Genomic DNA, 115,343 nt, shown 5'->3' on the forward strand with positions numbered 1-115,343 from the left:
CTCCAATAAAGTTTGTTACTGGTTCAAAGCTGGCAAATCATTTAATGATAGACTCATTAACGCTTTCGCTGTTCAGTTTTCAAAGAGCATTTTTTTCTTCATCGCCCAGAGGCGACTTTTTTAATTTATCACATAACCACTTGTGAAATCAAGTGTTTTTTAAAACTTTTTTCTCGGCCGCTCTGCGTTAGCGCAGCAGCGACGTTTGTTAATATAGCATGGATCACAAACAGAAGTCAACACTAATTGAAAATTTTTTATCCCATTAAAATAAAACCTGTTTCTCTGTCGCCATTTTCCCCTTCTTTGCATACGATCTCTTGGATCATCAAGCGCTGAAGCATCTTATCTATCACAAGAGGAATCTCGATCTCTGCCTCTTGAATCATCGGATGATTCATCAACTCTTCCAAACGCCAAGGGCCTGATTTCGTCTCCATGAGCTCAACCAGGTATCGAACAGATTCCTTCGTTCTGGATGCGATCCAAAATTCAATTGCCAGCACCAGTAGTTCAATTCGCTTCTCCAATGCCTCTGCATTAAAAGAGAGCTCCTCATACAACTTATAAATAGAAGGATCTATCTGTTTGACCTGCGTCCATAAAGCTGGCTGAGGATGATCTCCCGCTTCATATACAATGAGACGAGCCAAATAGTGAATCGTTTGAATGGCAGAGTGATGGGCATCCAGCATCATACCTTGTTGCAAAAACTCTTTTGTCTCGTGAAAAAAACGAAGGATTTGGGAATACTCCTTACATATATGTTTTTTCTGGAGAGAAGATGACAAACTAGCCAGGCGCAGTTTCATTTGTTTCATATAATGTTCTCTGTCCCAAACGATTTCTGCCCTTCGAAGCATTTCGGCAAGTCGTTCATCCAAACCGCAGATGGCTCCCTTCTCCAGTTGCCACGTGCTGATTTGCTGCTCGATGATCACTTGTTCCTGAAATAGCATTCGACGGATTTTACCATCAGCTTGGGGCCCATTTACTACGACAAAATAAAAGATTCCCTCGCGAAAGGGGACTAGCATATCCGAATCATTCAAAACAAGCACCGCTTGCACATCCAAACGCTGCTGGAGATTTTTCAGATACGTTTGCCTTAAAGTCATGCCTTGTTCCTCCCTGCCCCCTGGGTTGAACTTATGGATTCTACAAGTCTTGTTCGTTTCCTGCTTGTCAACAGACAAATCCTTTGTATGCTATACTATAGGGTAGGAGGAATGATCATGAAAAATACAGAACGCCTGAGCAAGATCAAACGCATGCGCACATGGGGCAACTGGAGCATGGTAATCGGCATTTTGCTGATGTATACAGGGTACGCATTTTTTGCAGGTTATTTGGACTTTATTCCTTTACTTGGAAGCCTCTTAAAAGGCTCTTACATTTTTATGACGCTGCTTTTGATCATCGGGTTCATTCTGACAATGGGCAGTACAGTCTTGTTTATGATTTCCGGTATGGTCTCCACTTCAGCTCCACAGGTGCAATGCCCTTCATGCCAAAAAGTCACGAAGATGTTGGGAAAAGAAGACGCCTGTATGTTTTGTGGACAACCTTTACTCCTAGAAGACGGACATCCTCAGCAAAACCAGACATAACATGATTCCTTTTCATCTATACGTAAAAAGCCACCTGCTAATTCCCGAGCATTCGGGTGCAGGTGGCTTTCTTTTGTGAAAGCTGTCTGTCTATTATTTCAGAGTCTCGTCAATTGCTTGCCAGATCTCCGGCACCTCAAAGCCTCGGCGCCAAGAAGCTGCGCCCGCCAAGTCGTACTTATTGACGATCTCCATGCGCTTCTTCATAGAAGTTACATCTTCTATCCACATTTTATAGACGTTGCCATCTTTCGGGTCTTTGTACTCCACGTAATGTTGACCTGAAGCTTCATCCAGAACTGGCGTCAGCTTGCGTTCGTTGATCCATTCCTGCGCTTTCGTCATGGAATAAGCTTTGGAGCTCACCTTCACAGTGCCATCAGCCTGCTTGGCTTCTGTCCACAAGCGTGTGTAGAAAGGTACACCTAACAGCAGCTTTTCATTAGGGACATCTTCCAAAACTCCTTGCAAGCCTCGCTCCACCCACGGCAATGATGCGACAGAACCAGCTTTTGGACTCGCTGCCCAATGCTCATCATACGTCATCACCGCAACATAATCGACGACTTCGGCCAAAGCTTTCCGATCCAGGAACATGGACCATTGCTTAGCGTTTGACTTGATCGTCACATCGATGGAAACAGTTAGTCCTTGCTGATGGAGATACGGCGTCAGCTCCCGAACAAACTGTACGAGCTCCTCTTTTTCTTCTAAATATACGTTCTCAAAATCGATGTTGATGCCATCGAGATCATAAAGATGAGCGTAGTACAGGAGTTGGGCAATTAACTTATCTCGCTTGTCATAGCTACTGAGAACAGACTTGGTCCAATCTGGATTAAAGCCATTTGTAACTAGACCCCAAACCTTGTAGCCCCTCTTATGGGCCCATTTGACGTACGCAGGATCGGCTCTGTTCAACAGATTTCCTTCTGCATCCTTCATTTCAAACCAAGTAGGAGAAACTACATTTACCCCTGGTAATGCACCAATTTTTGAAACATCCGGATTTTTACTGACGACGTGCTCCCATACGAGGTTGATTTTTCCCTCAGGCTTCCAAGCAGCGTGTTGTTGTCCGGTAGCGGTCGTGTGCTCCAGCTGAACTTTGCGCACATCCGTCATTTCAATACTTTTCTCTGAAATAAATCCGCCTACTCCTGAGGCCGTCAAAACGCGATACCAGCTTTCCTTCTTGCCAAGAACGTCGACAACTTCACCCGCAGACAGCTCTGCCACGATCGGGGTTCGATGGGAAGCACCGGTACGGACTGCTTGTTTTTCCTCTGCAGCAATTACTTTCGCTTGCTGGATTTCGTAGCCCTCTTTTTCGACGACCAGGACACCCGTATCTGCTTTTCGCTCAAAAGAATAAGGATACAGCTTTTCCAAAGGATCCAACGGGACATAGCGTGTGCCGTCGACCTCTTTCACTGGAACGCGTAAATCCACAGGTTTTTTGTTTAGATAAGCGACAATTTCTCCACTCTCCATCCGAAGCACCTTATCCTTAGTCGTGACGATAACGGAACGTGTAGGCTCATCCCAAAAAATCGCAGGATCAATGTTTTCTTTAATGAAATCAAAGGGCAGCAATATTTGCTCTGATTCCAATAAATACGTGGACTCTTTCCGTGAGCCTTCGTATACAATCACATTTTTAACTCCATCATACGGCTGCACATGCTCAGTTGAAGCACGGAGCACAAAAAACCAGTAAATGCTGCCGAAGATAGCTAACAAGAGAAAGCTTAACAAAAACAGCCTGCGAAAAACCCGTCGTTTTCTTCGTCTTGGTCGCAGAGCTCTCCCCGACTCCCTGCTCATAATCTCCACCTGCTTCCCGGTACATAAGCCTGTCTTCTGACTTGGGCTGTATGATTTGACTCATTATTTCGATCATAGCGTTCGTTCAATCCATTCACAACCTTTTGTATTCTGGTAATTCACGGTCAAACTTCCTACCAAGAAGAAGACGTACGAGAAGCCAAAAGGTTACAGATATCGACAGAAAGGGTTATGTCCTCCAAAAACAAACACCCCCTGCATCACCGGGATTATCCGATTTAAGCAGGAGGTGCTCATCCATCAAATACATTCTTAGTGGGGATTCTTTTGACAGGAATCACAAACGCCATAAACTTCCATACGATGTCCGGTTACTTTGAAGCCGATGTCTTTGGAAGCAGCTACTTCTGCATCCCGCAAATACGGAAAGTGGAAGTCCCTGATTGCACCACAGGAGGAACAGATCGCGTGATAATGATCTTCTTCCACATTGGCATCGAATCGGCTGGACGCATCCCCGTAAGTGAGCTCTGTAACCAATCCAGCATCTTTAAAGACTCGTAGATTGTTGTAAATCGTTGCAACGCTCATATTCGGGAATTTGCCTTCAAGGGCTTTATATATTTCGTCAGCCGTCGGGTGGGTCATCGTTTCCAGCAAATAGGTCAAAATTGCATGGCGCTGAGGTGTCATGCGAACCCCGGTATTCTTCAGGATTTCAACAGCTTTCTCCACACGTTGTACCATCTTGTTACACCCCACAGTCTTTCGCAAGACAAAAGAACAAGCTTCTCTAATGTCATTGATTAGAATTACTATAAATAAGTGTACGTCTAGTCGGCGAAAACTGTCAATATCCATTCAACGGATTTGGACAGAAAGAAGTGGAAAATCAAGTTTTTTACTGAGCTTTTGCTGGCTTTTTGGTTGCAGGCTTTTTGGTTGCAGGCTTTTTGGCTTTTTTGGCCTCCGCCTGTGCAAACTTACACATGGATTGAAGTGTACAGCTGCCGCACTGTGGATTGCGCGACGAGCATACACGTCTGCCGTGCCAGATTAACCAATGATGCGCATCCGTCCACTTCTCTTTCGGAATGCGCTTCATGAGCTGACGTTCCACTTCGTCCACATTGTCGCTATTCGCAAGGCCTAACCGGTTTCCTACGCGGAATACATGCGTATCCACCGCGATCGCAGGAATCCCGAATGCATTGGACAAAACGACATTTGCAGTCTTTCTCCCTACACCCGGCAATGCTTCGAGCTCGGCATGCGTTTGCGGAACTTCGCTATTGTATTTTTCGTACAAGATTCTACAGGTCTCTAAAATGTTTTTACTCTTATTCTTATACAACCCGAGCCCTTTTATATGCTCTTCCATTTCTTCCTGTGTCAAATGAAGGTAATGCTCCGGCTGGTTTAGCTGCTGGAACATGGGTGCCGTAATCTCATTTACCCGTTTATCTGTACATTGGGCAGAAAGAATGGTCGCAATGAGAAGTTCAAACGGGGTTGTATAATTCAATTCACAGTGCGCATCTGGATAAAGTTGCTGCAAATTATCCAAAATGTCGGCCACAGGTACTTTGCGTTGTGCCATAAATATATCCCCCTTTTCCCTACATTATACCGCCTTGGTCAACACAGCGATCGATAGCACCACAGACTGCAACTGTTGTACAATGAGTCTGGAAGTATTTAACGGGAGGAGGTTTTCCATGAAAGTATTCCTGACTGGTGCCACAGGTTTTGTTGGACGGGGTATACTCGAGCGCTTGCAGGCAGAAGGATATAAGACGGTTTGCCTCACCAGAGCTGGTTCAACAGGTAAGCTTCCCTACAACGAAACCGCCCATGCGCTTATAACGGAAGCGACTGGCGATCTATTTGATAAAGAATCATTGATGAGGGCGATGCAAGGCTGCGATGCTGTCATCCACCTCGTCGGAATTATTCGCGAACAACCGGGGAAAGGCATTAGCTTTTCTCGCATCCATGTCGAAGGTACAAAAAATGTACTGGAGGCTGCCAAGCAAGCTGGAATCAAGCGCTTTGTCCATATGAGTGCTCTTGGTGCACGCGAAAACGCCACGAGCGCCTATCACCGAACCAAATACGAAGCGGAGCAGCTTGTGCAAGCAAGTGGTATACCCTACGTCATTTTCCGTCCATCTGTCATTTTTGGTCCTGGGGATGAATTCGTGAACATGCTCGCTGATCTGGTTCGTTTACCTGTCACACCGGTCATTGGCGATGGCTCCTACCCTTTGCAGCCAGTCGCTCGCAAGACGGTGGCCGATGTATTCGTCCAAGCCTTGAGCAGACCCGAATCGACCAATCAAACTTACGAAACAGGCGGACCAGAACCACTCTCCTACGGACAAATCCTAGATACGATTGGTGAGGCCATCGGAAAGCGGAAGGTCAATAAAATTCACATTCCCCTTGCTTTCATGAAGCCTGTGGTCAATATGATGGAGAGATTCCCATTCTTCCCGATTACCAATACGCAGCTCACCATGCTGCTGGAAGGAAACGCATGTAAGGACGGAAAGCTTCTCTACGATACTTTTCACACTGAGAAAATCGATTTTCTCCCGGGAATCACCACTTACCTGCGTACCAAATAAAATAGGGAAGCCCCCTGCTTGATGTCAGGGGGCTTTTGCCTATTCGTGTAGCGTTTTCTCAACTGCACCTGTTTCTTTATTAATATGACGAGCCACAACGAACAGATAATCGGACAATCGGTTGAGGTATTTGACCACGGACGGGTTTACCTGCTCCTGCTGTGCCACATGAACTGCTTTGCGCTCTGCACGTCTGACGACCGTACGCGAAACATGGAAGGCAGCCGCTGCCGGATGTCCGCCAGGCAAAATAAAATTGGTGAGCGGCGGCAACTTCGCATCTAGCATGTCAATTTGCTCTTCCAGAAAAGTAACATCCTCTTCTGCAATTGGCCAACCTACCTTCTTGCCTTCTGGCGTCGCCAGCTCAGCTCCTACATGGAACAGCTTTGTCTGAATGACATGGAAGACATCCTGCAATTCCTTCCACTCTTCTGTTGCAGGCAACAGGGACAGGGCCAATCCAATCTGCGAGTTGGCTTCATCGCACGTACCGTATGCCTCTACACGGTCCGCAAACTTAGGCACGCGGACACCTGCAACCAGTGACGTCTCACCTTTATCCCCCGACTTTGTATAAATCTTCATTCCGTATCCCCTCCACAGGTTCCGTTCACAAAGCTTCGGTGACCAGAATCAATTCTGAGCTATTTGCATCAAATGGTGTCTTTGCAAAAGAACCGTATCGTTGTGTGACCTTCAAGCCGTTTAGGCGAAGCAGATGATGGAGCTCCGCGGGGAAAATGTAGCGGAGAGTAAATCGGCCTTTCACCCGTTCCGTCACAACTCCCTGTGCATCCGTACGCTCGTATATGCGTGTCACTTCGGACAGTTGCTGAAAATGGTCATAACGGGTGTAATCCCACATCGCAACCTCTTCCCCCGACGGGAGTGGATAGGTGCCACGCAAGGACATTTTTTCATTTTCCTCGTAAAAATGATGAATCTTGGGCACAAACACGTTCATGATGAATTTCCCGCCTGGAGCCAGATGCTTGCGAATGCACGTCAATGCCTTCATTTGCTCTTGGACATGCAACAGGTGCAAAAACGACCGAAAAGGAATCATAATCAGGGAAAATGACTCCTGCAGATCAAAGGCGCGCATATCCCCCTGCAATAGCTTCAAGCCGGATGTTACACCTTGTTCCTCTGCTTTTACCTGAGCCCTTGCCAGCATATCCTGGGATAGGTCAATTCCGGTAACGTCGATGCCAGCCTGCGCCATTGGAATGCTGATTCTTCCGGTGCCGCAAGCAAGATCCAGCACTTTTCCCCCTGCCAGCTTGGCTTGTTCCAGATAGAACTCAACATCACCCGCAACACCGCGCTGAGTGAGATCATAGTAGTCAGCCCATTGATACATATTGCTCATCTGGTCCTCCTATGCTTGCATTTCTTCTGATTGAAGGTAGGCCATAACAAGCTTTGCCGTGTTGTCGAGCGCTTCTTTATGTGTACGTTCATGGGAGTGCGAAGCATCTACGCCCGGTCCGATCAAGCCATGGACAACGTCATATCCGGCTCTCAGCGCAGCACTTGCGTCAGAACCATAGTAGGGATAAATGTCCACTTGGTAGTTCAGACCGTTCGCTTGTGCGAGCTTGGTCAGATGACTGCGCAATCCGTAATGGTAAGGTCCTGTGGAATCCTTCGCACATATGGACACACAATACTCATCTGTCGTCTGTCCGTCCCCAATCGCTCCCATGTCGACAGCCAGGTACTCCACCACGTTGTCAGGGATGCTGGAGTTGCCGCCGTAGCCGATCTCTTCATTATTGCTGATAAAAAAGTGTGTGGTGTAAGGCAGCTTCAAGCCGGATTCACTCAGTTCCTTCAGAACCCCCAGCAGCACAGCTACGCTTGCTTTGTCGTCGATATGACGGGACTTGATAAAGCCGCTATCCGTTACAGTCACCCGTGGATCAAAAGAGACAAAATCTCCGACGGAAATCCCCAGTTCCAGTACTTGCTCTTTGGTTGTGACCTTTTCATCTAATCGGACTTCCATGTTCGCATCATTGCGCTCAGCTTTTCCCGCTTCTGAGCTGTATACATGCACGGAAGCTTTAGTGGACAAAATGGTACCGGTTACAAGACGACCGCTGCCAGTCTCTACAACGCAGTGCTCCCCTTCAATCGCATTGAATGCAAAGCCGCCGATCAAGGTCAGCTTTAAGCGCCCGTTGCTCTTAATCTCTTTTACCATCGCGCCCAGCGTATCGACGTGAGCTGTCAAGAGTCTTGCCTTTTCGTTATTAGCCCCCGCTACTGTTGCAACGATTGCCCCTTTGTTTGTTCGTTTAAAGGAAACGCCAAGCTTTTCTAATTCTTGTGCAACCCAGGCCATTACTTTTTCCGTATTGCCAGATGGACTTGGGATGTTCGCCAATTGGCAAAAGCTTTGCACGACATATTCCGTAGATACACTCATTTGTATGTTCCTCCATTCGCCCATTGCGAAATAAACGTTAGGATTGAAGCTCTTCCTTAATAAATTGAAGCACTTCCTGCACATGCCCTTTGACCTTTACTTTTGGCCATATTTTTGCGATGTTACCCTCTTTGTCGATGACGAACGTCGTGCGTTCAATGCCCATGTACTCTCGTCCGTACATTTTTTTCAACACCCACACACCATAAGCCTCTGCCACTTGGTGATCCGGATCTGCCAGAAGTGGAAAAGGCAATTCATGCTTCGCGATAAATTTGTCATGCGATTTCACAGAATCCGGACTGATTCCAAGAACGACTGTATTCGATTCAGCAAAGCCTGAATGGAAGTCACGAAAGTCGCATGCTTCTGTGGTGCATGTCGGCGTTTGGTCCTTCGGATAAAAATAAAGCACGACATTTTGTCCATGAAATTGGGAAAGTGAGATGGTCTGATTGTCGCTCGCCTGCAACGTAAATGCAGGTGCAGCTTGTCCTACTGCCGTCAAACTTTTCCCTCCTCTCGATAATATCCTGTTTTCGCTGGTCCCATTTTACCACAATCTAGTAGTCACTTCATCCGCATACAAGTTGCGCTTTGATGCAGAAAAGGATAGAATTAAAAAAAATAAAATTTGGCCTAGTCAGTTGGATGGTGAATTAACATGAAAGAGTTTTTTGAAGTAACAGATCCAGAAGCGTTGAAATCGCTTGCTATAGCGGAACGTGTTAAGATTTTGGAACTCTTTGAAGATTTGGAGCCCAGAACGGCCAAACAAATCGCTACAGAACTAGGCGAAAATGCAGCACGGCTACATTACCATGTGAAGGAGCTCGTGCGTGTTGGGCTGCTCGAGCAAGTGGATACCCGGGTAAAAGGCTCCATTGTGGAGAAATATTATGAGCCTGTTGCCAAGGTCATTCAGGTCAAGCTTCAATTGATGATTGAAGAAAACGCTCAACAATTAAGTGATGTCATGTTTACTCCGTTTCGTACAACGGAAAAGGACCTCATGCGGACTCTCAATCGCTTCGTCGCAAGCGACCAAGATGTTCGGAAAGAATACAAAAATACGTTCGCTTATAATTTGACTGAATTTTATTTGAGTCAAGATGAACGCAATCAATTTGTGGAAGACATCTCTGAGCTGTTGCAAAAGTACAAAGGGTTCAAAAAGGAATCTGGCCGTCGAAAATTCAAGTTTTTCGACATCCTGTTCCCATTGACTCCAGCTGACCCAACAGATGATGCTGATGATCCTTTTGATGATTCGGATGAGTAAGTCACCAAGAAAACCATCAGATGCGATGGTTTTCTTTCATTTTCTAATCAAAGGAGGACTCCAATGCGGACGATCTTGTTTGATTTCGACGGCACAGTTGCCGATACCCTCCCCTTGATCTTCACTGCTTTTCGCTCTACCTTTCAGCAGTTTTTACAAGAGCATTATACCGACGAGCAGATTGTAGCTCTCTTTGGCCCCACAGAGACAGGCATTTTGCAAAACAAGCTTCCCTCACATGCGCATGACAACGCCCTCGCTCATTTTTATCGTGTATACACAGATGAACACTCCCGCGTACAAAACCCTGAAAATATCCGAAGCATGCTCGATGAACTTCACGCAGCAGGTATCCAAATGGGAATCGTAACAGGAAAAGGACGAAAAAGCGCTGACATCTCCCTTCGAGAATGGGGATTGGATTCGTATTTTTCCGTCGTGATCACAGGGGATGAGGTCACACATCCAAAGCCTCATCCAGAAGGTATTTTTACCGCTATGAACCAGCTAGGCGCAACGCCTGCGGAAACCATTTTCGTAGGCGATAGTGATGCTGACGTATTGGCTGGTCGAGCCGCTGGTTTGCGAACCGTCGGTGTGGATTGGCTTTTGGTTACACAAAAGTCTGGAAAATTCGATCCCGAGCCTGACTACCACTTTACGGATGTGCGAGCTTTTACCGATTGGATACTCGGACGATAGTTGAAAAAAGGGTGTGTCCTGCCGCCGAAGCGTGGACACACCCTTTGTTTGATTAATACGCCCTTCCGAACCAGACACTATGCTGTGACTCTTTGCCGCAGCAAATGCAGGCTTTCTTTTGTATAGGAGGCTCAAACGGGATGTTGCGAGAGGTGAACTTTGTTTCCTCTTTGATCTTCGATTCACAAGCATCATCCCCACACCAGCCAGCTAACACCCATCCGCTCGTCTTGTTTTCGCTCTCGTTTTTTGCAATATGAGCGGATAGCTGCTCCAGTGTATCGATCCCCAAATGTGAGTTCTCATCACGGAAGGCGAGTGCTTTTTGGAACATATTTTGCTGAATCTCTTCCAACAGTTGAACAACTGTCTGCGCGATACCTTCAAGTGAAACCGTCACCTTCTCCCCCGTATCACGACGAGCCAGAATTACTTGACCATTTTCCACGTCACGCGGGCCGAGCTCCAAACGCAGAGGAACTCCGCGCATTTCCCACTCATTGAACTTCCAGCCTGGTGTTTCTTCGCGAAGATCGGCACGGACACGCACGCCTGCAGTCTTGATCTCCTCAAAGAGTGGATCAAACGCCTCCATCACCTTCTCGCGCAGCTTCATCGGACCGACTGGGATCATAATAACCTGTGTCGGAGCCATGCGAGGCGGCAACACGAGACCGCGGTCATCGCCATGCACCATGATCATCGAACCAATCAGCCGCGTAGAGGTTCCCCATGATGTGGTGTGAACGTACTTGAACTGATTGTCACGATCCAAAAACTTGATTTCAAAGCCGCGCGCGAATTTATCGCCCAAATAGTGCGAGGTGCCCGCTTGCACTGCTTTGCCATCCTTCATCATCGCTTCAATGGAATACGTGTCGACAGCACCAGCAAAGCGTTCACTCGGTGTTTTTTGTCCCTTCCAAACCGGAATCGCCAGCTCCTGCTCGACGACCTCTCGGTAAATCTCCAGCATTTGCATCGTTTCCTGACGAGCTTCCTCCTCTGTCGCATGTGCCGTGTGGCCTTCCTGCCAGAGAAACTCCGATGTCCGCAAGAATGGTATTGTCCGCTTTTCCCAACGAAAAACGTTTGCCCATTGGTTGATTAATACAGGCAGGTCGCGGTAGCTCTGAATCCACTGGCTGTACATATGACCGATGATCGTCTCAGAGGTTGGACGTAGCGCCAGCTTTTCCTCTAGCGGCTCGCCCCCAGCCTCTGTTACCCAAGGCAGCTCTGGATTGAAGCCCTCGATATGCTCTTTTTCTTTTTGAAAGAAGGACTCGGGGATCAGCATCGGGAAATAGGCATTGCGATGCCCTGTCTCCTTGAAGCGCTTATTCATCGCCTCTTGAATTCGCTCCCATAGCTCGAAGCCATCCGGCTTGAACACGATGCAGCCGCGTACCGGTGTGTAGTCCATCAAATCCGCCTTTTTAATGGCATCGATGTACCAACGCGAAAAATCCTCCGATTGCGGTGTAATTTCTTTTACAAACGCTTTGTCCTCTTTCATCCGTCTACGCTCCTTTTTATTCTTACGTAAAATGCAAAAAATCCCCCATCCCTAAAAGGGACGGAGGATCAACTTCCGCGGTACCACCCTGATTGACTACAGCATACGCCATAGTCCTCTCGATAACCCGATAACGGTGGGCATCCGGCTCAGCTCTTCACCAGCGGCTTCAGGATGGGGGGCAGTTATCCTTTGCGTATCAGCCTTCCAGACTAGGGCCGACTCTCTGTTACGAGGGAATAGCTGCGGGTCCTTTCATAGCCTTTTGTGACTATCTATTAACTAAACATATTAGCGAGTCACATCGTGGTTGTCAATTGTTGATACGGGCAGCGATTCTGGAGCCGAGCTTCACGTAGATCGGATACGCAACCACTGAAATCATAACACCTTTGAAGAGATTGAATGGTACGATTCCGTACAGAACCAATGACCAGATACTTGTCGCATTGAACATGGTCAAAAGCTGTTCAATCGGCATTTGATAAAGCACAGCGTACGCAGGCAACAGCACATACGCATTTGCCACAGCCATGACAATCGTCATCAACAACGTTCCCAGAGCAAGACCCGTCAGGAAGCCTTTTTTGCCTTGGCCGAGACGCTGCATGTAGACAGCCGCAAAAATAAAGCTTGATCCTGCTACAACGTTTGCGAGCTCACCGATCAACAGACCGTCTGTATTTTTGAAGAGCATGTGCAGTGTATTTTTAAGTACCTCGATAATGACGCCGGCTACAGGTCCGTATATGAGTCCCCCGATCAATGCCGGGAGTGTACTGAAGTCGAGCTTCAAAAAGCTTGGCATCAGCGGAACAGGAACCTCGAGATACTGCAGAATAAATGCAACGGCCGCCAGCATGGGGATCGTCACCAGCTTTTGGGTTGCACGTGTGCGCGAAGAATGCAGCGCTGTTTCTTTCATGTTTACCATCTCCTCATTTTTCTACTCCTTCTTGAGGAATGGCAACAGTCGTTGTAAGCTCACACGTCTTGTTACACAAACAGAATAAACCCTGTGGCTATAGGTTCCACAGGGCATTTGCAAGCGTATGACAAAACCATGCGCAAATAAAAGGTACAAGAAACAAGAGGGCTGGCCTCTACGTTCTCATCCCGTTTGCACAGGCAAACAAGCACGTGTGATAAACGTACTGTCGTCATCCTTCTCCCATCCAGACTGTACTGTCGGCTCTGGAATCACACCAGATCCTGCACTCCGTCGCTACTTGCAGCTCGGGAGGCTCGCGGGCTTAACATGCACAAAGCATGATCACCGCCGGTCGGGAATTTCACCCTGCCCCGAAGGAATGTGTAGTTGTATACAGCATATTATACTGCTGTTTTTTGATTTGACAATAGAGGAAACTGCCAAAGCGACACTTTTTGTTTATTTTTCCGATTTGTTTAGTTGGTATAACAATAATCGGCTTGGTAGTTACCTTGACCAAAAAGAAATAGACCGCCCTTGAGTTGACACCTCAGCGGTCTATTTCACACCCAGATCTGAGCCGCACCCCTTTGCGGGAAGCGCCTATTGTACCGACCGTTCCGGTTGCCGCCGGGACGGTTTTTTTTACATTATGCTTTTAATATTACCACAACGACTTCAGATTATAAATCATCAAGAACCCGCTCCTCGATACTTCGTGACACCCCAGTTCCAAACGAGAAGCCCGATACCGAAGAAAATGACAGCCACTACCGGTGTCATTGCCGCATATGTGTACCAGACTTCCTTGCGCAAAAAGTATGCCGCCGGATAAACACCCACGAAGGCAAACGGCAGCACGTAGGTGAGCACAAAGCGAATAGCCTTGTTGTAAACGTCTACCGGATAGCGCCCATATTGCTGGATGTTGTAAATCATCGGGGCAATCCCTGTACGTGAGTCGGAAAAGAAGCTAACCGCAGCAATCGCGGTATACACGCCACCGTAAATCAATGCCCCGCTGATCGAGAGCCCGATAAAGATGAACACGTCGTACCAGTAAAACGACAAATCGAGTTGAATGGCAGCATACCCCATGATGATAATCCCGGTTATGACTCCAAAAATACGGTCTGGCGCAATCGACTCGAGGCACACCTGCGCCAGATTGTGAATCGGTCTCGTCAGGATGCGATCCATCTCGCCCCGGATGATATACCGTTCGTTGAAGTCCCAAAACCCGAAGAACATCGAGAACAACGCGTATGGAACCAAGAAGAAACCATAGATAAAGATAATCTCATCACGCGTCCAATCCCCCATAAGCGGAACATGCGTGAACACGACAATAATAAAGATGAGATTGATCAACTCAGAAACCAGATTGGACACAAAATCCCCGATAAAATCTGTGCGATAGGCCAGTCTCGTCTTGAAGTACTGGCTCAGGTAGTCGGCAAAAATACTGAAAATATGTCTCATGTTTTGCATGCTCTACCCTCCTTGCACAACCAGCTTGTTGCGGGCAAGACGCCACATCACCAAGATGGGAACCAGTATGACAAACATCCAGATGACCTGAAAACCGATCAATTCCCAGGAACGTTCCGTTGTAATCGCACCTGTGAAGATCAGGCTCGGATAGTAGTTGACCGCCTGAAATGGAAGGTAACCCATTACCGTTTGCGCCCAGCCCGGGAAAAAGCTGATCGGCAGCACGAGACCAGACAACAGATCCACCACGACCCGCTTGGCTCGCATCATGCCATCGTTTCGGAACAGGAAGAAAGTGAGCAAGCCTGTCACCAGATTGATTTGTGTATTGATCAAAAACGCACACATTAAGCTGATCAAATACAGCCCCCATCCAGTCGCTGTCGCCGGAAAGCTGAACGGAATGATCAGGCTGATAAGGAAGATCCCTGGACCCGCGAAAAAGAGAAAGCGAAAGATCCCTTCCCCAAACGCCTGCGCCGTTTTCACGGACAAGTAATTATAAGGGCGTATCATTTCGATCGCGACCTTGCCTTCTCGGACGTCCTGGGCTATTTCTGTATCGATGTTGTTAAAATAAAACGCCCGCGACATCCATGCAATCGCAACGTAGGAAGTCATCTGTTCCACCGTAAGCCCGCCCAGCTGCTGCTGCCCTCCGTAGATCGCTCCCCACAAAAAGTAGTACGCACCGATATTGATCGCGTAGATAATGATTCCGCTGTAATAGTTCACACGATAGGCAAGCATCGTCAAAAACCTCATGCGGATGAGTTCCATATAAAGCTTACGCATGGCTTCTTACCTCTTGGTCTGAGGAATAAATGTTGCGAACGATATCCTCTGTGCTCGTCTCCTCGATTTTCACGTCACTGACTTCAAAGGAGGACATGACCGTCGACAACACAAAGGGCAGCATTTCCTGACTCCGCGCTACTTTTACACTGAGGGTAAAATCATTGATTTGCTCGATCTCACAAGGCATCTCTCCCAATGCCTGACGGAGTGCGGCTGCTGAAGTGCGCTTTTTCATTTGGAAGGACACCTCTGTGCCATTGCCCCATTTTTCCTTGAGGTCATTCAGCAAGCCATCGAAGATCAGCTTCCCTTTGTCCATGACAAGCACGCGTTTACAGAGTGCTTCGATGTCTGACACATCGTGAGTCGTCAACAAGATCGTCATATTTTCCGTCTCGTTCAGATTGCGGAGAAACTCACGGATTTTTTGCTTAACAAGTACATCGAGTCCAACTGTCGGTTCATCCAGAAACAGCAGGCGTGGCTTATGAATCAACGAAGCAGCCACTTCACAGCGCATCCGCTGACCGAGACTCAGCTTGCGCACTGGCTGACTGACGAACGAAGAAATCTCCAGCTCATCAATCAAACGCTCCAGCCACTTTTCTCCTTCTGCCTCATCCACCTTATAAACACTCTTCAACAGACGGAAGGACTCTATCGGAGATAGGTCCCACCAAAGCTGAGAGCGCTGCCCGAAAACAACTCCGATGGATCGAACGTACTCTTCCCGCTGCTTGAAAGGCACGTAGCCGTTAATGACGATTTCGCCGTCGCTCGGGGTCAAGATACCTGTCAGCATCTTGATCGTGGTCGATTTTCCTGCACCATTTTCCCCAATCAGCGCGAACATTTCCCCTTCCTCTACTGTAAAAGAAAGGTCATCCACCGCATTTACCGTCTTATACTCCCGACTAAACAAATCACGAAAAGCACCACCAAGGCCCGGTCTGGACTGATGGATGCGGAAATCCTTTTGCAAATGATTTACTTGAATCATGGAAAACCGTCCTTTTTTCTTCGCTTAAATACCATTTGTAGTGTATATGAGCCAATCGAATTGTGCAAAAGGCAAACTGCACCAAACTGTTAATAAAGATAAAGGATCATTCCCGTTTTGTCGTCTGACTTTTTAAAGCGGATATAGCGGGTGCATTCAGGATCGTTGTTTTCCAGAGTGATAAGCTCGTCTGTATAACGTTGCAGCCCTTTATGTACGATCGGCAGCACCGTCTCTTCCCACTTCGGCTGTGCTCCACCTAAAGCTCTCGGCATAAAAAGACCATCCGTTGCCAGCACCAATGCCTTCACGCCAACTCGATTCATGCGTCCATACTCGATAAAATCCCGACAGGCAACATCGCCATTCAACACGCCGTAGCCTCCTGGTCCATTCGCCTGATAGCGGTTATGGATCAGGATGTCCATACATCGTTCAGACAGCTCTGTTCGGGTACACAATCCTTCGTTGATTCCGTCTTCCCACTTCGTCAAGGCGGCCTGTTCCAAATGGCTGACTTGCGTATGCGTCAGGGGTCGTACAATGTCATCCTCATACACGGCAAATATCATGCAATCTCCCAACTGCGCGTACTCGATATGGGCATCTCCTACACGGACGACTGCACAGGCCGCACCCCACAACGCTTCCTTTTTCTCAAGATCGATGCCGCTTTGCCGCATCTGCTCCTGAAGGGCTTCGTTAATCGTCTCCAAATAATCATGCAAAGCTGCATCCTCTGGCATTGCTTCCAGCTGCTTTTTAACGAGCTCAGCCGCGATAGCTCCGCCTGTCTGTCCGGCTGCGTTCTCATACGGAATCAGGGACGTAATGCCGTCGATAACCGCATACACATGCTTGACCTGCTGAATCACATAGGCGTCCTCATTGCTTTTGCCGCTTCCTTTCATGGAGATGCACTCAAGTTTCATGATGACCCCGCCTTTATCCATGGAGTGATTTGCTTGAAAATTGTATCATTTTTCCTTTCCTTCATCTATAGCTCTCCGTTCATATCCAGTTGTTGAACAGCTGTGGTAAGATAATGAAGGACTTTTTCCAAAAGAAAAGAGGGAATATGCATGAAACGTGAACGATCCGCGCAACTGCACGAGCAAGCACTCGACGTCATTCTAGGCGGGGTGAACAGCCCTTCCCGCTCTTTCAAGGCTGTAGGCGGGGGAGCACCCGTAACGATGGAACGTGCCCAGGGCGCGTATTTCTGGGACGTGGACGGCAATCGATATATTGACTATTTAGCAGCATATGGCCCCATCATTACTGGCCATGCGCATCCACATGTGACCAAAGCGATTTGCGAAGCAGCTGCCAACGGCACCCTGTACGGTACTCCTACTCCATGGGAAATTACCTTCGCAAGCATGATCCGCAAAGCAATCCCTTCGATGGAGCGCATTCGATTCAACAACTCTGGTACGGAAGCAGTCATGACCTGCATTCGTGTAGCACGCGCCTATACTGGTCGTGTCAAAATCATCAAATTCGCAGGCTGCTACCACGGCCACTCTGATTTGGTGCTCGTTGCTGCCGGCTCCGGGCCATCTACCCTGGGAATTCCGGACAGTGCAGGTATTCCACAAAGCATTGCCAGCGAAGTCATTACGGTACCTTTTAATAATATCGAAGCCTTCGCAGATGCTATGAGCAAATGGGGTAACGAAACAGCTTGCGTACTCGTTGAGCCGATTGTCGGCAACTTCGGTATCGTGGCACCTGAGCCTGGCTTCTTGGAAGAGGTTAACCGCATCACGCACGAAGCAGGCGCACTTGTCGTCTACGATGAAGTGATTACGGCCTTCCGCTTCTGCTATGGCGGAGCACAAAACCTACTCGGAGTCGAGCCTGATCTGACTGCATTGGGCAAAATTATCGGTGGCGGCCTGCCGATCGGTGCTTATGGCGGTCGTCGGGAAATCATGGAGCAAGTCGCCCCACTCGGACCTGCTTATCAAGCAGGAACAATGGCTGGTAATCCTGCTTCCATCCGTGCGGGAATTGCCTGCCTGGAAGTATTGAAGCAACCGGGCGTGTACGATGAATTCGAACGTCTGGGCGCTATGCTTGCGAACGGAATCATCGAGGCCGCAAACAAACACGGCGTAACCATCCAGCTCAATCGTGTAAAAGGGGCATTGGCAGTTTACTTCACGGACGAGCCTGTTCATGATTACGATGCAGCTCAAAAAGCGAATGGAGAAATTTTTGCCCGCTTCTTCCAGCTGATGCTGAATGAAGGGGTATGCCTAGCACCATCCAAATATGAAGCTTGGTTCGTGACGACAGCTCATACAGAAGAGGACATTCAATACACCATTGCGGCTGTAAACCGCGCCTTTTCTCAGCTGTAAACCATTCCCACGTCCTTTCGCATCCGTCCGAGGAAATAATAAGCCTGTTCGCGATAATGTTTTCGAGGAGGATATCCCGGTGTCCAAAGGTGAACAATCATATCCGCAGGCTCCTGAAAAGACGTTGGATTCAAAAATGAGCAGTAAAATGCTCGAAGTGAAGGGCTTTCAAAACCCGCGAAAAACCGAGCATCACAAAACCCAAAATCACGACAGGTAAAAAAACCTTTATCGAGGATTGTTCAAGGAGGAGCGACCGCGTTTTAGCGGAAAGTTTTTATGCGCTCCAGAAAGTTTAAGCACTGTTGCTCAACGCGGTGATGCACGTAAACTTTCTTACACGTAAAGCATCAAAACAGACACATTCCCACTCATGATGACGAGGAATGTGTCTGTTTTTTTGGTATGCAGCAACATTGTCAATAATGGTCAGAGATTGTACAATAAAATAGTGAAACTGTCATAGGACTTATTCGTATACATGAATATGGGACAGAATGAAGTAGTAAGGTTACATGTATGGCTTAGCAACATTTCGTTTTCATAGATTACAACGAGGAGTGAGTGTGGAATGTTTTTCCATCCTATGGATTTCCTGATTCTGATTGCATTCGGACTGTCGCTCTGGGCTCAGTTCCGTGTGAAAGGAACTTTTAACAAATTCGCCGAAGTTCCTACCTCCTCCGGTCTTACCGGTGCAGAGGCCGCCCGCCGCATGCTCGATGCCAACGGCTTGACGAACGTTCCTGTTCAACATATCCCAGGTACATTGACTGACCACTACGACCCGACTGACCGTGTCGTACGCCTGTCTGATCCTGTATACTTCGGCAACTCGATTGCCTCTCTGTCCGTTGCTTGTCACGAGGTCGGCCATGCGATTCAGCACAAGGTATCGTACCCGATGCTGGTAGCGCGCCATCGCATTTTCCCGGTAGTCAACCTAGTGTCCGGTGTGGCGCCGTTGCTGCTGTTGGCTGGTTTCTTCTTTAAAATGGCTGGACTCTTGCTCATCGGGATTATCTTCTTCTCCGGAGCAGTTGCCTTCCAGCTCGTCACACTGCCTGTCGAGTTTAACGCAAGTAGCCGTGCGAAAGAACTGATGCTCAAAATGGGCTTCATCCGCAATGAAGAGGAACGTGGAGCAAGCAAAGTACTGGGCGCAGCCGCTCTGACGTACGTAGCTGCCGCTCTGATCTCTGTACTGGAGTTGGCGAAATACATCATGATTTTCCGAAGCTCTGACGACTAATCCGTTAAACGAAACTGCAAAGGTACAGCTCTCTCACATGGGAGGCTGTACCTTTTTTCATGAGGCTACGTTACAATAAGACGGGGGGTTTTGCACATGCGTATTGGAATCATTGGATTAGGCAGTATGGGACAAATGCTGGTGAAATCACTCTGTAAAAGCGGTGTGATCCAGCCTGAGCATATCACCGTCTTCAATCGAACAAGAGAAAAGGCTGAAAATCTGCAAGCATCACATGGCATTCTCATAGCCGATAGTGCGCAAGAGGTGTGCGACCAGGCAAATCTGGTCTTTCTCTGCACAAAACCACTGGATATCCTGCCTGTTCTCCGTGAGTTGTCTATCCCTGAAAGTGTACATATTGTTTCTGTAGCAGCAGGTGTTAGCATCGATGATTTGGAAACCGTTCATGCTGGAGCCGTGAGCAAAGTAATTCCTACCGTCACTTCGCAAGAGTTGCGTGGTGTATCCTTGTTTACATGCAGCAGTAAAACAACTACAGAGGATCGCAAACAGCTGCTCACCCTCCTGTCCTCCATTAGTCAATCACAGGAAGTATCCGAGGTCGAGATCGAAACAGCGACGATCCTCACCAGCAGCGCCCCAGGACTGATCGCAGGGATGCTTGATTCGTTCGCGCAGGCAGCCGTTCGCAAAACACCAGAGCTAGACCTGGATACAGCGAGAAGCATGCTGGTGGAAACGATGCTGGGAACCGCTCTTTTGCTCAAAAACGAACAGCTTGGCTTCGACCAGCTGATCGAACGTGTTGCTACCAAGGGTGGCATTACCGAGGAAGGCTTGCGTGTTCTTGACAAGACGCTTCCTTCTGGATTTGACGAGTTGTTTGCGATGACAGAATCCAAGCACGCTGCTTTAAAGATACTTGTCCAACAACAAATAAAAGCATAAATAGCGGATAGGAGAACAAGACGATGATTATCGGTTGGATTGGTTTGGGAAACATGGGCATTCCAATGGCTAGCAACCTGCTGACTGCAGGCTACGACGTACGTGTCTGGAATCGTACACCGGGAAAAGCTGCACCATTGGTGGCATTGGGTGCGAAGGAGACAGCCACTCTGTCAGATTTGGTAGCACAATGCGATGTACTGTTCACGATGGTAAGCGATGATGATGCAGTAAAAGCAATCTATACTGGCACAGACGGTCTCTTGAGCCTGTCCATTCAAGACAAGCTTGCAGTAGATATGAGCACGATTTCACCGGATACATCCCGTTATATCGCGGAGCAAGCCCAGGAAGCTGGACTGCGCTTTCTCGATGCACCTGTGTCCGGTAGCGTAGGGCCTGCCAAAGAAGGCAAGCTCGTCATCATGGTAGGCGGAGAGCAGGCTGATTTTGAGGTAGCCAAGCCTATGCTGGACAAGCTGGGTAAAGCCGCGTTTTATTTGGGACCAAACGGAGCGGGTACATCTGCGAAGCTGGCGATCAACCTGCTGCTGGGCATTACAGTACAAGGTGTGTCTGAAACATTACTATTCGCACGATCCCTCGGCATTGGTACGGAGCAAATGCTGGACATCATTTCCGAGAGCGCCGTAGGAACACCACTCATTCGCGGAAAAGCGGCATCCATCCTCGCCGACGACTATCCAGCTGCCTTTGCCCTAAAGCATATGGCCAAGGACCTTCGCCTTGCGAATGAAGCAGGCGTCTCTACCCCATTGGCTGAATCCGTAAATGCGACCTATCGTCATGCATTGGAAGAAGGCTTGGGCGAGCTGGATTTGATGGCGATCCTGCGTCATCTCGAGGGAAAATGAATACTCCCCCACTTACCTACCGGTTGAAGTGGGGGTTTTTTATGTGTCGTCGTTACCGGATTCTTCTTGCCTGCCAATTCTTGATATGACGTTCTACTGACTTAGAAATACACCCGATGTTTCTAGCCATCCTTCTTATCGTTTTATGCCGCTGTATGGCGGCTATGAAGTTGGGAAGGTGGCTAGCCATTCAACGTTACCATCGCCCAATATATGTAAACTGGTCGTCACCAGATTTTTGACCCTTGCACTGTTAATAGTTGGGACTTCATCCCATTTAGCTGCGATGAATATTTCTCTGACCGCCCCTTCACCTTATCTATCGTTCTATGTACGTACATTGTTGCAATTTATTTTTGATAAAACTGCAAGAAAACGAACATAACAAAAAAACAGGTCAATCATGGTGGTATCTGACCATGATCGACCTGTTTTTTGTATCTTTAGGGTATAAAGCCAAAGCATTGATGTGCGTACAAATAAAATGAAAAAGTCTTTATTCGAATACAACTTGAGTTAAGTCTACTTAGATTCATCTGCCCTACTCATTCGGCACTGGGTGGGGTCTACTCATTAACAAACCACAATAGGATAAAAGACCACAATACAGGTGGCTATCTCGTATTGTGGCAATGTTGGTTCTATTTCATTATCTTTTTGTTGTTGTATAAATCCATACAAATATCTTGACTATAATTTACTCAACGCATCCTTAATTCGACTAGAGTAAGTTGTTTAATAATCCGAACAAATCCATAAATTAATCAACATGTCCATTGTCAAGTGCATCCAAGGTTTCATCACTTATATCAAGTGGTTCCCTTTTAACTCGATTTGCAAGCGAAAGAAAATCAGTAGCACCAGCTACATTCAAATAACCTCCCCTTATAAAGAAATGGCCACCTCTTTCATATAGCTTTATTGCTGGCTCAAACAAATCTTTATTATCAATAGCAATTTTATTTCCTTCATCAATGAGTGCGTTTAACTCTAAATAACTGGTAGCAATTTCTCTAACATAACTATTGTCAATCTCCTTTAGTATTTGTAATTCGTCAACACTCACTTGTGGCTTAGTTATCGAATTTGAAATGATAATAAAAGGATACCTACAAGACCCAGGATAATATTGAAAAAATATTGATGCTCTTCTTAAGTATTCTTTACTCAAATGAACGTGTGATCTTGCTCGCTTGTTTCCAATACAACTCCAATCTATTGCAGAAATACGCTTAATTGCCTGATTAAAATTTTCCATCAATTATTTCGCTCCATCTTCTCTATTTTTATTGCCCAAAAACTTTTTTTGAATAATAGTCATATGCTCCAGGGAGTTCAAATGAAGGTTGATCAGAAGCTACATCATGTGCACCAGGAGGATCTGAACCAAAATCATCACTATCTTTTTGATACGAACCAGGATTTTTATATGGGTAGCCTTGTTTCATTATTTCACTTTCTGTTAATTCATGTTTAGCTAACTCTTGAAACCACTTTTTTTGTTTTGGATTCAGCTCACCTTTTTGTGCCTCTTTCCATATAAACCCTACTTCTAAATCAGGGGTAAAGTGGCCAACTCTATAACTTTGATTATCTAAAGGGATTTTATGTGTATCAAAAAACATGTGTTGTTTCATAGCCCTAATTTCTTCTATTGTCATACCAGTATTTTTTGCAACCTGTTCAATATCAGTCATACCAACACTTCTAATATCATCATAATCCTTTGATGCAGCTTTATATTCTTTTTCTTGAAATTCATCCATAAATGTGGGTTTATAATCATCTACACGCTTGTATTCATTCCAATCAACCTTTTTAAGGGTAGGTATTGATTCAGGAACATTACCCGTCCCCTCATTATTTCTATTATTCCCATGATTATTGTTATGCCCGCCACCACCATTCCCGCCCAGCGAAAATGACATCGGCCTACCTGTATCGGGAACCAGCTTGGAAAATCCTTGCATAGCAGCTAAAAAACTATCAACCATCTCTTGCATTTCTTTCAACGCATCTTCAACAGTCTTCGCCTTCGTTTTGAACTTCCCATCCAGCGTTTCCATATCTTTTTTAATAGAGTCAAAAAGCCCGAATAATGGAGTTCCATTTCCGTCGCTTCCATTGCTTCCATCTCTGCCGTTACCATCTGGCGTACGATCCCTATTTGGTCCATCTGGCTTCAGTTTGGCTGCTGTAGTCACTGTCTTTATAGCGGCTCCACCCATTCCACCTGACAGTCCACTCGCGATTACCTCAGCACCTATGACATCCACTCTTCCCCTATTCCTACCTCGTTCGTAGCTTTCCTCCAGTGTTCTTTTTAGCTTTGCTTCTTTACCTCCATACTCGTCTTCTATATGGTGTAGCCAATTCACCCCGACCGGAATAACGTAGTCCTGCATGACGCTCTCACCGACTTTTGTACCAGCCCCTTGTAGATCTTGACCGATTTCACCTAACGACTTCTCGCCCTGAAACACATCTCCTACATAGTTTGCCGCACTCGTAGCTTTTTGTTCTGTTTCTTTTGCTAAGTTGTTCCCCTCGGTTAACGACTTAACCTTAGTTCCCCTGATGTTGGTGACCGTCTCACCCTCATCACTCGCTAACAATTGTACTCCCGTGTAGGCAACATCGACAACATCTACGGCAAAGTTCCATAGCGACGACAGGGTCTCTTCAACGACTTCCCCTTCCCCTTTGGCTTCGGCCGTATCGTGATCTGCGAGTCGTTTATCTACCGCGCCCTGCCAGCCTAGACTCTTAATATCTTGTTCAAACGGACTCAAGATTGGTGCAAACGAATGACTCTTCTCCGCATCCAGAAGAATCTGATCGCTACTCGTGTCGTTCTCTTCTACTAATGCGATCGTATCCGCAGCTGTATCGAGGTACATCCCTGCCGAACCCACCATGTAGACAGCGGCACCATTTACATTCAGCTCTCCTGACGCGTGAATGTTTACATTCGTGGTACTGTTCAGACTCACACCCCAGAGGCTACTCAGCGAGATTTCCAACGCACCTTCTTTGGCGGTCATCCTCAGTTCGGTGTCTCCCATGGTGAATTCTTTTCCTTGTGGGATGCCAAACGATTTGACTCCCGGGTCCACCATTCGCTTGTCGTTCTTCTCGACAAAGCTTCCCTGTGGCGCATGACGGACGGAGTTGATGACCATCGCATCGTCCTCATCGGCACCTGGGAAATACAATTTTACTTTAGAGCCGATCTCCGGCATGAGGTATAGGATTTGGTTGCCTTCCGCCCCATACGGGAACCACTGTGCCTTGCTCTTGTCTTGCGTTTTATCGATAGTAAGATGGATTTTGACTTGGTTTCGTCCGATTTGAATGATTTTCCCGTCGATAGCGGCACCGATGATGGCTTTGTTATAGATCTTCTTTTGTTTCACACTTTTGCGAGTTGCGCAAACATACGTCCACCTGAATAGACCATCTACCATGCTTGCTATTCGCTTGGTAATAGCGAAGGTCTGCCCCTCTCGCAGCACTTCATCCCCAAGCTCTAAAACATCGTCGTGTTCAAACGTGTAGGTTCTGTATGGTGCGATGGACTGGTTAACCTCGTATGGCCTGTCTTTCAGCTTGATCTGCTTTCTTCCCTCTGGTAGACCGATCCAGAAGCGCACCTTATTCGCACTCACATCTGGTACGAGGACAGCCCCTACGTGAGAGGCAATTCGTTTTAAAAACATCCAGTCCGTCTCTTCATACTGCATGATGTATTTGCCCTGCTTGAGATCATTGAAGGCATTATCGATCATATCTCCACCAGGATACTTCGACACCAGCTCATCTACAATACTTGAGTACAATCGGCTCTCATCTTGAAAAGAACACATCTTCACGCCCATATCCATGGCATAGGTATGCGATACAGCTTCCACCGTCAAATAGTGGACATCACGGACAACCTTGATCTCCACATGATGTAGTCGTCCGATAAATATCGACTTCTTCTGCTTTCCTACCTTCTGACACAGCTCAATTACGTCGTGGCTGCTTGCTCTATGTATAATCTCATCTTCTTTTTCTTCGGGAACAATACCTGTAAAGCGTAATTTTGCATGTTCGCCAGTTTGATGGACAAATTCCAACCGATCAAGTCGGATCGTTCCATAGGACCAGACAATTTGTATATCCTGGTAGGTCATGACTCCATCAGTTCCCTGCATAAACTCCTCTCCTTCAATCACATCAATCCTGCCCATCCTTTTCAATCGTAATAATCCCTTTGACAGTACAAATCAGCTCCGACTTACTGAGTAATGCTGGCTCGTTTTTTACCAGTACATCGTGCTTTCCATCCGTCCACTTGTTAGCTATCATTGGTCTACATACGGTTCCTGTTTCCCTGCAAATACCAAAACATCCAATATTGGCATCGACAACGTTATCGGCAATATTCATGACCGGTTTACCACGCGCGTATACTCCGTGGCATTGCGGCAAATTTAAAAAGCTGGTGTCTGTTCCCTCACTGCATTTTACGGTTGCCCCACGTACAACATAGGAATACTCACCGTGTGCCTTCGGAGCCAGAAGTTGAAGCAAAGACAAAAGCATCTCCCTACTCCCCTTTCGTTACATAACGTTGCAATAACTCATACCAGTCGCATCGTTCGAATCAAGGCTCTAGCTAATGGCTGCCATACAATTACTTCGTCAGCTGCGAAATGGAAGCTACCGAGCAGCAATCTCCCCTCTAGTGCAGTAACAAACAAGATTTGATAATACTTCCCGTTCTTTAGCGGTATGACGAATTCACTACTCGCCACCTTCACTTCACTGAGCTCAATCACTTCGTTATGTACGACTTGCAAGCCCGCTTGCTTTTTTTTCAACTGAATCGTCAGTGTACTCAAAAATTGCTCTACATCGTCCATCTGTATGAGGTGCGTCATATGTGTCAGACCAAACATGACTGTGCCTTTTTCATTTTTGTAAGTCATCTGATCATGCTGGTGAGTTGTATTTCCTTTTGATTCGATCCCTCTAGGAATCAGCCACATAGACGTTGGGAGATGAATCGCCACCTGCTCGTCGAAAAATAGATTCTCTTCACAATAAATCGTTTGCCCTTCGTACTCTATGACACCAAGCTGCACTCCTGCCAGCCATTCTTCAGGTGACATTTGTGCCATCTTCTCTTCTACTTCCTTGATTTCACGTCGTTTCTGGATGTCATTCCAGGCATCCAAGATCTTCTCATCCCAGTAAACGGTCATGACTCCCTCCGTTACGCCTGCTCTACTTTTTGTAAAACGAAGCCCGTATAGCTTCTACGCAGTAAGCTTTCTGCTGCATCGAGACTCACCACGATATACGGCTCCAAAATTCCTTCAATGGCAAAAAAATGATGCGCCTTGATCTTTTCGTGGTCTAACACAAGTCTCTTTACGGTTCCATTTAGATAAAACTCGCTATCCTGTGAAAGACAATCCAAGGTAGGTATTTGCATGACCCAGTACACGTTTTGTGAGCCAGATCGCTTGTCTATCAAATGGACACATTTCCACTGAATTCTCGGATTGTATTTCTCGATTATCGACTTCATCTGTTGTGACATCATAGGCACAGGCTTTTCCAGCCAGTCTGTGTATTCGTTGAAGCTATGTTCAGCGACATCTAAAATCGAGACAGGCGGGAGCTGTGCGAAGCTGTCTTCCTTTCGTAGACCCAGCGGTTTCACCTTTTGAGCGATTCGACTGTCATCCATGAGTTGGTAGTAATCTCTCAAGTCATCCCGCCCCCTTGATTTGATCTCGTGTGGAACCATCATCGATATGCACATCTTCGCTAAAGTCTTTAAACTCCCCGACTCTGATGCGCAAACATTTCGCCTTATTTATCTCCGAATACTCTGGGAGTTTTATGGCTTCATGGATCGCTATCCGGATCAGATCCGTCACCATTTGACCAAAACAATCCAAACGCTTCCATACCATATGCTCCACATCCGCTGTGTGTAGAACACCGATGTACTTTTTACGCTGCTCATCTAGAAGACGAATCAACGATGAAATCTCTTGAAAAGCCCAATTGGCGTCGTATCTGGCATAGCATTCGACAGGTTCCCAATACCACTGATCTGTATAAGCCTCGATGAGGTAGGTATAAGTACCTTCCAGAATAGATGTCCTCAGCATGGAGTAATGAATAAATCCAACAGGTGCTAGCTCCTCACGATCCTGCATGACTTTGATCCGACTTGCGATCTGTCGAAACGACTCCACAAACTCATCGACGAGCTGGGCTTGATGTTGATGGAAAAATAGCTGGACTGCCGCCACCCGTTCTGCCAAAGCAGGCAAAAACACCTGGTCGTGCAGATGCTGGAGTGCTTCTTCTTTCATCATGACCGTGTGTTCCTCCCATTAGTTCATTTTTATCTCTGTTCCCTTGATCTCGATCTTTTCATTTAATGAAATGGTGTTTCCTTTTCCAATCAGCTCGATCTTATCGGCTTTGACGCGTAGCGTTTGCCCGATCAGATACGCCTCTTTACTAGCACTAATGCTCACATTTTTATCACTCACGATCTCGATTCCGGTATCATCGCTGATTGTGATAGACATACCGCCTGCTGATATCACGATCTTATCTGGCGCCAGCATGATCTCCTTGCCGTATTTCGTGCGGAAGGTCTTCACAGCCGGATCTTTCATCCGATCGGGACCCGCGCCCGCGCTCGGTCTTGAGCTACTTGGAGCGGAGGACTTTTGGGGAGACGGAGATTTGGCATCTGGGTTATCTCGGAGCACCGAGCTGATGGCAATACCGTCCTCTTCCTTTTTACTCGGGAAGTAGATTCGTATCTGGTCGCCTATTTCCGGCATGACATACCAACCTGTATTGTTCTCGGATGTATAGATCGTCGAATAAGGGAACCAGTAAGCGGTACTCTCATCCTGTTGATCATCCATGTCTAGTTTGGCTCTGATATTATCTTTTTGAATCTGAAGAACGCGCCCTTGGATAGAGGCACCGATGATCGCGTTGTTATACATTTTCTTGCGCGAGAGTCCCTTATGTGGAAAGAGCTTGTAGGTATGCGTCAGTATTCCTTCCTTCATTTCAGTGACAGCTTCTCCGACGACAAGCTTCTTGGACTTGAAGCTCACTTCATCACCGACTTCGAGGATCTGCGGGCTTTCCACTTCATATACCGTAAAATCTTGATCATCAATTCCTGGCACTCGGTTTTCCGCAGCGCTCTGATATTCCCCCACCCTCTTTTGTACCGTATAATGCGCGACCTCTAGCTTGCCTTTGTCCTTCCCTTTAGGCAGACCGAAATAAAATTTGGGTAGATCAAAAGCCGTTGCAGGCACCAAGCCCGTATAGAATCGCGAAGCCATCCTCTTGAGAAACTGCCAGTCGGTTTCATCATATTGCATCACAAACGTATTGATCGCCTTGCCGTTCGTGACCGAATCAATAAAATCGGCTTTCCCATATGCGGACAGCACCATTTTGACTAGCGCCGCATAAGTCATCGCTGGATTTTGGAATGAGCGTTTTCTCGGTTTGACATCCAATAAGTAGCTATGTGAAACAGCCTTCACTGTTAGGTAATAAATGCCCCTGACAGATTGGATGTTTACATTCGTCACGATGCCTTGAAACCATGGCTTCGGCTGCCCCTTCTCGTCCGTCAAAGCTATTTTGATATGCGTTTGTTCATTTGTTAGATTCACATAGCTGTCTCTCAGCTCATCTGGAATAATGCCCGTGATCGTTACCTTCGCGTGTTCGTTCATCTTTTTAACCACTTTTAGTGATTGCAAATGCGTGAATTTGTAAGGTGTCACTTGAATATTTCCATAGGTTAAAACCCGATTACTCACGTAGACTCCTCCCTCCGTGGATATATCCAATGTTCTATCTCCTATACCAAAATAGACCATTATTGATAGATAAATTAATGGTAGTAGTTGTTTCGATTACCATAAATAAGCATAAAGTCCTTTTTTTATTTTCAATCTAGTGCTTTTTACCCTGTTTTTGGAAATGTCCAATCGCCCTACCTACTTGTTGACCATTACCCTGTAACTACTAACACACAGGTAGCTGGGCTACAAAAAGTTCATTACGCACGAAATATTGAGCTCAAACAAATTTGACAAATGACTAACAGAGCTTTTATTAGATGAATGAGGAGCTCGTTTTAAAGAAAAGAAAGACCGGAATTCTCTCCGGTCTTCTAGGCTATTGTTTGGCCTTCAGCCACTTATTAAAAATCTTTGCTTCCTCTACTGCCCGTTGATCTGACCATACATCACCAGGTTTGTTGCCTTCCCCGATGATATAGCCCGCAAATGGCATTCCGACAAAAGAAAAAACATACTGAAACTGCTGAATCAGTGGCAGTCCCTTCACTCTGGGCTGGTCTCCGCCAGTCGTAATGACATACGCCTGCTTTTGCCCGAGAGATTCTTTGAAGGAATAACGCTTGTCACGCAAGCTCTGCGACCAGCGATCCACATAGTTTTTCATATGACCGGACATGCCGTACCAATAAATCGGCGTGGAGAAAATCAGAAAATCATGGGCGAGCACCGCCTCTGTCACTTCATCGTAATCATCCGCGACTGCATCGAAGCCTCCCTCGTCATGCCTCTGGTCGTGAATCGGGCGAATGTTTTTCTCTCGCAGACGGATACTGGTGTGCGGCACGCCTTCCAATGCTAGATTTGTCAATTGCTCCGTATTCCCCGCATCTCTGGAGCTTCCATGCAAAACGAGAATGTTCATGTGCTCCCCATCCTTACTCCTATTCTTCCCTCCTCTTTATTGTAGTAAGAAAATCTGGCTTACTCAAACCTTAATCAAGATAAAAAATACATATACCTTCTTATGATCAAGAAGCATATCATCAAAAAAGGCTGCCTTACCAGTAGAAAAGTCTACGGATAAGACAGCCTGCTTTTGCTTTAATTTACGGAAACCCCACTAGAATGCACCGTCTGCTTTTTTTGCAAACGCAACGCCAAAAGGAAAGCGATGAGCAACAATCCAGCAGATACGTAATAGACAGCCCGGACTCCCTGCCATTCAGCGATAGCCCCCATCATCAAGGCAGACGCACCAAAAACGAGTAAATCAATCGTTCCTTTTGCTGACATGACATAGGGCAGTGCTGCTTCCTCCGTCTCTTGCTGCAAAAGTGTCTGCTTGCTTACATGCACCATTTCCAAAAACGGGCCCAGCGCAAAGGAAAACAACAGTGCCACCAGCGCGTTCGTACTGCTGCCAAAACAAAAGGTAAAAAATCCGACGCCAATCGTACTGCAAACGATCCAGCGAAATAAATGGCGACGCATTCGCTCCGCATACATCAAAAGCAGCGCCCCACCCGCAATGGCTCCAAGCATGTAACCGGCATTGATGTAGCCCCACCATTCTTCTCCTTGTCCAAGCACATCGAGGACAAATAGCAGCATAATCGCAGCGATCCACACACCCCCGGACAAGCCGATCACGACATCCATCGCGACCAGCAATCGCAGTACAGGTACATCGCGAATTGTTTTCCAGCCAGTGAGCCAGTTTGTCGTCGCCCTGGCTGCCTGTTTTTCATGCAGCTTTTCACTTGCCGGTGCAATGCCTGCCATCGCGATCGTTGCCACTACATAGGCACCAACCGTTCCCCACAGAACAACACCTGCTCCCAGCCAAGAAACGAGTAATCCCCCTGCGGCCCAGCCAGCAAAATGAACGGTTTGATCCGAGGTGGCAAGCAAACCATTCGCTCGCATTAGGTCTTCTCGTCCTATCAACTTCGGCACCATAGCGTTGCGCGCAGGGTTTGCCCAGCCATCCATAAAGGCGATGGCTGACCCCAATCCGAACAACAGCCAGATCCACTCCCCCTGCTCTCCTACACCGCTGCTGACAGCTAATGAGGCTACAGCCAAAAGTAACGTCTTCAATCCTTGCGACAGCACGAGCATGCCCGTCAACGACAGGCGCTGAAACACCAACGGAGCCAACAAGCTGCTTACAGACTGCGAAGCTACGATGACAACCGGTATAAACGCCGTGTACATGACGGAGCCAGTTGCAGCGTACATGACCGAAATAAACGCGACAATATAAAATACATCCCCAAGGTTGGCCAATGTCTGACCCGCCCAGAGGCAAATAAAGCGTCGATGCCACATAAAGCACACCCTCCTGTCGGTTCAGGACCAGCCTATACGTCCTGATGGAATATGAAGTTATTCACACCGACTCGCCATCACAATGGAGGTGCACCTCTTTTCGCGAAAATTACCTCTTATTCTATTCCAGAATCAGGATGCTGTACAGATTTGTTTCGGAAAAAGCTGTAGTACACCCAGCCTGCGTTAATAAACAAGAACGCACTCGTCATGTAAAAGACTCCGCTAATGCTCACATAGCCTGCCAAAAAGCCGCCAATCATCGGCCCAAGCATACTGCCGATACTGACAAAGCTGTTGTTATAGCCGTAGACGCGACTGACCATATGTACAGGTGTTGCTCGTCGCAGCAAAGCATTGACGGATGGAAGCAATCCTCCCAGCGACAGGCCTAACAAAAACCGGAGCGCGACCAGTTGCCATACCGTATGTACCAGACCTTGTGGAATGAAGATGATTGCGGCAGCCAAAAGTGAGAACAAGAGCACCTTTTGCGAACCGAACCGATCTCCTAAACGCCCCAGCTGTGGGGAGGCAAAGACGTTTGCTACCCCCATGCATGCCTGGACAATACCGGCCCACAACGCTACCTTTGCCCCTTCCGAACCGAGCAACTGCGATATGTAGATCGGCAACACAGGGATAATGCTAAACAACGCAAACTGGATCATTACGGTTACAAAAAAGAGCGCCGGGAGTTCTTTGGAAGAGAAGATCATCTGAAAATCTTCCCGCAGACTCGACCGTTCCTTTTTTTCAGGTGGAACAAAATTCTCTTTCACCGTAAACGTAATGACCAAGGTCGCCAGTAATAATACGCTGCCCGTAATCACAAAAATCATCCGAAAGCCGATCTTCTCCGCGAGAACACCGCCAAACAGCGGTCCCATAATGGTTCCGGCCGTAATAAAAGACTGAAGCAACCCTGTTGCCCAGCCAATTCGTTCTTTTGGCACAGAGGATGCTACCAACGCGGTACTGGCAGGAATGATTCCCCCTACGAGTCCATTGAGCAGGCGAAGGGCCAAAAGCTGCCACAGACTTCCCGCAAAACCGGTCAGTGCCATGGTAATGGACATGAAAAATCCCGAGCGCAAAATCATGATCTTGCGCCCGTGCTTATCGGCCAAATTTCCCCAAATAGGCGAGACGAGGCCCGCCGTTAAAAAGTTGGCTCCAAAAATAATCCCCGCCCAAGCCGTAACCTGATGAGGGTCTTCAATTCCGAAATCCTGCTGAATGTAAAGCGGTAAAAAAGGCATGATCATGCTCATCGCCACCATGACGAAAAACAACGATCCGCAGAGCACATATAAATTACGGCGCCATATCTCCATCGGATTTCCTCCAATCCCATCTGCTTATCCCAGTTGCGGGTCGGACGTACTTCCTAAATCTTGCACACTCCACAGGCCATAGTATACTCCCTTGCTCTCCAGCAATTGCTCATGCGTGCCTTCCTCAACGATTTGTCCCTCTTTCATGACAATGATTTTGTCTGCATGGGTAATCGTCGAAAGTCGATGGGCCACGATGAGCGTGGTTCTGCCTTTTGCCAATCTGGACAATGACTCCTGAATCGTGTGCTCTGATTCCAAGTCGAGTGCAGACGTCGCCTCATCGAGAATCAGAATACCGGGGTCACGCAGGAAAACACGCGCAATCGCGATTCGCTGCTTTTGTCCGCCCGAGAGCTTCACGCCGCGCTCTCCCAGCTCCGTATGGTAACCATTCGGTAATTCACTAATAAAGTCATGGGCATTTGCCGCCTTCGCAGCTTCTTGCACAGCACTGTCATCCGCATCAGGATTGCCCATTAAAATATTCACTTTTGCTGATTCACTAAACAAAATATTATCTTGCTGCACCATCCCGATGTGGTGACGCAAATTTTGTTGCTTCACATCACGGATATCGATGCCATCAATCGTAATTTTCCCTTCAGTCACGTCCCAAAAACGCGGCAGCAAGCTGATCAGCGAAGATTTTCCTCCGCCTGACATCCCGACAATCGCAACTGTTTCACCAGAAGAGATGCTCAGATTGACATTGTTCAAGACGAGAGGGCCTTCCTCCCGATAGCGGAAGGACACGTTCTCAAAGCGGATTTCTCCGCGAATGCGTTTGGTTCCAGGGTCTACAGGCAGCTCTCCCGCGTTTGGCTTGTCAACGATATCGTACGATTCATCGATAAACTCGAACATCCGGTCCATCGAGGCAATTGCCTGTGTCAGTACCGTGCTGGAATTGACCAGACGTCGTAGCGGCGTGTACAAGCGCTCTAAATATGCATAAAACGCAACAAGCGTCCCTACGCTCATGCTCCCGCCAATAACTTGGTAGCCAGCATAGGCAATGACCAGGAGCGGTGCGATATCCGTCACCGTATTGACCACGGCGAAGGTTCGGGCGTTCCACCGCGTATGTGCCAACGCCTTCTCCAAAAACTGATTGTTCTCCTTGGCAAATTCCTTGCTCTCCTGCTTTTCTAATGCAAAGCTGCGGATGAGCGACATGCCGTTCACGCGTTCGTACAAATATCCTTGTAAACGCGCCAGAGCTGCAGAACGATCCTTTGTCAATTGACGCAAGCGCTTGTAGAAAAATTTGACGGAGATACTGTACAAAGGAAAAACAATAATCGCGACAATCGTCAGCTCCACATCCATATAGAGCATGATCCCCATCGTCAGTGTAATCGTAATCAGGTCCAACCAGAGATTCATCAATCCCGTTTCCACGAAGCTTTTGGTAGATTCCACGTCGTTAATAACCCGAGAGATGACCTCACCCGTTTTTGTATTGTTGTAGTAGCGCATCGACAGTCGTTGCAAATGAGAGAACAATTGATTGCGGATGTCAAACAAGATACGGCTGGATACCCACTGTGCATAGTATTGCCGGATGTACTCAATAGGAGCGCGAACGACAGTAAATAACAAAAAGGCCCCGAGCATCAGCCAAAATAACTGTTTCAGCTTTTCCTCTTGAGGAAGCGGACTCGGCAACAGGTCATCAATGACGTATTTGATAAGAAGCGGCAGAGCAAGTGGGATCGCAAACTTAAAAATACCAATAAAAATAGTGCCCAATATTTGTTTCCAATAGGGCAGGACATAAGCCAAATAGCGGCGTATGCTCAACCATCATACCTCCTTTGCAAACAAGGAAATCCCTCCCCCGGTCATTCGGGAAAGGGATTATTCCTCATCATCTCGCACTAAAAGATAACGCTCGTACCAACGTTGGACGAAGCCGCTTTGAAAAGGGCCGCGTCGTGCGCTTACCCAATCCAGCACCTCTCGCAATGCTGTCTGCACTCTTTCCACAACAAATGGAGGATAGTTCATCTGTCTGCTATGCAAAAGAAACTCCTCTTCGTCGAGAATCGAGTATGTCATATCGGGAAACACTTTTACGTCGAGATCATAGTCTATGTAGCTTAGCAATTGTCCCTTCATACTGAAGGGCGAACCAATGTTGCAATAATAATAAATACCGTCATCACGAATCATGGCAATGGTATTGAACCACTGGCCTCTACCAAATGTACAAATGGCCGGTTCACGCGTACGCCATTCCCGCCCGTCTGCTTCTGTCACCTTGACCCGATCATTTCCCCCAATCACCACCGCATCACTGGTATGAATCAACGTAGATTTGTCCCATATGCGGTGCAACGAATGGTCATGTTTATAACTTTCTATGCGGATATTGGAGCCCGGAGTTGGTGACATGACTCTCCCCTTTCTTCTCTTCTCTATTTGAATGGGGACAAGCCTCCTTTAAGAAGAGAGCTTTTTGGAAAGTGTAACATATTTTTGTACTTCATAGCCAAGTGAAAGGTAAAACGGAAGGACTTCCGGATTTGATTGATTGACCATGATCAAGACGTTATTGACACCTCGTTGCTTGAAACGCTTTTCAATTGCTTCAACGAGTTCGCGACCAATACCTGAGCCTTGCATCTCTGGAAGTACAGCCAATCGGTAGAAATAGGCACGTGCTCCGTCGATCGTGCCAACCACGACCCCTACAACTCTGCCTTCCATTTCTGCAACCATTACCAGATCGCTGTCCCAAGCCAAATGCTGGGCCAAATCGTTCAATGACTCTTTGTCCGATTGGTCCAACCCCGTCTCCTGCCAAATACGTGTGATAGCCGAATAGTCACCGAGTCGAAACGGACGAATCAGCATGTGTTGCCTCCTTCGTAACCTTCTTCCTCTATTGTACAACACATGGACAACTTTGTCTTGTGTCGCAACACCATAAAGTCTCCAACTCCCTACTCCCTCTACAATAAATCATTATGTCAAAAGAGAAATACCGCCGTCTACAATCAATGTTTGTCCGCGAACCATCCAAGCTTTGTCGGAGAGCAAGAACATCACAGCATTAGCCAAATCTTCCGGCTCCACAATGCGTCCTGCTGGCGTACGCTCTGCTGAGCTGCCGAGCAATTCTTCACGATTCGGGAAATGCTTGAGTGCATCCGTATCCACAGCTCCGCCAGAAACAGCGTTTACTACAATGTTATGCGGTGCGAGCTCGACTGCCAAATAACGAGTAATCGCTTCTACAGCTGCCTTTGATACGCCAACCGCTGTATAGTTGTCGAGAACTCGAATGGACCCAAGGCTGGACAAGCTCACGATTTTTCCGCCGTTGCCGCCCTTGATCATTAGTTTTGCCGCTTCTTGCGCACAGAACAACAGTGCCTTGCTGTTGATTTCCATGGTCCAGTCCCAATGGCTTTCTTCCAGCTCCATCAGGGGACGCAGTACACCCGATGCCGCATTGTTCACAAATACATCCAAACGACCGAATTCCTGGTCGATTTCTGCGAACAACTCTTTGATTTTTGCTACATCCCCTACATTGGCTTTGATCAGATGGACACGAGCGCCCTTTGCTTCCAGCTCCGCTGCCGCTTCTCTTGCCGCTGTGCGGTTACGCAAATAGTTCAGCACCAGGTCATAGCCCTGTTCCGCCAATTGAAGCGCAATCGCTTTTCCGATCCCTCGCGTTCCGCCAGTTACCAGTGCTACTTTTTTCGTTGTATTCATAAAAAGATTGCCTCCTAACCTGACCAACTATTAATAGCAGGTACTAATAAGTAAAAATCACTTATTCATTATACAACTCCACTTGCGCTTTTTCTACCTGCGGAAAAAATCCCGGCATGACTTGATCCTCTCAACTATAGCCATACTAAACTCGCGGTATCAGGCAAACCACTACCACATAAGGAGGAATGGCAGGGTGTACATAGGTCGGGAATTGTCCGAATTAACCATGGTGCCACTGGCTGATTGGGAAATGAATGAGCTGCTTTATTACCACCACAGTTTTTCACAATTGGCAGCTTACCTCAGTGCAGAGGGAGCCTCTCTTCACGTCAAAGTCATCCATGAGCTTGAATCCCGTGGACCAGTGAATGGAGACAGCGGGGGATGGGATCATTCCTCGTCACCTATTTACGATTAAGTAAAAAACCCGGCTGCTCGTGTATGTAAACACGGCGCCGGGCTTATTAATTAGATACGGAACTTGCCGATCTGGTTTTGCAATTCCTCCGCGAGGTGTTCGAGGGAAACGGCTGAAGAAGCAATCTCTTCCATAGAGGCTAGCTGCTCCTCCGCAGCTGCGGATACACTTCGTGTTCCATCAGACGCTTGTAGTGTCACCTCGGAAATATGACCAATGATCTCAACCACTTGCTGTGCCCTTGTGGAGAAATCACGCGTCGCTTCAGATACCTGACCGATTTTCTCTGCCACCTCATTGACGGCTGACTGAATTTGTTCGAAGGACTGGCCAGCTTCGTTCACTTTTTCAATCCCTTCCGTTACTTCACGCTTGCTTTGATCCATGACAATTACAGCATGGTTTGTCTCCGCTTGAATCGCGGTGATCAGCTGACTAATTTGTTGTGCCGAGCTTGCAGATTGCTCTGCCAGCTTGCGTACCTCATCAGCCACCACAGCAAAGCCTCGTCCATACTCCCCTGCTCGAGCCGCTTCAATTGCCGCATTTAGTGCAAGCAGGTTGGTTTGATTGGCGATGGCAGTGATCACATCCACAATGTTTCCGATTTCTTGGGAACGCGTACCCAGATTATCCACGACTTTTGCCAGACTGTGAATCGACTCGCTGGATGCGTTCATTTGCAACACAGCCGATTGAATAGATTGGTTTCCGGTTACTGCCAAGTGCGACGATTCCTGAGCTGCGGTGAATACATTTTGTGTATACTCTGCGATCTGACCGATTCTTGCCGACATTTGTTCGACTGCTGCGTTACCCTCCTGCGAATGGGAGACTTGCTGCTCGGCTCCCTCCGCCATTTCTTGTATAGTCTCCGCAATCTGTTCTGTTGCTTTACTCGTCTGATCCGCGCTTGCTGCGAGCTGCTCTGCCGAAGAAGCCAGCTGCTGAACGGAATCATTTACAGAATGGAGCAAGGAACGAAGAGATTCCGCCATATGATTGAAGGCTTTGCCCAATGTACCCAACTCATCGTCACTTCGTATATTTACTTGTTGTGTCACATCGCCTTGGCTCATTTTTTCCGCTGCTTCTGTCAACATGCGCAAAGGTCGGAGTAGGGAGCGCAAAATCAGGTAAATGACTCCGCCAGCTACCACAAGTGCAATAATTATAATCACGAGCATCGTGTAAAAAATCGGATTTGCTGCTTCTGCTGCTTCGCTTTCATACATCACGCCTACAAGCTTCCAACCCGTATTTTCATTCGTAGTAAACACGGCTTGGACGGGATTTGCTTCGTGCTGAAATTGCAAACGCCCTGACTCTTCTGCATATACAGTATCCACCCAAGACTCTGCAACCTCAACTCCAGACTCTCCATTTGGATTGACCAGCATTTTGCGATTTTTATCCAAAATGGCCATAAACCCTTGGGTACCGATCTTTGCTTGCTTGACCGTCTCGTCCAGTGCAGTCAGTTGAATATCAATTCCAAAAACACCAGACTGATCAGGCAAGGCCATCGCAATTCCCACCACGACTTTTCCGGTAATAGCATCAATGTATGGGTCCACAATGATGTTCTTTCCTGGCTGCTTCATAGCTGCTATGTACCAATCCCTTTTTCGCGGATCATATCCGTCTGGAAGCTTGGAGCCGGTTGCGGTCATCATGCCGCCATTCACATCCCCGATATACGCTTCACTAACTTCTGGATTTATCGCGAGAAAGCGCTGTAATTTTTTTTGCGTAATTGTTCTGGTCTCTTCCATGATATCGTTGCGTACAATATCAGCAGCGACCCATTCCACATTCCTTGATTGTTCCAAAAGTGTACGATTCAAAAGCGCGTCTACTAAACGGACATTTTCAGAGGCAGTCGTAAGCAATTCATCTGACAACTCAGCCTTGGCACTTTGATACGAGAGCCATCCAAGTGTCAGCAGGGGGATGACTAATATTGTGGAAAATGTAGCGATCAGCTTGGATTTTACAGTGAGTCTAGGTGTTTTCATTCGCTGCATCACCTTTCTGCATGTTATCATTGTCCTATATTAATACCCGCCATATGCATGAGTAAACCTAAAATTGCCAACTAAACGCATAAAAGTTTATTATTTATTATTTTTTATTATATTCAGAATATACTTTCTTCTGGAAATAGGTAAAAATTCGCTTTACAACAAGAAAAAAATGCCATATTCTAAGAGTACGTTCCACACACTACTACTACGGAAAGAAAGGAGGCAGCACAATGATGATGATAGCTATGAATCTAAAACCAGCTTTTATTGATCGTCTTGTGGATGTTCCAACTGAATATAGCAGCGCCTCCTGGGTCGACGAATTCCAGTAGTATTCGTACTCTTCAACATTTCTATTTCGTCTATTACCGACCACAGGTGTTGTTGCTTGTGGTCTTTCTATGTCCTTCAAAACGGCATGTCCGTTTTTGTTGCCAGAAGACCGCAGGCTTTCGCCCGTGGTCTTTTTCTTTCTCGCCAATTAACATTTTCCACCTTGAAAGGGGGTGATTGGTAATGGTACTGAACTTTTTGCTTTTCACAGTCAAGATTGAACGCAATAAGGAACAAGCAGAGAAGCTTTTCGGAGAATCTGCTCGCTGTCGCTATCTCGAAGAACGCGCCGAAGAACATGCTTTTGAAGCTGCACAATTTGTGAGCCGTATTTAATGGACACCACTACTTGACTACAGGAGGGATTTTGGTATGAAAAACAAACAACGGCGTCAGATGATGAGGTTTACAGGAGTCAAAGCGATAGATGGCAGCTGACTGCACCAAATTAACGGGATGGGAGGGATACACTCATGTACATTCCAATGATTTTCTTCACAATCATTATTGAGAAACGGAAATTGACACCGAAGCAAATTGAAGCAAAATACATGCAACAGCAAGCGCTGAAACGTATGGAAGAACAAAAGCATCAGATCGTTACACAATTTCCAGAGTTTTTGATTCGATAAAAAGAAACAGTTTTACAAAGATCATGTCTGCGGGGGCATGATCTTTTTATTTTCCGCTGCTCTTCCCCTCTCTCAAAGCTTTATAATGGATTCAAAAGAGAAAAGTGGGGAGTGAAATCATGGAGTATCAAATCGTCTTTTTAGACATTGATGGAACACTCGTCAACGAAGAAAAAATTATACCACCAGATACGCTCGAAGCCATTCAAGAGCTGCAAAGAAACAAGATCGAAGTCGTCTTAGCAACAGGCAGAGCTCATTATTATTTTGACGAGCTTGCCCAGCAGTGCGGCATCGATTCGTATGTCAGTTGCAATGGCGCATATGTCGTCTATCAAGGAAAAACGATCTATGATCGCCCCCTCCCGACCAAAACACTCGATCAATTGCAGCAGATCGCGGCCCAGCACGACCATCCCATCGTGTTTCAAGGCAGTACGGCGGGCTTTTCTACCCATAAGCAGCATCCTTATTTGGATTGGACTTTTCAGCAATTGAAGCTTGATACCCCCGATCACAATGCGGACTTCGTCCATTCTGAAAATATTTATCAAGCGCTGTTGTTTACACCAGATGCACATGAACAGCAGTACAGAGAAGAGATTCCCGCTCTCTCGTTTATACGCTGGCATGAGTATTGTATGGATGTTTTTGCGAAAGGCGGTTCAAAAGCCCTCGGTATTGAAGCGCTCCTCTCGCATATCGGGCTTGCGCCAAGCAAGGCAGTTGCTTTCGGAGACGGTCTGAATGACAAAGAGATGCTCTCTTATGTCGGGATGGGGATCGCGATGGGCAATGCGCATGAAGCTTTGTTGCCGCATGCCAATTATGTAACGCGACACGTCGATGATGGCGGGATATCTCACGGCTTGCGTTACATCGGTCTGATGAAATAAATAAAAGCTGCCGAGAAATGCTCGACAGCTTTGCCTACTTGTTATTTTTGTCCCAACAGCTCGCGAATTTTTTGATGCGCCATCGGGATGGTGTATGCATCTAATTCCTCCCAAGCTGCGTATCTTGCATGAACAGGGAGCTTGTCCCCTTCGATCCAGTCACAGGACCATACTTGCATGTTCCACTGCAAATGGGAGAAGACGTGTTGAACCGTACCTAGCGGCTGCATGACTTCTACATCGATTCCGAATCGTTCACGCAAACCAACTGCAAGTGCCTCCTGCTTGGCAGCATCACTTTCCTGCTCAGTTTCAACAGTAGGGAATTCCCACATGCCGGCGAGAAGCCCCTGATCGGGACGCTTGTTCATCAAAACTTTGCCGTCGCGAATGATAATGCCTACTTGCAGATCAACAGGGCGTGGAGGTTTGGCTTTGCCTTTGACCGGCAGCTCTTCAGCCACTCCCTCCTGACGCGCCATACAGTAGTCAAACACCGGACAGGTCAAGCATTGCGGAGTGCGCGGTACACAGACCATCGCTCCCAGCTCCATTAAAGCTTGATTGAAATCTCCCGCTCTTCCCTCTGGAATGACCTGTCGTACGAGATGCTCGATTTTGATTCTTGTGGCAGGCTTGGCAATGTCGTCGGTTAAATACAGCAGGCGTGAAAAGACACGCATAACATTCCCATCCACGGCCGGCTCCGCCTTTTCATAGGCAATGCTAAGAATGGCACCTGCCGTATACGGACCGACACCTTTTAGTGTAGCGATCTCTTCTGGTGTATCCGGCACAACTCCTCCGTAGCGAACCGTTACCTCGCGAGCTGCGGCTTGAAGATTGCGCGCGCGGGAGTAATAACCGAGTCCCTCCCACGCTTTTAAGACATCTTCCTCGGGTGCTTTCGCTAAATCACTCACCGTCGGAAATTTCTCCATGAAATTCGCATAATAAGGCTTAACGGTCTCTACGCGTGTTTGCTGAAGCATGATCTCCGATACCCAGATTCGATATGGGTCTTTGTTGATCCGCCAAGGCAAATCCCGCTTTTGGGAGTCGTACCAGGCCAGCAAATCCTGGGCAAAGCCAAACACATGAAATTGTTCAGGTAGTGTATATTTCAAGCTTTCTTTATTTCTTGCCATTTCCTTTTATTCTACTCCTTTTCATCCATTTCCGCGGGACGAAACGCCCATACATGCAGTTTCGAAGCACCGCCGGAAATACAGTCGCAAAAGTCTTGGTCTGCCAATCGGTTTGCCTTGATTTCTTCGTATACTTGAACAGTCTCGACCTCAAACGTTTCGACAAACAGACCGGGCTGATCCAAGCCCTCCATTGAGCGATACTGACGTGCACCCATCGCTTCCATTCGCTCAGCCATCGAGGTGAGCAATTGCAGAGCGTGACTTCGTTTTTCAGCATCTATCTTGTATTCAATGAAAACCGTTAGCATGCGACATGTTCCTCCTTTAACGATTCAACGCTTTCATCATACCCTTCCCACCCCGTGCGAACAAGCACACAAATATTTTCAGAACGGGCGGGAATTAACCTTAGGCAAACGCTATAATAAACAATAAAAGTGGAAGGAAGGGAGGAAGACAACGATTCCATGGATACAGCCACACATTTTGCCATGGGCTTTGGATTGGCCGGGCTCGCCTATCTTGATCCTGTCGTAGCTTCTACTCCGTCACTTGCAGTAGCCGTCATGGTTGGAACGGTCATTGGCTCGCAGGCGCCTGATTTGGATGGCTTAGTCCGCCTTCGTGGTACCGCTGCCTACATTCGCAATCACCGAGGCGTTTCTCACTCGGTTCCCGCTTTATTTCTGTGGACTGGAGCCATTTTTGTACTCATTCAGGCCATGATGCCACAGCCCCATTGGCTGCATTTGCTCGGCTGGATATTCCTGGCCGTCTGTTTGCACGTATTCGTTGACTTGTTTAATTCCTATGGCACAAAGGGCCTGTACCCGTTTCGCGACAAATGGGTGGCACTCAACGCCATTTTCATTTTCGATCCGTTCATTTTCGCTGCCCATCTCGTCGGCTTTATGCTATGGGCGGCAGGTGCGCATCCTGGACACGTCTTTTTATGGATATACGTGATCATTGCCGGATACTACTACTGGCGTTGTCAGGCGCAAAGACGCACGACCGAGCTGGTTCGTCAGCGAATCGGCAAAGCTGGTACCTTCACCATCATCCCTACTCTTTCCTGGACGTATTGGACCTTCGTCGCCAAGACATACCAGCATTGGTATGTAGGTGAAGTCATTTCGGGGGACGTCGTCATCTTGGACACCTTCTCCATCAAACCGGAAAATGAGCGGATTGCGGCAGCCAAGAAAAGTTACAAAGTCCAGTCCTTCCTGGCTTTTACCCATCATGTGCATGTAGAAACCAAAGAGCGCTCCTTTGGCTATGAGGTCAAATGGATTGATCTGCGCTACCGATCCCGTTTTCAAGGGAAAAGTCACTACATGTTCGTCGCCGTGGTCTACCTCGATTTTGATCTGACCATCCGCGATTCCTTCGTCGGCTGGATCCACCGCGGAGAAGAACAGCTTACCAAAAAATTGGATTCAAAACGCTCGTAATAAGACGAGACTGCCGCCCCTGCCAATAGAGGGCGGTTATTTTTTTGCGATCTGACCCGTTCACTTTTGCCAAAATTGCACCTTTTCTCCTAGTCAAATTCCAACTACGATCAGAATAACAACGACAGACTGGGGGACTCGACATGATTCCAATTCATTATTCCAAGCGCACTATTACTGATCAGGAGCAAATTGACCAGTTTTTGCAAGTAGCAAAGGTCGGCCATCTCGGCTTGTCCAATGAAATCGAGCCGTACATCCTGCCTTTGAACTTTGCTTGGTGGAATGGCTGTATTTATTTTCACGGCGCGGATTCTGGCAGAAAAATCGAGATGATTAATGGCAATAATCGCGTATGTCTCAGTGTTTGCGAGGAGTACGGCACAATCGCCTCACCTGTGCCTGCCCATATCGATACGGCTTACATGAGTGTGTTTATCGCCGGGACAATTGAGCGTGTTTCTGAACCTGAGGAGATGCGCGATGCGATGCAGTCCATGATCGACAAGTACGTACCCGGCTACTATTCAGAACCGTTGCCTTTACAGCATGTCATCAAGTATCGTTCTTCGATGGGCAGTACAACCGCCATCTTCCGGATTACGCCTACCGTGCTGACCGCCAAAGGTAATCCACTTTCCGAAGAGAAGCAGTTCTACCCTGGAAGAAAAGTGGAGATGGACGTATAGAAGCCGAAAGCAGAAAAAAGACACGCTCTTTGTCAGAGGCGTGTCTTTTTGTTGGATGAGTATGCACCTTACATAGAGAATGGAGCGCTCATTCCTGTCGAAATCGCGAGTCTGTTCCAGCTGTTGATGGTATTGATCGCCATAATCAAGGCAACATACTGGTTCTCGTCAAAATGCTCGCGGACCTGCTGGTAGAGCTCTTCAGAAACACCGTTAGCCGTAATAACAGTGACAGCCTCAGTAAGGGCAAGGACAGCCCTCTCTGCCTCAGTGTAAACCGCGGATTCTCTCCAAACGCTGAGCAAATAAATGCGTTGCTCTGTCTCACCGAGCTTGCGCGCATCTTGCGTATGCATATCCATGCAAAAAGCGCAGCCGTTGATTTGGGAAGCACGAATTTTGATCAGCTCAATCAGTTTTTTGTCCAAGCCGCTCTCATTCACGAATTTTTCCAGCTTGAGCATGGTCTGATACGCTTCGGGATTTGTTGTACGATGATTGAATCTAGCTTTCATGATTCATCTTTCCTCTCCACTCGAATTTGCTTTCAACCTCAAAGACGAGTGAAGTATCCTTCTTGTGACGAATCATCCATTTTCTTTTTGCAAATGGGTGAGCTTTTCTGGATTGACCATCATGTACAAGCGTGCAATGCGATCTTCTTCCTCATTCATTGTGATCTGGATGATCATTTTCAGATGACCTTCGGAGTAGACGGCGATTCCATCTTGGCCATTGATCGAGCGAATCTGCATGGTAGCATGAGAAGCCCACCTCGGCCATACCCCCATCCAGAAGGCAGTAATCCGCTCGTCTGAGAAGATCGGATGAATAGCTGCCCGGACTTTCCCGCCACCATCGCTGACAAACACAGCATCTTTTGTCAAAAGTCCGATCAACGACTCCGCATCTGACTTGGAGATAGCTTGCATCAGCTTTTCTACCAAGCTCGAAGTCCGATTCGACTGAGGGACGATCGCCTGATATCCTGCTTCAGCCAGCTTTTTTCTCGCAAGGCTAAACTTCTTGCGGCAATTTACTTCGGTCATTTCGAGCATCGCGGCAATTTCGCTGTATTCGTAGTCGAGTGCCGTTCGGAGCACAAAAACGGCCCGTAGCGTCGACGATAGATTCTCCAAGAGAACAAGCAAGCCATACGAGACTGCTTCTTCGGCAATCACAGTTTGCAAGGGATCATTGGTTTCCGAAGCGTCCAGCATCGGCTCCGGCAACCATTCGCCTACATACTGCTCCCGCTTCCAACGGGCTGATTTTAATAAGTCCAGACAGCGATTGGTCACAGCTTTGCACAGATAGCTTTTTACATGGTGAATGTCTTGGATGTCGGTACCTGCCAACGCAAGAAACGTATCCTGAACAATGTCCTCCGCTTCCGTTACCGAGCCAGTCATCCGGTACGCAAGGGAAAACAGTAATGATTTATACTCCCGATAAACATCCTCCATGTGCACTGTCATTATTTCGCATCACCAAACTGCCAAAGGGTGTGACTGAGACTTCCATAGCGGATGCTCATATGCAGGCGCTTCGCTGTACGTTCATCGTCGGCAGCTCCCATGACGTACACAAGCGGAACAAAATGCTCGGTTCCATACGCGGGAACAGCTTTTTCAGCATGCGGAGCAAGCTCGCGATAATTGGCGAGATCCTCGACATTCCAGTCTGTCAATGTTGTTTGCAGCCAGTCTTCGAATTGCTCCGCCCACTCAAAAGTAGCACTATCGGACTCTCTCAGGTTCATATAGGAAAAATTATGGACGGTTCCGCCACTGCCGAGGATCAGAACGTCTTTTGCGCGGAGCGGGCTCAGTGCTTTGCCGATCTGATATTGCTCTGTCACAGTCAGGTTCGGATTAACCGACAAGGCAACAACAGGAATATCGGCATCCGGATAAATATGGCGCAAGACAACCCAGTGTCCATGGTCCAAGCCTCTTGTCGTGTTCAAAGCGACAGGAATACCAGCTTCTTGAAGAAGTCGGATTGTCTCATCCGCTACTTCACGCTCTCCTTTTGCCGGGTACTCGATTTCGTATAATGCTTGCGGGAAACCGCCAAAGTCGTGAATGGTCGGGAAGGTGTCCATTGCTCCCACCATTTGATCATGTGCTTCCCAGTGAGCGGAAAATATGACGATAGCACGCGGCTTGCGCGGGAGCAGGCTAGGCAATTGGTTCAGTGCTTCTGTATAGGCATTGTTTTCTATGGAAAGCAACGGGGCACCATGTGCAATGAAAAAAGACGGCATCATTTGCATACACTCTCCTCTATACTTTTTAAACCTAGTTACTTTTAGTAAGTATTATATCTCATATTCATTACAGTTACAAGTGTATCCTGAATCGATGCCGTTTCTTTCCTCTGAACAAAAAAGGCTTGCCGCTCCTAAAGAACGACAAGCCTTATGACTGGAAAAGTTACAATTACTTCGCTGCTGCGAAACGCTTGCTAACTTCATCCCAGTTTACAACGTTCCAGAACGCGCCGATGTAGTCAGGGCGTTTGTTTTGGTAGTTCAGGTAGTAAGCATGCTCCCAAACGTCCAGACCAAGGATAGGTGTTTTACCTTCCATGATTGGGCTGTCTTGGTTAGGAGTAGAGCTGATTGCTACTTTTCCGCCTTCTGCAGTCAGCCAAGCCCATCCGGAACCGAAACGAGTAGTAGCTGCTTTTGCGAATTCTGCTTTGAAGTTGTCAAAGCTTCCGAAAGCCGCGTTGATTGCGTCAGCCAGTTCACCAGTTGGTGCGCCGCCGCCATTCGGGCTCATGATTTCCCAGAACAGTGTGTGGTTAGCATGGCCTCCACCGTTGTTGCGAACAGCAGTGCGGATGGACTCAGGCAGAGCATCCAGATTGCTGATCAGCTCTTCAATGCTTTTACCTTGCAGGTCAGCGTGTGCTTCCAGAGCTGCATTCAGGTTGTTAACATAAGTAGCATGGTGGCGTCCGTGATGGATCTCCATGGTTTGCGCGTCGATATGTGGTTCCAAAGCGTTGTGTGCATAAGGCAATGCAGGAAGTTGATGTGCCATTGTAACATTCCTCCTCAAATTATGTAGGTCAAGCTTACGCCTTCATTATACTGCAAGCCAACCAGTTTTTCAACAAATCGGTATGCAAAGTATATTAATCTATGTATTATTTCAAAGATTTCCATCTTGCAAACAAAACGGAGAGTGCTAGACTTGGATTATTACAAACGAAGAGAATCAGGTGATTACTAGTGGAAATGGACTTATCAACGATCGTACTTCTCGCCGTCTTTGGATTCATTGCAGCATTCATCGACAGTACTGTTGGTGGAGGCGGACTCATCTCCCTCCCCGCCCTGCTCGGGCTAGGAATGCCACCGTACCTTGCTCTTGGCACGAACAAATTGGCTGGCACCATTTCATCTGCCACCAGCTCCTACACCTTTATCAAGAGCGGTAAATTTGACAAGAAGCTTATGCTGATTTTATTTCCCGTCTCGCTGATCGGCGCCTATTTCGGAGCGAAAACAGTTCTGTTCGTTCCCCAGGAGTTTTTGAAGGTCCTTGTCGTTATTATGATGGCACTCATTTTTGTTTACACTCTTTTCAACAAACGTTTCGGTCAAGACTCCAACTACAAAGGGCTGACCAAATTTACGCTCGGCATCGGGATTCCTTTTACCTTTTTAATCGGATTTTACGATGGATTTTTCGGGCCCGGAACCGGTTCGTTCTTTGTTTTTCTGATGGTGCTTTTGTTTGGCTATGATTTTGTAATTGCAGCCGGCAATGGCCGAATTTTGAATCTGGCCAGTAACATTTCTGCGCTTTTTGTCTTCACAATGGAGGGCAAGGTCGTCTTCATGACTGGTCTAATCATGGGGATTGCGATGCTGTTGGGTGCTAACCTTGGTGCCAAAATGGCCATCAAAACAGGGGTACGTTATGTCCGTCCATTGTTCTTGGTCGTATCCATTACTTTGATCGTGAAGATGGTGTATGAGTTGATTTTTACTGCTTGATTTAAAAAGGCGTACAACCTTGTACGTTCCTGTAGTGGTGGGGAGGAAACAGGAGAAAACGCTCAGCTTCTAGGGCCACCCCCTGTGGGATTGACTGCCCGACTCCATGCAAAAAGCGAAACCGCGTCCAAAGTAGTCCATTCGAGAAGTTTTTCAGAGGTGGACGCTTAAGAGCGTGTTTCGCTTTTTGCATTCCGTCTCGGTCGGTGTCCCTAAGATCTTCGCTTATTTCTCCTGTTTCCTCTACGAGCTGTCCCTGCTTGAACGGGTTTTAAAAGACTTTAAAAGAATAAAGAATGCAATCAGTTACGCTAGAGAAGAATATTTCCAGACGTAGCGACTTGTGGAGTCCTACCGAGCGGAGAAGGGATTCGCGGGCAAAAGAAACGCAACCGTGCCCATACGACGTAGCGGCTACCACTTTTGCGTTTCCCCGCGAATCCCTTCGGAGCGGGCAGTCTTGACCCCCAGCAGGACGGAGCCTGGAGCCTAGACTGGAAATATTCTTCTCTCCACTACAGCCATAAGCACATAAAGAGTCAGCCTGCAAACATCTACAGGCTGACTTTTTATGTTTGACTCTAGTTAGCCCCTGCTGCAACAACTTTGGTTTGATGATCACGCACCGCCTGATTGCTCGCCGCCATAAACGCCTGTGCGACCGCCATCAGTACATCCCGATGCTCGGCAACTCCTTTGAAATGACTTCCGTTTGCGCTGACCGTCACGATCGCTTCGCCTGTCGCATGCTCTCCCGACGACAATGAATACAGCTCCATGTCCGTAAACTCCACGTCGAACGGCAGTGCCTGCTTGATGCCTGCAACCAATGCCTCAACAGGTCCCTCTCCGGTGCCAGAGTATGCTTGTTCTTCTCCTGTCGCATTGTTCGTAATCGTGCAGGAAGCCATACGATGTCCGGATGTGCCGGTGAGCACTTGTGCATTGACCAGTGTGAATGGCTCCAGTACCGCGTTCACGGTATGTCCCACCAGCTCAAGCAGCTGATGATCCTGGACAACTTTTTGCTTGTCAGCCAGCTCTTTAAATTGGACGTACAGTGTCTCCATCTGCTCATCGGTCAGCTGTACCCCGAATTCGTTTACGCGGTGCTTAATGGCATGGCGGCCGGAGTGCTTTCCGAGAATGATCATGTTGCGAGGCACGCCCAAGCTCTCCGGGTCCATGATTTCGTAGGTGCTGCGCTCTTTTAAGAGACCGTCCTGATGAATTCCCGCTTCGTGCTGAAAGGCATTGCGACCGACAATTGGTTTGTTGAAAGCAATCGGGAAGCTCATGGCACGGCTCACCTTTTGTGAAGTGGTGTAAATGTGCTCCGGTCTGATGCCAGTCTCAGCATCCAGTGCTTCTTTGCGCGTCTCAATTGCCATTACCAGCTCTTCCAAGGAGCAGTTCCCTGCTCGCTCACCGACCCCGTTGACCGTTACCTCGACTTGGGTGACCCCAGCGCGAATCGCAGCCAAACTGTTTGCAACTGCGAGTCCCAGGTCATTGTGGCAGTGTGCACTGAACTCTACCTTATCGCTGCCACGAACATTTTTCATGACACGAGTGAACATGGCCCCATACTCTTCTGGCAGTGCGTACCCTACCGTATCAGGGATGTTGATAATCGTTGCCCCTTCTTCAATAGCCGCCTCGATCATCTCAAACAGGAACTCATCACCTGTACGAGTCGCATCCATCGGCGAAAATTCAATCCGGTCCACAAACTGTTTGCCGTACGCAATCATTTCGCGGGCGATCTTAATCACCTGCTCTCTCGACTTGCGGAGCTGGAAGTCCAGATGAATGCTGGAGGATGACAGGAACATGTGAAGTCTGCGTCGCTCTGCCGCTTGTGTAGCCCGAACGGCAGCGTCGATGTCCTCTTTCACCGCACGAGCAAAGCCACAAATCTCCACGCCGTGCACCTCTTGCGAAATACGTTGCACCGCCATGAAGTCACCAGGGCTGGAGATTGGGAAGCCCGGTTCAATGATATCTACGCCGAGGTCTGCCAAATGCTTGGCAATGACGATTTTTTGCTCTGGAGAAAGAGACGCTCCAGGCGCTTGCTCTCCGTCACGCAGTGTCGTATCAAAAATATGGATTCGTTTTGTCATGGGTATTGCCTCCTCATTTTTTAATCATCTGTTCATGAAAAAAAGCCCACCGTCTCCATATACAAGAGACGACAGGCTTTTGGCTGCCGCGGTACCACTCTCGTTGATCCCCTCTTTTTTCAAAAGAGAATCCACCTCGCTGTCCCGATGACGTGGGACGATCCGTCAAGGTCTACTGTATGTTTTAAACCTTGCCGCTCCCGGGTGAGATTCGAGCATTTCCTGACTGCGTCGCACCTACCCGCAGCTCTCTGGACAAGAAATTTGCTTTACTAGCTCCCGTTCTTCGCGTTTGTTCTATGTCGTTTTTCCAATCAAAAAAGGCCTGCCGTCTCTATCAAAGAGACGACAGACCTTGTCTATCGCGGTACCACTCTCGTTGACCCCAGCTGCTCGCTGGAAGTCCACCTCATGTACTGATCCTAGTCGATCAGCACAACCCGATCACGGAGGTTAACCGTCAGAACTTACTGCTCGATGCAGCGCTACATCTTGTTCAGTCCTGCCGCTCCCGGGCGAGCTTCACTGGCTTCTCTGACTGCGTTGCACCATCCCGCAGCTCTCTAAACAGATTAAACCACTTACTGTTCCCGTTCTTCGCGTTATTTTTATTATTGTTTGAAATTTTATTCGGTTTCTATCTGGTTGTCAATGGAGGCTAGCAATAAAAATAATTTTAATAACCGAATTAATTGAACCCTCTCACCGAGCTGCGGCCGAACTGTCTGTAATAAAGGCAAGCGAGCCCCAGTATCACGAGCACTAAAGCGGCGTAAATATTACTATAGACCGACGCTCCTGGATAGCTATTGAGCAGATTCCAGCTCACAGTAGCTCCTCCATCAATCGACTTGCCGTACAAGGTAGCTGCAAGTGCACCTGCAATAAAGTTCAGCATTGCCAACAGTCCCATACCGACGCCGATCTGTTCCTTTGGTAGCGACTGCGAGATTGCGTTTGACATCGAGATCATCATAAACGATAGTCCGACATTGCCAAAAATCAGAAAGACGGCAATGAGTAGCGGGGATACTCCCGCAAAGGAAGAGAAGAGGACAAAGCTGCTCAAAAGTAGCGCAGACGCTGTGTAAAATAAATACGAATTCCCTTTTCTATCTGCAAGAATCCCAGCTTTTTTCCCCAAGAACGCGGTCACAACTGCTCCTGGTACCATGACAAAGCCAATGAGCCCCGGTGCCAGATGATTCACATCGGCCAACAACTGTGGACTAAGAAAAGCGAACGAATAGCCACTCCCTGTCATTAAAAAGGCAATAACCAGCCCGAGCGAGTAGCGTTTGCTCCGGAATAAGCCAGGGCGAATAAATGGTTCTGCCGTCGTCCGAATTCTTACCAAGAACAGAAGGAATGAGAGGATGCACGCCAGTCCGAGCAACAAGCTCTGATTCGTAATAGCCAGCAGAAGCAATGCAATCGTTATGGCGAGAAGCCCACCACCGATCCAGTCCATTTTGACAGCCTCCCGCTCCTCCTCCTCCAAATACTTACGGAAAAAAGGCACGGCAAAAAGCGCGAACAACGGCATGCAGAACAGCCATCTCCAATCGAGCAGACTGACCAGCAAAGAGGAAAGAACGGGACCTAATGCGCTGCCGATCGCCATCCCGGTCATCGAGATCCCTAGAGCTCGCCCCCTACTTTCTGGCGGAAAATAACGCACTGGAATAATGGAAGACGTCGCCGGAACAACTGCAGCTCCTGCTGCCTGTACAATTCTCCCCAAAAGCACCATGCCATAATTATGGGCAAAAAATCCGATAAGGGAGCCGATGGCAAACACAATTAAACCGAATGTAAGCAAATGTTTGAGCTTGTAGGAATCGGCTAGCTTGCCGTACATCACGGTTCCGACCGCATAGATTAACAAAAAGGCGGACGTCACCCAGCTTACTTGGCTAAAGGATAAATGAAATTCTGTCCTGATTTGCGGTAACACGATATTGAACATCGTAGCACTCATCACCGTAATCATGAGGGTAAACACGAGTACGCGAAGAACTTTTTCAGCAGATTGTTGTTGTGGTTCGGTTTGCATATTGGAAAGACACCTCTCGTTATCACCGATTTCTTCCCGGGAAGGTGATTGTTTGCCTTGCTAGATGTAGTTTATAATGATTTTAAAATAAACGAAAATATATCTTTTGATATGTAGTTGATATACCTGAGTATATGGAGTTGAATCAAATGGAATTGTTGCAATTGCACTATTTCCGCACAGTTGCCAAGTGGCAGCATATGACGAAAGCCGCCCAAGAGCTGCGGATTGCTCAGCCTGCTCTCAGCAAGACCATTGCTCGGCTGGAAGAGGATGTCGGGGTTCCGTTATTTGACCGCGAGCGAGGACGTATTCGGCTGAATACATTTGGGAAGGCGTATCTGGAGCGTGTAGATAAAGCATTGAACTTGTTGGAGGAAGGTCAAAAAGTCGTATCGGATCTGGCCGGAATGGAGCATGGTCGGATTCATCTGGCAACGTCGACCCTGGATCTGTTATCAGAACCGTTGGGCAAGTTTCTCGCACTCCATCCTGATGTACATTTCCAGATCACACAAGCCACCATTGAAGAAATGGCAACCCTCTTGGAGTCAGGGGAAGTGGATATTTGCTTCACGCATTTGCCGATCAAGCTGCCGGATATTTTGACCACGCCCGTATTGAAAGAAGATATTCATGTAGCTGTCCCCCGCACACATCACTTAGCCAAGCAAACCAGTATTCGACTAAGCGAGCTGGCTGATGAGTCATTTATCGGCTACAGGGAGGACTTTCCCATCCAAATGCTGTACGATCAGTTCTTTCAAAAAGCAGGGATTACCCCCAAATTCGCTTGTCGGGTAGATGATCCCGGCTCTATCCAAAAGCTGGTCCGCGCAGGCCTCGGCATTGCCCTCTATGGCTGTATCAATCGAGAGGAAGACCCTCACCTTGTCATGATTCCGATCGAGCACCCGATCTGCCAGCGACATTTTCAAATGATTCGGCACGAAAAAAGATATCTCTCCCTGGCAGCACGCAAGTTCTGTGATTTTATCGTCCAGTATTTTACTCTCGTCTCTTGAAAAACAAGCCGGTTTTCCAACAGAAAAAAGCCTGGCATCATTCGCCAGGCTCTTCCCCTACTCTTGTTTTCTTTTTTTCATACGTAAAATAATGCCGTCAATGAGCAGTCCTATCCCCGCTCCGTAAAAAGGGGCCGCAAATCGAGTTCCTTCAGCAAGCGGCAGGTCTTTCAAATACACGATAAACACCCCGACAATAAAACCGATCATCGTGTAGCGCAGCCGGGTCGCCCCCATCAAACGACACTCCCTTTCACGCTACTTCCCGAATTTATTTGGCATTTTCATGTTTTTCATCGTTCGGCTCATTTGTTTGAGCTGCTTTTGGTTAAGATTCATCCCCATTGAACGGGCCATGGCTTGAAGCTGCTTTTCGTCCATTTGCATGTTGGACATTTGTTTTTTCAATAAATAAGTCCCTCCATAAAATCCACCAGCGAGACCGATTAACAATGTGACAATTGGAATTACCCAGTTGTACCAAGCCATCAATACATTACCATCCTCTATACGTAATTAAGAACTCTTTTATTGTACCATAGTTGGGCTATCTTCTGTAAATTGTGATTAGAAAACTTGGAAAATGAGAACACTGCCCTCAACCATATCTTTGTCTCAAGCATATTCTGATAGCAAGAGGTGAAACAACTATGGCTCCAATTGTGATTCTGGACGCTGGACACGGTGGCAGCGATCCAGGGGGAGGAAACAACACGCAATTCACCGAGAAAGATATGAATTTGCAAATATCGCTCTACCAATATAATCGCTTTTTGGCACTAAATATTCCTGTCGCTATCACACGGACAACCGATGTGACTCTGACAAGTGAGGCTCGGACTACTCTGGTTCGAAACAGCGGTGCTCGCTATTGTATATCGAACCATATTAACTCAGGCGGCGGCCGAGGCTCCGAGGTCATTTACTCGATTTATGGCTCCCCAACCTTTCCCCAATTGATCCAGGATGCCCTGGCAGCGGAAGGGATGCCGAATCGACGCATTTTTACTCGGACACTGCCAGATAATCCACGACTCGATTACTACTTTATGCACCGGGAAACTGGCAGCGTGGAGACGGTTATCGTCGAGTATGGCTTTGCAGACAATGCTTTGGACGCAAATAAACTACAGCAGGATTGGCGAGATCTCGCAGAAGGCGTAGTCCGGGCATTTTGCACGTATGCTAAACTTCCCTACCAGCCCCCCACGACTCCTACTTCGACTCCAAAACCTACTGCAGCACCGACCCTTGCTCCTACCACTTCTCCTGGAAACGGCGGAGGGAATGTGCCTGATTGGAAGCAAGAAGCCGTCAATTGGCTGTATGATCAAGGCTTTTTAACAGACGAACAATGGCGTCAGCAGCCTGACCAACCTCTGCCGCTCTGGGCACATGCTGTCATCCTGAAGCGTTTATTCGAAAAGCTCAAAATGTAACGTCTCAGTTTAATCGTTTGCCTTAAAACGGGTCAGCGGCGTATCCGTTAAACCCGAGTAGTTTCTTTTTGCTGGCACACTCACCAATTCGTCCTCTGGGTAGCGGTAGGCGGTTAGCATTCCGCCGAACACACATCCTTGGTCGATGTTGATGGTGCCATTTTTTCGTTTGGGTTCTGGATGCGGATCATGTCCCCAAACGATTATGGGCGAAGTCACTTTTCGCTCTTTTGCCCATTCTCTGCGGATCGGGCGCCCATCCGGTCCCGTCCCCGCCACATCGCCATATCGGCAAAACGTGTAGACCGCAGGCGAATCCATCCCTATGTAATCATCGCGAATCCCCGCATGAACGGCGACCGCTACTATTTTTTCATTCCGTTTGATGATCATGTGCGAAGGAGAAGAAAATAGCAATCTACGGCTCTGCTCACGCAGCAAGGAGGCCTTCTTCGGTCCGTATTCTTGCTGATACAGCCGAATCTCCTCTTCTACCTTTTCATCTCCGTGAGCCAATGTCACTGGTCTGCCATCCAACCAGCGGGCTACTTTCCACCCGTGGTTACTATCCACCATCTCAGCCAGGCCAGCCGTGACATGATGGTGAAAAAATTGCAGCATTTTGATTGAGCAAGGTCCACGACTCGTGATATCACCGAGGGAAAGGAGCTTTCGGCCGTGGGGATGGCGATATGTACCGTCTGGGGTTTGTTCATATCCCAAGCGTTTGAGCAATTCTATAAATTCGTCGTAACAGCCGTGAACATCGCCAACGATATCCACACCATTGTCAGCCGAAAGCACCTTGGAGCGTGTTTGAGGTTTGTGCCTCATAGCCCGTCCCTCCTTTCCGTTATCTCTCATTCGTTACTTACTATCTTTACCACATCTGCGAAAAAAACTCACGGTTTGTGTACAAGAAAACTGTTTAAACAAGTAAACGCGCGAAAGAGCCCCTGATTACTGAGGAGCTTTTTGGCGCGTTTACCTATACATGATGCTATGTGATTAGCCTAAGCTATGCGTATGCACGTAAATGGCCGCTTGCGTGCGATCCTCCACGTTCAGCTTGGCAAGAATGTTGCTGACATGTGTCTTGACTGTTTTGATCCCGATAATCAGCTCATCAGCAATCTCCTGGTTGGACTTGCCCTGGCCGATCAGCTTCAAAACCTCCAACTCGCGCGGCGTCAGTTGCTCATGGGGATGGGACTCTTGACCGTGACGGAAACGGGCCATGATTTTTCCTGCTACCCTCGATTCCAGAACTGGCTCACCCGCCGCAGCAGAGCGAATTGCCTTTGCAATCTCGGCTGCACGCGAAGTCTTCAGCAAGTAGCTGAATGCCCCCGCTTCAATGACCGGATATACCTTTTCGTCATCAATAAAGCTGGTCAGGACAATGACCTTACTGGATGGACAGCTTTCACGAATACGCCTAGTCGCTTCCACACCGCCGATGCCCTCCATAACTAAATCCATCAGAACGACATCTGGGCGCAGCTCTTGCGTCATTCGCACCCCTTCTTCTCCACTGCCTGCCTCTGCTACGACTTCAATATCGTCCTCTGTAGACAAATAAGCAGCCAGACCCATCCGAACCATTTCGTGATCATCTACCAGTAGTACCCGAATCACTGAGCCTTCACCCTTCCCGTTCCGTCTGTGACATTAGAGGAATACGCACCTCAATTTGCGTCCCCTTCCCAATCGCCGAATAAATCTCCATGGAGCCTCCGACCTCTGCTACGCGCTCTTGCATGCTGCGCAAACCGTAGGACGTCATTTTCTCCCCATCCGGATCAAAACCAACACCGTCATCCGTTACTCGCAGGCGAACCTGCTCTTGCAGCGTAAACAGCTTCACTGTGATCTGCGTGGCTCTAGCATGCCGCAATGTATTGGACAAGGACTCCTGCAAAATGCGGAACAAATGATCCTCGATTCCACTCGGCAAGCCTTCGACGTCTTCGATCTCCCAAGTCAGCTGCATGGTATTTTTACGCGTTAGCTCATCTAAAAGTTCCAGAATGGCTTCCTTCAATGACTTGTTTTGTAACGTAGCCGGGCGAAGATGCAAGAGCAATGCCCTCATCTCCGCTTGTGCAGCAGCTGCCATCTCTTCGACCAATTCAATCTGCTGGGCTGCACGTTGAGGATTTTTTTCTACAAGCCGCTTCATCGCCGCAGTCGTCATGGCGATGGCGAACAGCTGCTGGCTGACTGCATCATGCAGTTCTCTCGCCAATCTCTGACGCTCCTCTGTTACCGCTGCATGCTTCAATTGTTCTGCGAGAGCCGCATTGTGGTTCGACAGCCGCTGCAAGGATGCCACTTGCTCTTCCCATTGTGAAGCCAAGCGATTGATCTGCCATCCTAATTCGCCGACTTCATCGACGCCCAATTCAGGAACCCGATACGACAGCATCCCGCGCCCAAGCTTCATGGCAGCTTCCCACAGTACACTGAGTCTCTTTTTCAACAAATTGCCGATGATATAGGAAATGATCAATGCCACTAAGACACCTGCAGGTAAAGAAACAACAAAAGCAGCAAGCTGAATCAAGCCCTCTGGATCGGCAGGCAGATTGATGCCTATATATTCTTCAAGCCACCACACGAGGTTGCGGTCGCTGATCAGTTCGTTGTACCACCGATGAATCCCGGGGTGATCTTTCCATAAAAAGTATAGCCAAAAGAAACAAATAAACGCGGCAGTAACTGCACTGACGGCCAGTAACATGCCATAGCGCACGTATTGCCACTGAATACTTGCCAATCGCTGTCGACGCATTCGCCAGTACCTCCTAGATGTACTTGACTTTTATATCGCCGACAAGCAGCGAGATATGCAAGTTTACTTTTTGCAATGCTTCATCATACTGATCAGAACGGATCTTAACACTGCGATTGATACCTCCCTGACGGTGGCTTAGCACCTCCAGGTCTCCAATACTCAACCCTGCCGTTACCGATACAGGAAGATCGACAGGCACATAAATCGTCACATCGCCTACCCAGCCCTCTACGACAAGAAGCGCCTCATCCCGCATCAACACTGCCCGGGAAAGATCAATCACAACGTCCCCGATTCCATGCCAGACATGCAAGTGATTCAGTTCAAAACGCCCCGAGGTCAGGTGATAATCTCCAATCAGAGAACTGCGGGAATCTTTTGGCAACGTGTCATCAGGTGAAGAAGTCATTCTTTCGTGATGAGGAATTTTGCCACCAACATGCTTCCAGTTGTGCCAGCTGTCTAGCCAAGGGCGTTCCTCTGTTGAAACCTTCACGTCACTCGGAACACTCGCCTCACTTGTCACAATCGTCTCCGCAGCAGATGGGGTCCCCCTATCGCCCAATGGTTGATTGACACGTTGATCTCGTTTGCTGTTCTTGCCCCGAATCAACTGAAACCCGAAATAAATAAACACGATTGGCACAGCAAACTGGAATAAATCATCAATCCCGACACCAAACCACATGTCCATCATGATGATGGTCCCCAGGGAGAATAGAATCCCTCCGCCAATCCGATTTTTCTGCCCCCACAAACGAAGGCCGAAATAAATAAGCACCATCGGCCACAGATCAAACAGACCGAACGAAATGATACCCAAACTATCTAACAAAAGGCCGATTCCTGTAAAAATAATCAGGATACCAGCCACCATTTTGTGCAAACGGGACAGTTTCACAAAAGTCTCCTCTCTCACGCCCCATGCTGATCGTTTTCACTTTGACCATTACGACATGTATAGATGAATGCAGGCGGAATGTTCAACAGGGTAAAGTCGATCTTAACCCAGGGAAAACGACCCTGCAACTCAGCTTGGAGTTGTAGCGAATATTGGAATGTAATAAATAGGCCCCCTGGCTTCAGTACAGATTGAACTTCGTCCAGAATTGCTGCCCGCTGCTCTTGTGGAAAATTGGCGAATGGCAGACCTGAGACAATGACATCTGCACCTTCAAGGTTCTGCTCCTCCAAGTAAGACCTAAGTTTAGTCGCTTCCTCCCTGATAGGAAGATCGGGAAAACGTGATTGAAGCATAGAGCGAAAATGGGAATCTCGTTCCACAAGCACGTACTGTGTGCCGGGACGCAAGCGCTGATAGATCGTTTGGGTAAATGCCCCTGTACCAGGTCCCAGCTCCAGGATCACATCGGTTGAAGCCCAATCGACGCTTTTCAACATTTGCTCACATAAAAAACGAGAGCTGGGGATTATACTACCGACGCGTCCAGGCTCAGCGATAAACCGTCGCAAAAAGACCAAGAAGTCCTGCAAGAATCGTACCTCCTAGGGGAAAAGCAGCCTGATGTACACAGGCTGCCGAATTGACACAATCTATTCTACACCTAGTCCCCCAGTTCCTGTCGAATTAGGATTGTACTGGTTTGGCTACTGGTGTTTTTGCTTCTTTAATGGATGCTTTGATGCTGGCAAGTTCTGCATCGAGATCATCCTTTTCCAGATCAGACAAAGCGTTCTCCCAAGCGCGGTTCGTTTGGCGCCATTGCCCACTCATTTGCGCTTCTGCTTCCATGCGCATGACTTTTTCTTCCATGCGGGCGAAGCCACGGCCTGCGGACTGATTGCCGATACCGACAACTGCTTGATTGACTTGCTTTTGTGTACGAGCTACTTGTGCACGTGCCATCAGTGTGAACCTTTTCGCACGCATTTTATAGAACTCTTCCTTCAGCTCAGCCAGCTTCTCGCGCATTTGCGTAGCTGCCTCGGATGCCGACAGGTAGAGAGCTTCGTATTCCGCTGCACGTCCCTCGTACTGCTTCTTGTCAGCGAGTGCTCGACGAGCCAACTCGTCTTCTCCCTCAGTCAAGGCGAGCTTGACTTGTCGATCGCGTTTTTCGATCAGAGCATTGGCTTCGTCCAATTGCTGACGGAATTTCTTTTCCAGTGCAACCTGACGGGCAACCGCTACTTCAACTTGTCCGATTTCTACTTCCATGTCACGCATATATTGATTCAGCATCACTACCGGATCTTCCATTGAATCCAATGCATCATTCACCGAAGCTACTGTCAGGTCACGCAAACGTTTAAAGATACTCATTATTTTTTCCTCCTCATCATATCACATCATATTGTTCATCCAAAAGACTCTTGCGACACAGTGTTATTACGGTTACCAAAACGGTCATGACCGTTTGGTTACGTTTCTCTCCCAAGCGTCTAGCGTATCTTCCTTTAATACTTTTTGGGCCCATTCACGCTCCCAAGCAGGTGGCGCTTGTTTAGGTTCTTGGCTGGGACGCAGTAAGCGATATCCCAGATAAATCACCCCAATAGCCAGAAGCGCGTGAAACAGTAGGTCAAGCTTGCCAATCAACATCAGGAACCCGAATAGGAAGACTAGGATTCCCCAAAAGCGTGAACCGGTTTGTCCCATAATCTTTTTGGCACCGTATATCATAATCACGCCGGGAATGATGAACCCGAGCAAGTCTCCGATATCGATACCCACCAGATCTAGAAGAACCAACCCACCGACTAGCAGCAGAACCAGCCCGAGTAGAACTTTGCCAGACCGTTCGCTCATTACTCGCTTACCTCCATTCGTTTTGCATGTGGTGCTTGTGGAACGTTATGCCCTTATTGTAGCCCTCGGTATAGGCTTCCCATAACGGGCGTGCGGTTGGTTTTTCCCTCCGTCCTTGGACGGAGACAATTTCCTGCCCTAATCGGACGAGCTGTCCCGTAAGGCAGAACAAGCCTGCGTCGAAAGGCGGCTTGCACTGTCGAACGAAAACGTTACAGCATTTGACGGCATTTATGTGACGAATATGTGAACGAGCAGATGAAAAAGAAGGAAAAAAAGGATTGGCGTAGAATCTTCGTAAGAGTGCGTGTAAAAAAACATCGAAAAATAGCCGAATTCCGCTTGGCGGAAACGGGGGAACCATGTTTTTGGGGTGAATGGTTGCTACTCCTAGCAGCCTAGGGCGTCCTTTCGACCGAACCCTTCAGCTAACCTCGTAGGCTCACGAAGGGAGCAGTTTCTTTTGCGCAAGGTGGTTTTATCTTTATTTATGGCTGGATTGCTTGCTATGGGGGCAGGCGCTGCACAAGCTGCTGAGGAGAATACTCTGAGTGAAGTAGTCAGCAACTTGTACGGTACCCCTTACAAATCTTCCGGCTCGTCCAAAAAGGGCTTTGACTGCTCCGGTTTCACGCGCTACGTATTTGATGCGTTAGGTGTAGACCTGCCTCACAATTCTGCTTCTCAGTACGAATTAGGTACAGAGGTAGCCAGAAAAGATTTGCAGCCAGGCGATCTCGTGTTCTTCAATACGAACGGTCGCAGCATTTCTCACGTGGGTATCTACATTGGAGACGGCACATTCGTGCACTCGGAATCTGGTCGTGGAGTCGTCAACACCAAGTTGAACGATCCATACTACTGGAGCAAGCGTTATGTAGGCGCCAAGCGTCTCAGCGTTCCTGTTCTAGCGAAAGCAGAAACTCCGAAAAAGGAAAAAGCGGTGCAAGCTGCATCGTTGCCGGAAAAACCAGCTCAAAAATAGTCGTTCGGCAAAATAATAAAAGCCAGGGACACATCGTCTCTGGCTTTTTCTGACGAAATTTAGTACCTGGTCTAAAGAGGTGCCCTCACATATTAGAACAACTTAATAACTTACGGGGTTTCTTCCCCTGATCAGGTCAAAGCATGTTATGATAGACAAGACCCATTCTTTGAATGGCATTCCTTATTAATAGAAGTAACTGGGGGTTGTTCCGGTGAAAGATCACATTTTAATTGTCGATGACAATCTGGAGATTATTGAACTGCTAGAAGACATTTTGGAGAACGAGGGCTTCACCGTTTCTTCCGCAGAAAGCGGAGAAGATGCACTCTCGCTGCTCAGCCAAGGAGAGCGGCCCAACCTGATCCTTTTGGATATTATGATGCCCAACATGAGTGGCTACGAGCTCTGCTCTCAAATTCGCCGTGAGTGGGATTTGCCTATACTGTTTCTCAGTGCAAAAGGAAAAGCGGTAGATAAGGTAGTCGGCTTCGAAATCGGCGCAGACGACTACATCACGAAGCCTTTTGATACAGAAGAGCTGCTCGCTCGCATTCGTGCTCACCTGCGCCGCTATGAGCGCATTCGCAAGCATACCGAAGAGCAGCCTGAGAAAGAAACAGCTTCCTCTCCGATTACGGTTTTAAAATTCAAGGACCTGGAAATTCATAAAGAAACGTATTCCGTTTATGTATGCAATCAAAAAATAGAGCTCTCTACAAAAGAATTTCAACTGCTCACCTTCCTCGCAGAAAACGCGGGCATCGTCTTTACAAGAGAGCAAATCTATGACCGTGTCTGGGGATATGGTTATGGCTCGCTCAATACAGTGACCGTCCATATCAAAAACCTCCGTGAAAAGCTGGAAACAGAGCGTCAGTTCATTAAAACTCAATGGGGGACAGGCTACGTATTTATCGGGGAGAAGCTTTAAATGAGCTTGCGCAATAAAATTTTTCTCTCCTTCATTGCCTTGATCACACTCAACATCTTGTTGTTCAAATTTGTTTTTCAAGACATTATTGTCGGTCAACTCAAAAATGATCGTCATAATCAGTACCAGGCTGAGAAGGAAGCCGCAGAGAAGGTCATGCTCAATCAACTGCTTCTCGTCAGTAATTTCAAGGACCCAATCGAACGCTTGGAGCTTGAAAAGCAGTTGCCAGACGACGTGATGTATCGCATGCTCGTGAAGGATGCCAATGGAAACACCATCTACAGCAAAACATCACGCGCCTATAATTTGAAAATGCCTTCTCCCTCCTCATCAAACCGTGGCGATTCTTCCAAGCAAAGTGACCTCAAAGTCGTAGCTGAGTACCATTTTCAGCAGGAGCCACCGCGTACAGGGGAGATCGTTGTTTATTTCTATACAGATGATTACGACATGATGGCGACAACAGGGGTTTCCATGATGCTTTGGTTTATTTACGGAAGCATTAGTCTGGTGGGATTGGTTCTACTCGCTTTGTTCGTTCGCTGGATACTACGACCCGTGAACGAATTATCGCGCGTCACCCAAGAAATCCAGGAAGGGAAGCGGCTGGTTACATTTACGTATCGCTCGCATGATGAATTTGGGGAACTCTTTCGATATTTCGGGGAAATGGTGGATGAGCTTCGCTTAGCGGAAGAAAGACAGGCCGAAATGATTGCTTCGATCGCCCACGACTTCCGCACACCTCTCACCACGATCAAAGGGTATGCGTCATATATCGGCTCTGGTCGAGTGACGGATATGACCAAAATACAGAAACAGATGAGCAAAATCGAGCTAAAAACGACGGACTTGGAAAAGCTGCTGGATGAGTTGCAGGACTTCACCACTCAAAGCTCCGAAGTCCGACTCAACATTAACCGCATTCATGTCAAAGGCTTCTTGAGAGGAATCATCGAGGACTATTTGCCAAGAATCAAAGAGGCAGGCCTTACCTTTCAATGGAAGCTGCGCATCTCCAATGAACTACACATCGAAGCGGATGAGACCAAGCTGCGCCGCGTCATGGAAAATTTGTTGAACAACGCCATTCACTACAACAAACCGGATGGCTCCATTTACCTTACATGTGATCAACGAGAAGGACATGTCCTTTTTACTGTGATCGACAAGGGAGAAGGAATCGCCTCTGAAGACTTGCCGAAGATTTTCACCAAGTTTTATCGGGCGGAAAAATCACGAAATCGCAACAGTGGAGGTACAGGCTTAGGCTTAACGATTTGCAAGAGCATCGTCCGGCTTCACGGCGGTGATCTGATGGTAAACAGTGAACTGGGAATGGGAAGCAGTTTCTCCTTCACCATCCCCTTCTTCCACGGGTAGCTTTCACAAGCTACCCTTACTTTATATAGATTTATTCTCAGTTAATTATTTCTTTATATTTTACTAGTAAAATAATTTTTGTAAGCATGTTGCTTTCAGTGATAAATAACCCCCAGTTCGGTATCTGACACAATCGGCGAAACCGTAGTGATAAGATGCCTCTTTTTTTGCCTCCTCTTTCCATTTTTTTCTATCTCTTTTCCAAACGCATCGGCAGTCCGTTCTTGGGACGCAAGGTGACCAACGGCTCGGGCTCCACTGCCTGATTCGGTTCAGCCAGTCGTAGTCGATATCGCTGTGCGATCGTCGCCAATAGCAAAGCTGCCTCCATCAAAGCAAAGTTGTTCCCGATACAAACACGCGGCCCACCGCCAAACGGAAAATAAGCATAAGCTGGGTTTCTTTTTAAGAGATCGCTGTCAAAACGCTCTGGAATGAATTGTTCAGGCTGCTCATAATAGCGTGGATTGCGGTGCATGACATATTGGCTCATCATCAATGTTTCGCCAGGCTTGTACGTGTGACCGCCGATCTCAACCTCTTCGACGACTTCCCGGTTAATCGTCCAGGCCGCAGGATAGAGCCTCAGCGTTTCCTGTACAATGAGATTTGTATACTTCAGCTGGGGAAGATCCTCGACTGTCGGCAGCTTTTCACACAGCACCGTAGACAGCTCGTCATGCAGCTTTTTCTCCACCTCGGGATGAGTAGCCAGCAGATAGAAAATCCAAGACATGGTATTCGCAGTCGTCTCATGGCCAGCTACAAAAATGGTCATAACCTCGTCGCGCACCTGCTCGTCTGTCATTCCTTCCCCATCATCTTCATCACGCGCTGCCAAAAGCATCCCCAGCAAATCCTTGTGCTCTTCTCCTTCGCTATTACGCCGAGCTTCGATTAAAGAGTAGATCGTTTTGTCCAGCAGCTCACTCGACTCCAGGAACTCCCGATTGCTTTTGGTAGGTACGGACAAAGGAATGTCGATAAAGGATGAGCCTTTGTTTGCCACGTATTTCAAACCGACATCGATGGCATGTCCAATTTGATCGGCACCTTCCTTGACGGTTTTGCCAAACATAGTTTCCGTAATGATCGCAAGGGTTACTTTCATCATGTCCGAGTGAATATCGCGCAGCTCCCCGGTTTTCCAATCCGACATGAGATCGACTGCTTGCCGGACCATCACCTCTCCGTAGCTGGCGATACGCTCTCGATGAAAAGCTGGCTGCATAAGCCGCCGTTGTCGCAGATGCTTTTTTCCCTCACTGGTGAGAATTCCATCTCCTACGACAGGTCGCGCAGACTGTAGTCCTTTCCCTTTTCGAAAATGCGCCTGCTTGCTCACCAAAACCTCTTTGATGTGATCTGGATTCGTTAACAGGTAAACATGGCGGGAAGGACCGAAGCGAAAATGGACGACTTCTCCATGCTCTTCAACAGCGTCGCGGATGAACTGAAGCGGCGATCGGCGAAATGCCATCAAGTTCCCTGAGATCGGAAGGCCTTTTGGGCCAGTGATCGTGATATTCATGCGTCTCCTCCTTTTTACATGCAAAATCCTACCGATAGTATCCGGCACGATAAGGAGATTATGCGAAAAAAAGCCACCCGAACTTCGGATGGCTTACGAAATCATTTTGACTATCGTGTAACAGGTTGATCTGTGCGCAACAGACGAGAAGCAATCAGTCGCTCGCGTACCTTAATGCCAATCAGAGAAGCCAGAACTGCTTTGACAACCCCTACAACGAGGAAAGGCGTTACACCAAAAGCGACAGCTTTATCCCATGGAATGTCCATGACGTATTTGAGCTGTACCGTACCGAAAGCGAGTGTAACAAACATGCCGATGATATTGGCGATAATAGCGTTTTTTAGGTTGAATCTTGTTTTCTCCAAGTAAAGTCCGGTCACATAAGCGGTGGCAATAAACCCAAATATGTACCCGCCGGATTTTCCAACCAATATTTGCAATCCGCCTTTTGCCTCGCTGAATACAGGCAATCCGACTGCACCGAGCAAAACGTAAATAACCAAAGCCAGTGTCCCGTATCGTCTTCCCAAAATGGTCGCCGTCAGCCCTACCGCTAACGTCTGCGCGGTAATCGGAATCAACGGCAAGGGAATCGTCACCTGCGACAATACCGCAGTCATTGCAGCAAAAATGGCAGAGAGCAATAGCCATCTCAAGCGTTCGTTTCTCATGCGTACTAGCCTCCGTTTTGTTAACTAAAAATGTTATAAGGTTAACAAAATAATAATACGCATCTGCGCTTTTGTAAATCCCCGTTCTGTCTGCTTACCTTTTCGCTTGTTGATCCATATGTAGCTGCAGCTTTTGAAGTGACTGAACCGTATGATCGATTAATTCGTTCAGGTCATCGATGTTGCCTTCATCAATTTTCCGATGAAAGTCCAGCGTCACCTGATTGGTTATTTGCTTCGGCGGCCAATCGATTCGATGCTCCGCAAGCGTTGCCGATACTTTCTGTGAAATATACGGGCGCTGCCCCCAGATATCATTGAGAATCGATGTGATTTCTCTCGCTTCTGCGGGCACATCTCTGTAATTTTCCATCTGCAAGGTAAAATGGATGCAAATCGTACATCCGATATGATCTGTCAATGGCTGTTCTAGCTGCTCGGCTGCAATGTCAGCTAACTGGGTACGAAGTTGCATCTCAGCACGGACAGCTATGTTATGCTCCTGTTGATCAGCCAGCTTGAACTCGATCTGAAACTGTCGATGGAATGTAGCCATATCCATGACATCCGAACGGCTCGTGATCGTGATTGCCCCTTCGAAGTCCCGGTCGTATACCGCACCTTCCAACACAACCCTGATATTGTCAAATACAAGCGGATGAAACATCTCGCGCCCTCCTTTTTCTAGGCATTCGGGCCCTTTCTATTTTCAGTATATAGCATGCCTGCTTTCTACTTGTTTTGCAAGCGGACCGACTTCCCCATGGCGGCGCCTCCAGGAGAGTGGTACCATGAGAGTGATCCAACCTTTGAGGTGACAGCCATGTTTTTAATCGGAATTCTAATCGTCGTTGCAATCCTTGGTGAAATTATTCATCGTTTGAATCCATGGAAAAAGCCAGAACCTGCCTATGAGGATCTCGTCGCCCAAATAAAACAGTCAGACTGGTACCAGGAGTTGTCTCGTGATCAGGCGTGTCGTTACGTTCTGGACAACGATCCGCATGTCCAAGCCTATTATGCGAGTACGTATGAAGCCAAACGTCTCCTTACACAGGAAGGCTTTCAATTGGGGCTGATTGATTACGTCAAGCAGGAAGCCGCAAAGCACGCCGATAAACCGCGCTGACATGCGAAAAAGCCGTTGTTATGGAACAGCGGCTTTTTCTTTGAATCAAAAAACAGGTATACCTGCCATGGCTCATGCCCTGTGGTACACCTGTTTTATCCAGTATTCATGTTCGACTTAGCGTTTTTGATGATAGTACTTGTAAGCGTCAAAGGATGCTTGCTCTTGGCAAGGTGCGCATTCTGTTGCATACGATTCAGCTTGTTCGTGGATCATCTGACCGCAAGCAGCACAGCATTTTGCTTCGAGATTGCGAAAGAAAGTAGTGATCGGCGTCATGATTAAAACCCCCCGTGTGTTATTATCTGTATTGTATTACAACAGCATCTGTTTTATAAAAGTTTGTTATAATACATTACGCCGATTTATCTTTCTCTCTCGCTCATTCTCTCTTCAATGCTCCTTTTTTCGCTGTATTCATACATTTTTGCAAATTCCGCATCTGTTGTAACACAAGGACTTAAATCAGCAGGTTGAACAAATACGGATCATGTGTAATCTCTACATAGCGGATACCATGCTGCTTCATCCGACTGACTAATGGCTGATAGTCATCTTTGCATTTCATTTCAATACCAACCAGCGCTGGACCATTTTCTTTATTGTTCTTTTTCGTATACTCAAAACGTGTGATATCATCGTGCGGCCCCAATACTTTTTCCATAAACTCTCGCAAGGCTCCGGCACGCTGTGGGAAATTGATAACAAAATAGTGCTTCAATCCCTCATGCAGCAGGGAGCGTTCCTTGATCTCTTGCATCCGGTCAATGTCGTTGTTTCCGCCACTGATGACACACACTACGTTTTTTCCGGCGATTTGATCGCGGTAGTAATCGAGAGCGGCAATCGACAGGGCACCTGCAGGTTCTACGACGATGGCATTGCTGTTATACAACTCCAAAATGGTTGTGCACACCTTGCCTTCTGGCACCAGCACGATGTCATCCAGCAGCTCCTGACAAATATTCATCGTTAGCTGCCCCACTTGCTTGACGGCTGCACCATCGACAAACTTGTCAATTTCATCTAAGGTAATGACGTCGTTTTTCTCCAGTGCGGCTTGCATTGAAGCTGCTCCTGCCGGCTCCACACCAATGATCTGCGTGTTCGGGCTAATGCCTTTTACGTACGTTCCCACACCCGCTGCCAATCCACCTCCGCCGATACTCATAAAGACGAAATCGGCTGGTTCTTCCATGTCATTCATAATCTCCAGACCGACTGTTCCTTGTCCGGCTACCACTAATGGATCGTCAAACGGATGAACAAAGGTCCGATCTTCCTGAATGCAATACTTCATCGCCTCTGCGAATGAATCATCGAAGGTGTCACCGATCAATATAACTTCTACATAGGAGCCGCCAAACAGCTTGACCTGCGATATTTTTTGACGCGGGGTGGTCGCTGGCATAAAGATCGTGCCCTTGATTTGCAAATGGTTGCACGAATAGGCTACACCCTGCGCATGATTGCCCGCACTCGCACAGACGACACCACGCTCCCGCTCCATTGTGGAAAGATTCCGCATAAAATGATAAGCACCGCGGATTTTGAAGGAACGAACGACCTGCAAGTCTTCTCTTTTCAAATACACGTTGCAGCCGTATCGCTCAGACAGTACTTTGTTTTTTTGCAAGGGCGTCTTCTCCACCACGTCTTTCAATACGTGATTGGCTACTACGATGTCTTCCACTCTGACCGTATGCATATATATGTTCCTCCTAAATAACTTCTCTTTTGTAGTAAGGACCAAACCAAATCAAAAAGCCCCCGCCCCAACCAGCTACGCACAATTTGCGCACGGCTGGCTGAGGCGAGGGCATCGCGGTACCACTCAGCTTCTCTGTCTTCCTCACGAAAAACAGACTTAGGCAGTTCACTATGAAACTCCCGTCCGATAACGAGGACGAATTCGTTGTCCTATACTCACTGGCTAGACAAGCTGATTTTCCAGGACAATGCTCCAAGGTGATTTTCAAAACAGGCTTGCGGCCATTCTTTCAGCACGGGGAACGGCTCTCTGCACGCTGCTTACTGTTTCTACTCTTCCTTTTCAACGCTCATACATACGAACTATTCGAATTAGTTAAACATTCTACGCCGAAACCCACAAGTTGTCAATCTTCTTGTTATTTGGCAGGAAAGCAATGACAAAAATCCGAATGGATACACAAGCAATCGATCGGAGGTGACTTTATTGAGAAGCTACAGCCGCGAACAACTTCACTCTTCTAACGAGACAGCTGCGCAACACAAAACTTTTTCGGGACAAAAGCAAGCACACCTTCTCTCTCTGGCTTCCAGAGACGCACTCGCACCTGCACAGGTCATGCAGCTCCAACAAAGCATGGGCAATCAAGCAGTCCTACAATTGCTTCGGAAAAAAGTGATTCAGCCTAAGAAAAATGAAACAGGCATGCCCGATACGCTGAAATCTGGCTTGGAAAGACTTTCTGGAATTGATTTGTCTGATGTAAAAGTACACTATCAGTCGGAAAAACCGAAGCAGATCGGGGCGTTGGCCTACGCACAAGGCACTGATATTCATTTGGCGCCCGGTCAGGAACAGCATCTTCCCCACGAAGGCTGGCATATTGTCCAACAGATGCAGGGACGTGTAAAGCCTACGCTGCAAATGCAGGATTCAGGTGTTGCGGTTAATGATGAGGTGGGGCTAGAGGACGAAGCCGATCAGATGGGGGCCAAAGCTTTGCTGGTGGGTGATCCTGTAATTGATTCGGGTGATTCTCAAACTCTTGCAGCTATTTCACCGCCAGCCAGTAAACCGATACAGGGAGTTTGGGCGACGATACCGGGTATAGCGAGCAAGGTTAACTTAAAAACGTTGACAGGAGAATTTTCCGCATCCGGCAAACAGCTTTACTTGCTTTCTGAAACCCGACAAAAATACGAGGAAGTTTCCAAAATAGGTGATGAACTGATCGTCAAGCCTTACGTTGAACCGGTTACTGCCTCCAAAATCCGTCCTTTTTATCAAAGTTGGACTCCTGCCCAGACGACCAACCTATCCATAGACAGTGGATTTGGGCCAGTAGGTGCTATGCATAATCGTAGTGCCCCCTATCTAACGTCCAAGCAAGAGGATTTTGGAGGCGCGAAACTAAGGACTACTTACAAAGATTTTATCAGGGGATTACGAGACGGGAGGAATACATCAAAAGACGATGCTACTCTGGCAAGAGCCCTACTCAATGAAGATATCACCCTATTAGATTCCGACCTGCAAAAGCGAGCTGCCGCTATGTTGAGCACAACCGTTAACCTGGCGGAAGAATGGCGAAAGCATGGGGCAAGCAAAATTTATCGTTCACTCCTAAGGCGAATCATAGCGGAAAAAGCCACTTTTGATGACTTCTTACGAGATTTTGAATTCATACAAAGCGCTGATGCGGGGCGTCAACAGGTAGCTCGTTATCAAGATTATTTCGATGGGGAAATGGACTACGAAGATTTGACTCCCAGAGATCAAGCGATAATCGATCATATGTCCCCTATCCGTGAAGACGATTTCAGCTCGGATGATGAACAACGTGAGGAAAAAAAGCTGAAATCGAAGGAACGGCTATTTGCAAAGCGCTACCACCAAGAAGATGAGGATGATGGGAACAGCTAGCTCACGTCAAGTTCCCGCCCCTCCGATAACAGCCACGACATCGTAATCAGTAGCGGCACACAACAAAAAACGGGTTCCCTTTCGAGCGATTGCACTCAAAACGGTACCCGTTTTTCTATTCCCTACATCCTATACAGCTTCGTAAATTGCTTCGTAACGCTTGCCGATTTCTTCATCAGTCAAACCAGCTTCACGCAGACGGCCGATCAGTGCATTTGCCCAAATCTCAGTGCGCTGCGCCATTTTCGCGTATTTTTTCGCTTCCTTGATTTTGCGCTTGGAGCGATCTTCACCGTTTGACTTGAGGTTGTCGAGGATGAACAGCATGTGCATCGTATCTTCCTCGTTCAACGTCTGCCAGCTATCGTTTAGAAACGCAGTTACCTTTTTGTAGTAGCCATCAAACTCGTCAAAAGAAATCTCAGTATCCATGTTGAGATATTCTTTCATTTTTTCAAATAGATCTTGCATCTAGCGTCACAACTCCCTCATTATTCTCCGCACTATTATAACAAAAACAACGCTGGACAGGAAGTTGCCATTATCTGTGAGGCTTTGAGAGACACCCGACACCCTCTCGCGAGCATGCATCCTCTCTCGTAATGCTCTATAATAGGGAAATACTGAATTGCTTGAGGAGAACGGAACAGATGACAACGCATAAAAAAGAACAAGACGCCAGCATCCGTGTCGGCCAGCAAATGACGCTCACGATCAAGAGCTTGGGCATTAATGGCGAAGGGATCGGCTATTTTAAAAGAAAAATCGTTTTTGTAGAGGGTGCCCTCCCTGGCGAGGTCGTCCATGCTGAAGTGACCGAGGCAAGGGAAAAATACGCGACCGCGCGTCTTTTACGAGTCGTTGAAAAATCAGCATCTCGCACGAAGCCCCCCTGTCCAGTCTATGCGGAGTGTGGCGGATGCAGCTTGCAGCACATGGATTATGCCGCACAGCTCGCGAGCAAGCAGGAAATCGTCATCGAGTCACTGCGCAAGTACGCTCGACTGAATCAGCCACCAGTCTCCCCTACGATCGGTATGGATAATCCGTGGTCGTATCGAAATAAAGCACAGTTTCAGGTGGGCAAGGAAAAAGGCAAGCTCATCGCTGGACTGTATCAAACAGGCAGCCACAAGCTCGTCAACTTGGAAGGCTGTCAGGTGCAGCATGAAGCGACAACGAAAATCGTCCAGACAGCGAAGCAAATCATCGAGGAGCTCGGAATTCCGATCTACGACGAGAAAAAACGGACGGGCGTCATCCGTACGATCGTAGCTCGGGTTGCTTTTGCTACGGGCGAAACGCAGCTAACACTCGTAACGGCTACCCCAGAAATCCCACGGGTAAAAGAGCTACTTTTGGAGCTCCGTACGAGACTGCCCGAGCTGGTAGGCATCGCACAAAATGTAAACACGCAAAAAACGTCACTCGTTTTTGGTGACAAGACAGTATCCTTATGGGGCAAGGCTTCCATTGCTGAAAAGCTGGGTGAGCTTTCCTTCGACTTGTCGGCTCGTGCCTTCTTCCAATTGAATCCCGAGCAGACACAAAAGCTGTACAATCAGGTGAAAACGGCTGCTGGACTGACCGGAAAAGAACTCGTGCTCGATTTGTATTGCGGAACAGGGACGATTGGCTTGTGGCTCGCTCCTTATGCCCGCGAGGTTCGCGGGATCGAGCTGATTCCAGAGGCTGTCGAAGATGCCAATCGCAATGCAGAGCGTAACCAAGCAGCGAACGCCAGCTTTCACGTGGGGCGTGCCGAGGTCTTAATGCCAAAATGGGCTAAACAAGGGACTCGACCGGATGTCGTCGTAGTCGACCCGCCGCGGACTGGGCTGGATGATGCGCTGATTCGTTCCTTGTTGGATGTGCAGCCGAAGAAGATTGTGTATGTGTCTTGTAATCCTTCTACGCTGGCGAAGGATGTTGGGAAGCTGATGCAGCGTTATGAGTTGAAGAGTGTGCAGCCGGTGGATATGTTCCCGCATACGGCGCATGTGGAATCTGTGGCTTTACTGGTGAGGGACGTGTAGGCCCCAAATAAACCCATGCTATTCATAATAAACTCGTGCTAAAAATTGAATAAAGACGTGATAAAATCCGGGAATGGAAAAAGGGGAAAACCCAGTGTCATCAAGCCATTCCCCTGTTTTTGTATCAAAATAATATACACTACCTATGGAGGGTAACGCCTCAATAATTTGGAGGATATATGTTAAAAGAAAATATTTTAATAGATGATATTCCTGCTATTTTGTGGGGAAACGACAGCACGGAAATATTTATTGCTGTACATGGCAATATGTCTTCAAAATCAGATATTCCGATTCGTATTCTAGCCGAAAAAGTTGTTCCATTAGGCTATCAAGTGCTCAGTTTTGATTTGCCTGAACACGGCGATAGAAAAAATAGTTCTAAGCTTTGTAAAGTGCAAAACTGCGTTTCTGATTTGAAGAAGGTTTTTGAATTTGCACACACGAAATCAAATACTATCAGCCTATGGGCAAATAGTATGGGAGCATATTTTAGCTTGTTAGCTTATAAAGATGAAGTTTTAAAGCAAAGCCTATTTCTTTCACCTGTTTTAGACATGAGCCGAATGATTCAAAATATGATGAAATGGTTTGATATTACAGAAGAACATCTGTGCAGAGAAAAAGAAATATCTACACCTATTGGTCAAATCCTATATTGGGATTATTACCAGTATGTTATCAAGAATCCAATTATAAAATGGGATTCTCCAACTTCAATTTTATATGGAAAAAAAGACGAACTGTGTGAGTATGATGTCATATCAACATTTATCACAAAATTTAATTGCAATCTTGCTGTTTCAAATGCTTCCGAGCATTATTTTCACACAGAAGAAGATTTGACTATTTATGGAAAATGGCTCGAAAAGAATATCTTTTGATAAGAGCACGCTTAGATATTAGATAATCTGAAATCAAGAGACTACGTTTTTAGGTTGACTTCCATGACCTACAGACTTAGCCTCTTTTTTATCATGTCTATTCTGAAGTTAAACTCTCTTTTGCCAATCATTAAATCATCTCTAAAATAGGGGGCTACATGATAAAATACAAAGGACGGCTGTCTCAGCCGCCCCGAAAGTGAGCAAATGCCATTCCTTTGGTTAAGGTTTGTACTCCCTGTCACCTCGACACATGTGGAGGCGGTTTCGTTGTTGACAAAGAAATAAGATTTGGATGCTAGATTCACCATTAACTAATACGGTAAAACCCAAGCTGATATATTGCTTGGGTTATTATTTTTCTTGTGACCTTGCTCCTGTACCCTTGACCTTCACACGATGTGATGGTTTACACTTTGTGATAGTAAATCAGCAAGAGGTGATTTTTATCCATATCAGTGAATTGTCTCGCAAAACCGGCGTGAGTCTTCGTTCGCTTCGATACTACGAGGAAAAGGAATTATTGACCCCAACTCGCTTAGAAAACGGCTATCGTCAATACACTGAATCGGAAATTGAGCGAGTCAGAATGATTCAGCTTTATTTTAGCCTCGGTCTGGGTGTTAAGGAAATCAGCGATTTTTTTCATTGCACATCGAGTGCGAATCTCAATTATCAATGTCTGCCGAATGCGATACAAGTTGGTGAAAAAAAGCTGAAAGAAATCAGAAATCAAATCCAGATTTTACGAATGGCCGAAGTGCATTTGGAAGATTGCCTTTCAAGTTGGAAAGAAATCCTGCGTAAAGGAGACAGCTTAAATGAATAAACAAATGGATCAAGCAAATCAGCGGCTTGCCGTAGTGACAGGAGGGAATCGCGGCATCGGAAGGGAAATTGCTCGACAACTGTCTGTAAAAGGCCTGCAAGTGTTGATCACAACTCGGGATGAAGAGAAAGGGCGGCAAACCGTTGAAGAGATGCGTAAAGAAGGTCTATCGGTCGTCTATCAAGTAGTCGATGTAACTGATGCAGAAAGTATCAGGCAGATGGTAGAGCGAGTAAAAAGTGACTTTGGCCGACTTGATGTGCTCGTGAATAATGCTGGAATTATTCTGGATAGGAGCGTCTCCGTTCTAGATGTCGGAGAATCAGTCATGAGAGAGACATTTGAGACTAATTATTTTGGTGCATTACGGATAATTCAAGCTTCCGTTCCGTTGATGAAAGAACATAGGTATGGCCGTATTGTCAATATCTCTTCAGGGTTGGGAGCCTTTGATATTCTGCAAGGACTCTTGGGGCTTAAAGGATCGTCATCCGCTTATCGACTCTCAAAAACCATGCTCAATGCCTTGACATGCCTGGTTGCACAAGATGTGGCTGATATAGGGATCAAAGTTAATGCCGTTTGTCCAGGCAGGGTACAAACCGATATGGGTGGAGAAGACGCTCCTATAACGGTCGAACAAGGTGCAGATACGGCTGTTTGGTTAGCAACGATGGAGAAAGATTGCCCCAATGGAGGCTTTTTCCGTGAACGGATGCCAATTGCTTGGTAGATTTTTTATTTGCATAACTAAAGAGCAAATGCCATCCCTTCGTTTAAGCTGTGTACTCCCTGTCACCTCGGCACATGTGAAGAGTGTGGCTCTTCTTGTGAAGACAGTGTAGTTAAAGAATAAACCATTCGTGGACATAAATAATTAAGATTTATTGTAGCAGAGGGCCTCCCTCTGCTTTTTTTATGAGACTATAATCATATTAGGGATGAAACTACCTTGATTTCGTATATAGACCAATAGCATGACGACAAGTGAGCAGCGAGGTTTGTGGTGGTATATTTACTTACGGAACAATTTATGCCAATAATGAGCTAGAAATTACGCATAATTGTTAATAAAAGAGTAACTGCAAACAATAGAAATGGTGATCATTAGGAGTAGATATCAACATTAATGTTTTACAGAGCCATAGGCCTAGCTGCCGCAAATACTGGTAGAAGGCCTTGAGAACATAGGAGGATACATGTCCTGGAGCAAATTGAAGAAACAACTGGAGAGCTTTCTCTGTCCTGCGTTACATGGAAGGGTCGAATACCGTGCAACCGGTTACCGTTATTTACCTGATAAATCCGGAATTTGTTATATTGCCGTAGATAAAAAGAACGTACTTAATATGAGTGATATAACTAGCTCAATCAGATGGTATCAGACGGAGCAGGAAATTAAGAATGATTCAGATATCCAAATTCCTATCAACAAGGAAGAAATTGAAGCAATCAGAAAAGATACCAAGGGGAACGTACCGGAGGATCGTCTAAAAGTAATTGCAAGAAGTAGAAAAATATCCGAATATGCAAAGGAGCTTTTGTCAGTACAGGCATCATTAAGTAAATCAAATTTTATCGTTGTGGCTAATAGGTTTTTATCTATTTCTATAGAGGAAAGTATAGAGAGCAATGATATCTTATTGAATATTCTAGCCTTGGTGGACAGAAGGGTTGGAAAAAAGAGGATTTTAAATATGTCCGAGAAGATGAAATTAAAGCATCCAATTGTTCAGTATTTTTATGAATTACGGCTTAGTACATTATGAAAATAAATATGTCAGGAAGTTTTTTGACATTACTTCAACTTAAATGAGTATCTAAATAAACAGGAAAGCACCCAAGCGTGTATGCTTTCGTGCTTTCCTATTAACCAAAATATTAAGACGAAAAGTACCCCTTTTTAAACAATTCGTACCATTGATTCAATTCCTCGCCTTCCAATACCCCCAATCTCTCCAAAATATGTCTTGAAAACTCCAAGGCACCGCTTCCATTCGCAGTGATGAGATTCTCGTCACGGATTGACTGACCCTCTACATAATGTTGATCTCCTCTGTAGTTCGGAGCTCCTTCCTTCAAATAAGCTAACGTATTGCCTGTATGTCTATGATGGTCTAAATATCCGTGATTCCCTAGAAAAGTCGTAGCATCACAGATGGCAGCGACAGGAATATCCTTGCTCACACAATAATCAACCACTACTTTTGCTTGCTGATTCTTTTCTTCTCTCCATCCCGTTCCGCCAGGTATGATTAACATGGCGATATCCACATTCGGATTGAATTCCTTTACGCTATAATCTGGAAGGACCGTTAACCCCCCCATCGAAACTTTAGGTTCCTGATCAATGGCGATTGTCTTTACACGATATCCTGTTCCTGGCTTGTTCAGCTCTGAACTGACGTAACTTGCCTCCCAATCAGCAAAACCATCCGTAATAAAAATGAACACTTCCTTCAAAGTGATTCCCTCCCTGTAGCGTTTTGTACAAATGAATTGTAAACCAACATCACTGACAGTTATGGTCAGGAAAGAAAACGGCAATCACACGAACATCTTGCAGCGATCAAGATGAAAACAGAAAACGTAAAACCATCAAAGAAATAATGCCTACGAGTACAGTTGCCATTAAACTACGTGTTTTTATCGCAATGAAAAAGGTTGGTATGGCTGCGAAAAGTTCAACGTTATTTGTAGAAAAAGAAATCTTTTCACCATGATTAAATATCTCTTGAGCTACGAGAGCAGCCATAACAGATATGGGGACATAGCTTAACCATCGTGTTGCCCACTCTGGCAATTGAAAACGACTCAGTACCATGAGAGGTAGGACTCTAGGGATGAATGTAACAATAGCTGCTCCTGCAATCATCAAAAAAACATCCAATCTTACTTCCATTTTTCCATCACCATCCCTATCGTTGAAGCAAAAATTGTAGCAACAATAACTCCCATACTGCCAGACAACACTGAACTGGTTCCCACAGCAATAACAACTGCGATTATCGCAACAACCACATCACGTCTAATTTTCTTTCGACTTAACATCGTAAGTACCAGAAGTCCAATAAACATCGCTGTTAAGGCAAAATCCAAACCAAATTTTTCAGGATTTGAAATCCATTGTCCGAAGAATGCTCCGGCTATATTGGCTACGCACCAGTTTAGATAAGCCGTTATGTTTAGACCGTGCATCCATTTTTCACTAATGTAATTCTTTTTTGCAGCTTCGTTGATGGCAACACCAAACGACTCATCGGTCAGTAGAGACCCTACCAGCATGTTCCTTAGCGGAGAAAGATGCCGAAAATATGGTGCTAGGGCTGCACTAAGTAAAAGATGCCGAAGATTAACAAAGAAGATCGTAATAATAATGGTGGTAATCGAACTGCTTGCTGCCATCATTCCGGCAGCGATAAATTGGGCTGAGCCAGCATAAAGAATTAAACACATCAGGGCTATCTCAGCGATACTAAGACCCGCTGTCCTTTCGATAACACCAGCAGCAAATCCAATACTTAAATAACCGAGCAACGTAGGGACACAATCCTTTACACCTTGGCGAAAAGTATCCTTATCTCTTGAATCTGCTACCGTTTCGATTTGGTCGTTTGCTAAACTCATTTTATCCCTCCATAGTCTTATTCATATTCAAGGAGTTATTATTATAACTACTATGAAAAAGTGAAAGAAAATACGGTTCAAATTACTTGAACCGTTTTCCTGTAACCACTTGGAACAGGTCAGGATGGTTAATCCAGAGAGCTTCGGCTTTCTCGGGGCCAATTTCCTTAACTAATTGTGCAAACATAATGTCGTGCCTGATGTACTCTATTGCTACTAATACAAGTGCTGGGTCTTGTGTTTTTATAGCCCATGCAGCGGTACTTGGAGCGAAATTTGCTATTAATACTTCTTCATTGTCCCGGGAGACAATGGTTAAACGGCCACTCATACGTTCCTCTGCTACTTTTGGAGACATGTAATTATGATGAGTGGTTACACCTAACTCGGTATCAGGTGCTCCAAACAAAATGGAAAATACAGGGACACCCTCTTTTACCCGCTTATCTACATCCTGTTTAATAAAAGAAACCTGTGGTTGCCAAATCGATAACCATAGTTCTTCTCGGGCTTTGTTTATCATATCGACCATTTCTGTGATAACCAGTTCATCACTACTAATACGTCGAACCACATCTACTTGCTGTTCACTTTCTAAAGCAGATAGATTTTTTTCAAGGTAATCAAATGATTGCTCGAAGGAATTACGCAATCGAGTGATTAATTCTTTAGCTGGCAAAGGAGAGTAGGTCAGAGGTTCAGATGGTACCGTATAAACTGCTCCTTTATCTAACAATTTCCCTAATACTTCATAAATCATGGAACGAGGTACACCCGATCTTTTACTAATCTCATATCCAGTTATAGGCGACTGCTTTAAAAGCCCGATATATGCTTTGCATTCATATTGTGAAAATCCCAATTTCTGAAGTTCTTTATAAATCTCATCCAAAGAAAACCACCACCTTGAATACGCATCTTTAGTGATTATAACAATAACCTCTACTTTCTATGGTGGTTATTATAATAATCACTAAGAATATAGTCAATAATTTAAGGGGGGTTTACTTAAATTGTATAGTAGAGAAAACAACGAAAGAAGTGATATACGATGGATGTAGAAACGGTCATGCAAGAGCTTGAAGCTCTCGGCAAGGAACGAACCAAGAAAATTTATCTTTCCAATGGCGCTCACGAACCACTTTTTGGCGTGGCTACAGGCGCTATGAAGCCAATGGCGAAAAAAATCAAGATAAACCAACCTTTGGCTGAGCAGCTTTACGCTACTGGAAACTACGACGCCATGTACTTTGCCGGTGTGATCGCAGACCCAAAAGCAATGACCAAAGCGGATTTTGATCGGTGGATGGATAAGGCCTATTTTTATATGCTGTCCGATTATGTGGTTGCAGTAACCTTATCTGAAGCAGATATTGCCCAAGAAGTTGCCGATCAATGGATTACAAGCGGCGAAGAGCTCAGGATGTCTGCGGGCTGGAGTTGTTACTGCTGGCTTTTGGGTAATCGCCCAGATCGTGAATTTTCCGAAAGCAAAATTGCCAATATGCTTGATACTGTGAAAAATACGATTCACGATTCACCCGAACGAACGAAATACGCTATGAATAATTTTATTTACACCGTGGCTACTTCCTATTTGCCACTCCACGATAAGGCAGTCGAAATCGCAAAGGCAGTAGGTCCGGTAGAAGTCCAAAAAGACAAAGCAAAAAGTAAGTTCCTAAACGCTTTTGATAATATTCAAAAGGCAGTAAGTAAAGGTCAGCTTGGCTTCAAACGGAAACATGTGAGGTGTTAATTCCCCGTTGGTTTCTCGTGAGGAAATAGTATGGACACGGAGTAGCCCTTTAGAGGTTGCTCCGTTTTTTTTGCGAGCAAGTCGAAGACTTTCTATTTGTAATAGTAGGCGAATTTAAAGGCGATACTGGTCGTGTAGAGGCTTTTTTCTGACAAGCGAGAGCAAACTCCTTCTGGAGACCGATGTCAAAATACATCGACTGCGGGATGTAACCACTCTCCGTTGGTATATTATGGTACTTAAGTTTCAAAAATAAGATACGAGGAGATGTATTCCGTGAAGACGTTAATCGAATTCAAAAAAGTAACGAAAGAATACAAAATCGGAGAAGTCCCAATCAAGGCACTGAATGGTGTTGATTTTTCCATAGCAGAGGGAGAATTCGTCGTTATTTTGGGTGCAAGTGGCGCCGGTAAAAGTACGATTTTGAATTTGTTAGGCGGAATGGATACGGCTACCTCAGGTCAAGTATTTGTTGGCGATCAAGAAATAACCAGATTCAACGAAAAAAAATTAACGCAATACCGCGGTGAGAAAGTCGGCTTTGTCTTTCAATTCTATAACTTAATTCCGAATTTAAACGCTCTCGAAAATGTTGAGTTTGCTACGGAAGTATGTAAAAACCATCTGGATGCGAAAGAGATTTTACATAAAGTTGGATTACAAAATCGTATGAAAAACTTCCCTTCCCAGCTCTCTGGTGGCGAACAACAAAGAGTTGCGATTGCGCGAGCTGTTGCCAAAAATCCTTTGCTTTTATTATGTGACGAGCCAACCGGAGCATTGGATTATATGACAGGCAAATCCGTCCTAAAGCTTCTCCAGGATTTGAACAAAGAAACGAAAAAGTGCGTCGTCTTGGTCACACATAATTCTGCTATTGCTCCTATGGCTGACAAAATTATTAAGGTGAAAAGCGGAATGATTGAAAGCGTTACCATTAATCATGAAAAGCAAAGTGTGGAAGGGATTGAGTGGTGATAATGAAATTATTTTTAAAATTAGTAAGGGATATAAAACAGTCGATCGGGCAATTTATCGCCTTTGTTTTGGTTATCGCAGTAGGAGCCTTTTTCTACGGGGGGCTAGTAACGTATAGCAATAATCTTAGTGCTTATACAGAAGGTTATTTTAAAGAACATAACGTAAGCGACCTACAAGTATTTTACAATCAAATTTCTAAAAATGATGTCGCTGTTTTAAGTGAAATAGAAGGCATTAAAAAAATGGAAGCACGTTATACCTTTGATGCCACGCAAGCCTTTGAAGATGTAAAAGCTTCTTTGAAAATTCATTCCATCCCTGTCAAAAACGAAATTAACACGATTGCTATGATTGAGGGCAGAATCCCGTCAAAAAAGAATGAGATATTATTAGATTCTCGTTATGCGAAAGAACATCTTTTTCAAGTCGGTGATGAAATCAGTATTAGCGTCAATGAAAGGAATTTTACATTTACCATTAGCGGCTTGGGTGAGAACGTTGAACATGCAAAAAAGAACGAAATACAAGACCATAAAACCTACGGATTCGCTTATATTGCCGAAGCAACAATTTCTGAAATCTTAGGTGGCCTTTCCTATAATGAAATCATGATCGATGCTGCAGAAGGATACGATATTGACAAATTAGGTCAATCCATTGAAGTACAATCCAAACACCTTACTTATGTAAACCAAATCAGTAAAGAACGGTCTTTCAGCTATTCGAAAATAAATGAAACGATCCAGAATAATCAATTGATGAGTATGGTTATCCCTTTCGTTCTCTTTTTGATTGTAGCGATTATCCTGTATCTTACCATGTCGAGAATGATTGATTCTCAAAGAAACCAAATAGGGATTATGAAGGCTTTAGGTGTTAAAAACAGAAGCATCATGCTTCATTACATGGGATACCCTGTGCTGGCAGGTATCATAGGCTCAATCATCGGTTGTGCGATTGCCGCTCTCGTATTTGTTCCATTCGTAACTGCATCGAGTGCAAGAGCCTACTCTCTGCCTGGCATTACATACTCCCTTTCTTTTTATTCTTTCATTCCTCCCATTATTTTCTCCAGTGCTTTTGGAATCCTAGCGTGTTACTTCAGTGGAAGAACCCTGTTAAAAGAACGTGCGGCTCAGGCTATGCGTCCCAAACCGCCAAAGAAGATGAAAACGCTGTTTATAGAAAGAATTCCGGGTATTTGGAGTCATATTTCCTATAGCTACAAACTCATTTTGAGAAATATTTTCCTAAATAAACAAAAAGCTATAGCGAGCTCAATTGGTGTTGTTGTAAGCACGGTCTTATTGATAACGGCTTTTGGCACTCAATCTGCCCTGCAAAAAGTAGCGAGCCAAATTGAAGATGTCTATACGTATGATTTACGAGTAGATTATACGGTGGGAACATCTACTGATACGGTAAAACTCCCCTCCGGTATGAAAAATCATTATTATTTATCCACCTTTCCTGTTGAATTCATAAAAGGTGATAAAAAAGATAATGCCACTCTCGTTGTTACTGAAAAAGAAAACACTCTTATTCATTTCTTTGACGAAGATGATAATCGGATCACTTTAGATAATAATGGTGTGCTGGTACCCAAATCCTACGCCGACAAATATCATATTTCAGCAGGAGATATCATCCAAATAACGTTCAAAGAACCAGCGCTTACAAACAAAGCTGTAGATATGAAGGTTTTACATATATCTACGCAGTTTTCGAATCCTTCGTTTTATATCACACCGGACTATTTAAAGAGCTTTGGCATAGACTACAGTCCAACCTCCCTTTTCGTTCAGGCAAATAGCTCTGTAGATCTTATAAGCGTTCGCAACTTCTTCGAACAAGATCCTCATGTAGAAACCATTGCAGATAGAGATGATCTAAAGAAAACCGCTGAATATATTTTGAAACAAAACAATTTTGTATTTATCATGTTTATTATTTGCGCCGTTATCCTCTCTTTTGGCGCGATCTACACGATCTCTTCCATCAACATTTATGAAAGGAATCGCGAGCTTGCAACACTTAAGGTATTAGGCTATCAAAAACATAAAATAAACAGGCTTATCTTTTTTGAAAACATGATACTCACTACATTTGCGATCCTTGTAGCTTTACCGATAAGTGGCTATGTTTATTCCATGATTGTCAAAGCACTGTCCAGTACCCATCAACAAATCCCGGATCAATTAACGATTCCTATCCTGTTGGTTTCTGTTATTCTTGCCTACTTGCTTACGATTCTGTCCAACTTGCTCCTTCAAAGAAAAGTATCCAACATCAATATGATTGAATCCTTAAAAGGAGTAGACTAAAACTATCGACTAACCTGCTTTACGTGCCTGTCTTGCGTGTATTGTTTTCATGGCAAATCTGGCTATTGGGTGGGCAATCAATATTTCAACCCAAAATGCGATACCAAAGTTTCTCGGCCAGTTATGAAGGAAGTTTCGAAACGGTTCCAGACTTATTTCCTTCGTGCCAACCCACATTCCGATAATGGACAGCAAAATAGATAAGATCGTAACATTTAGCAAAATATTTAGTAACACTCTGGCATTAAATCCATCTGTCTGTCCCACGAATTTTGGCATCACTTTGCTTACAATCGGTCCGGCAACCAGTTTTACCAGTAGAACAACAATGACCCACATAAAAGGGATTATCTTTACTGTGTCTAAATAAACTTCTTTGCTAAACCCACGTTCCAACCCAACTATAATAGGCGCAATAATGTTTACGGAGAGGATTGAAATAATCAATAAAAATAGGATACCCTCTTTTCCGTTTCTAGGAAGTCTTGTTTCTGCATGCATATCTCATCATCCCTTCTTTTTAACACTTTGCTATTATAGTGATTGCAAACCTCTCTTCATAAGTGAACATTTCGTGAACATTTTTAGTGGATTTGGCGCAATTGGCAAGGGGAGCATTAGATGCCATTCCTTCGTGAGAATAGAAAGCAACGAGTCCTCTCTGTCACCGCAGGGAGGATTTTTTCGTCTCTAGAACATCACAACTCGATCAGCTATAATGAAAAACAACCAAAAATAGGAATTTTAGTGAAAATCAGTACGTACTCATACCTCTTACTGGGAAGGATTGATTCTCTTGGATACACAGATCATCGATATAGGCGTAAACCTGATGCACCGCTCCTTTCACCAAGATCGCGATGAGGTCGTTGCCAGAGCAGAGAAACAAGGCATTTACCCATTAATTTTGACAGGGACAAGCTTGAGAAACAGCATAGATGCTTCACGCTATGCGAGTCGCAACAAAGGAAAGCTGTACTCCACAGCAGGTATTCATCCTCACGATGCAAAAAGCTGTGATGAATCGACAATCAAGAAATTAAGAGAACTGGCATCTCTTCCCCATGTGGTAGCGATTGGAGAGTGCGGGCTGGATTATAACCGTGACTTCTCCCCTCGTGATATTCAAAGAAAGTGGTTCATCGAACAAATTTCCCTGGCCACAGAACTTCAACTGCCGTTGTTTTTGCATGAACGCGATGCTCATCTTGATTTTGTCTCTATTCTCAAAGAGCATCGTCAAAATATCGATCGCGGGGTTGTACACTGCTTTACCGGCACCTCCAAGGAATTGGACACCTATTTAGAAATGGACTTTCATATCGGGATTACGGGATGGATTTGTGATGAAAGACGTGGGAAACATCTTCGGGAGCTTGTGAAAAAGATTCCTTTGAATCGTTTGATGATTGAAACGGACGCGCCATTTTTAACTCCTCGTGATTTAAAAGAAAAGCCTGTGGATGGTCGGAATGAGCCAGTGTATCTGAGACATATATTGCACGCGGTCGCCCAATGCATGGGATTGAGCCCAGAGGAAGTGGCCAACGCTACTACCAAGACTGCGAAAGAATTTTTTAACGTATAGGTAGTTTCCGAAAGAGGGACTCGTGCCCTCTTTTTCATTTTGTGACAAGGCAATGAATATAGAGCATTTCACAAAAACGTCGCTTCTCGATTGTTAAAAATAGATTTTAATTACAAATAATGGATGAAAATAAAAGAGAGGTGGTTTGTTTATGCTTAAAAAAAGTATGGCTTCAAGTCTAGGTCTTTTCTTAGTTGTCCTGTCTATCACACTTCCTACTCAGGCTGCAGAACCAACGCTTTCGAACTCGTCCGAACAAAATATTTTATCCCATGCATCACTATAGATAGCAGTGGTACTTCTCTTCAAATGATTTATACACAAGGCGCAGGTTACGGAGATAAACTGTGGGTACGCAACAATCAAATCATGCCCCAAGGATGGGTCATTACAGATAGTACAACCGATAAATTTGAAATTACGAGTATTCAAAAAGCGCCAAAGGGAGCGAAGCTATGGATCAGGTATAATCCAACAGATTCCAGCAGGCTGGGTTGTTACCGATCGGTTTAACACGAAAATTCAAATCACTTTTATGGGCTAGAGACCGCTACTAGAGTGGGACGCGACTAATCTGCGTCCCGCTTTTTCATTGCGACTGTTTTTTCCCCATCTATTTTTTACAACGCTATCACATCCCCATGCTATGCTTTACGAGAGGTTTATGGATATGAGAATAGAGCAAAGACACCTGACTGATTATCCGGGGTGTCTCATTTTTTTCATGAAAGTGAAAGATTGTCAGCAGCTACTCCGTCTATACAGTGACAAGGAGGTGGAACACCAGTGGATGATCATTTTGGCGCACGAATTGAGCAGTGGTTTCTTACATACAGCCAAGATGTATATCGGTTTCTCGTCTATTATACGGGACGAACAGACATCGACGATCTGGTTCAAGAGACCTTTATTCGTGCCCTGAAAGCTATGCAGGGAACAGAGGTTGAGAATCCCAAAACGTGGCTGTTTGCCATAGCACGAAACATAGCAATTGATGAAAGACGCAAAACAAAGCTAATCAGCTGGTTGCCGGATATCTTCTTGCAGCATCTCGTCTCGCACGACAAAACACCGGAAGAGTCGCTGATGTTAAGTGAAAACAAGCGTCTACTCTATGAAATGATCAATCAGTTAAAACCTTCTTATCGGGACGTGTTGATACTCAGAGGGATCAAGGGATTATCGAGCAAGGAGACTGCGGAGGTTTTGGGATGGACGGAAGCCAAGGTCAATCTTACTTTGCACAGAGCAATAAAAGCGATTCAAAACAAAAGGCATGTTTCAATTGCGGAGGTGATGAACGATGCCATCCTGTGATGAGCAGATCATTCTGGAAGAATTGAATCAATTCCCGGAGCAAATCCTTTCCCGAGAACGAAGCCAAGCAATATTAAAGGGTGTGCGAGAAGAAGGAGGTAGACTTCAAAAAGTGAACAAACGAAGAATGTACTATGGATGGATGGCAAAAGGGCTGATCACCTGCGGTCTGTTGCTCGGTTTTTTCTGGATGAAACCATTTTCTGCCCCAGCAGAATCAACGAGCAGTGCAGCTTTAACTCCCGAAGAGCAAAAGTATTTTACGGCTGCCCAGAAGGCAATCACTACGGCGACTGGCATTGAGAAGAACTTTCCTTTTGAAGAGATCGAGAAAAACGAAAAGTCCTTTTTTGTACAGACAAAGGATCACACAACCTGGGTGCTTTTTAAGCCTGATACGACAGAGGTTATTGCCCTCAAAGCAACTTTTGCCATCCATGAATTGACGGAGCCTTATCATAAATATGTAGAGACTGCACGAAATGCCTATAACGATACGAAACAACCGGTTAACTTCGAAATAGCCGAATTCGTTAAAAGAAAAGACTCAGCCCTTCTAAGCTTTGAGTTGGAAAAAGATCAGGATGTTAATGTTGATTTATCTACAAACAAAGTCATTGATTATAGGTTGAATTACAACCCTAAGGATGCAGATCGAAAGTCTCTAGACATCGCGCAAAAAGCTTTGACGCGCTTCTCCAATAAAAATGATCTCTCCTTCACCCTAGCGATCAAATCATCAGATGAGAAAGAAGATAGATGGACGTTTGACAACGAGCACGAGAGATATTCGGTGGAAGTCGGAGCACAAACAGGTCAAGTATATGATGTGCAGTATGTAACGGACCACATCATTATCAAATCAATCGATGAAGCAATTCCCGTCACAAAGCCGCTTATTGAAGATATTTTTGGCATAGACACCACTGGGTATAAGGCATACGGCGGCAAGGATTGGGGCGGCTATATATTGAGAAGTGACAGTCCTGGAAAACCACGTTTATCCATACAGCTCAATGATTTGGATATTGGTAATATTTATGGGATCAGTATAGAAAGGGACTGACTTGGCTTGGTCATAGCCGAGGAGCAACGGGTTCTATATATCGTATATGGAACCCGTTATTTTTTACTCCGTTAGTTGATTCACAGCTTCATTTTTAATCCTTCATGCGTCGCTTTAAAACCTAATCGCTCATAAAAGCGCAAAGCATCCTCGCGTTGTTTATCTGTCGTTAGTTGAAACAGATGGCAGCCTCGCTCTTTCGCCCGTTGTATTGCCCATTCGATTAACTTGCTCCCAACTCCTTGACCCCTTTCCGTAGATGCAGTCCGAACCCCCTCAATCGTCGCTCTCCAGCTACCTTGATGTGTTAGATAAGGCGTAAACGTAATCTGTAGTACACCAATAATTTCTTCACCACGGCATGCCACAATCAATTCATTATTGGGGTCTGCATCAATGGATTCAAACGCTTTTATGTAGCTTTCTGGTAGCGGCGTTTCGTAACGCTCTCTCGTCTTGCCTAATTCATCATCCGCAAGCATTTGAACAATTCTATTCAGGTCTTTAGCTGTTGCGACTCGAAAATGAATCATCGTCTACCTCCAATTAGATCCGTTGTGGGATTATTCTAACATCTTACAAGAAAACCCCTTTAGCTAAAAGGGGTGGGGAATCCATATATTTTTACTTGCACGTATTTCTTCTATTTGGATTCAAAATCAGCGCATCATCGTCCAGCTCAAACAATTTATCCAACAGCGCATCCATGCCATGCTCCAATTTATATTCCATCTCTTCTTTATACAAAGGAATCAAGAAATAGGCATGAACCTTGTTCCTATCCTTGGTGGGAATGACGCTGATCTCTTCGGATAGCTGAAACAGAACGACTCCATTTAAGCCCGTGCCATCCGCATACGGTTCATAGTTCTCATAATTCGGTATCGTATGTCCGTATCCCAACCATGTATTGTACTGGTGAGGAAAACGAGCCATTTGCTTCATCAGCCTGATCGGCCAGTAGTTGTTTTCATCCTGTAGTGACTCTTGTGTCAGCTCCCAGGAAGCAGGCAAAAATATCATCAGTTCTGCCCGATCGAAATTCTCTTCCATCTGCTCCTGTATTTCATCCGGGATCGTCATCGGTAAATCACTCATCCCAGTCGTATACAGAACCCAAAATGGTTCTTCTTCTGTAGGACTCATTACATTCACATCAATATGTATCATATCGGAAATAATTTCGTGAAAAACACTGCTTTCTCTTCCCGCAAATACTGTTTCAAAGTGGGCAACAATTTCTTCTACATATTCCATGGGAGCTGGCGGTTCGTAATCAGCTTGTTCGTTATATGTGTAAATCGTGGTGCCGTCCTTTGACTTTTCTCCGTTGTTCGTACCGCCGAATAGCTTCTTGAAAAAATTCATCGCAAATCCTCACCTTCTCATCATTTAGACGCTGGGTCCTCTCTATTGTATCGGCATGAGATACCTCCAACATTTACCTTATATTCGCAATTCTTGCAAGAGAATTCCGAATCAACTTTCACAAAAAAGAGAGGGTGATTAGCCCCCTCTTGCTAACACTCCTTATACCAACACTTGCAAATGCTCCCGTCCATTAAAAGCGACTAAGTCTTCTCCCTGCGTAACGCGACTAACCAAGTCAGGATTGGCCAGGAATGGCCGTCCGAATGCAGCCACATCCATTATTCCATCCTGTACAGCCTGCTCGGCACGATCAGGAGTTAAATCGCCCACGCCTATGATGATGCCATCCCAGTATTGGCGGACGAGCTCGTGCAGTGTTTTGCCTTCTGCAATCACTTGATCAAAATTCATTGTGGAAGGATGAAGCATCGTTAATCCCGCTTCCTTAAATGCCTCTACGAAGGTTTGAACAGCCGCGACTGGGTCCTCCCACATATACTCACGCTGATCATCCTTCAACGCCGAGAAGCGCATAATCGTTCTTTCAGCACCCACTTCGGAAATAACTGCTTTCGCCACCTCTTTCATGAAGGTCAAGCGTTGGCGCAAATCTCCGCCGTATTTGTCTTGGCGGTGGTTGGATGTATCCGAATTAAACTGATCAATCAAATAGCCATGTGCACCATGAATCTCAACGCCGTCAAAGCCTGCCATCCTTGCATGGCGAGCAGCCTGCGCATACTGCTGAATCACTTCTTGAATATCGGCGAGCGACATCTCTTCCGGGATATCGTAAGGTTTGCCCAAGCGATGGACATGACCCTCTGCTCGCAGTGCAGAAGGAGCTTGCGGGGGCAAGCCTCCAGCGATTTCATGGTGTGACAGCCGTCCGACATGCCAAATTTGTGCAACAATCACTCCCCCCGCCTGATGAACTGCGTCTGTGACCTTTTTCCATCCTTCTATTTGTTCCATGGTAAACAAGCCTGGAACACCCTTCGTTCCTTTTGCACGAGGACTAATGACGATTCCCTCTGTAATAATCAAACCTACACCGTCTGCTGCCCGCTTCCGATAGTACTCCACGACATCTGGACCAACTACTCCCGTCTGGTCATCTGCGAAGGTGCGTGTCATTGGGGCCATTGCGATTCGATTGCGCAGCTTCCAAGCTCCCATGCGAATTGGTTGCAGCAATACTTGGTTTCCCATTTTCATTTTCCTCTCTCCCATCCTTACCTGTCATTTTCTTACATCGTATAGGATCGCCAGCTGCTTTTACAGATGACATGAAAGGAATTATGCTATTTTCCCCTTGAAAACAACGGTATTATGGAGATAATTCATGAAAAGCAAAGGGGAGTATGCGAATGGATCAAGTGGACAAGGAAATACTCATGATTTTGCAGGAGAATGCCCGCATTTCCATGACGGAATTAGGGAAACTGGTCAACCTGTCTCAACCGGCTACCACGGAAAGAGTTCGCAGATTGGAGGACAAAGGCGTCATCATGCAATATCGTGCCATTCTCGCTCCGGAAAAAGCAAATAAACATGTCACTGCCTATTTGCTTTTTCATACAAAACGCTGCGAAAAATTTATCGAGTTTTGCAAGGAGTATCCAGATGTGTTGGAGCTGCACAGAATCAGCGGACAATACAATTACCTGCTGAAGGTCGTCACTTCTTCCATGCAGTCTTTGGAGGCGTTTATCAATGCCAGCGGGGAACACGGGGATTCCACGACTTTAATCGTCATGTCCTCACCAATCGAACAGAAAAAGATCGTTCCTTCTGTGATCGAGGAGTGCTAAACAGCCTGTCGGCTTTTTGCGTGCCATGACTGATTATACCTTTGCCTGTTATATAAACGACATTGGCCGTACATAAAAATTACCAGAAGCTAAGAGCCAATGTGCATGGGTAGAGGATGAACCTCAAATTAATGTTGATATCAAAAAGGAGATTCCTTATGGACACGAGAATCCCGGAAAGCGTTAGACCTTTATTGCACGACTATACGCAACGACTCATGGCGGAACTGCCTGATGTCATCTGCGGTGTGTATTTGTATGGTTCGATTGCTCTATCTGGCTTCGAGGAAGATAACAGCGATATTGATTTTGTAACACTCTTGCATAGACGGTTAACGAATGAAGATACAGAAACCCTCAAGAACATTCATCATGCTCTCCAGAACGCCAGCCCACTAGCCAAAAGAATGGACGGCATGTATATCCAGCTGGATGACATCGGTAAAACCAATCCATCCTTGGCGCCTTATCCTTACGTTGACAATGGGACATTCAAATCATCCGGCCACTATGATATCAATCATGTGACGTGGTGGATCCTCAAGCAACAGGGCATTACCGTTATGGGGAAAAGTGTTGAAGCATTACACATCCCTACCCAGTGGTTGGATGTCGGGGAAACGATGAAATACAATGTACATGATTATTGGTCGCGAAAAGGAAAAAGCATGCTGAAATTCTTGCTCGATGGATGGGTAGATTTCGCCGTTTTCACCTTATGCCGAATCTATTACGCGCTCATCCATGAGGACATTATTCCGAAGAGAAAAGCCGTAGAACAAGCCCTGCAAGAACTCCCCAGTGAATGGCATCTTTTACTGAAGGAATCCTTGCGAATACGCTACCAACCAAACGAACCATCTTTGTTTTCGAACAGAATCAAGCGGGCAAAGGAAACTCAGAGATTTATACGCTATATCTGCGAGCTGTGGCCTAATCAGACGGAATAACAACAGAATCGTCTATACAAGGAGGGATTTTTATGGATGTTTCAGCATTTTCAGCAAGGAACAAACCCGTTCATCCTCCCACTTTTACAACTTTGCAAGAATACGTACTGTACAGTAACGACACCAGCTTCTGGATGCCCTACATTGCTGACATCCTGAAACGTCATGGCCTGTTCGAAGCAGATCGAGAGCTGGTGGCTGGGATCGGCGGGACGTATCCATCCTTTCTATACGGCGATGTCGTAGTCAAACTGTTCGGATACTTGCAACCATGGCGCAAGAGCCATTCTGTTGAACGCGCTGCACAGACCTTGCTCGCCAACGACCTGGAAATTGCCGCACCCAGACTGCTTGCCGAAGGGTACCTGTCCGATGACGCCAACCATCCATGGCCACACTTGATTACCACACGCATGTCTGGCGTTTCCTGGCAAAATGCCAAGCTAACTTACGAACAACAGCTCTCTGTCGCTGCGGACTTGGGAAAACAAATGGCGAGAGTCCATGCGCTACCTCCAACCGGGATCGCTACACACGCAGACTGGGCGGACATGGATGTGATTGCGGCTGCAAAAAAAAGCTCGTTGCCGCCGCATTTGGTTTCCCAAATCGACGATTATCTTGCGAGGCTCGGACCGTTTGATCCTGTCGTCGTCCACGGTGACTTGATGTTCCGTCATGTATTTGTGGAGAATGGCCGTCTCAGCGGAATAATCGATTGGGGCGATATGATAGCGACAGATCGGCACTATGAGTTCGCCAAGCTGCACCTGGATTTGTTCGATTGTGACAAGACCTTGCTGAAAGCATTTCTCGAGGCAAGCAATTGGCCGATGACCACCGATTTTGCCCACAAAGCGATGGCGCAAGCCCTCTATCGTCAAGCACATGGGCTTACGCAGCACTATTCCATGGACGTTTTCTACATGCTTCCTGATCGTTTGCCTTTGCAAGATATCCGCACACTCGAGGATCTCGCAAACGAGCTATTCGCTATTTAACCAAAGAAAGCATCCAGCGAGCCGAAGCTCTACGGCAAAGCCGCTTTGCGTAAAGAAGGAGATTTGGTTATGAAGATCATGGAGCATTTGCACCTTGAGCATTTTAGACAAATGGAACAACTCGAGCTTCAATACTATGATGCTGAATTTATTACACCGTACCAAGAGAGCTACAATTGGTATTTGTTTCGTCCCGATTCCGTCGTTGCGATCGAAGAGAATGGGCGCATCATTGCTTTTATGAACCTGCTTCCCGTCAAGCCGCATATCTACCTGCAAATTGCGCAAGGGACTTTTAAAGACAGCCTGATGACGACTGCGGATATCGAAGATTTAACTACTGCACCCGAGCAAGTCTATTATTTTCTGTCCTGTGTCGTTGTCGATCAATCTTATCGGAAAAGCCCTGCCTTGCGCATGATGCTGCATCATTATCTCGACGTACTGGCTCATGTCGAGCAGAGTGGGTGCCGCATCCAATCGATCATCATGGATAATATCACGGAAGCAGGCAATCGGTTCGCTCAGCGCCTTGGCATGAAGCATGTATGTATAAGCGACCACCACTCTCATATACATGCCTCGGACTATGAAAGCTTCAAACAACATGTGTACGCGAGTTATCCCATGTTTTCCCGCTAAAGGCTTCGCATCGACTTGGTGCGAAGCCTTTTGGCATATATGTCCGATTATATCCAAAATATCGCGACAACTGGACTTCGTAACATGGCTGTTCGGTCCCAATGCCAGTAAGCTTGCGGCCAGTAAAGAAACAAAACCTCCATGAAGCGTCTTTTCATGGAGGTTCGTTGCGGGCTTTTTAGTTGATGACCTTGCCTGTCGTGGCTTCTATTGCCCATGGCTGTTCTGAATCCCGGCGGATTTGGTAAGCAAGTACAGGCTCCGACCCTTTTTCCGCTGGCAAGTACACGAGTTCCAGTGGAGCGTGTTGCACAAATCGATCAAGTGCCTCTTCCTTGGAGAGCGTTTTTGTTGTCTGATCAGTCTGTACCCATGATAAATCCGAAAAACTGCCCGTAAGCTCGGTAACAAGCCCGCTAGCCAGCTCGACCGACACTTTATAAGGATGATCCATGACAGGAATCCCGTTGACCTTCGGTGCAAAGGAAAACTGAAGGGTGCTTGATGACTCTTGCGACGCTTCCAATGACAACTCACGAACATCTGTGGGGAGGAATTTCTCCAAGTGGGCTATCGCGAGTGTTTGTGCCTGTTCGTATGTCGTTTCTCGTTGGTTCTTACGTCCATCTGCAGTCATCTGTGAAAACCCGAGGAATGCTCCGTCATTCGTCGTCTCAACAGAAAAGCTGTTGCCCTGCCCATCGTTCCACGAGTATGAAATACCGTTCGGATTTACACCGATGAATGCTTTTTTTTCCACCTTTATGTCCAACTTGCGCTCAAGCAGCTCTGCCACCTCATCAGATGTTTTCAGCACGAGTGGCTTTCCTTGTCCCGAAACAGCAACGGACTTTTTCTCTGCCCTCGCTTTGCCGATCAGCTTGCCTGTTTTCGCGTCCACATAAACATCCGATGCTACTACGTATTGAAGCTCTGGTTGTTTCTTTCCTGCATAAACGAGGCGAAGCGTACTCCCCAGTTGTTGGGCCGCCTTCACTTTATCGATCGTCCCGTCACGATTGGCAGGCTGTGACGCTACGCCACTATCTTCGAGATCAGGGTAAAGAAGCAAGGTCATTTCCCCCGTTTTCGGGGAAATACGGACCATCGCGCTATTCTGCTGAAGAGGAATGCCGTTGATGATTTTGCGAAAAGCCACTTCTCCTTGTGCCAAATTCGAGTGAGCATGATCCACTTCAAATTGCTTGCTCTGTGCTCCCAGCTTCTTTTTCAAATAGGCCTCTGCCTGTACTTCCAATAGTGATTTCTCACGTGTTGGTGTGGGTTGGCTCCTATCTGTTGAGTCCGTTGCAGGCTCCTGAGCTACGGACTGCGGCTGTGGAGCATCACGTGTAACCATTTGGTTTTGAACAATTTTGTTGACTACTTTTGGGGCAGCTTCCTGCTCCTGCTGTGGCTTAGCCTTGCTTTCAACTGGCGGAGAAGGGTTAGAATGCGGTGGTGTAGCTGTTATGAAGGCAGGAGGTGAGATGGTTGTTTGCGTAGCAACAGATGGCTTCAGCGGTGAATCATAGCTTAGCCAAACTCCCATGAATACTGCTGCTGCAAGGGAACCTGCTCCGGCGACAACTCGCTTGACCTTTGCTGCTTGCTGCATGCGGTACGCCTCACGAATGAGCCTTTCCTTCCCCATCTGCTTCCACACTTGACGAGGTGGGATGCTCTCCTGCCTGACTTGCTTCAGTAATTCGATTACGTGGTTTTCATCTGGCAAACTCATTGGCAATCCTCTCCTCGCAAGCGTTGCCGAGTATTTTCTGCAACGCCTTTAGTCCCCTGTGACAGTCCACTCTCACTTTTGTCTCTGGAATCGCCAAAATCTCGGCTGTTTCCTTGACGCTGTACTCCTTTATGTATCGCAAAATCACAATGATACGCTGATCGGGCTTCAGCTTTTGCAAAGCCCGTTGAATACTGTGCATCTCTTCTTTGGTCTCCAGTTCCTCTTCTGGAAGGCCCTCCGTAGACTTCATGAGGGCCAACCAGTTGTCTGAGAACAAACGCTGCCACTTTTGCTTGCGGTAATGATCAATCGCGACATGCTTGGCGATGGAAAAAAGCCATGTCTTCATTGCGACCCGACCGTCATACCTCGGCAGTATTTTTAATAGTCGTGAAAATACTTCCTGCACCATGTCTTCTGCATCTTCTTGTCTGCCCGTAAAGTAGAGCAAGAAATAGTAGATATCATCATAGTGGGTCTCGTAAATAACCCCTATTCGTTCTGCCAAATCCCCAGACAACAGGCTCCCCCCTTCTGCTGTTTTTCACTTTGACCATTATTCGAATGAGGTCGATTTTTGTTTCAGGATAAATGAAATTTTTCCCACAAAAAAACCGACTCCTTATTAGGAATCGGTTGTAGCCTAGCTAAACCTTATATTTTGCAGGAGCCATCTGTGCAATTGTCGCCGGATTGCTCGTCTTTTTTCTCGTCGTTCTGCACGAATTTCAGAGCAGGAGCTGCGCTTTCTTCTTCCCATACCTGGTTCAATGCGCCCAAAAAGACTTCACCTGGCTGTGCGCCAGAGACTGCATATTTGTTATTAATAACAAAGAACGGTACACCCGTGACACCCAAATCGTTGCCTCTTTGTTTGTCCTCTTGTACTTGCTCTCTGTATTCGTCTCCTGCCAGCATGGCGAGCGTCGCTTCCTTGTCCAAGCCTACCTCAGAAGCAAGCTGTGCCAGCACCTCGTGGTCACCAAGATGGAGAGATTCCGTAAAGTACGCCTTCAGCAGTCGCTCCTTCATTTCCTTCATTTTTCCATGAGCATGGGCAAAGTGCGTCAAGCGATGCGCATCGAATGTATTGGTCGGGATCATCGTGTCAAAATGATAATCGAGACCGACGCCTTTTGCCATTTGGGTTACTTGGTCATTCATCCCCTTCGCCTGCGTAAGTGGAATGCTGTACTTGGCTGCCAGTACTTCATGCATGTCCATATCCGTATCGCGGTCCATCTGCGGGTCGAGCTGGAAGCTGCGATATACGACCTCTACTTGATCCTTATGCGGAAATTGAGACAGCGCTCCTTCCAGACGGCGCTTTCCGATATAGCAAAACGGGCAGGCAAAATCAGACCAGATTTCAATTTTCATATTCCATCCTCCTCTATTTGAACGGTGCTGACCGAAAGACAGCAAACCGTACACGGCAAAATTCGTCGTATGCACATTATACAACAACGTACGGTACGACTATGCACTTTGGAGGCTGAAAGCTGCACTTTTGCCCTTAGCGAGTCATGCGAATGATGCGATCGCATATCGTTTCCGCATCTGCTTTGTCATGCGTGACCAGGATCGAAGTCATCTTGGCAGCCCGCAGCATTCGCTTCAAGTCATCTCGTATTTTCGTTTTCAGCTCGGCATCCAGATTACTGAACGGCTCATCCATCAGCAAGATAGCCGGTCTAGGCGCCAGTGCACGCGCAAATGCTACACGCTGCTGCTGTCCCCCGCTCAGCTCATGTGGATATCGCATGCCGTAGCCTTCGAGTTGTACGAGCGCCAACATCTCTTTCAAACGAACCAGACGCTCTGCTTTGGACAATCGATGCAGACCGAACAATATGTTTTGCTCGACAGTCAAATGCGGAAACAGTGCATAATCCTGAAAAATCATGCCGATCCCACGCTGCTCAGGCTCCACAAACTGCCCCTGATCGACCAACACTTTTCCATCGATATGGATGCGGCCGCTCTTCGGGGACTCCAGTCCGGCTATCAAGCGAAGCAATGTACTTTTTCCACAACCGCTATTCCCGAGCAGCCCGACAACTTCCCCTTGCTCCATCTGTAAAGAAAAATCCCGGATAACGCTGCCATTCCCGCTTGTATAACCAAACGTCAGGTTTTTCACTTCAAAAAAAGTCATTTTGCCTGCCTCTCTCCTAACCAGTGATAGAAAATAACGGAGACGATCCCCACTGCAATGATACAAAGCGAAGGAATCGCGGCCTGATGAATCTGTTCATCGCTCGCATATTGATACGCCTTTGTTGCCAGCGTCTCGAAGTTATAGGGACGAAGAAGCAAGGTAAGCGGCAATTCCTTCACGATTTCCATGAACACCAAGATAAAACCAGTGAGCACAGCCCCTTTGATTAATGGCAAATCCACTTTGAAAAAGGTTCGTGTCATGCTCATCCCGAGCATACGTGCTGCTTCTGAATAGCGGTTTCCCGTCTTCTCAAACCCCGCTTCGACTGCATTGAATCCGACTGCAAGAAAGCGGATGATGTAGGCAAACGTCAGCATGAACAAGGACATGCTGAGTACCAGCTTGTTGGCGCCTAAGCCCAGCCAGCTATAGAAGGAACTCAGTTCTTTATCGACGGACATCACCACCGCCATCACACCGATGGACAAGACTGCGCCCGGAATGGAATAGCCCATGGAAATCAAGCGCGTCAGTGCCACAGCGAATATCGAACCTCGGGAGAATCGGATGACATTCGCTACAGTTACGGCGAGCAGCATCAAGATGGTGATCGAGATACAGGAGATGAACAACGTATTGCTCAAGAGCTTCCAGAAGGTCTCGTTCAACACTTCTCCATACGTCCACGTCGTCCAGACAATCAACTGTACAACAGGAATCACAAACGAAAACGAAACCATAATTAATCCGAAGATTACGGCAGTATACCTCGGGATTCCGCGCAAATTCCTACGTGTGAGCGGAGTGCTCCTGTTCGTAGGGGAGCTATATTTTTTCCGTTTACGAACGAGACGTTCGATGATAAAGATTCCGATAATCAACGTCATGAGCCAGGCAGACAAACGGATCGCCGATTCTACGTCGTACATCCCAAACCACGTCTTGAAAATCGCCGCTGTAAAAGACTGAATTCCAAAATGCTTCGTCACCCCAAAATCATTGAGCACTTCAAATGCCACAAGACTAGCGCCACCGACGATGGCTGCCTGCGACATAGGCAGAACGATACGATAAAAGATATGCGTTTGGTTTTTTCCGAGCAATCTGGCATTTTCAATGAACACAGCACTCTGTTTTTCAAGAAAGGTTTTCGTAATCAAATAGACGTAGGGGAATAAACACAGAGTAAAAATAAAAATAGCGCCCTTCATCGACATAATGTCAAAGTAGCGTTGATCGAGCGTCATCCCGAATGCATCACGCAAAATTGTTTGAATGCTTCCCGTGTAGCTGAGCATGGAGCCGTACGTGTATGCTGCGATATACGGAGGAATTGCCAACGGCAGCACGAAAGCAAATGAAAAAAAGCGACGCAATGGAAAATCGTAGGCAGCGACCAGCCAGGCCAAGGTCACACCTACGATGATCGTACAGGCTCCGGTACCGAGCACGAGCCATAACGATTGCAGCGCGTAATCCAGCAGCATGTACTCTTGGATATGCTGCCAGTTTTCATTCTGTTTTTGAAAGAGTCCGAAAAAAATATAAAGAGACGGGAGAAGGGCCAAAAAGGCCCCTATCACGCTCAGCGTTACCCACCCGTTCAGTTTTCGTCTCAGGCTTCTACGCAAAAGTGCTCCCGTCATGCTTATTTCCAACCTGCTTGATTCAGCAGTTCTACCGCTTTTTTGTTATACTCGCCGAGCTTAGCAAAGTCGAGCTTTTGCGTTTTGAATTCTCCCCACTCTTTCAAAAGAGCAGGCTTGTCAGCCTCTGCATTGACAGGGAACTCGTAGCTTCCGTTTGTCAGCATCGTTTGAGCCTCTTTACCTGTGACGAACTCAATCAATTTCACAGCATTGTCCTTGTTTTTCGCGTGCTTGGTCAAACCAATACCACTGATGTTCAAGTGTGTGCCCGTCGTTTCTTGGTTCGGGAAGAAGACACCGATGTTTTGCGCAACTTTTACTTCCTCTGCATCTTTGGAGTTCAGCATTTGTCCTACATAGTAGGTGTTCATGATCGCAACGTCACCGACTTTGGCAACGACAGCTTTTGCCTGATCACGGTCTCCACCTTCAGGCTTGCGCGCGAAATTGTTCACCAGACCCTTTGCCCAATCCAATGCAGCCTGCTCGCCATTCAGCTCAATAAAGGAAGCAACGAGTGACTGGTTGTACAAGTTGGAAGAAGAGCGTACCAATACTTTGCCTTTCCATTTATCTGTAGCCAAATCTTCATACGTAGACAGCTGCTCTGGCTTCACACGATCCTTCTCATACACGATTACACGCGCACGGGTAGCCATACCGATCCATTGGTTGTCAGGATCACGCAATTCTTTCGGTACGTTTTTCTCTACTTCAGCAGATTGAATCGGTTGCAGAACGCCATTTTGCTTCGCGTAGTTCAGAACACCACCGTCAACCGTGATGAACAAATCAGCTTCGGAGCTCTCTCCTTCACGCTTCAAGCGCTCAACCAGCTCTTCTGCGGTGCCCTTCACTTCGTTTACCTTGATGCCTGTTTGCTTGGTAAATTCAGCAAACAGCTTGCTATCAATATCGTAGTGGCGCGCAGTAAATACGTTCACGGCTTGCTCTGTGGCAGCCGGCTCCTGTGCCTTTGGTGCTTCTGTTTGCGGCTGGGCAGTATTCGCGCCGTTTCCGCATGCAGCAAGTATTGGCAGCGTCAGCATGGTACTCAGCATGACCGCCAGCATCGATTTTTTTCTCATTTTGATTCTCCCTCTCTATCGCAGTGATTATTGATAATGAATATCATTGCCAATTGACAAGGCTTATTGTAACGAACAAAAATGAGAAAATGCTGTGAAAATAAAAAAACATCTCCAATTATTTTTAGCGAGATGCGGCTGAAACTCACTGACGAAGCGGTACAAAAACGGTCACAGTCGTCCCTTTCTGCTCCACACTCTGAATTGTTATGTTGCCGTTGTAACGCGCAAGTAATCGTTTGGCAATCGCCAGTCCGAGTCCATGCCCGCTCTCCCCGCTGTTTCTCGCTTTGTCTACCCGATACAATCTGTCCATGACAAACGGTAAATCCTCCTCGGGTATGCCAATTCCTTCATCTATGATTTCCAAACAGGCTACATTTACTTCCACCTTAGCCCTCACATGGATTCTCCTGCTCTCCCCAGAATACTTGACCGCATTATCCAAAAGGATCAGTAGCACTTGCTCCAGGTGTTCTTCCGATATGGCAAGGATTTCTCCGGCCAAAGGCGCTAGTTCTTTCTCGATTGTAAATGTCGGCTGAATCATGGCGAATTTCTTTACCATGTGACAGACAGTCCGATCCGGATCATGAAGCGCTACATTCTCTTCTATTTCCACATGCTCCGCTCTCGTCAAAGCGAGCAACTCCTGCACCAGTCCCTTTAGTCTGGCGAGCTCTTGAATCGATGTCTGCAAGGATTCCTCCAAAACAGCTGGATCATTTTTGCCCCAGCGCCGTAGCATTCCCAGATGCCCTTCCATAATCGCAATCGGCGTCCGCAGCTCATGTGAAGCATCTTCGACGAATTGTCTCTGCTGCAAAAAGGAACGCTCCACCTGATCCATCATTTTATTGAACATTTTCATCAAAGTCGCAATCTCATCCTGATTATCGTGAAACTGCACACGTTCATGGAATCCTTTTTGCCGGACGTTGCTCATCGTTTCATTCATCGATTGCAATGGCTTTAGCAACTGCCGCGCGAGCAATCTGCCACCCAGACCGCTTATGATCACAGCGGTCAAGCACCCAATGGCCATGACCTGAAAGAGAGCACCACTCAACTGCTCAAACTCTTTCATATTCTTCAGAATCATGACTGTCCCGTTAAATTGAAAGATCGTGAGGGGGCTACTCATGATCAACAGGTCATCACGTACTTCTTGGGTCTGGGTGCGAATCGACTGAACAGGCGGGAGCGGTGGCAGTGTGATATCTTGAAAGTTTTCCGAGACAACGACAATCGGATTACCCTCTCCGTCCAGAATGCGAATCATCTGGTTTCGTTGATTGATTTTCTCCAAAAAGCTGCGCAGCTCTGCGAGGTCATCCTCTTCAAAAGATTGCTCTTTTTCCAGCGCGTAGTTGAGGAACTCTCGCATGGTCTGTTGCACAACCTGCTGTTCCTGATTAAACATCCACTTCTCTACAAAAAAATATTGGAAGCTATTATAGCCAATGAATACGAGAAAAAGCAGAAGTGACGACCAGACTGTCAACTTCCATTTGATCGGGAGCTTTAAGAATCTCGATGGTCCTCTCATTTTCGCATCACATAGCCAATCCCGCGTACAGTCGAGATATAGCTGTCCTCATTGGGAGAATCGATTTTATTGCGCAAATACCGGACGTACACATCGACAACATTGGTCTCGACAGCAGCCTCGAATCCCCACACGGTATCGAGCAGCACCTCGCGAGGCAGGACTCGATTGATGTTTTTCATGAACGTCACGAGCAAATCATACTCTCTTTTGGTCAATTCAACAGGTTGGTTATTTTTGGTGACGACACGTCCCTCCATTTGAACCACCAGCTCTCGGTGCGCGAGCAAGGTTTGGGGGACATTCTCCTGTTCTTCCTGTCGGCGAAACACAACACGCATGCGTGCCAACAGCTCCTCGATCGCAAATGGCTTCGGAATGTAATCATCGGCGCCACTGTCCAAGCCTGAGACGCGGTCCATAATACTGTCTCTGGCTGTCAGCATAATGATCGGCGTTTTTTTCACGCTGCGTATTTTTTGACAAACCGTAATGCCATCAAGCGCCGGAAGCATGACGTCCAATAATATGACATCCCATTCTTCCTTTAAAGCAAGCTCGAGTCCTTTATGTCCATCATGCGCGACTGTAATCGCAAACGATTCGTAGCGCAGCTCCAGTTCAATAAATCGGGCCATATTGATCTCATCTTCTATCAGCAGCACTCTTTTCACGTTTTGCCCACCCTTTTGCCCATGCCGGGGAATTCCACCTGATTGTAGATGAAAATAATTATCATCGTCAATGTTCGCGTGGGAAAAGGAACTTCTCAACCCTTTGGAAAATACTTACTTATGGCATTATAGAAACTTTCAAAAGGAAGTGGATGTTGAGTGTATCTCGTTCAAGGAAACAAACAGCTGGCGGGTCAACTTCTCCATGATAAAAGTGACGTGATGTTTGCCGGGGTGGTCGCAGGCAATCATCCTGGATTCATTTGGGTAGATGATCCCGAAAAGCCTTCCTGTGCACTTGTCTCGTCAACCGGTCTAAACGGCTTCGCATTTCTCGGAGAGCCGAGCAAAAGCATTCAGCCAGCTATTTTCTCTACTTTTTTCAAACACAAATTGCCCCTGTTTTGAAGCAAAAGGACCTTAGTTATTTTGAATTCTCGCGGGAATCAAAAGAGTGGGATTCACTTCTCACACCTATTATGAAGAGCAGCGGCTGGGAGACGAGTACTCAATTTGTCTATCGGCCTTCTTGTGATCAGGGAGAGGAACCATCTTTTATTATTCCTGCCACCTACTATTCAATTGAACTGGGGGAAAGCTTTTTACGAGGGCATGATACCGTCATTCCTTCCAACCTCGATTTTGTGACCGACTACCTCCATCAGTATTGGTACTCCATCGATGACTTCTTGGAAAATGGCTACGGATATGCTGCCCTTACGACTGATCATGAAGTGGCGAGCATTTGTATGTCCACAGCGGTCTATCAGTCGACTCATGCTATCGGCGTTGAAACACTAGAACCCTATCGTCAAAAAGGCTTGTCCAGTACACTGGCTTATCAATTGCAAAATAGGCTTCATCAGGAAGCAGTAACTGTGTGGTGGGACTGTATGGATTCAAATATCGCTTCGCAAAAAACGGCTGAAAAGGCTGGACTGCATCTATCTCATCGTTATGAAGTCTCCTGGTTCTCCTACGCCGCCCAGTAACCATGCGCCCACCCCTTACATAAGATATGTCAAACTGGTTCATGAAGTAAGGTGGTGTTTCACGTGTACGGATATCAGCCATATGAATACCCATACGAATATGACTTGCGAGCCGTGTCCTCACAACATGGACGAAGAACAGGACAATCTTTTGCCGAAATCCAGGGTGGTCCACTGGCACCGAACCTGCACGGCTACGTTGTGTTTACCGATGTCCCCTACGGTACCGAAGTGTTCGTGGAAGTCAGCGGCCTCCCCGCTTTCCAGCCAGCCGCCGGCAATCAGCCGCAAATCGGGCCATTTGGTTTTCATTTGCATGAGCATGGCGTCTGCACGGTAGGAAATCCGGAAGATCCCTTTACCGCAGCAGGCAGTCACTGGAACCCTACACAACAACCGCATGGCAACCACGTAGGCGATTTCCCCGTGCTGTTTTCCAATGATGGGTATGCGCGAATGACTTTTTTCACAAACAAAATCAGTGCAGCAGATGTGGTCGGCAGAACCCTGATCATCCATCAAAGTCCCGATGACTTCTATTCGCAGCCGGCAGGAAATAGCGGAAAACGACTGGCATGTGGAGTGATCTATGCTGGATAGGGCTTTTTCCAATAGGAAAGGGGGCAACCATGTAAGCTGCCCCCTCTTGTTATAGCATTATCTAGCGCCGTAATGTCGACAAATCAAATGCTGGTACAAGCCCTTCCTCGGCTGCACGACCGAGCAACGCCTCTACAGCTGCATAACCGTCGTTCCCCAAATTTCTCGTAAACTCATTCACGTACAAATTAATATGCGCTTGCGCTACCTCCAGGGACAGCTCTTGGGCATGAGACATGACATATTCTTGTGACGCGGTCGGATTCGCCCATGCATATTCCACAGAGGAGCGCGTCCAATTGGTCAGAGCCTCGATGTCCATTGATTTTTTCGCGATGATGGCACCCAACGGAATCGGCAAATGGGTATCAGACTCCCACCAGTTGCCCAAATCAGTCATGAGAGACAGCCCGTAGTTTTGATACGTGAAACGCGCTTCGTGGATCACGAGTCCTGCATCGATCTTGCCGTCACGTACAGCAGGCATAATCTTATGAAACGGCATGACGACGATCTCCCCTACACCACCTGGGACATTTTGTGCAGCCCAGAGCCGGAACAGTAAATAAGCTGTGGAGCGCTCACTCGGAACGGCTACACGTTTGTTGGACAGGCGTGCTGGATCGTTCGCACTCTCGCCAGAATTTCCTTGGGTCAAAACGAGTGGCCCGCATCCTCTGCCCAGTGCACCGCCGCAAGGGAGCAACGAGTAGTTGTCCATCACCCATGGCAATGCCGCATAGGAGATTTTCATTACTTCTGGGCCTTCCCCCTGTGCAGCAAGCGTATTCGTAATATCGATATCTGCGTACATAATATCGAGCTTTGGCGCTCCCGGAATCAAATCATGTGCCCAGGCATGAAAAACAAAAGTGTCATTCGGACATGGTGAAAACGCAATTTTCATGATAGTACCTCCCGTAGTACAGAGCTTCCCTTTTCCAGAGATTCCAACGCATCTTTTATCCGCCAAGCGGATTTATCCCGCGGCCCAATTGCATTCGATACCGTGCGAATTTCCAGAACAGGTCGTCCAGCAGCCTGGGCAGCAGTCGCAACGCCATACCCCTCCATCGCTTCAGCTAGCGCGTCTGGCATCCGCTGTGCCAAAGCCGCGGCTGTTTCCGCTGTTCCCGTCACGGTTGATAGTGTAAGTACAATGCCTTTTTTGGCGGCCAAGCCTGCCTCTTTCATCGAATTTGTCAGCTGTTCGACCAACGCCTGATCGACACTTACCCGAGCTGATCCAAATCCCAGCTCGTCCACACTGCAAAAGCCCTCAGGCGTTTCTGCCCCCAAATCCGCACAAATAATCTCTGTCGCGACAACCAGCGACCCAATCTCTGCTTGTCCCACGAATCCGCCGCATATTCCTGCACAAATGACCAGATCGTAGTCCGCGCAAGCAAGCGCTCTGGCTGTGCTCGCTGCGGCCGCTGCCGGCCCCACTCCCCCAGCGATGACTGTGAATCGCTCATCCCCTTGAATGCCGCGCATCACTGCCTCCCGTTCTGCGTCAACGGAGGTCACGACCAGAATGCTTCTATATTGTTGTGACAAAATCATTTGCCCTGGCTCCTTTCAACCGCTTTCCACCTTCCACGTTATCGCTACTTTTCGTTCGTGTAAAGCCGTTTAAAGAGTTTGTCAAAAGACAGGGAAATTATTACAATGGAACCTGTTGTGCATTTTCGTTAGATAAGAGGTGACCGATCATGCTTCATCCACCGAATCCGAACACCCATCCCGAATGGATCGCCCCCCACTCTTTAGCCTGGTACACACAGCTGGGCGAAATGACTGGTGAATACGTATACCCGTGGCGCTCTACCATTACCGAACCGAATGGCGAGTCACTCTTTATGGAAGAAATTGGTCGTATGGTTCCGAATCAATCTGTTCTCGACATCGGCTGCGGGCACGGCGCATTCACAATGCACTGGAGCCGTTCTGCCAAAGAAATCGTCGGCTTGGATGTGACAGAAAACTTTGTGCAAAAGGTCCGTGCACAAATACCCGAAAACGTCTCCTTCGTTGTCAGCAATACGAAATATACCCTCCCCTTCCATGACGATACGTTCGATTGCGCCTACAATCGCAAGGGACCTACCTCCGCCTATCCAGATATAGCACGCGTCGTCAAAAGAGGAGGCTCCTTCATCGGATTACATCCGGGCGATCAGTTGTCCGCCGAATTATTCGAATGGTTTCCTCATTTATTTGGTCCACGTCCAGCTGACACTCCGATCCTGAAATATTTGCAGGAGAGACTCAGACAAGCTGCTTTCCAGCGAGTCGATATTCAGACGGTGATCGCTACCGAGTATTTTCAGACTCCACTCGATGTCATTCGCATGCGTTGCTTCGGGCAAAGTCCCTCTATTCTCACGTCCGCCATCGAACAACACATGGAGAGTGTGATGCCGATTTTCGACCACTATGCCACTTCTGACGGTCTGCCAACTACGCATATGTATTACCTCGTTCGCGCGATTGTTTGATTCGCCATGTAAAAAAACCTCCAGCCGTATTTGGCCAGAGGTCGTCCTTACACTTATCCTTTTAGCAAATAGCTGTTACCGTCTTCATCCTGAAAAGTCGCATAGGTCCCCCACTGCATCTTGTTCAGTTCTCCTTGAAAAACAACACCGTTCGCGCGCATCGTTTCGTACGTCTTTTCAATTTCTGTACATTCAAAAACAATCGAGGCTTTTTGTTCCTGCCAGTTGCTCATCATGCTTTTCGGATAGAGTACCAAAGCAGTCTGGGCACCCGCTGGTCCTACCTCCAGCCAACTGCTGTTTGGTCCCATCGGGTGCTCTTGCTTGACTTCAAATCCAACCTTCTCTGTCCAGAACACTTTTGCACGTTGTTGATCTTCTACGTAAACAGCTACCGTTGCCATTTTGGTAATCATAATATCCTCCTTACTAACTCGAACCTTATCATCCCATTGTAACCGAAAAAAAGTTTACTTATCGCTATCAGCAAACCCAAATGTTGACAATGGTTATGCGAAAATTTATATTTAATTACGAAATGTAAGAAACAAAACATTGAATAAGCTTCTCCGTTTCAATGCATCATGTTAGTGTAAAAACAAGTTGCAGGAGGAATGCAGAGTGGGTAAGGATTTTATTGCAGCCGTAAAAGACAGAAGAACGTACTATGGGATCAGCAAGGAAAATGTTGTATCTGATGAGCGCATTAAAGAAATCGTACAGGAAGCAGTAAAGTACACGCCATCCGCATTCAACTCCCAAAGCGCTCGCGTTGTTGTCCTCTTGGGGGCGGAGCACGATAAGCTGTGGAACATGACCAAAGAAACGCTGCGTAAAATCGTTCCCGCTGAAAATTTCGGGGCCACGGAAGAAAAAATGAACGCCTTCGGTAGCGGCTACGGCACTGTTCTTTTCTTTGAAGACCAGAGCGTCGTCGAGAATCTCATGCAGCAATTCGAAGCGTACAAAGATAATTTCCCGATTTGGTCCGAGCAATCTTCCGGAATGCTTCAGTATGTTGTGTGGACTGCGTTGGAAACCGAGGGCTTCGGTGCTTCCTTGCAGCATTACAATCCACTTATTGATGAAGAAGTCCAACAAACATGGAAGCTCCCTAGCGAATGGAAGCTGAGAGCACAAATGCCTTTTGGCAAACCAACCGCTCAACCAGGTGAAAAACAATTCCAACCGTTGGATGAGAGAGTGAAGTTCTTTACCTAATTTTTAAAAAATGGACGGCCAGAGATTTCGCATTCAGGCCGTCCTTTCGTATATTGAGCGATTGCTTTCCTCTTCCGTCTGTGATAGTATTACATTAAACAAAAGATTCTTATTTAAAGCGTTCACATATTGTAAAGGGTTTACATTTATGTTTGAACCTTTTACAATGTGTGAATTTTATTTTTTCATAAATAAAAGTTACATATTCATTTTATTTTGTTGGAGGTAACACCCATGCAAACAGGTACAGTTAAATGGTTCAACGCAGAAAAAGGTTATGGCTTCATCGCAGTTGAAGGCGGAAACGATGTATTCGTTCACTTCAGCGCAATCCAAGGCGAAGGTTTCAAAACCCTCGAAGAAGGCCAACGCGTTGAATTCAACGTGGTTGAAGGCAACCGTGGACCACAAGCTGAGAACGTAGTAAAACTGTAAATTACACATAAAGCTGCCCTTGCGAATAACAAGGGCGGCTTTTTTTTCCAGCCCTTTTTCCTCACAAAATTCGTTCTTTGTTCCTAAAGAGCAGTTGACATTAGCCATGCCTCCCCATATAATCACTTTATAATGCAGAGTAAAGCAACGGCGCTTTCTAGCATAAAATATTCAGAATGTACACAAAGGAATAAACGCGACATGTATTTTCCGTTTATTTTTAGCGAGCTATGAAAGCGGTTCCAGTTGGCTGTTATTACCATTACCTGTAAACAAGTTTATACAAAGTAAGCAAAGGCGCTTAGGGTATATCTCATTTATTCATGAGATCCTAAGTGCTTTTATTGTTTACATCCGCAAAAAGGTGGGATATCCATGGAGCACATTGGAAGCGTCATTATTTACATCATCATGTTATGTGCAGTGATTGGTGCCATTGCCGCGATTCGCAACAGCGATGAGGGCCTCGGTAAGGAGTTCATGGAAGGGATTCACTCAACAGGTTACATCTTCGTTCCTGCTGCCGGTATTATGGCGTCCCTCCCGTACATCTCTTGGTTCGTAGAAAAAGCGGTATCACCCATCTTCAATAAAATTGGAGCAGATCCTGCGATTGCGGCAACTGCGATTCTCGCATCTGACATGGGTGGCTATCAGTTGGCAAACCTCCTGAAAACCACCACGGAAGGATGGGTTATGGCCATGATCGTCGGTCTGATGGCCGGTGCTACGATCGTGTTCTCCATCCCAATGGGACTTGCTATGTTGGACAAGCGCGACCATAAATACATGGCGCTTGGCGTAATGTCCGGTATTTTGACAGTTCCGATTGGTGCTTTTATCTCCAGCGCCATTCTTGTTTTGACAAATGCAGAGGTTCGCAATGAAATCTCGACAAACGCTGAATCGACTTATGCTTTTGCCATTGGCTTCGGACAGGTACTTCTCAACCTCTCACCGATTTTGTTCTTTGTATTAGCAATTGCTGCTGGTCTGCGCTTCCTGCCAGACCTGATGATTCGTGCCTTTATGATCTTCGGAAAAACGATGGACGCTGGTATCAAGCTCGTACTCGTATTCTCGATCGTTCAACACTTTACTGGCATCTTTACAAAGATTTTCGGAGCTTGGGGCTTCGATCCGATCATCGCCGATCCAACCGACCAATACCGTGCGTTGGAGACCGCTGGTTACATCGGTATCATGCTCGCAGGTGCGTTCCCAATGGTATACATGCTGCGTAAATATGCAGCGAAGCCACTCGAAGTATTGGGAAATAAACTGGGCATGAGCCCTTCTGGTAGTGCAGGTTTGCTCGCAACTAGCGCGAACATCCTGGCTATGTTCCGTCTTATTCGTTCCATGCCGCCAAAAGACAAGGTTATCAACATTTCCTTCGGGGTTTGTGCAGCTTTCTTGCTGGGTGACCACTTGTCCTTCTCGGCTAACTTCCAACCAAACATTATCTTGCCGGTCATGATCGGTAAATTGGGTGCAGGTATTATCGGGATTGCTTTTGCTTACTGGCTCTCCGTTCCGAAAGCACTTGAACTGGAAAAACAAGATCGTGCTGCGGGAATTATCGGTCCAGATGAGTACTTGGATCATCACAGCGCGCAAGCTGAAGCTGCAGCAACAAAACACTAAAAGCAAAAGAGCGGTCCTTCGTGGGCCGCTCTTTTTTCCTTTACACAACCTTCTAGCTCATCTCCCAAATTTCCATTTTTTTATTTCTTCGATCGCTGAATCCTTTTCGCAGTACAATTCCTCGAAGCTTTTCATTTCAGCCTCCACTCCAAAGTTATTGGCGCGGCGCCCATAAGATGACGCTCACTCCGATCAGGCAGATGATAGCACCTGCCCAGTCATACAAATCGGGTGTCTTTTTATCCACCAGCCATCCCCAAAAAACAGCAAGAACGATAAAAACCCCTCCATAGGCGGCATATACCCGCCCGAAGGAAGGGAAGCTTTGAAGCGTAGGAATGATTCCGTACAACACCAGGATCAGCGCCCCGACGATACCGTACCAGTATGGCTTGGACTCCTTTAGCCAAAGCCATACCAAATATCCCCCGCCGATTTCCGCCAATCCCGCCAAAATAAACAATAGTATCGATGCTGTCATCCATGGTTCCTCTTTTCCGATCAAAACGAGTAAGTGCAAAGATCACGTCTATTATCTGATTGCCTCTCATAGTCTGTATATGTAATCATCACATTGGCTCGCCATGATGGACAAATCCCCAAAATCTACCCTTGATGAGCAGCTTGTGGAGAGCAGCACAAATCTCCTTTGCCGGATTCAAGTGAAGATTTCAGGCTCCCCAATACATGAGACCAAGCCATTTCGTGCCAGCCCCGAGCCTTTTCCCACTCCTCTCCCTCTTTCCAACCGAAATGCTCGACCACTACTTGCGTTTTCCCCTCTGCTTCTGACAAGGTAACAAGCACGTAAGTCAAGGCATCCTCGTGATTCATGGTATCTGCGAATTCGTCCGGTCCCTTCCATGTAAAGCCCAAGCGCTCCTTCGGTTCAAAATGGGTAATGATGCACCCTTTCGTCCCCATCTGGTCGCGATTGGCTGGATTGAAGTACAATTCGTACGCTCCGCCCAAAAGCGGTTCAATCGTTGCATCAGGCGCAAACCACTGAACAAGCCGTTCCTTTCGTGTCCATGCCCACCAAACCAGCTCTATAGATGATGATACTTCTATCTCCGCTTTCAAGAAACCCATGAAACTTCCCCCCCAACTATTTTCCTAACAGTTTGAAAATAGCAATTTCTGTATAGCCAGTCAATACAGAACACTCGCTGTCCTCAACATTCACGCCCGAACGAGATTTCAAGCGTATCAATGAGTCTGAACAAGTCTGAATGGAATATTTTTTGCTAAAAAGTGTAATTGTGCAGTAATCGCATAAGAATGAATGCTATAATAACTAAGTAAGTAAAAAATTTCACAATGGGGAGAGGAACGATGGAACAACCACTTGCAAAATCGACTCATCAGAAATTACCCATTGGAAAATTGCTCAAGAGGGTCTTCGGTATCCTGATTGGTGCTTCCCTGTTCTCGGTAGCACTCGAGATTTTTCTCGTACCGAACAATATTATCGACGGTGGAATCGTAGGTATCTCGATTATTACCTCGCATCTGTCTGGAATCCCTCTTGGCGTTTTCCTGTTTGTGCTTAACTTGCCCTTCTTGATCATAGGGTACAAGCAAATCGGAAAAACGTTTGCACTCTCGACCCTCTTTGGGGTTACGATCATGTCAATTGGAACGACACTCCTTCACCCTGTCCCAGGGCTAACGGATGATCCCCTGCTTGCAGCTGTATTTGGGGGTATCCTACTCGGGATTGGCGTTGGACTTGTTCTTCGCTATGGAGGCTCTCTGGACGGTACAGAGATCGTTGCTGTACTGCTTAACAAGAAATCCCCGTTCTCCGTTGGTGAGATCGTAATGTTCATGAACTTATTCATTTTGAGCAGTGCCGGATTTGTATTCGGTTGGGATCGCGCGATGTACTCGCTGATCGCCTACTACATTGCCTTCAAAATGATCGATCTGACCATCGAAGGCTTCCAGGAGTCTAAAGCGGTATGGATCATTAGCGACAATCACAAGGATTTGGGAGATGCGATTGTTGCTCGTCTGGGCCGTGGCGTTACCTATTTGAATGGGGAAGGCGGCTATACTGGAGACGACAAGAAAGTGATTTTCTGCATCATTACTCGATTGGAAGAAGCCAAGCTGAAGCTGATCGTGGAAGAAGTTGACGAGAATGCCTTCTTGGCCGTCGGCAATATTCACGATGTGCGCGGCGGGCAGTTTAAGAAGAAAGCGATTCATTAAAAGGGAAAAAGTGTACCCTGTAGAGTGGACTTTGAAAAAGTCTTTCTATAGGGTATTTTTGTGTAGACGCATTTTTACTTTATTCTTACTGCCGTTCCCTCTTGTACATTAATTTCATATTTCTCAGTTGCCAAAGGAAGGCCCTCAGTTGTGGTTAGGAGGTATATGTTTGAATCAGCAGTTGGTTCTAGCTTAATAAAGTAATTTACACTACTCCAAGTAATTCCTACCACTTCTTTTGTAGGTAGCTCTAACGGAATTCTTACTTCCTCGAGGGTATTGATATTTTTTAAATATAAACGAGCTGTACTATTTTTCTGAAATAAATTAATAAGTTCAATACAGTATTCAAATCGATGATCTGATGTTTGCTGTATCGAATCAGTCTGTACCTTATCTGTTAACCACCCACTCGTATCTACATTTTTATAAAACTGAGGTGTCATGAAAAGCATTGCGATCATTAAAAGTGAGACACCAATGGCTTCCCACCATTTTGTTGGGCTCCACTTTTTATACAGTAGATAAAAAGACAAGCCACATAAAATTATGGTTGGTATACCTAGATATACAAGTAGTACTGTTGATATCAGGTCTAGATCACGTTGAAAGCTTGCAGTCGAACCGAGTACAAACCAGATAAGACCTGATAGGTTAACGAATACAGTAATGATCCAAGTTATATTAAGCCACCATTGCATTGGGCATTCCCCTCTACTCACTAATTAGGCTCGTTGGGATCATTTCCTTCTAAACAATTCCGTTCATATCTACTAGCTATTTCTTGCATGATTATTTTTTTAAACTTAGGTAATAACTCGTGCATTTTCTGATTATTGTACCATTCAACATCCTTCCAGAAATCATTATATCCCTGTAACTGCTCTGCAATTCTTAATAATCTTTCTCTTGATAGTTGACTAAGCTTATATCGTTCCTGAAAGATATCTTCTAATACCTCAAAACATATAAATGGACTACCATTTACACTAATCCCTTTACATAGTTCTTTTCATACGGATATTTCCTCCAGGTCATCTTTAGAAAAGAAATGATCAAGTAGCTTCACTTTACATCGCCATCCTATTCTGTGACATTTTTGTTGAGTGATTAGTCGTTCATCTCGCAGTTTTTACATTCTCGAGGCTGTTATTGAGATAAGAATAACAATTCAAGCAAAAAAAGAAACCCCAGACGAGTTGTTGATTAACTGGTTTGGGGCTTTGCGGTTCTAGATTAAGTTACATGAGAAGAAAGTTTATCAATCAAACTAGTTAGTTCTTTAATGGTTTTACTATTTAATATTTGAGGATTTAAGACTTCAATAAAGCACTTCAACTTTCTAGCCTTACTCAAAACTTCATGAATCACCTGTTGTTTTGATACTAGCACTTCACTCCAAGCAGAATTATTAAATTCTTTACTTGGTTCAGCAATAAACAGTTCGAGAATACTACCACCTTCAAAACTCTCTACTAAGCTTACTCTGAGCTCGTCATTAGTTGCCTTAAACTCAAGCCAATCACATGAATTTTCAGGAATTTTATATGCCAAGTAATCCGTTTTCTGAAGCTTGAGGGCAATAGTTAATAAATCAGTAAACCATCTTACTAAACGCTCTTCACCAAAAGGATGGTCTTCAAAATAGTAGCCATACTTATGCCCGTGGAAATCCAACTCAATTATGCCCTCAATATCTCTATACTCTCTATCAAAATCGTTAGCTGTAATTACCTTCAATTCATCAAAATTATCAAATAATTTAAAGTTAATTGTAAATATACGAACTCCTCCTAATCAAAAAATCTGAGAGCTTATATTGGTGTAAACGATATGCCGAATCCAAGTTTCCATTCTTTATAAATATCTTAATCTCTTCTCCAAAAACGCTCACAGGATGCAGTCCATCCTTTCCCCCCTATTTATTAATTGAGTATACGCAATTTTAGACGCTTCAATAATTTTATCATCACTCCATTGTCTTCAGGTATCGCAGCCTCACCATACTTTAAATAGCGATCAATATACATCCGTTTAGTCAACCGTCTCGGGCGAAATGGACGATTGTGTGAGCTTCTGTAAAGAAGTGTCTACCATAGGTTTCCACAACCTAAAAAATAGAGTACGATACTCGTATCTCTCATGGAAAAAGGAGGTTTTCTCAGTGAATCAAGCATTCTCGATAGAACGGGTTCCTTTTGAACAGAAACACGCTCTCAAGCAACTGTTGGAGCTGTATACGTACGACTTCACTGAGTTTGAGCCTTTCGAAGTAGATGATGACGGCTTGTTTGGCTATGACTACTTTGACAAGTATTGGATCGAGCCAGAACGCCATCCCTTTTTCATCAAGGTAAATGGTAAGCTGGCCGGGTTTGTCCTCGTCCGCATGCTCACAGGCACTGATTCAGATTTTCCAACACTTCACTCCATTGCTGAATTTTTTATCATGAAGCGCCACCGTCGACTGGGGATCGGAAAAGCGGTCTCCCATCAAATCTTCAAAATGTTCCCGGGTGCCTGGGAAGTCTTTCAATTGGAAAACAACGTTCCTGCCATCGGCTTTTGGCGTGCCAGCATCCGCGACTACACAGCCAATCACTATCAAGAGCGTCAAGAGGATGGCAAAGTCATACAAACGTTCATGTCGAGACCATAGCAGAAAAAAGCCAAGGGACAGCGCGAATCCCTTGGCTTTTATTAGGAAACCAACTAGCTGGTAACCGCAGGAAAGGTCATCACGACAACAGTTCCGCTACCCAGCTTGCTGTCCACCGTAATCTCACCCCCGTGAGCCAAGACGAGCTGCTTGGCTATCGCCATGCCCAGTCCCGTTCCACTGGTATTCTCTCCTGTATGCCCACCTCGGTAGTATCTTTCGAACAGATTGGCCAGTGTCGTCTCATCCATGCCCGGACCATTGTCCGCAATTTTGACCACAAACTGATCGGCTGCAATCGACTGTACCTCTACGAGCACATGTGTACCTGCCGGGGTATATTTGATCGCGTTTGTCAAAATGTTGACGATGATGCGGCGAAACCAGATTGGATCAACCTCGGCCGTTATCGATTGGACATTCGCCGAAAATTCGATGTCATGCAAAGACGAGCTCGGATCGTTCACCATATCCACCACAATCCTGCGTATGGTTTCTACGATCGCGACAGGTTGTTTGACCATCGGCAAAGCTTGGTTCTTGAGTCGATAGGTCAAATTCAAATCCTCAATCAGCCCGTTCATGTAGTCTGACTTTTCCCGTATCGTTTTCCCAAATTCGCTGACTTCTTTTCTGTCCCACTCATACTGTTCGGACTCCAAAAAGGTAGCATAACCGTAAATCGAGCTCAGCGGTGTCTTGAGATCATGGGAGAGCCCGGTAATCCATTCCTCTCGCGTCTGCTCGATCTCTTGCTGAAGCTTTTCATTGGAACGCAAAGTTTCACTCAAATGCCGGAGCGCGTCAAACACATCCTTGAACACACGAAATGACTTCTTTTCTTTCCCTCGCCAATTCCTTCCGATTGGTTTCCCTTTTTTCCCGATGGGCTCTTCATAGCGGCCTTGGGCCAGTCTTTCCAGCCAATTCACCATGTGCAAGAGCGGCTTGCCTACCCGCCACGCATACCAGCTGCCTGCGAATAGAACAGCCAGGATCAAAAGAATACCGATCTGAAGGAACGTTTCCTTCACCATGGCATCCTC

At 46.5% G+C, this 115,343-nt stretch carries 122 protein-coding genes, 1 pseudogene, 2 riboswitches and 3 other annotated features (1 of these 128 running past the window's edge); of the genes and pseudogenes, 47 read left to right on the plus strand and 76 right to left on the minus strand.

The genetic code is table 11. The features are described 5' to 3' along the window. Window positions 1–257: 257 nt before the first annotated feature. The gene (locus tag FB479_RS22810) at window positions 258–1,118 is read right to left on the minus strand and encodes a hypothetical protein (protein ID WP_106657721.1); all 861 of its coding nucleotides are present in this window, start codon (window positions 1,116–1,118) and stop codon (window positions 258–260) included. A gap of 117 nt (window positions 1,119–1,235) precedes the next feature. Between FB479_RS22810 and FB479_RS22815 the strand changes: the two genes are divergently transcribed. Continuing rightward, the gene (locus FB479_RS22815) at window positions 1,236–1,610 is read left to right on the plus strand and encodes a YgzB family protein (protein WP_106657722.1); all 375 of its coding nucleotides are present in this window, start codon (window positions 1,236–1,238) and stop codon (window positions 1,608–1,610) included. Between the two features lie 93 nt (window positions 1,611–1,703). On the opposite strand, the gene FB479_RS22820 is transcribed toward FB479_RS22815, so the two are convergent. The 3 genes from FB479_RS22820 to nth all read right to left on the minus strand — a co-directional run bounded on the left by FB479_RS22820 (window position 1,704) and on the right by nth (window position 4,998). After that, window positions 1,704–3,437, minus strand: coding sequence for a glycosyl hydrolase family 18 protein (locus FB479_RS22820; protein WP_142066818.1), 1,734 nt, complete (start codon window positions 3,435–3,437; stop codon window positions 1,704–1,706). A 273-nt stretch (window positions 3,438–3,710) separates the two neighbouring features. After that, window positions 3,711–4,145: a peroxide-responsive transcriptional repressor PerR gene (perR, locus tag FB479_RS22825; RefSeq protein ID WP_047073745.1), complete on the minus strand. Its 435-nt coding sequence runs from the start codon at window positions 4,143–4,145 to the stop codon at window positions 3,711–3,713. A gap of 154 nt (window positions 4,146–4,299) precedes the next feature. Beyond that, window positions 4,300–4,998 carry an endonuclease III gene (gene nth / locus FB479_RS22830; RefSeq protein WP_142066819.1) on the minus strand — a complete coding sequence of 233 codons (699 nt, stop codon included), beginning with the start codon at window positions 4,996–4,998 and terminating at the stop codon, window positions 4,300–4,302. Window positions 4,999–5,116: 118 nt separating this feature from the next. On the opposite strand from nth, the gene FB479_RS22835 reads away from it, so the two are divergent. Next, window positions 5,117–6,028, plus strand: a complete 912-nt coding sequence (locus FB479_RS22835) for a complex I NDUFA9 subunit family protein (RefSeq protein WP_142066820.1) — start codon at window positions 5,117–5,119, stop codon at window positions 6,026–6,028. A 39-nt stretch (window positions 6,029–6,067) separates the two neighbouring features. On the opposite strand, the gene FB479_RS22840 is transcribed toward FB479_RS22835, so the two are convergent. Genes FB479_RS22840 through bcp form a run of 4 tightly spaced genes read right to left on the minus strand, consistent with a single transcriptional unit; the run spans window position 6,068 to window position 8,973 of the window. After that, window positions 6,068–6,616 carry a cob(I)yrinic acid a,c-diamide adenosyltransferase gene (locus tag FB479_RS22840; protein ID WP_106657726.1) on the minus strand — a complete coding sequence of 183 codons (549 nt, stop codon included), beginning with the start codon at window positions 6,614–6,616 and terminating at the stop codon, window positions 6,068–6,070. Between the two features lie 25 nt (window positions 6,617–6,641). Next, window positions 6,642–7,403 carry a class I SAM-dependent methyltransferase gene (locus tag FB479_RS22845; protein ID WP_142066821.1) on the minus strand — a complete coding sequence of 254 codons (762 nt, stop codon included), beginning with the start codon at window positions 7,401–7,403 and terminating at the stop codon, window positions 6,642–6,644. 9 nt (window positions 7,404–7,412) lie between these two features. Beyond that, window positions 7,413–8,465 (minus strand): M42 family metallopeptidase, encoded by a 1,053-nt coding sequence (locus tag FB479_RS22850; protein WP_106657728.1) that lies wholly within the window; start codon window positions 8,463–8,465, stop codon window positions 7,413–7,415. Window positions 8,466–8,502: 37 nt separating this feature from the next. Next, a complete protein-coding gene (gene bcp, locus FB479_RS22855) occupies window positions 8,503–8,973 on the minus strand; it encodes a thioredoxin-dependent thiol peroxidase (RefSeq protein ID WP_106657729.1) in 471 nt (156 codons plus the stop codon). Window positions 8,974–9,129: 156 nt separating this feature from the next. Between bcp and FB479_RS22860 the strand changes: the two genes are divergently transcribed. Further along, the gene (locus tag FB479_RS22860; protein ID WP_106657730.1) at window positions 9,130–9,747 is read left to right on the plus strand and encodes a winged helix-turn-helix domain-containing protein; all 618 of its coding nucleotides are present in this window, start codon (window positions 9,130–9,132) and stop codon (window positions 9,745–9,747) included. Window positions 9,748–9,810: 63 nt separating this feature from the next. Continuing rightward, on the plus strand, window positions 9,811–10,449 hold the full coding sequence (locus tag FB479_RS22865) for an HAD family hydrolase (RefSeq protein ID WP_106657731.1): 639 nt from the start codon (window positions 9,811–9,813) through the stop codon (window positions 10,447–10,449). A gap of 52 nt (window positions 10,450–10,501) precedes the next feature. On the opposite strand, the gene proS is transcribed toward FB479_RS22865, so the two are convergent. The 6 genes from proS to FB479_RS22895 form a co-directional block, all read right to left on the minus strand. Continuing rightward, the gene (gene proS / locus FB479_RS22870) at window positions 10,502–11,968 is read right to left on the minus strand and encodes a proline--tRNA ligase (protein WP_142066822.1); all 1,467 of its coding nucleotides are present in this window, start codon (window positions 11,966–11,968) and stop codon (window positions 10,502–10,504) included. A 313-nt stretch (window positions 11,969–12,281) separates the two neighbouring features. Further along, on the minus strand, window positions 12,282–12,893 hold the full coding sequence (locus tag FB479_RS22875; protein WP_142066823.1) for an ECF transporter S component: 612 nt from the start codon (window positions 12,891–12,893) through the stop codon (window positions 12,282–12,284). Between the two features lie 234 nt (window positions 12,894–13,127). Beyond that, window positions 13,128–13,282: riboswitch (FMN riboswitch) on the minus strand. 310 nt (window positions 13,283–13,592) lie between these two features. Further along, the gene (locus tag FB479_RS22880) at window positions 13,593–14,390 is read right to left on the minus strand and encodes an ABC transporter permease (protein ID WP_106657734.1); all 798 of its coding nucleotides are present in this window, start codon (window positions 14,388–14,390) and stop codon (window positions 13,593–13,595) included. Window positions 14,391–14,393: 3 nt separating this feature from the next. Continuing rightward, the gene (locus tag FB479_RS22885) at window positions 14,394–15,188 is read right to left on the minus strand and encodes an ABC transporter permease (protein WP_007729824.1); all 795 of its coding nucleotides are present in this window, start codon (window positions 15,186–15,188) and stop codon (window positions 14,394–14,396) included. Continuing rightward, on the minus strand, window positions 15,181–16,191 hold the full coding sequence (locus tag FB479_RS22890; RefSeq protein WP_142066824.1) for an ABC transporter ATP-binding protein: 1,011 nt from the start codon (window positions 16,189–16,191) through the stop codon (window positions 15,181–15,183). The genes FB479_RS22885 and FB479_RS22890 overlap by 8 nt, the downstream gene beginning before the upstream one ends. A gap of 89 nt (window positions 16,192–16,280) precedes the next feature. Then, on the minus strand, window positions 16,281–17,123 hold the full coding sequence (locus tag FB479_RS22895; RefSeq protein WP_255438558.1) for a protein phosphatase 2C domain-containing protein: 843 nt from the start codon (window positions 17,121–17,123) through the stop codon (window positions 16,281–16,283). A gap of 150 nt (window positions 17,124–17,273) precedes the next feature. Here FB479_RS22895 and FB479_RS22900 point away from each other — a divergent pair, with 150 nt between their 5' ends. The 5 genes from FB479_RS22900 to FB479_RS22915 all read left to right on the plus strand — a co-directional run bounded on the left by FB479_RS22900 (window position 17,274) and on the right by FB479_RS22915 (window position 21,599). Beyond that, the gene (locus FB479_RS22900; protein ID WP_142066826.1) at window positions 17,274–18,560 is read left to right on the plus strand and encodes a glutamate-1-semialdehyde 2,1-aminomutase; all 1,287 of its coding nucleotides are present in this window, start codon (window positions 17,274–17,276) and stop codon (window positions 18,558–18,560) included. Window positions 18,561–18,639: 79 nt separating this feature from the next. After that, window positions 18,640–18,780 carry a hypothetical protein gene (locus FB479_RS30600; RefSeq protein WP_164724518.1) on the plus strand — a complete coding sequence of 47 codons (141 nt, stop codon included), beginning with the start codon at window positions 18,640–18,642 and terminating at the stop codon, window positions 18,778–18,780. A 351-nt stretch (window positions 18,781–19,131) separates the two neighbouring features. Further along, a complete protein-coding gene (locus FB479_RS22905; RefSeq protein WP_048031441.1) occupies window positions 19,132–19,812 on the plus strand; it encodes a zinc metallopeptidase in 681 nt (226 codons plus the stop codon). Between the two features lie 96 nt (window positions 19,813–19,908). Next, on the plus strand, window positions 19,909–20,724 hold the full coding sequence (locus FB479_RS22910; RefSeq protein ID WP_142066827.1) for a pyrroline-5-carboxylate reductase family protein: 816 nt from the start codon (window positions 19,909–19,911) through the stop codon (window positions 20,722–20,724). A gap of 23 nt (window positions 20,725–20,747) precedes the next feature. Next, window positions 20,748–21,599 carry an NAD(P)-dependent oxidoreductase gene (locus FB479_RS22915; protein ID WP_142066828.1) on the plus strand — a complete coding sequence of 284 codons (852 nt, stop codon included), beginning with the start codon at window positions 20,748–20,750 and terminating at the stop codon, window positions 21,597–21,599. Window positions 21,600–22,359: 760 nt separating this feature from the next. Here the strand turns inward: FB479_RS22915 and FB479_RS22920 are convergent. From FB479_RS22920 to fabL, 14 genes are all read right to left on the minus strand, one after another. Beyond that, window positions 22,360–22,857 (minus strand): hypothetical protein, encoded by a 498-nt coding sequence (locus tag FB479_RS22920; RefSeq protein WP_142066829.1) that lies wholly within the window; start codon window positions 22,855–22,857, stop codon window positions 22,360–22,362. 28 nt (window positions 22,858–22,885) lie between these two features. After that, window positions 22,886–25,798: a late control protein gene (locus FB479_RS22925; protein ID WP_185746402.1), complete on the minus strand. Its 2,913-nt coding sequence runs from the start codon at window positions 25,796–25,798 to the stop codon at window positions 22,886–22,888. 22 nt (window positions 25,799–25,820) lie between these two features. Beyond that, complete coding sequence (locus FB479_RS22930; RefSeq protein ID WP_106654279.1) at window positions 25,821–26,189, minus strand: DUF4280 domain-containing protein; 369 nt, start codon at window positions 26,187–26,189, stop codon at window positions 25,821–25,823. A gap of 38 nt (window positions 26,190–26,227) precedes the next feature. Next, window positions 26,228–26,851 carry a hypothetical protein gene (locus FB479_RS22935; protein WP_142066830.1) on the minus strand — a complete coding sequence of 208 codons (624 nt, stop codon included), beginning with the start codon at window positions 26,849–26,851 and terminating at the stop codon, window positions 26,228–26,230. A gap of 11 nt (window positions 26,852–26,862) precedes the next feature. Then, window positions 26,863–27,363, minus strand: coding sequence for an imm11 family protein (locus tag FB479_RS22940; RefSeq protein ID WP_142066831.1), 501 nt, complete (start codon window positions 27,361–27,363; stop codon window positions 26,863–26,865). A 1-nt stretch (window position 27,364) separates the two neighbouring features. Further along, window positions 27,365–27,982: a hypothetical protein gene (locus FB479_RS22945; RefSeq protein WP_142066832.1), complete on the minus strand. Its 618-nt coding sequence runs from the start codon at window positions 27,980–27,982 to the stop codon at window positions 27,365–27,367. Between the two features lie 18 nt (window positions 27,983–28,000). After that, complete coding sequence (locus FB479_RS22950; protein ID WP_142066833.1) at window positions 28,001–29,473, minus strand: contractile injection system protein, VgrG/Pvc8 family; 1,473 nt, start codon at window positions 29,471–29,473, stop codon at window positions 28,001–28,003. Window positions 29,474–29,834: 361 nt separating this feature from the next. Continuing rightward, window positions 29,835–30,380: a flavodoxin family protein gene (locus FB479_RS22955; protein WP_142066834.1), complete on the minus strand. Its 546-nt coding sequence runs from the start codon at window positions 30,378–30,380 to the stop codon at window positions 29,835–29,837. Window positions 30,381–30,559: 179 nt separating this feature from the next. Next, entirely contained in the window at window positions 30,560–31,789 is a 1,230-nt protein-coding gene (locus FB479_RS22960) for an MFS transporter (protein WP_142066835.1), read from the minus strand. 116 nt (window positions 31,790–31,905) lie between these two features. After that, on the minus strand, window positions 31,906–33,126 hold the full coding sequence (locus FB479_RS22965) for an MFS transporter (RefSeq protein ID WP_142066836.1): 1,221 nt from the start codon (window positions 33,124–33,126) through the stop codon (window positions 31,906–31,908). A gap of 24 nt (window positions 33,127–33,150) precedes the next feature. After that, window positions 33,151–34,932 carry an ABC transporter ATP-binding protein gene (locus FB479_RS22970; RefSeq protein ID WP_142066837.1) on the minus strand — a complete coding sequence of 594 codons (1,782 nt, stop codon included), beginning with the start codon at window positions 34,930–34,932 and terminating at the stop codon, window positions 33,151–33,153. 57 nt (window positions 34,933–34,989) lie between these two features. Beyond that, a complete protein-coding gene (locus tag FB479_RS22975) occupies window positions 34,990–35,526 on the minus strand; it encodes a DUF402 domain-containing protein (RefSeq protein ID WP_106654269.1) in 537 nt (178 codons plus the stop codon). 48 nt (window positions 35,527–35,574) lie between these two features. Beyond that, window positions 35,575–35,988 (minus strand): GNAT family N-acetyltransferase, encoded by a 414-nt coding sequence (locus FB479_RS22980; RefSeq protein ID WP_017250148.1) that lies wholly within the window; start codon window positions 35,986–35,988, stop codon window positions 35,575–35,577. A 111-nt stretch (window positions 35,989–36,099) separates the two neighbouring features. Further along, the gene (fabL, locus tag FB479_RS22985; protein WP_012684763.1) at window positions 36,100–36,858 is read right to left on the minus strand and encodes an enoyl-[acyl-carrier-protein] reductase FabL; all 759 of its coding nucleotides are present in this window, start codon (window positions 36,856–36,858) and stop codon (window positions 36,100–36,102) included. 196 nt (window positions 36,859–37,054) lie between these two features. Between fabL and FB479_RS22990 the strand changes: the two genes are divergently transcribed. After that, window positions 37,055–37,279, plus strand: coding sequence for a hypothetical protein (locus FB479_RS22990; protein ID WP_007729801.1), 225 nt, complete (start codon window positions 37,055–37,057; stop codon window positions 37,277–37,279). Between the two features lie 50 nt (window positions 37,280–37,329). Here FB479_RS22990 and FB479_RS22995 read toward each other — a convergent pair whose 3' ends face one another. Further along, the gene (locus FB479_RS22995) at window positions 37,330–39,297 is read right to left on the minus strand and encodes a methyl-accepting chemotaxis protein (RefSeq protein WP_142066838.1); all 1,968 of its coding nucleotides are present in this window, start codon (window positions 39,295–39,297) and stop codon (window positions 37,330–37,332) included. 525 nt (window positions 39,298–39,822) lie between these two features. Here FB479_RS22995 and FB479_RS30605 point away from each other — a divergent pair. From FB479_RS30605 to FB479_RS23005, 3 genes are all read left to right on the plus strand, one after another. Further along, on the plus strand, window positions 39,823–39,975 hold the full coding sequence (locus FB479_RS30605) for a hypothetical protein (protein ID WP_164724519.1): 153 nt from the start codon (window positions 39,823–39,825) through the stop codon (window positions 39,973–39,975). A gap of 137 nt (window positions 39,976–40,112) precedes the next feature. Then, complete coding sequence (locus FB479_RS23000) at window positions 40,113–40,271, plus strand: YrzI family protein (protein ID WP_106654267.1); 159 nt, start codon at window positions 40,113–40,115, stop codon at window positions 40,269–40,271. 119 nt (window positions 40,272–40,390) lie between these two features. Further along, a complete protein-coding gene (locus tag FB479_RS23005; RefSeq protein WP_106654266.1) occupies window positions 40,391–41,167 on the plus strand; it encodes a Cof-type HAD-IIB family hydrolase in 777 nt (258 codons plus the stop codon). A 41-nt stretch (window positions 41,168–41,208) separates the two neighbouring features. Here FB479_RS23005 and mutY read toward each other — a convergent pair whose 3' ends face one another. Continuing rightward, window positions 41,209–42,315, minus strand: a complete 1,107-nt coding sequence (gene mutY, locus FB479_RS23010) for an A/G-specific adenine glycosylase (RefSeq protein ID WP_142066839.1) — start codon at window positions 42,313–42,315, stop codon at window positions 41,209–41,211. 11 nt (window positions 42,316–42,326) lie between these two features. Beyond that, on the minus strand, window positions 42,327–42,626 hold the full coding sequence (locus tag FB479_RS23015; protein ID WP_142066840.1) for an MFS transporter: 300 nt from the start codon (window positions 42,624–42,626) through the stop codon (window positions 42,327–42,329). Between the two features lie 159 nt (window positions 42,627–42,785). Here FB479_RS23015 and FB479_RS23020 point away from each other — a divergent pair, with 159 nt between their 5' ends. Beyond that, a complete protein-coding gene (locus FB479_RS23020) occupies window positions 42,786–43,775 on the plus strand; it encodes a metal-dependent hydrolase (protein WP_142066841.1) in 990 nt (329 codons plus the stop codon). A gap of 143 nt (window positions 43,776–43,918) precedes the next feature. Continuing rightward, complete coding sequence (locus tag FB479_RS23025) at window positions 43,919–44,464, plus strand: pyridoxamine 5'-phosphate oxidase family protein (RefSeq protein ID WP_142066842.1); 546 nt, start codon at window positions 43,919–43,921, stop codon at window positions 44,462–44,464. Between the two features lie 68 nt (window positions 44,465–44,532). Here the strand turns inward: FB479_RS23025 and FB479_RS23030 are convergent, their stop codons facing one another. The 4 genes from FB479_RS23030 to FB479_RS23045 form a co-directional block, all read right to left on the minus strand. Then, window positions 44,533–44,979 (minus strand): carboxymuconolactone decarboxylase family protein, encoded by a 447-nt coding sequence (locus FB479_RS23030; protein ID WP_106654262.1) that lies wholly within the window; start codon window positions 44,977–44,979, stop codon window positions 44,533–44,535. A 72-nt stretch (window positions 44,980–45,051) separates the two neighbouring features. Then, a complete protein-coding gene (sigJ, locus tag FB479_RS23035; protein ID WP_142066843.1) occupies window positions 45,052–45,942 on the minus strand; it encodes an RNA polymerase sigma factor SigJ in 891 nt (296 codons plus the stop codon). Next, entirely contained in the window at window positions 45,942–46,736 is a 795-nt protein-coding gene (locus FB479_RS23040; RefSeq protein WP_142066844.1) for a dioxygenase family protein, read from the minus strand. Before FB479_RS23040 ends, sigJ begins: the two co-directional genes overlap by 1 nt. Window positions 46,737–46,908: 172 nt before the next feature. Continuing rightward, window positions 46,909–47,517, minus strand: a complete 609-nt coding sequence (locus FB479_RS23045; protein WP_012684750.1) for a superoxide dismutase — start codon at window positions 47,515–47,517, stop codon at window positions 46,909–46,911. A 191-nt stretch (window positions 47,518–47,708) separates the two neighbouring features. On the opposite strand from FB479_RS23045, the gene FB479_RS23050 reads away from it, so the two are divergent. Next, window positions 47,709–48,479, plus strand: a complete 771-nt coding sequence (locus FB479_RS23050; protein WP_106654259.1) for a sulfite exporter TauE/SafE family protein — start codon at window positions 47,709–47,711, stop codon at window positions 48,477–48,479. 581 nt (window positions 48,480–49,060) lie between these two features. Here FB479_RS23050 and FB479_RS23060 read toward each other — a convergent pair. Further along, complete coding sequence (locus tag FB479_RS23060; protein WP_142066845.1) at window positions 49,061–50,605, minus strand: 2-isopropylmalate synthase; 1,545 nt, start codon at window positions 50,603–50,605, stop codon at window positions 49,061–49,063. Between the two features lie 61 nt (window positions 50,606–50,666). Beyond that, window positions 50,667–50,901 (minus strand) — a binding site (T-box leader). A 42-nt stretch (window positions 50,902–50,943) separates the two neighbouring features. Then, window positions 50,944–51,212 (minus strand) — a binding site (T-box leader). Window positions 51,213–51,293: 81 nt separating this feature from the next. After that, the gene (locus FB479_RS23065; RefSeq protein ID WP_142066846.1) at window positions 51,294–52,661 is read right to left on the minus strand and encodes an MFS transporter; all 1,368 of its coding nucleotides are present in this window, start codon (window positions 52,659–52,661) and stop codon (window positions 51,294–51,296) included. Window positions 52,662–52,810: 149 nt separating this feature from the next. On the opposite strand from FB479_RS23065, the gene FB479_RS23070 reads away from it, so the two are divergent. Then, on the plus strand, window positions 52,811–53,686 hold the full coding sequence (locus FB479_RS23070; RefSeq protein ID WP_142066847.1) for a LysR family transcriptional regulator: 876 nt from the start codon (window positions 52,811–52,813) through the stop codon (window positions 53,684–53,686). A gap of 57 nt (window positions 53,687–53,743) precedes the next feature. On the opposite strand, the gene FB479_RS23075 is transcribed toward FB479_RS23070, so the two are convergent. Next, entirely contained in the window at window positions 53,744–53,923 is a 180-nt protein-coding gene (locus tag FB479_RS23075; RefSeq protein ID WP_012684743.1) for a hypothetical protein, read from the minus strand. 21 nt (window positions 53,924–53,944) lie between these two features. Continuing rightward, the gene (locus FB479_RS23080) at window positions 53,945–54,175 is read right to left on the minus strand and encodes a YneF family protein (protein WP_047073685.1); all 231 of its coding nucleotides are present in this window, start codon (window positions 54,173–54,175) and stop codon (window positions 53,945–53,947) included. A gap of 161 nt (window positions 54,176–54,336) precedes the next feature. On the opposite strand from FB479_RS23080, the gene FB479_RS23085 reads away from it, so the two are divergent. Beyond that, window positions 54,337–55,125 (plus strand): N-acetylmuramoyl-L-alanine amidase family protein, encoded by a 789-nt coding sequence (locus FB479_RS23085; RefSeq protein WP_106654254.1) that lies wholly within the window; start codon window positions 54,337–54,339, stop codon window positions 55,123–55,125. A 9-nt stretch (window positions 55,126–55,134) separates the two neighbouring features. On the opposite strand, the gene prpE is transcribed toward FB479_RS23085, so the two are convergent. From prpE to FB479_RS23120, 7 genes are all read right to left on the minus strand, one after another. After that, on the minus strand, window positions 55,135–55,959 hold the full coding sequence (gene prpE / locus FB479_RS23090; protein ID WP_142066848.1) for a bis(5'-nucleosyl)-tetraphosphatase PrpE: 825 nt from the start codon (window positions 55,957–55,959) through the stop codon (window positions 55,135–55,137). A gap of 174 nt (window positions 55,960–56,133) precedes the next feature. Next, window positions 56,134–56,763, minus strand: coding sequence for a response regulator (locus FB479_RS23095; RefSeq protein WP_007721557.1), 630 nt, complete (start codon window positions 56,761–56,763; stop codon window positions 56,134–56,136). A 7-nt stretch (window positions 56,764–56,770) separates the two neighbouring features. Further along, window positions 56,771–57,919, minus strand: coding sequence for a HAMP domain-containing sensor histidine kinase (locus tag FB479_RS23100; RefSeq protein WP_106654252.1), 1,149 nt, complete (start codon window positions 57,917–57,919; stop codon window positions 56,771–56,773). Between the two features lie 13 nt (window positions 57,920–57,932). Continuing rightward, window positions 57,933–58,823 carry a cell wall-active antibiotics response protein LiaF gene (gene liaF / locus FB479_RS23105; protein ID WP_106654251.1) on the minus strand — a complete coding sequence of 297 codons (891 nt, stop codon included), beginning with the start codon at window positions 58,821–58,823 and terminating at the stop codon, window positions 57,933–57,935. Between the two features lie 14 nt (window positions 58,824–58,837). Beyond that, window positions 58,838–59,416 carry a class I SAM-dependent methyltransferase gene (locus tag FB479_RS23110; RefSeq protein ID WP_106654250.1) on the minus strand — a complete coding sequence of 193 codons (579 nt, stop codon included), beginning with the start codon at window positions 59,414–59,416 and terminating at the stop codon, window positions 58,838–58,840. Window positions 59,417–59,510: 94 nt separating this feature from the next. Continuing rightward, window positions 59,511–60,206 (minus strand): PspA/IM30 family protein, encoded by a 696-nt coding sequence (locus FB479_RS23115; RefSeq protein ID WP_106654249.1) that lies wholly within the window; start codon window positions 60,204–60,206, stop codon window positions 59,511–59,513. Window positions 60,207–60,290: 84 nt separating this feature from the next. Then, window positions 60,291–60,692 (minus strand): LiaF transmembrane domain-containing protein, encoded by a 402-nt coding sequence (locus tag FB479_RS23120; protein ID WP_106654248.1) that lies wholly within the window; start codon window positions 60,690–60,692, stop codon window positions 60,291–60,293. A gap of 319 nt (window positions 60,693–61,011) precedes the next feature. Then, window positions 61,012–61,151: riboswitch (cyclic di-AMP (ydaO/yuaA leader) on the plus strand. Window positions 61,152–61,155: 4 nt separating this feature from the next. Between FB479_RS23120 and FB479_RS23125 the strand changes: the two genes are divergently transcribed. The 3 genes from FB479_RS23125 (at window position 61,156) to FB479_RS23135 (ending at window position 63,997) form a co-directional block, all read left to right on the plus strand. Next, window positions 61,156–61,677, plus strand: coding sequence for a C40 family peptidase (locus FB479_RS23125; RefSeq protein ID WP_142066849.1), 522 nt, complete (start codon window positions 61,156–61,158; stop codon window positions 61,675–61,677). A gap of 214 nt (window positions 61,678–61,891) precedes the next feature. Further along, the gene (locus tag FB479_RS23130) at window positions 61,892–62,611 is read left to right on the plus strand and encodes a response regulator transcription factor (protein ID WP_007721564.1); all 720 of its coding nucleotides are present in this window, start codon (window positions 61,892–61,894) and stop codon (window positions 62,609–62,611) included. Next, window positions 62,612–63,997: a sensor histidine kinase gene (locus FB479_RS23135; RefSeq protein WP_142066850.1), complete on the plus strand. Its 1,386-nt coding sequence runs from the start codon at window positions 62,612–62,614 to the stop codon at window positions 63,995–63,997. Between the two features lie 190 nt (window positions 63,998–64,187). On the opposite strand, the gene FB479_RS23140 is transcribed toward FB479_RS23135, so the two are convergent. From FB479_RS23140 to FB479_RS23150, 3 genes are all read right to left on the minus strand, one after another. Then, window positions 64,188–65,528, minus strand: coding sequence for a cytochrome P450 (locus FB479_RS23140; protein ID WP_106654245.1), 1,341 nt, complete (start codon window positions 65,526–65,528; stop codon window positions 64,188–64,190). A 110-nt stretch (window positions 65,529–65,638) separates the two neighbouring features. Beyond that, the gene (locus FB479_RS23145; protein WP_106654244.1) at window positions 65,639–66,202 is read right to left on the minus strand and encodes a biotin transporter BioY; all 564 of its coding nucleotides are present in this window, start codon (window positions 66,200–66,202) and stop codon (window positions 65,639–65,641) included. Window positions 66,203–66,296: 94 nt separating this feature from the next. Further along, window positions 66,297–66,869, minus strand: a complete 573-nt coding sequence (locus FB479_RS23150; RefSeq protein WP_142066851.1) for a hypothetical protein — start codon at window positions 66,867–66,869, stop codon at window positions 66,297–66,299. A 156-nt stretch (window positions 66,870–67,025) separates the two neighbouring features. Between FB479_RS23150 and FB479_RS23155 the strand changes: the two genes are divergently transcribed. Then, the gene (locus FB479_RS23155; protein WP_255438560.1) at window positions 67,026–67,331 is read left to right on the plus strand and encodes a hypothetical protein; all 306 of its coding nucleotides are present in this window, start codon (window positions 67,026–67,028) and stop codon (window positions 67,329–67,331) included. Between the two features lie 117 nt (window positions 67,332–67,448). Here FB479_RS23155 and yhfH read toward each other — a convergent pair whose 3' ends face one another. Both yhfH and ilvA read right to left on the minus strand, forming a co-directional pair. Further along, window positions 67,449–67,610, minus strand: coding sequence for a protein YhfH (gene yhfH, locus FB479_RS23160; protein ID WP_007721579.1), 162 nt, complete (start codon window positions 67,608–67,610; stop codon window positions 67,449–67,451). Between the two features lie 181 nt (window positions 67,611–67,791). Continuing rightward, window positions 67,792–69,039: a threonine ammonia-lyase IlvA gene (gene ilvA / locus FB479_RS23165; protein WP_142066853.1), complete on the minus strand. Its 1,248-nt coding sequence runs from the start codon at window positions 69,037–69,039 to the stop codon at window positions 67,792–67,794. Window positions 69,040–69,137: 98 nt separating this feature from the next. Next, window positions 69,138–69,397 (minus strand) — a binding site (T-box leader). A 131-nt stretch (window positions 69,398–69,528) separates the two neighbouring features. On the opposite strand from ilvA, the gene FB479_RS23170 reads away from it, so the two are divergent. Beyond that, window positions 69,529–70,965 (plus strand): eCIS core domain-containing protein, encoded by a 1,437-nt coding sequence (locus tag FB479_RS23170; RefSeq protein WP_221629583.1) that lies wholly within the window; start codon window positions 69,529–69,531, stop codon window positions 70,963–70,965. A gap of 129 nt (window positions 70,966–71,094) precedes the next feature. Here the strand turns inward: FB479_RS23170 and FB479_RS23175 are convergent, their stop codons facing one another. Next, window positions 71,095–71,436 (minus strand): hypothetical protein, encoded by a 342-nt coding sequence (locus tag FB479_RS23175; RefSeq protein WP_047073653.1) that lies wholly within the window; start codon window positions 71,434–71,436, stop codon window positions 71,095–71,097. A gap of 179 nt (window positions 71,437–71,615) precedes the next feature. Between FB479_RS23175 and rlmD the strand changes: the two genes are divergently transcribed. The 5 genes from rlmD (at window position 71,616) to FB479_RS23200 (ending at window position 76,483) form a co-directional block, all read left to right on the plus strand. Further along, window positions 71,616–73,001, plus strand: a complete 1,386-nt coding sequence (rlmD, locus tag FB479_RS23180) for a 23S rRNA (uracil(1939)-C(5))-methyltransferase RlmD (RefSeq protein WP_106654240.1) — start codon at window positions 71,616–71,618, stop codon at window positions 72,999–73,001. Window positions 73,002–73,180: 179 nt separating this feature from the next. Beyond that, on the plus strand, window positions 73,181–73,885 hold the full coding sequence (locus FB479_RS23185; protein WP_106654239.1) for an alpha/beta hydrolase: 705 nt from the start codon (window positions 73,181–73,183) through the stop codon (window positions 73,883–73,885). A gap of 418 nt (window positions 73,886–74,303) precedes the next feature. Beyond that, window positions 74,304–74,714 (plus strand): MerR family transcriptional regulator, encoded by a 411-nt coding sequence (locus tag FB479_RS23190; RefSeq protein ID WP_244911673.1) that lies wholly within the window; start codon window positions 74,304–74,306, stop codon window positions 74,712–74,714. Then, on the plus strand, window positions 74,707–75,447 hold the full coding sequence (locus FB479_RS23195) for an SDR family oxidoreductase (protein WP_142066854.1): 741 nt from the start codon (window positions 74,707–74,709) through the stop codon (window positions 75,445–75,447). The genes FB479_RS23190 and FB479_RS23195 overlap by 8 nt, the downstream gene beginning before the upstream one ends. Window positions 75,448–75,913: 466 nt before the next feature. Then, window positions 75,914–76,483 carry an SF0329 family protein gene (locus FB479_RS23200; RefSeq protein WP_142066855.1) on the plus strand — a complete coding sequence of 190 codons (570 nt, stop codon included), beginning with the start codon at window positions 75,914–75,916 and terminating at the stop codon, window positions 76,481–76,483. A gap of 112 nt (window positions 76,484–76,595) precedes the next feature. On the opposite strand, the gene FB479_RS23205 is transcribed toward FB479_RS23200, so the two are convergent. From FB479_RS23205 to FB479_RS23220, 4 genes are all read right to left on the minus strand, one after another. Then, window positions 76,596–77,177: a type 1 glutamine amidotransferase family protein gene (locus tag FB479_RS23205; protein ID WP_142066856.1), complete on the minus strand. Its 582-nt coding sequence runs from the start codon at window positions 77,175–77,177 to the stop codon at window positions 76,596–76,598. A 106-nt stretch (window positions 77,178–77,283) separates the two neighbouring features. Beyond that, window positions 77,284–77,616 carry an AzlD domain-containing protein gene (locus FB479_RS23210; protein WP_142066857.1) on the minus strand — a complete coding sequence of 111 codons (333 nt, stop codon included), beginning with the start codon at window positions 77,614–77,616 and terminating at the stop codon, window positions 77,284–77,286. Then, a complete protein-coding gene (locus FB479_RS23215; protein WP_142066858.1) occupies window positions 77,607–78,341 on the minus strand; it encodes an AzlC family ABC transporter permease in 735 nt (244 codons plus the stop codon). The genes FB479_RS23210 and FB479_RS23215 overlap by 10 nt, the downstream gene beginning before the upstream one ends. Before the next feature lie 82 nt (window positions 78,342–78,423). Then, window positions 78,424–79,233, minus strand: coding sequence for a TrmB family transcriptional regulator (locus tag FB479_RS23220; RefSeq protein ID WP_142066859.1), 810 nt, complete (start codon window positions 79,231–79,233; stop codon window positions 78,424–78,426). A gap of 159 nt (window positions 79,234–79,392) precedes the next feature. Here FB479_RS23220 and FB479_RS23225 point away from each other — a divergent pair, with 159 nt between their 5' ends. The 3 genes from FB479_RS23225 to FB479_RS23235 all read left to right on the plus strand — a co-directional run bounded on the left by FB479_RS23225 (window position 79,393) and on the right by FB479_RS23235 (window position 83,408). Further along, window positions 79,393–80,100 carry a DNA alkylation repair protein gene (locus FB479_RS23225; RefSeq protein ID WP_142066860.1) on the plus strand — a complete coding sequence of 236 codons (708 nt, stop codon included), beginning with the start codon at window positions 79,393–79,395 and terminating at the stop codon, window positions 80,098–80,100. Window positions 80,101–80,376: 276 nt separating this feature from the next. Then, entirely contained in the window at window positions 80,377–81,081 is a 705-nt protein-coding gene (locus FB479_RS23230; RefSeq protein WP_142066861.1) for an ABC transporter ATP-binding protein, read from the plus strand. Between the two features lie 2 nt (window positions 81,082–81,083). Continuing rightward, window positions 81,084–83,408, plus strand: coding sequence for an ABC transporter permease (locus FB479_RS23235; RefSeq protein ID WP_142066962.1), 2,325 nt, complete (start codon window positions 81,084–81,086; stop codon window positions 83,406–83,408). A 9-nt stretch (window positions 83,409–83,417) separates the two neighbouring features. On the opposite strand, the gene FB479_RS23240 is transcribed toward FB479_RS23235, so the two are convergent. Then, a complete protein-coding gene (locus FB479_RS23240; protein ID WP_142066862.1) occupies window positions 83,418–83,909 on the minus strand; it encodes a DUF2798 domain-containing protein in 492 nt (163 codons plus the stop codon). A 286-nt stretch (window positions 83,910–84,195) separates the two neighbouring features. On the opposite strand from FB479_RS23240, the gene FB479_RS23245 reads away from it, so the two are divergent. The 3 genes from FB479_RS23245 to FB479_RS23255 all read left to right on the plus strand — a co-directional run bounded on the left by FB479_RS23245 (window position 84,196) and on the right by FB479_RS23255 (window position 87,379). Further along, a complete protein-coding gene (locus FB479_RS23245) occupies window positions 84,196–84,996 on the plus strand; it encodes a TatD family hydrolase (RefSeq protein ID WP_106654227.1) in 801 nt (266 codons plus the stop codon). Window positions 84,997–85,782: 786 nt separating this feature from the next. Then, complete coding sequence (locus tag FB479_RS23250; RefSeq protein WP_142066863.1) at window positions 85,783–86,313, plus strand: RNA polymerase sigma factor; 531 nt, start codon at window positions 85,783–85,785, stop codon at window positions 86,311–86,313. Further along, complete coding sequence (locus FB479_RS23255) at window positions 86,300–87,379, plus strand: hypothetical protein (RefSeq protein ID WP_142066864.1); 1,080 nt, start codon at window positions 86,300–86,302, stop codon at window positions 87,377–87,379. Before FB479_RS23250 ends, FB479_RS23255 begins: the two co-directional genes overlap by 14 nt. Before the next feature lie 80 nt (window positions 87,380–87,459). On the opposite strand, the gene FB479_RS23260 is transcribed toward FB479_RS23255, so the two are convergent. The 3 genes and pseudogenes from FB479_RS23260 to FB479_RS23270 form a co-directional block, all read right to left on the minus strand. Next, window positions 87,460–87,912 (minus strand): GNAT family N-acetyltransferase, encoded by a 453-nt coding sequence (locus tag FB479_RS23260; protein ID WP_142066865.1) that lies wholly within the window; start codon window positions 87,910–87,912, stop codon window positions 87,460–87,462. 91 nt (window positions 87,913–88,003) lie between these two features. Further along, a complete protein-coding gene (locus FB479_RS23265) occupies window positions 88,004–88,747 on the minus strand; it encodes a suppressor of fused domain protein (protein ID WP_142066866.1) in 744 nt (247 codons plus the stop codon). Window positions 88,748–88,909: 162 nt separating this feature from the next. Then, window positions 88,910–89,947 (minus strand): annotated as a pseudogene (locus FB479_RS23270) (alkene reductase); the annotation flags it as partial. Between the two features lie 173 nt (window positions 89,948–90,120). Between FB479_RS23270 and FB479_RS23275 the strand changes: the two are divergent. From FB479_RS23275 to FB479_RS23290, 4 genes are all read left to right on the plus strand, one after another. Beyond that, window positions 90,121–90,564 (plus strand): Lrp/AsnC family transcriptional regulator, encoded by a 444-nt coding sequence (locus FB479_RS23275; RefSeq protein WP_142066868.1) that lies wholly within the window; start codon window positions 90,121–90,123, stop codon window positions 90,562–90,564. 158 nt (window positions 90,565–90,722) lie between these two features. Further along, window positions 90,723–91,514 carry an aminoglycoside adenylyltransferase domain-containing protein gene (locus FB479_RS23280; protein ID WP_142066869.1) on the plus strand — a complete coding sequence of 264 codons (792 nt, stop codon included), beginning with the start codon at window positions 90,723–90,725 and terminating at the stop codon, window positions 91,512–91,514. 32 nt (window positions 91,515–91,546) lie between these two features. Then, window positions 91,547–92,515 (plus strand): phosphotransferase family protein, encoded by a 969-nt coding sequence (locus FB479_RS23285; RefSeq protein WP_142066870.1) that lies wholly within the window; start codon window positions 91,547–91,549, stop codon window positions 92,513–92,515. Window positions 92,516–92,584: 69 nt separating this feature from the next. Further along, window positions 92,585–93,157, plus strand: a complete 573-nt coding sequence (locus FB479_RS23290; protein WP_142066871.1) for a GNAT family N-acetyltransferase — start codon at window positions 92,585–92,587, stop codon at window positions 93,155–93,157. 178 nt (window positions 93,158–93,335) lie between these two features. On the opposite strand, the gene FB479_RS23295 is transcribed toward FB479_RS23290, so the two are convergent. The 8 genes from FB479_RS23295 to FB479_RS23330 form a co-directional block, all read right to left on the minus strand. Continuing rightward, window positions 93,336–94,898, minus strand: coding sequence for a YcdB/YcdC domain-containing protein (locus FB479_RS23295; protein WP_142066872.1), 1,563 nt, complete (start codon window positions 94,896–94,898; stop codon window positions 93,336–93,338). Continuing rightward, on the minus strand, window positions 94,882–95,421 hold the full coding sequence (locus FB479_RS23300) for an RNA polymerase sigma factor (RefSeq protein WP_106654215.1): 540 nt from the start codon (window positions 95,419–95,421) through the stop codon (window positions 94,882–94,884). Before FB479_RS23300 ends, FB479_RS23295 begins: the two co-directional genes overlap by 17 nt. 134 nt (window positions 95,422–95,555) lie before the next feature. Then, entirely contained in the window at window positions 95,556–96,281 is a 726-nt protein-coding gene (locus FB479_RS23305; RefSeq protein ID WP_142066873.1) for a DsbA family oxidoreductase, read from the minus strand. 136 nt (window positions 96,282–96,417) lie between these two features. After that, entirely contained in the window at window positions 96,418–97,059 is a 642-nt protein-coding gene (locus FB479_RS23310; RefSeq protein ID WP_142066874.1) for an ABC transporter ATP-binding protein, read from the minus strand. Further along, complete coding sequence (locus tag FB479_RS23315) at window positions 97,056–98,711, minus strand: ABC transporter permease (protein WP_185746404.1); 1,656 nt, start codon at window positions 98,709–98,711, stop codon at window positions 97,056–97,058. Before FB479_RS23315 ends, FB479_RS23310 begins: the two co-directional genes overlap by 4 nt. 2 nt (window positions 98,712–98,713) lie before the next feature. Next, window positions 98,714–99,802 carry a Fe(3+) ABC transporter substrate-binding protein gene (locus tag FB479_RS23320; protein WP_142066876.1) on the minus strand — a complete coding sequence of 363 codons (1,089 nt, stop codon included), beginning with the start codon at window positions 99,800–99,802 and terminating at the stop codon, window positions 98,714–98,716. 145 nt (window positions 99,803–99,947) lie between these two features. Further along, the gene (locus tag FB479_RS23325; RefSeq protein WP_142066877.1) at window positions 99,948–101,351 is read right to left on the minus strand and encodes a sensor histidine kinase; all 1,404 of its coding nucleotides are present in this window, start codon (window positions 101,349–101,351) and stop codon (window positions 99,948–99,950) included. After that, window positions 101,348–102,025, minus strand: a complete 678-nt coding sequence (locus FB479_RS23330) for a response regulator transcription factor (protein ID WP_142066878.1) — start codon at window positions 102,023–102,025, stop codon at window positions 101,348–101,350. The genes FB479_RS23325 and FB479_RS23330 overlap by 4 nt, the downstream gene beginning before the upstream one ends. Before the next feature lie 159 nt (window positions 102,026–102,184). Between FB479_RS23330 and FB479_RS23335 the strand changes: the two genes are divergently transcribed. The 3 genes from FB479_RS23335 to FB479_RS23345 all read left to right on the plus strand — a co-directional run bounded on the left by FB479_RS23335 (window position 102,185) and on the right by FB479_RS23345 (window position 103,617). After that, window positions 102,185–102,433 carry a GNAT family protein gene (locus FB479_RS23335; RefSeq protein ID WP_142066879.1) on the plus strand — a complete coding sequence of 83 codons (249 nt, stop codon included), beginning with the start codon at window positions 102,185–102,187 and terminating at the stop codon, window positions 102,431–102,433. Beyond that, the gene (locus tag FB479_RS23340) at window positions 102,430–103,017 is read left to right on the plus strand and encodes a GNAT family N-acetyltransferase (RefSeq protein WP_185746405.1); all 588 of its coding nucleotides are present in this window, start codon (window positions 102,430–102,432) and stop codon (window positions 103,015–103,017) included. The genes FB479_RS23335 and FB479_RS23340 overlap by 4 nt, the downstream gene beginning before the upstream one ends. Window positions 103,018–103,080: 63 nt before the next feature. Further along, window positions 103,081–103,617: a superoxide dismutase family protein gene (locus FB479_RS23345; RefSeq protein WP_142066881.1), complete on the plus strand. Its 537-nt coding sequence runs from the start codon at window positions 103,081–103,083 to the stop codon at window positions 103,615–103,617. 61 nt (window positions 103,618–103,678) lie between these two features. Here the strand turns inward: FB479_RS23345 and FB479_RS23350 are convergent, their stop codons facing one another. Then, a complete protein-coding gene (locus FB479_RS23350; RefSeq protein WP_142066882.1) occupies window positions 103,679–104,524 on the minus strand; it encodes a 1,4-dihydroxy-6-naphtoate synthase in 846 nt (281 codons plus the stop codon). Beyond that, window positions 104,521–105,183, minus strand: a complete 663-nt coding sequence (locus FB479_RS23355) for a futalosine hydrolase (RefSeq protein WP_142066883.1) — start codon at window positions 105,181–105,183, stop codon at window positions 104,521–104,523. Before FB479_RS23355 ends, FB479_RS23350 begins: the two co-directional genes overlap by 4 nt. Window positions 105,184–105,332: 149 nt before the next feature. Here FB479_RS23355 and FB479_RS23360 point away from each other — a divergent pair, with 149 nt between their 5' ends. Beyond that, complete coding sequence (locus FB479_RS23360; RefSeq protein ID WP_142066884.1) at window positions 105,333–106,118, plus strand: class I SAM-dependent methyltransferase; 786 nt, start codon at window positions 105,333–105,335, stop codon at window positions 106,116–106,118. 53 nt (window positions 106,119–106,171) lie between these two features. On the opposite strand, the gene FB479_RS23365 is transcribed toward FB479_RS23360, so the two are convergent. Then, window positions 106,172–106,534 (minus strand): VOC family protein, encoded by a 363-nt coding sequence (locus FB479_RS23365; RefSeq protein WP_088910840.1) that lies wholly within the window; start codon window positions 106,532–106,534, stop codon window positions 106,172–106,174. A 205-nt stretch (window positions 106,535–106,739) separates the two neighbouring features. Here FB479_RS23365 and FB479_RS23370 point away from each other — a divergent pair, with 205 nt between their 5' ends. From FB479_RS23370 to eutH, 3 genes are all read left to right on the plus strand, one after another. Beyond that, a complete protein-coding gene (locus FB479_RS23370) occupies window positions 106,740–107,339 on the plus strand; it encodes a nitroreductase family protein (RefSeq protein WP_142066885.1) in 600 nt (199 codons plus the stop codon). Between the two features lie 234 nt (window positions 107,340–107,573). Then, the gene (locus FB479_RS23375; protein WP_047073600.1) at window positions 107,574–107,774 is read left to right on the plus strand and encodes a cold-shock protein; all 201 of its coding nucleotides are present in this window, start codon (window positions 107,574–107,576) and stop codon (window positions 107,772–107,774) included. A gap of 375 nt (window positions 107,775–108,149) precedes the next feature. Next, complete coding sequence (gene eutH, locus FB479_RS23380; RefSeq protein ID WP_106654203.1) at window positions 108,150–109,421, plus strand: ethanolamine utilization protein EutH; 1,272 nt, start codon at window positions 108,150–108,152, stop codon at window positions 109,419–109,421. Window positions 109,422–109,575: 154 nt separating this feature from the next. Here the strand turns inward: eutH and FB479_RS23390 are convergent, their stop codons facing one another. Together FB479_RS23390 and FB479_RS23395 are read right to left on the minus strand one after the other, a co-directional pair. Further along, entirely contained in the window at window positions 109,576–109,902 is a 327-nt protein-coding gene (locus tag FB479_RS23390; protein ID WP_106654202.1) for a YnfA family protein, read from the minus strand. Window positions 109,903–110,027: 125 nt separating this feature from the next. Beyond that, window positions 110,028–110,513: an SRPBCC family protein gene (locus tag FB479_RS23395; protein WP_142066886.1), complete on the minus strand. Its 486-nt coding sequence runs from the start codon at window positions 110,511–110,513 to the stop codon at window positions 110,028–110,030. A gap of 243 nt (window positions 110,514–110,756) precedes the next feature. Between FB479_RS23395 and FB479_RS23400 the strand changes: the two genes are divergently transcribed. Continuing rightward, window positions 110,757–111,638: a YitT family protein gene (locus FB479_RS23400; RefSeq protein ID WP_106654200.1), complete on the plus strand. Its 882-nt coding sequence runs from the start codon at window positions 110,757–110,759 to the stop codon at window positions 111,636–111,638. Between the two features lie 74 nt (window positions 111,639–111,712). Here the strand turns inward: FB479_RS23400 and FB479_RS23405 are convergent, their stop codons facing one another. Beyond that, window positions 111,713–112,339, minus strand: a complete 627-nt coding sequence (locus tag FB479_RS23405) for a hypothetical protein (protein WP_142066887.1) — start codon at window positions 112,337–112,339, stop codon at window positions 111,713–111,715. A gap of 535 nt (window positions 112,340–112,874) precedes the next feature. Then, window positions 112,875–113,378 (minus strand): hypothetical protein, encoded by a 504-nt coding sequence (locus FB479_RS23410; RefSeq protein ID WP_142066888.1) that lies wholly within the window; start codon window positions 113,376–113,378, stop codon window positions 112,875–112,877. A gap of 424 nt (window positions 113,379–113,802) precedes the next feature. Between FB479_RS23410 and FB479_RS23415 the strand changes: the two genes are divergently transcribed. Further along, window positions 113,803–114,297, plus strand: a complete 495-nt coding sequence (locus FB479_RS23415) for a GNAT family N-acetyltransferase (RefSeq protein WP_106654196.1) — start codon at window positions 113,803–113,805, stop codon at window positions 114,295–114,297. A 53-nt stretch (window positions 114,298–114,350) separates the two neighbouring features. Here FB479_RS23415 and FB479_RS23420 read toward each other — a convergent pair whose 3' ends face one another. After that, window positions 114,351–115,343: the 3' portion of a sensor histidine kinase gene (locus FB479_RS23420; protein ID WP_142066889.1), read on the minus strand. It continues 747 nt past the right edge of the window; 993 of the gene's 1,740 nt are visible here — the last part of the coding sequence; its start codon lies beyond the right edge, outside the window — the gene reads right to left on this strand; the stop codon is at window positions 114,351–114,353.

It is taken from the genome of Brevibacillus sp. AG162 (assembly GCF_006715575.1).
In the GTDB taxonomy this organism is placed as follows: Bacteria; Bacillota; Bacilli; order Brevibacillales; family Brevibacillaceae; genus Brevibacillus; species Brevibacillus brevis.

Coding starts and splice junctions, on each gene's coding strand:
- FB479_RS22810 (WP_106657721.1), bottom strand. CDS start 1,118: ATGACTTTAAGGCAAACGTATCTGAAAAATCTCCAGCAGCGTTTGGAT.
- FB479_RS22815 (WP_106657722.1), top strand. CDS start 1,236: ATGAAAAATACAGAACGCCTGAGCAAGATCAAACGCATGCGCACATGG.
- FB479_RS22820 (WP_142066818.1), bottom strand. CDS start 3,437: ATGAGCAGGGAGTCGGGGAGAGCTCTGCGACCAAGACGAAGAAAACGA.
- perR (WP_047073745.1), bottom strand. CDS start 4,145: ATGGTACAACGTGTGGAGAAAGCTGTTGAAATCCTGAAGAATACCGGG.
- nth (WP_142066819.1), bottom strand. CDS start 4,998: ATGGCACAACGCAAAGTACCTGTGGCCGACATTTTGGATAATTTGCAG.
- FB479_RS22835 (WP_142066820.1), top strand. CDS start 5,117: ATGAAAGTATTCCTGACTGGTGCCACAGGTTTTGTTGGACGGGGTATA.
- FB479_RS22840 (WP_106657726.1), bottom strand. CDS start 6,616: ATGAAGATTTATACAAAGTCGGGGGATAAAGGTGAGACGTCACTGGTT.
- FB479_RS22845 (WP_142066821.1), bottom strand. CDS start 7,403: ATGAGCAATATGTATCAATGGGCTGACTACTATGATCTCACTCAGCGC.
- FB479_RS22850 (WP_106657728.1), bottom strand. CDS start 8,465: ATGAGTGTATCTACGGAATATGTCGTGCAAAGCTTTTGCCAATTGGCG.
- FB479_RS22860 (WP_106657730.1), top strand. CDS start 9,130: ATGAAAGAGTTTTTTGAAGTAACAGATCCAGAAGCGTTGAAATCGCTT.
- FB479_RS22865 (WP_106657731.1), top strand. CDS start 9,811: ATGCGGACGATCTTGTTTGATTTCGACGGCACAGTTGCCGATACCCTC.
- proS (WP_142066822.1), bottom strand. CDS start 11,968: ATGAAAGAGGACAAAGCGTTTGTAAAAGAAATTACACCGCAATCGGAG.
- FB479_RS22875 (WP_142066823.1), bottom strand. CDS start 12,893: ATGAAAGAAACAGCGCTGCATTCTTCGCGCACACGTGCAACCCAAAAG.
- FB479_RS22880 (WP_106657734.1), bottom strand. CDS start 14,390: ATGCAAAACATGAGACATATTTTCAGTATTTTTGCCGACTACCTGAGC.
- FB479_RS22885 (WP_007729824.1), bottom strand. CDS start 15,188: ATGCGTAAGCTTTATATGGAACTCATCCGCATGAGGTTTTTGACGATG.
- FB479_RS22890 (WP_142066824.1), bottom strand. CDS start 16,191: ATGATTCAAGTAAATCATTTGCAAAAGGATTTCCGCATCCATCAGTCC.
- FB479_RS22895 (WP_255438558.1), bottom strand. CDS start 17,123: ATGAAACTTGAGTGCATCTCCATGAAAGGAAGCGGCAAAAGCAATGAG.
- FB479_RS22900 (WP_142066826.1), top strand. CDS start 17,274: ATGAAACGTGAACGATCCGCGCAACTGCACGAGCAAGCACTCGACGTC.
- FB479_RS22905 (WP_048031441.1), top strand. CDS start 19,132: ATGTTTTTCCATCCTATGGATTTCCTGATTCTGATTGCATTCGGACTG.
- FB479_RS22910 (WP_142066827.1), top strand. CDS start 19,909: ATGCGTATTGGAATCATTGGATTAGGCAGTATGGGACAAATGCTGGTG.
- FB479_RS22915 (WP_142066828.1), top strand. CDS start 20,748: ATGATTATCGGTTGGATTGGTTTGGGAAACATGGGCATTCCAATGGCT.
- FB479_RS22920 (WP_142066829.1), bottom strand. CDS start 22,857: ATGGAAAATTTTAATCAGGCAATTAAGCGTATTTCTGCAATAGATTGG.
- FB479_RS22925 (WP_185746402.1), bottom strand. CDS start 25,798: ATGCAGGGAACTGATGGAGTCATGACCTACCAGGATATACAAATTGTC.
- FB479_RS22930 (WP_106654279.1), bottom strand. CDS start 26,189: ATGCTTTTGTCTTTGCTTCAACTTCTGGCTCCGAAGGCACACGGTGAG.
- FB479_RS22935 (WP_142066830.1), bottom strand. CDS start 26,851: ATGACCGTTTACTGGGATGAGAAGATCTTGGATGCCTGGAATGACATC.
- FB479_RS22945 (WP_142066832.1), bottom strand. CDS start 27,982: ATGATGAAAGAAGAAGCACTCCAGCATCTGCACGACCAGGTGTTTTTG.
- FB479_RS22955 (WP_142066834.1), bottom strand. CDS start 30,380: ATGAACATTCTCGTTTTGCATGGAAGCTCCAGAGATGCGGGGAATACG.
- FB479_RS22960 (WP_142066835.1), bottom strand. CDS start 31,789: ATGTGGCATCGACGCTTTATTTGCCTCTGGGCGGGTCAGACATTGGCC.
- FB479_RS22965 (WP_142066836.1), bottom strand. CDS start 33,126: ATGGAGATATGGCGCCGTAATTTATATGTGCTCTGCGGATCGTTGTTT.
- FB479_RS22975 (WP_106654269.1), bottom strand. CDS start 35,526: ATGTCACCAACTCCGGGCTCCAATATCCGCATAGAAAGTTATAAACAT.
- FB479_RS22980 (WP_017250148.1), bottom strand. CDS start 35,988: ATGCTGATTCGTCCGTTTCGACTCGGTGACTATTCGGCTATCACACGT.
- fabL (WP_012684763.1), bottom strand. CDS start 36,858: ATGAATACAACGAAAAAAGTAGCACTGGTAACTGGCGGAACGCGAGGG.
- FB479_RS22995 (WP_142066838.1), bottom strand. CDS start 39,297: ATGAAAACACCTAGACTCACTGTAAAATCCAAGCTGATCGCTACATTT.
- FB479_RS30605 (WP_164724519.1), top strand. CDS start 39,823: ATGGTACTGAACTTTTTGCTTTTCACAGTCAAGATTGAACGCAATAAG.
- FB479_RS23000 (WP_106654267.1), top strand. CDS start 40,113: ATGTACATTCCAATGATTTTCTTCACAATCATTATTGAGAAACGGAAA.
- FB479_RS23005 (WP_106654266.1), top strand. CDS start 40,391: ATGGAGTATCAAATCGTCTTTTTAGACATTGATGGAACACTCGTCAAC.
- mutY (WP_142066839.1), bottom strand. CDS start 42,315: ATGGCAAGAAATAAAGAAAGCTTGAAATATACACTACCTGAACAATTT.
- FB479_RS23015 (WP_142066840.1), bottom strand. CDS start 42,626: ATGCTAACGGTTTTCATTGAATACAAGATAGATGCTGAAAAACGAAGT.
- FB479_RS23020 (WP_142066841.1), top strand. CDS start 42,786: ATGGATACAGCCACACATTTTGCCATGGGCTTTGGATTGGCCGGGCTC.
- FB479_RS23025 (WP_142066842.1), top strand. CDS start 43,919: ATGATTCCAATTCATTATTCCAAGCGCACTATTACTGATCAGGAGCAA.
- FB479_RS23030 (WP_106654262.1), bottom strand. CDS start 44,979: ATGAAAGCTAGATTCAATCATCGTACAACAAATCCCGAAGCGTATCAG.
- sigJ (WP_142066843.1), bottom strand. CDS start 45,942: ATGACAGTGCACATGGAGGATGTTTATCGGGAGTATAAATCATTACTG.
- FB479_RS23040 (WP_142066844.1), bottom strand. CDS start 46,736: ATGATGCCGTCTTTTTTCATTGCACATGGTGCCCCGTTGCTTTCCATA.
- FB479_RS23045 (WP_012684750.1), bottom strand. CDS start 47,517: ATGGCACATCAACTTCCTGCATTGCCTTATGCACACAACGCTTTGGAA.
- FB479_RS23060 (WP_142066845.1), bottom strand. CDS start 50,605: ATGACAAAACGAATCCATATTTTTGATACGACACTGCGTGACGGAGAG.
- FB479_RS23065 (WP_142066846.1), bottom strand. CDS start 52,661: ATGCAAACCGAACCACAACAACAATCTGCTGAAAAAGTTCTTCGCGTA.
- FB479_RS23070 (WP_142066847.1), top strand. CDS start 52,811: ATGGAATTGTTGCAATTGCACTATTTCCGCACAGTTGCCAAGTGGCAG.
- FB479_RS23075 (WP_012684743.1), bottom strand. CDS start 53,923: ATGGGGGCGACCCGGCTGCGCTACACGATGATCGGTTTTATTGTCGGG.
- FB479_RS23080 (WP_047073685.1), bottom strand. CDS start 54,175: ATGGCTTGGTACAACTGGGTAATTCCAATTGTCACATTGTTAATCGGT.
- FB479_RS23085 (WP_106654254.1), top strand. CDS start 54,337: ATGGCTCCAATTGTGATTCTGGACGCTGGACACGGTGGCAGCGATCCA.
- prpE (WP_142066848.1), bottom strand. CDS start 55,959: ATGAGGCACAAACCTCAAACACGCTCCAAGGTGCTTTCGGCTGACAAT.
- FB479_RS23100 (WP_106654252.1), bottom strand. CDS start 57,919: ATGCGTCGACAGCGATTGGCAAGTATTCAGTGGCAATACGTGCGCTAT.
- FB479_RS23115 (WP_106654249.1), bottom strand. CDS start 60,206: ATGAGTATCTTTAAACGTTTGCGTGACCTGACAGTAGCTTCGGTGAAT.
- FB479_RS23120 (WP_106654248.1), bottom strand. CDS start 60,692: ATGAGCGAACGGTCTGGCAAAGTTCTACTCGGGCTGGTTCTGCTGCTA.
- FB479_RS23135 (WP_142066850.1), top strand. CDS start 62,612: ATGAGCTTGCGCAATAAAATTTTTCTCTCCTTCATTGCCTTGATCACA.
- FB479_RS23140 (WP_106654245.1), bottom strand. CDS start 65,528: ATGAATATCACGATCACTGGCCCAAAAGGCCTTCCGATCTCAGGGAAC.
- FB479_RS23145 (WP_106654244.1), bottom strand. CDS start 66,202: ATGAGAAACGAACGCTTGAGATGGCTATTGCTCTCTGCCATTTTTGCT.
- FB479_RS23150 (WP_142066851.1), bottom strand. CDS start 66,869: ATGTTTCATCCGCTTGTATTTGACAATATCAGGGTTGTGTTGGAAGGT.
- FB479_RS23155 (WP_255438560.1), top strand. CDS start 67,026: ATGTTTTTAATCGGAATTCTAATCGTCGTTGCAATCCTTGGTGAAATT.
- yhfH (WP_007721579.1), bottom strand. CDS start 67,610: ATGACGCCGATCACTACTTTCTTTCGCAATCTCGAAGCAAAATGCTGT.
- ilvA (WP_142066853.1), bottom strand. CDS start 69,039: ATGCATACGGTCAGAGTGGAAGACATCGTAGTAGCCAATCACGTATTG.
- FB479_RS23175 (WP_047073653.1), bottom strand. CDS start 71,436: ATGCAAGATCTATTTGAAAAAATGAAAGAATATCTCAACATGGATACT.
- rlmD (WP_106654240.1), top strand. CDS start 71,616: ATGACAACGCATAAAAAAGAACAAGACGCCAGCATCCGTGTCGGCCAG.
- FB479_RS23185 (WP_106654239.1), top strand. CDS start 73,181: ATGTTAAAAGAAAATATTTTAATAGATGATATTCCTGCTATTTTGTGG.
- FB479_RS23195 (WP_142066854.1), top strand. CDS start 74,707: ATGAATAAACAAATGGATCAAGCAAATCAGCGGCTTGCCGTAGTGACA.
- FB479_RS23200 (WP_142066855.1), top strand. CDS start 75,914: ATGTCCTGGAGCAAATTGAAGAAACAACTGGAGAGCTTTCTCTGTCCT.
- FB479_RS23210 (WP_142066857.1), bottom strand. CDS start 77,616: ATGGAAGTAAGATTGGATGTTTTTTTGATGATTGCAGGAGCAGCTATT.
- FB479_RS23215 (WP_142066858.1), bottom strand. CDS start 78,341: ATGAGTTTAGCAAACGACCAAATCGAAACGGTAGCAGATTCAAGAGAT.
- FB479_RS23225 (WP_142066860.1), top strand. CDS start 79,393: ATGGATGTAGAAACGGTCATGCAAGAGCTTGAAGCTCTCGGCAAGGAA.
- FB479_RS23235 (WP_142066962.1), top strand. CDS start 81,084: ATGAAATTATTTTTAAAATTAGTAAGGGATATAAAACAGTCGATCGGG.
- FB479_RS23240 (WP_142066862.1), bottom strand. CDS start 83,909: ATGCATGCAGAAACAAGACTTCCTAGAAACGGAAAAGAGGGTATCCTA.
- FB479_RS23255 (WP_142066864.1), top strand. CDS start 86,300: ATGCCATCCTGTGATGAGCAGATCATTCTGGAAGAATTGAATCAATTC.
- FB479_RS23260 (WP_142066865.1), bottom strand. CDS start 87,912: ATGATTCATTTTCGAGTCGCAACAGCTAAAGACCTGAATAGAATTGTT.
- FB479_RS23265 (WP_142066866.1), bottom strand. CDS start 88,747: ATGAATTTTTTCAAGAAGCTATTCGGCGGTACGAACAACGGAGAAAAG.
- FB479_RS23275 (WP_142066868.1), top strand. CDS start 90,121: ATGGATCAAGTGGACAAGGAAATACTCATGATTTTGCAGGAGAATGCC.
- FB479_RS23280 (WP_142066869.1), top strand. CDS start 90,723: ATGGACACGAGAATCCCGGAAAGCGTTAGACCTTTATTGCACGACTAT.
- FB479_RS23285 (WP_142066870.1), top strand. CDS start 91,547: ATGGATGTTTCAGCATTTTCAGCAAGGAACAAACCCGTTCATCCTCCC.
- FB479_RS23290 (WP_142066871.1), top strand. CDS start 92,585: ATGAAGATCATGGAGCATTTGCACCTTGAGCATTTTAGACAAATGGAA.
- FB479_RS23295 (WP_142066872.1), bottom strand. CDS start 94,898: ATGAGTTTGCCAGATGAAAACCACGTAATCGAATTACTGAAGCAAGTC.
- FB479_RS23305 (WP_142066873.1), bottom strand. CDS start 96,281: ATGAAAATTGAAATCTGGTCTGATTTTGCCTGCCCGTTTTGCTATATC.
- FB479_RS23310 (WP_142066874.1), bottom strand. CDS start 97,059: ATGACTTTTTTTGAAGTGAAAAACCTGACGTTTGGTTATACAAGCGGG.
- FB479_RS23315 (WP_185746404.1), bottom strand. CDS start 98,711: ATGACGGGAGCACTTTTGCGTAGAAGCCTGAGACGAAAACTGAACGGG.
- FB479_RS23320 (WP_142066876.1), bottom strand. CDS start 99,802: ATGAGAAAAAAATCGATGCTGGCGGTCATGCTGAGTACCATGCTGACG.
- FB479_RS23325 (WP_142066877.1), bottom strand. CDS start 101,351: ATGAGAGGACCATCGAGATTCTTAAAGCTCCCGATCAAATGGAAGTTG.
- FB479_RS23350 (WP_142066882.1), bottom strand. CDS start 104,524: ATGAAAATTGCGTTTTCACCATGTCCGAATGACACTTTTGTTTTTCAT.
- FB479_RS23355 (WP_142066883.1), bottom strand. CDS start 105,183: ATGATTTTGTCACAACAATATAGAAGCATTCTGGTCGTGACCTCCGTT.
- FB479_RS23360 (WP_142066884.1), top strand. CDS start 105,333: ATGCTTCATCCACCGAATCCGAACACCCATCCCGAATGGATCGCCCCC.
- FB479_RS23365 (WP_088910840.1), bottom strand. CDS start 106,534: ATGATTACCAAAATGGCAACGGTAGCTGTTTACGTAGAAGATCAACAA.
- FB479_RS23375 (WP_047073600.1), top strand. CDS start 107,574: ATGCAAACAGGTACAGTTAAATGGTTCAACGCAGAAAAAGGTTATGGC.
- eutH (WP_106654203.1), top strand. CDS start 108,150: ATGGAGCACATTGGAAGCGTCATTATTTACATCATCATGTTATGTGCA.
- FB479_RS23390 (WP_106654202.1), bottom strand. CDS start 109,902: ATGACAGCATCGATACTATTGTTTATTTTGGCGGGATTGGCGGAAATC.
- FB479_RS23395 (WP_142066886.1), bottom strand. CDS start 110,513: ATGGGTTTCTTGAAAGCGGAGATAGAAGTATCATCATCTATAGAGCTG.
- FB479_RS23400 (WP_106654200.1), top strand. CDS start 110,757: ATGGAACAACCACTTGCAAAATCGACTCATCAGAAATTACCCATTGGA.
- FB479_RS23405 (WP_142066887.1), bottom strand. CDS start 112,339: ATGCAATGGTGGCTTAATATAACTTGGATCATTACTGTATTCGTTAAC.